Below are 115,343 nucleotides of genomic sequence, written 5' to 3'. Positions count from 1 at the left end.
TCATTATTACTACGCTTTAGTTCGACTAACCTGAGTTGGCCGATAACCATAAAGCGCTACATTTGAATATTATTATTTAAACCAAGGCGCGCGAGCTGTCATGATTAGTGTTTTTGCGCGCTCTTCGTCCATATTGGTTAACTCAACCAACTCATCAATTGCTAGCTCGGCCAAATCGTCCATAGTTGAGATGCCTTTTGCTGCTAGTTGATGTGCAGTTGCATCATCCATACCTTCTAGCGTCAACAAGTCTTCTGCAGCCTCTTCCACTTTTTCTTCTTTAGCGATGGCTTCTGTCAACAATGCAGCACGAGCACGTTTACGCAACTCTTCCACAGTATCTTCATCAAAAGCTTCGATTTGGTTCATTTCAGCTAATGGTACATAAGCAATTTCTTCCAAGGTGCTAAAGCCTTCTTGCACTAGAATTTCAGCCACTTCTTCATCAACGTCTAGTTTTTCCATAAACAATTGACTCACACCAGCGTACTCTTCTTGGTTTTTCTGTGCAGCCTGATCAACAGTTAAGATGTTCAATGTCCAGCCGGTCAGCTCTGAAGCCAAACGCACGTTTTGGCCGCTACGACCAATGGCTAGTGCCAACTGCTCTTCTTCCACCACGACATCCATGCTATGCGCATCTTCATCAACCACGATGCTAGACACTTCAGCTGGCGACATTGCATTAATCACAAACTGTGCTGGCTCCATGCTCCACAACACGATATCCACACGCTCACCAGCCAACTCACCAGTCACCGCCTGTACACGTGAACCGCGCATACCTACACAAGTACCCACTGGGTCTAGGCGCTGATCATTGCTTTTTACTGCAATTTTTGAACGCAAGCCAGGATCGCGAGCAGCAGAGCGAATCTCTAACAAGCCCTCTTCAATTTCAGGCACTTCCAACTCGAACAAGCGCACCAAGAACTCAGGGATAATTCTAGACAAAATTAATTGCGGGCCACGGCCGCTGCGCTCGATACGCAGCAAGTAAGCACGCACACGGTCACCCACACGCAAGTTCTCTTTTGGAATCATTTGCTCACGTGGCAGTAAAGACTCGATACGACCTACTTCAATAATCGCATTACCTTTTTCCATGCGTTTGATTACGCCGGTCACCAGCTTTTCGTCGCGCGCTAAGAAGTCTTGCAAGATTTGCTCACGCTCAGCTTCACGTACTTTTTGCAAAATCACTTGCTTGGCAGCTTGTGCGCCAATACGACCGAACTCGAGGTTTTCTAAAGGCTCTTCGTAATAGTCGCCGATAGTTAAGCCTTTAGAGCGCTCATCTTCCTCATCAATTTGATACGCAGAGTTTTCTAATAAGTCATAATCTACATACTGCCAACGTCTGAATGTTTGGTACTCACCACTTTCGCGGTCGATAGCCACACGCACATCGGCATCATCGTGATGTTTTTTCTTTGTAGCCGAAGCCAAAGCAAGCTCTAGCGCGGTAAAGATAACGCTTTTATCAACGTTTTTTTCATGCGCCAAGGCATCTACCAACAGTAAAATTTCACGACTCATTTTCAATCTCCGACTATATATTGCAGATTAACTGCCTTATTTATTAAATACTTACCAACACGCCCACTAGCGTTTAAAACACTGGGCTTAATCGTGCTTTATCAATATTGCTGAGCGCCATTTTGTAGGTGAACCCTTCAAACTCCAGCAACAAATGTCCATCTTCTACGCCTTGAATCAAACCTAAAAAAGTTTTTCGTGGCAAGGTTGTTTCTGTAGCGTTAGGGCCTTCATCTTTGATACCCACACGCAACTTGATGGATACGCGCTCGCCCACAAACCTCACGTAGTCTGCCTCTTTTTTCAATACGCGATCCATGCCTGGAGATGACACTTCCAAACGGTCGTAATCAATTTCATGCTCAACCGCCAGCAAGTTACCCAACTGATTGCTAACCAGCACGCAATCGTCAATGTTCACACTGTCTTTACTATCAGCAGGATTTTGCTTATCAATAAACACACGCAACAATTTGCCTCGATTAGAAATCTCCAAATCAACAAGCTCATAGCCTAACTGGCTTACTGACTTTTCTATTAACGTTTGCAAATCTTGCATATATCGGCCCTCTACTTTCACTGCACAACCTGCATACGCACATTTGTATACGCAAATTGCAGAAACAAAAAATGGGCACAAAGCCCATCAAAAAATTCATCCGCATTATACCAATCAATTCAATGAATTGGAAACACTACAGTTAATAAAGTGCGCTTTTTGTGCTTTTTACATGAATTACCACTTTATATTCTTTTTGGTTATAAATTTATGATAATTAATTATTTTTAATTATTAAAGAGTTTATTTATAGTGCGTACCTCATTAGCAATTAACTAATTAAACGCAGATGCCAAACAACCCAACCACCAAAACTGCTACTCAAGAAATTTTACGTGTAGCGGAAGAACTCCGCGGTGGCTCTGGATTTGGTTCGATTGAAGTCAGCGTGCACGAAGGGCGTGTGACCTTTATCGAAAAGCGCGAGAGATTAAGGGTTCAGCACGCTTCAATCTCAGGAAACATTAGCAAACTTTCGTAACTGCACCAGCAGCGCAATAACACTATTAATTAAAACCATTAATTTAGATTAGCTGACCAGTTAACTGGAAGTTTGACTCAGGAGATTTAGTATGCAATTCCAATATTCAAAATTTGCCGCCACACTATTATCAGCTGGCTTCTTGTCGTCACCTGTCATTGCTCATGCCAATGATAGCAATGAGCTAGAAGAGCTACGCGCTTTAGTACAAGAGCTTAACCAAAAAGTAAAAGTGATTGAACGTAAAGGTGAGATCAACGAAGAGACTGCCGCCGCAGCTAAAAAAGAAACCCCTGTGGTGAAAGCCAGTGCCAATGGTTTTGGCCTAGAGTCAGCTGACGGTAAAAATGCAATTAAGCTGCGCGGTTTATTCCAATCCGATTATCGCTCATACCAAGATGGTGCCAACGATGTACGTAACCGCAGCAACGCACGTGCTGGCAATTTGGATGCCAATGGTTTCCACGATGCCAATGATACAGCCTTACTACGCCGCGTACGTCCAACCATTGAGGGTACCTTATTTGGTAAATACGACTTCCGCTTTACACCTGAGCTTGCTGGCGGCAACGCAACAGTGATTGATGCTTATTTAGATGCGCGTTTAGACCCTGCATTTAAAATCCGCGCTGGTAAATACAAACCATTTGTCGGTTTAGAGCGCTTACAAGGTGGCGGTGATATTAAATTCGTTGAACGTAGCTACGTAACTAACGCTATTTTGCCAAATCGTGATTTGGGCGTTTCCGTCTACGGTGACGTGCTGGGCGACAAACTGAACTACGCGTTTGGTGTGAATAACGGCGTGGTCGACGGCGGCAATGCTAGCGGCACTTCAGAGTTTGATGGCAGCAAAGAGTTTACTGCCCGTTTATTTGCAACGCCATTTAAAGACGAAACCAATGCACTATCAGGTTTAGGCTTTGGTATCGCAGGCACTACAACCAATATCGATGGCGAACGTAACCTAAACTTCACGGATACCTCTGCAGCAGATGCGACCAGAAACGGTTTACCAAGCTACGTAACCGACGGCCAGCAAACCTTCTTCAGATACGGCAGTGCAACAGTAGCCGATGGCAAACGTACACGTATTGCGCCACAAGCAAGTTACTACTACGGTCCGTTCGGTTTAATCACAGAGTATGCACGCGTTAAGCAAGATGTAAGCTTATCTACTGGTGGCTCAGCATCAGGTGGTGGCAGCGGCGGCAATACCGTTATTACACCAGGCACCAGTAAATCTCTCAGCCATGATGCATGGCAAGTTGCAGTCTCATACTTGTTAACCGGTGAAGATGCCTCTTTCCGCGGGGTAAAACCTAAAAATAACTTTGATATTGATAAAGGCGGTTGGGGTGCTTGGGAATTAGTAGCACGCTACAGCGAAATCAATCTGGATAGCGATACCTTCAAAAACAAAGCTGGCACATCATTCTCAGCAAACACTTACGCAGATTTATCCACTAGTGCCAAATCTGCTAAATCATGGACGGCTGGTGTCAACTGGTATTTAAACCAGGATGTTAAAGCGCAACTTAACTATTCCCACACCACATTTGATGGCGGTGCTGGTGTAGGTGTTACTGCAGTAAACGCTGCAGGTACCAATATACGTGATCGTCAAAGTGAAAATGCATTGCTAGCACGCCTCCAAGTGGCTTTCTAAGCACTGATTGATTTAAACGAAACCATCAGCCGCACCTGTTAATAGGTGCGGCTGATTTAAGAAGTAAAGGATATAAAAATGCCTTGTTGTCCACCAATAGAAGATACCTAAACTTAATTATTAATAAGGATATAAACCATGAAAAAATCATTACTCGCCATTGCAGTACTCGCAGCAACTATTAGCTTTGTAGCGCCAATCACAGCGTCTGCCAAAGACATCACCCTACTCAACGTTTCTTACGACCCGACACGTGAGCTCTACCAAGACTTCAACGCAGCATTCAGCAAATATTGGCTAGCCAAAACTGGTGACAAAGTCACGGTAAAAGCATCACACGGCGGATCTGGAAAACAAGCGCGCGCCATTATTGATGGCTTAGATGCAGACGTAGCTACCCTTGCCCTTGCGTACGACGTGGATCAGTTGCATGAAAAAGGCAAGTTAATCCCTAAAGATTGGCAAAAACGTTTAGCTCACAACAGCTCACCTTACACCTCAACCATCGTGTTGCTAGTGCGCAAAGGCAACCCTAAAGGTATTAAGGATTGGGATGACCTAGTAAAACCAGGTGTGTCCGTGATTACGCCTAACCCTAAAACCTCAGGTGGCGCACGCTGGAACTACTTAGCAGCATGGGCATTTGCACAGAAAAAATACGGTGGCGATGAAGCTAAAACTAAAGAGTTCGTTGGCAAACTGCTGAAAAATGTACCGGTGTTAGATACCGGGGCTCGCGGCTCAACCACGACATTCGTTGAGCGCGGCATCGGCGACGTATTACTAGCATGGGAAAACGAAGCGTTCCTAGCTCAAAAAGAATTAGGCGTAGGTAAGTTTGAAATCGTAGTGCCATCACTATCTATCCTGGCTGAACCACCAGTGACTGTCGTTGACAAGTTTGCGAAGAAACACGGCACAGAAGCTGTAGCTAAAGCTTACCTTGAGTACTTGTACACAGAGGAAGGCCAAGAAATTGCAGCTAAGAATTACTACCGTCCAACTTCAGAGGCAGTGGCGAAGAAATATGAAAGTCAATTTCCAAAAGTTAACTTAATCAAAATTGATGAAGCGTTTGGCGGTTGGCAAAAAGCACAAAAGACGCACTTCTCTGACGGCGGTACTTTTGATCAGATTTATCAAAAGTAACTATTAATTCGCCTGCACTAATGATTGAAATGATATGGATTTAAAGGATACAAAAATGACAGTACCAACAACCAACGCAAGCTCGCCGATTGAACAATTAAGATTGCAGCTTAAAGAATCATTATTTTTAGATTTAGATGATTACGGCTTAGCTGAACAATCAACAGGTGAATTTAACAGCACGTTCTTAGGCGTTCAATTAAATACTGCATTTCAACCTATATATGACATTCAGGCAGGCGATTTAATTGGTCACGAAGCATTATTGCGACCATCCCTTGGAGGCGAACTGACCAGCACACCGGAGTTCGCCTTCACCTATGCCGAGCAAACCGGCAAACTGGTGCAATTTGACCGTGTCGCCAGAACGCTGCACGTATTAAACTTTAAACAGATATACGCAGAAAACGGGCTGCTATTTCTGAATGTACATCCTAAGCTACTCGTTTCCGTGAATACGCACGGTAAAGTGTTTGAGCGCATCCTGCATGCCAACTCAGTACCAACGCACCGCGTTGTGATTGAGATTAAAGAAAGTGAAATAGAACAAGACAAACAACTGTCAGAAGCGATCGACAACTATCGTGACCGCGCTTACCACATTTCAATTGATGGTTTTGGTGGTAAGAAATCACATATTGATCGCCTGTGGAAACTATCACCAGATTACGTCAAACTGGATTTAAGCATTATTCAACAAGCCGAAGGCAACCATCGCGTGCAAAAAATATTGCCAGGCCTCATTAACTTGATCAATGAAAGCGGCGCGCAAACCATCATTACCGGGATTGAAACACAAACCCAGCTAGATATTGCCATTGAGTCAGGTGGGCAATTTGTACAAGGCTACTTCTTGGCAAGACCAGTGAACGCTAAAGCCTTACAACCGTCGTCGGCACTGAACAAACTCTCTGCACTACATAAAGTCGCTTAACCCTGCGCAGCGCTTGCTGCACCGGCATTTAAATAACAATTAGATATATAGAAACAATTAAATATTATTTAATTGTTATTTAACTATCGGTTAAATTAACACGCATTCACAACTCAGAACAAAACTATGGCCAAGCAAAAAAACATTCTCCCGGGCTTTAACCTATCACTAGGTTTTACGATATTTTACTTAAGCTTAATTGTGCTTATCCCCTTGTCTGCGGCTTTTATTAAGACGACAGAACTGAGTATGCCTGAGTTTTGGGAGGTCATCACTGCACCTCGCGTAGTGGCATCTTACAAGCTCACCTTTGGCGCATCATTAGTTGGCGCTTTGATTAACGCAGTGTTCGGCCTGCTCACGGCCTGGGTGCTTGTGCGCTACAAATTCCCAGGTAAAAAACTGATTGATGCCATCGTAGATTTACCCTTTGCCTTACCAACGGCAGTTGCCGGCATTGCCCTTACTGCGGTTTACTCAACTAATGGCTGGATAGGTGCATGGCTAGAGCCACTGGGCATCAAAGTTGCGTTCACCCCAATTGGCGTGATTGTCGCACTGACCTTTATCGGGCTGCCGTTTGTGGTACGTACCGTGCAGCCAGTATTGGAAGACTTGGAAGCTGAAACCGAAGAAGCAGCCGCCAGTCTGGGCGCAAACCGCTTGCAGACTTTTTTCAAAATCATTTTCCCAGCGATCTGGCCTGCACTGCTTACCGGTTTTGCCTTAGCTTTTGCACGTGCTATCGGTGAGTACGGTTCAGTCATTTTTATCGCGGGTAACATGCCCATGGTTTCGGAGATCACCCCGCTCATTATTATTACTAAATTAGAGCAATACGACTATGCAGGCGCTACAGCGGTTGCTGTGGTCATGCTGGTGATTTCGTTCCTACTGCTATTTGCGATTAACGGTTTGCAATGGTGGTCAAATCGCAACCGCACTGCCGCTAGCTAATTAAACAAATCACATTAACCACCCATTTTATTAGGACAGTTATGTCAGCAACCGCAACAACACAATATAGCAGCTACCGTAACAAGGTTGAGCGTAGCCGCGCTACTTCTGAACCTGTATGGATTCGTTATTTACTAACGGCTATTGCACTCACTTTTTTAACCTTATTTTTATTTGTGCCATTGGCTGCAGTATTTACCGAGGCACTGCGCAAAGGCTTTGACACTTACATTACCGCACTGGTGGATCCTGATGCATTATCGGCCATTAAGCTTACATTTATCGCCGCGCTGATTGCGGTGCCACTTAACTTGGTGTTTGGGGTAGCGGCAGCGTGGGCCATCACTAAGTTTGAATTTAAAGGCAAGAGCATACTTATCACCTTAATTGACTTGCCGTTTGCGGTATCGCCAGTAATTGCCGGCTTGATTTACGTGCTAATTTTTGGCATCCAAGGCTGGTTTGGTTCGACATTGGTCGATAACGATATCAAAGTTATTTTCGCAATACCTGGCATTGTACTAGCCACCATCTTTGTCACCTTCCCATTTGTGGCCAGAGAATTGATTCCATTGATGCAGGCACAAGGCAAAGATGAGGAAGAAGCAGGCCTGGTATTAGGCGCCTCTGGCTGGCAGATTTTATGGCGCATCACCTTGCCTAATGTGAAATGGGGCCTGCTATATGGCGTGATTCTTACCAACGCACGGGCGATGGGCGAGTTTGGCGCAGTTTCTGTTGTCTCTGGCCATATCCGTGGCATGACCAACACCTTGCCGCTGCATGTAGAGATTTTATATAACGAATATAACTACGCAGCAGCATTCGCCGTAGCCTCCTTATTGGCATTGCTTGCCCTAGTTACTTTAGCGCTCAAAACTTTTGTTGAGTGGCAAGTCGCTAGAAATGCAATACAGCATGAGTCTGCCTAGCACTTCGGCTTAGCACTTAACTTATTCATTATCACTCGCACAACCATTATTTTGGAATACAACCATGAGTATAGAAATACGTAACATTAAAAAGAATTTTGGACAATTTAGCGCTCTTAACGATGTAAGCTTGGATGTCCCTAGCGGTGAACTTGTTGCTTTGTTAGGTCCATCAGGTTGCGGTAAGACTACGTTGCTGCGCATCATCGCTGGCTTAGAAACACCAGACTCAGGCAATATCTTATTTCACGGTAACGATGCCACCGAGCGCCAAGTGCAAGAACGTGAAGTCGGCTTTGTATTTCAGCACTATGCATTGTTCCGCCATATGACCGTATTTGAAAATGTCGCTTTTGGCTTACGTGTACGTCCTAAGCAGACACGCCCATCAGACGCCGAGATTAAACGCCGTGTACATGAGCTGCTAGAGCTAGTGCAGTTAGACTGGTTAGCTGACCGTTATCCACCACAGCTATCAGGTGGCCAACGTCAACGGATTGCTTTGGCACGCGCACTAGCGGTTGAACCTAAAGTATTACTGCTGGATGAGCCATTTGGTGCACTGGATGCTAAGGTACGTAAAGAACTGCGTCGCTGGCTACGTCGCTTACACGATGAGTTGCATATCACCAGTATTTTCGTGACCCATGATCAGGAAGAAGCGCTAGAGGTTGCTGACCGTGTCGTTGTGATCAACCGCGGCAAGATTGAGCAAATTGGTACGCCACAAGAAGTGTACGACCACCCGGTATCACCGTTTGTCTACCAGTTCTTAGGCAACGTCAATCAGTTTGATAGCCATATCCATCAAGGTTCAGCACAAGTGGCAGGGGTAGATTTAAAACTAGATGCTCATGAAGATACACAGAACACGCCAGCATTGGCTTTCGTGCGCCCACATGACATTGAAATTTACAATGCAAAAAAATCTGATCGCGTCGGTTTTGAAGCTATCGTGCGTTACGTCAATGCAGTTGGTCCGCTAGTAAAAGTAGAGCTAGAGCGTCATGATCATACTGAACTCATTGAGGCTGAACTCACGCAGGAGCGCTTTCGTGAGCTCAAGCTAACACCAGCGCAGCATGTCCATGTTTACCCTAGGAATGTACGCGTGTTTGCGGCGTAAGCTAGAACAGACTAAAGGTAGAAATCATTAAGCAATACGATTTCTACCTTTTTCTTTGGCTTGATATAACTGCCTATCCACTTTAGCAATCAAATCAATCGCTTGGTCACTGTGCGCAGGGATAATCGTGCTCACGCCGATACTTACCGTGAGTATTTGGCTCACCAAAGACTTCTCATGCGGAATCTGTGCCTTAAAAATCAAACTACGGCAGCGCTCCGCAATCATATTAGCCGCGGCTGCGTCAGTTTCCGGTAAAACAACAATAAACTCTTCACCGCCAAAACGCGCAAAGAAGTCACGCGACCTAGTGCCCACGTTACTTAACGCTTTTGCTACAAGCTTTAAACACTCATCGCCATGAATATGGCCATAATGATCGTTATATTGCTTGAAGTAATCAATATCTAACATTAGGAGCGAAAGCGGCTGATGGTTGCGCTTAGCGTTAGCCCACTCCACTTCCATTACAGAGTCAAACATACGACGATTATAGACACCCGTCAGTGCATCTTTAAACGAAAGCTCTTCCAGCTCTTTTTGCAATACAATCAACTTCTGCTCTGTATTCTTACGTTCGGTAATATCGAACATAAAGCCAATTAGCGCCTCTACCATACCTTCGGCATTGCGTACTACATGCACCACATCTCGAATCCACACATACTCGCCATCTTTGGTCAGCGCACGATAATCTGCCTCATGGTCAGTGCCAGATTTAGACTGCGCCACACAATAATCAACCACCCACGCACGGTCTTCGGGATGCATTCTCGAAGCCCAATCCTCTACGGTTACCCAACTAGCGGGTGTCCAGCCTAACAACTGTTCGATTTGTGGCCCGATATAAGAGAACTGCAGCGTGTTCCAATCAATCTTCCAAGGAATCGCCTTAGTAGACTCCAGCAATGTTTTATAAACGGCGCTATCTGCTTCAAAGTTATCGTTAGAATTTGTCATAGCTTATCCAGTATCAATCCTCAGCAAGCATCAGTATCAGGTACTCAATTAGTACATAGACGACGCCAATACTTGTTAGGTTCTTAGAATTAATAGAAATAATTCAATCACTTGGGATATTAGCACACAATGCTTAAGTATAAAGCCTGTAGCAAACAGGACAGATAATCGGCTAATGAAAGATGGCGGAAGAGTTAGCTTGATAAGTAGAGTCTTCAGAAAATCGCCCGACATCCCCGCCTGCGTCACCCCTCTCAACGAAGCTCAGATAAAAGAGGAGCCCGCTGAAGGCCATAGCCGGCACTTGATGCCTTATCAGCGCCCCTATGCGCCCTACAGACGTAAAAAAGCCCTGTCACTCACGTAACAGGGCTTTTGGTATAAATAGCTTGGCAGTGACCTACTTTCGCATGCAAAAAGCATACTATCATTGGCGCTGGTTCGTTTCACGGCCCTGTTCGAGATGGGAAGGGGTGGGTCCAAACCGCTATGGCCGCCAAGCATAACTGGTGTCTCATGTGTTTAATCTTCAAACACACAAGCGATTATGCTGTGTTGCCGTCTCATTTTCATGAGGCGTCTGTAACAAATTGGAAGAAGTAAAGTCTACGATGTTTTCACATCGGATTAAATTGGGCTATTGATTACATTATCTTGCTTTAAAACAACCATTAGTCTTGATTAAGTTCTCAAGTTTTAAGGTTATAGGATCAAGCCTCACGAGCAATTAGTATCGGTCAGCTTAACGCATTACTGCGCTTCCACATCCGACCTATCAACGTCCTGGTCTCGAACGACTCTTTAGGGGGGTTAAACCCCCAGGGAAATCTCATCTCAAGGCGAGTTTCACGCTTAGATGCTTTCAGCGTTTATCTCTTCCAGATTTAGCTACCCGGCTATACCACTGGCGTGATAACCGGTCCACCAGAGATCTGTCCACTCCGGTCCTCTCGTACTAGGAGCAGGTCCCTTCAAATTTCCAACGCCCACGGCAGATAGGGACCAAACTGTCTCACGACGTTTTAAACCCAGCTCACGTACCACTTTAAATGGCGAACAGCCATACCCTTGGGACCGGCTACAGCCCCAGGATGTGATGAGCCGACATCGAGGTGCCAAACTCCCCCGTCGATATGAACTCTTGGGAGGAATCAGCCTGTTATCCCCAGAGTACCTTTTATCCGTTGAGCGATGGCCCTTCCATACAGAACCACCGGATCACTATGACCTGCTTTCGCACCTGCTCGACCTGTCCGTCTCGCAGTCAAGCAACCTTATGCCATTGCACTATCAGTACGATTTCCGACCGTACCTAGGTTACCTTCGCACTCCTCCGTTACTCTTTGGGAGGAGACCGCCCCAGTCAAACTGCCCACCATACACGGTCCCCAGTCCGGATTACGGACCTAGGTTAGAACCTCAACAACATCAGGGTGGTATTTCAAGGTTGACTCCACGAAATCTAGCGACTCCGCTTCAACGTCTCCCACCTATCCTACACAAATCTTGTCAAAGTCCAATGTAAAGCTACAGTAAAGGTTCATGGGGTCTTTCCGTCTAGCCGCGGGTAGATTGCATCTTCACAAACATTTCAACTTCGCTGAGTCCCGAGAGGAGACAGTGTGGCCATCGTTACGCCATTCGTGCGGGTCGGAACTTACCCGACAAGGAATTTCGCTACCTTAGGACCGTTATAGTTACGGCCGCCGTTTACTGGGACTTCAATCAAGAGCTTGCACCCCATCATTTAATCTTCCAGCACCGGGCAGGCGTCACACCCTATACGTCCACTTTCGTGTTTGCAGAGTGCTGTGTTTTTATTAAACAGTCGCAGCCACCTTTTCACTGCAACCCCATCGGCCTTCGAGAGTAAATCTCTACAACCTACCGGGGCGCACCTTCTCCCGAAGTTACGGTGCTAATTTGCCGAGTTCCTTCTCCCGGGTTCTCTCAAGCGCCTTAGAATTCTCATCCTACCCACCTGTGTCGGTTTGCGGTACGGTCTCTATACAACTGAAGCTTAGTGGCTTTTCTTGGAAGCATGGTATCAATCACTTCACGTACAAGTACGCTCGTTATCACGCCTCAGCATTGACTCTCCGGATTTGCCTAAAGAATCTGCCTACACGCTTGAACCGGGACATCCAACACCCGGCTGACCTAACCTTCTCCGTCCCCACATCGCATTGTATACAGGTACAGGAATATTAACCTGTTTCCCATCAGCTACGCATCTCTGCCTCACCTTAGGGGCCGACTCACCCTGCGCCGATGAACGTTGCGCAGGAAACCTTGGGTTTTCGGCGAGGGAGCTTTTCACTCCCTTTATCGCTACTCATGTCAGCATTCGCACTTCTGATACCTCCAGCATGCCTCACAGCACACCTTCGCAGGCCTACAGAACGCTCTCCTACCATGCATACATTCCGAAGAATGCAGCATCCGAAGCTTCGGTTACGTGCTTAGCCCCGTTACATCTTCCGCGCAGGACGACTCGACCAGTGAGCTATTACGCTTTCTTTAAATGATGGCTGCTTCTAAGCCAACATCCTGGCTGTCTATGCCTTCCCACTTCGTTTTCCACTTAGCACGTCATTTGGGACCTTAGCTGTCGGTCTGGGTTGTTTCCCTCTTGTCCACGGACGTTAGCACCCATGGACTGTCTCCCGTAATTGCATTTCTCAGTATTCGGAGTTTGCAATGGTTTGGTAAGTTCTTATGAACCCCCTAGCCATAACAGTGCTCTACCCCCGAGAATGATATACGAGGCACTACCTAAATAGTTTTCGGAGAGAACCAGCTATTTCCAAGTTTGTTTAGCCTTTCACCCCTATCCACAGCTCATCCCCAAATTTTTCAACATTTGTGGGTTCGGACCTCCAGTACCTGTTACGGCACCTTCATCCTGGCCATGGATAGATCACTTGGTTTCGGGTCTACACCCAGCAACTAGACGCCCTATTCGGACTCGCTTTCGCTACGCCTCCCCTATCGGTTAAGCTTGCTACTGAATGTAAGTCGCTGACCCATTATACAAAAGGTACGCAGTCACGGAACAAGTCCGCTCCCACTGTTTGTATGCATACGGTTTCAGGATCTATTTCACTCCCCTCCCGGGGTTCTTTTCGCCTTTCCCTCACGGTACTGGTTCACTATCGGTCGATTACGAGTATTTAGCCTTGGAGGATGGTCCCCCCATGTTCAGACAAGGTTTCTCGTGCCCCGCCCTACTTGTCGTTACCCTAGTTCCACACACGGGATTTCGTATAAGGGGCTATCACCCTCTATGGCCGGACTTTCCATTCCGTTCTACTATCGCATGTGCTAAAAATAACAGGCTATTCCATGTTCGCTCGCCACTACTTACGGAATCTCGGTTGATTTCTTTTCCTCGAGCTACTTAGATGTTTCAGTTCACTCGGTTTGCCACCATCTCCCTATATATTCAGGAGCGGTTACCCTTGCGGGTGGGTTTCCCCATTCGGACATGTCCGGATCAAAGCTTATTTGCCAGCTCCCCGAACCTTTACGCAGGCTATCACGTCCTTCATCGCCTGTAATCGCCAAGGCATCCACCATATGCACTTATTCGCTTGATCCTATAACGTTAAAACCTGAACCCTTTTTAAATTCAGATCCCATGATGCATGAGACATCCGTCATAGGCTTTTCTAAAGCAACTTTGTCATTATTCCAAGGTTATAGAATAATGACTGGTTTATTTCACTTACATTTATTTCAAGAACTTTCATTCTGAAACTCATGCGAGCAAAATGTTTCGATTTTGCAATCAATTACTACCCATTTTGAATACACATTTATCATCACAATAATATGTATTCACTTTACTTCTTCCATTTTGTTAAAGAACAGTCTAGTTAAAAACTAGAAGCAAAGATTGTATTCAAACAACACTTGCTTCTAATTTCTTACATACAGCATCAAATACTTGGTGGAGGATAACGGGATCGAACCGTTGACCCCCTGCTTGCAAAGCAGGTGCTCTCCCAGCTGAGCTAATCCCCCATTTTCAGGTGAATCTGGTGGGTCTGGATGGACTCGAACCATCGACCCCCGCCTTATCAAGACGGTGCTCTAACCAGCTGAGCTACAGACCCTCAAGGTTTACTTAGCGTTTCCGCCAATGTTTGGTCAATCATTGATGCTGCTGACTACTAACAACTGATAAGTGTGAATGCTTGCAAACTAAAGACGTCTCTAGAAAGGAGGTGATCCAGCCGCACCTTCCGATACGGCTACCTTGTTACGACTTCACCCCAGTCATGAATACTACCGTGGTAAGCGTCCCCCTTGCGGTTAGACTACCTACTTCTGGTAAAACCCACTCCCATGGTGTGACGGGCGGTGTGTACAAGGCCCGGGAACGTATTCACCGCGACATGCTGATCCGCGATTACTAGCGATTCCGACTTCATGTAGTCGAGTTGCAGACTACAATCCGGACTACGATCGGCTTTCTGGGATTGGCTCCACCTCGCGGCTTGGCAACCCTCTGTACCGACCATTGTATTACGTGTGAAGCCCTGGCCATAAGGGCCATGAGGACTTGACGTCATCCCCACCTTCCTCCGGTTTGTCACCGGCAGTCCCATTAAAGTGCCCAACTAAATGATGGCAATTAATGGCAAGGGTTGCGCTCGTTGCGGGACTTAACCCAACATCTCACGACACGAGCTGACGACAGCCATGCAGCACCTGTGTTAACGTTCTCTTTCGAGCACCAATCCATCTCTGGAAAGTTCGTTACATGTCAAGGCCAGGTAAGGTTTTTCGCGTTGCATCGAATTAATCCACATAATCCACCGCTTGTGCGGGCCCCCGTCAATTCCTTTGAGTTTTAATCTTGCGACCGTACTCCCCAGGCGGTCTACTTCACGCGTTAGCTGCGTTACTCATGGATTTTACTCCACCAACAACTAGTAGACATCGTTTAGGGCGTGGACTACCAGGGTATCTAATCCTGTTTGCTCCCCACGCTTTCGTGCATGAGCGTCAATATTATCCCAGGGGGCTGCCTTCGCCATTGGTATTCCTCCACATCTCTACGCATTTCACTGCTACACGTGGAATTCTACCCCCCTCTGACATATTCTAGTCTGGTAGTTTCAAACGCAGTTCCCAAGTTGAGCTCGGGGATTTCACATCTGACTTACCAAACCGCCTGCGCACGCTTTACGCCCAGTAATTCCGATTAACGCTCGCACCCTACGTATTACCGCGGCTGCTGGCACGTAGTTAGCCGGTGCTTCTTATCAAGGTACCGTCAACCTCACCCTTTATTAGAGGATAAGTTTTCTTCCCTTGCGAAAGAGCTTTACAACCCGAAGGCCTTCTTCACTCACGCGGAATGGCTGGATCAGGCTTTCGCCCATTGTCCAAAATTCCCCACTGCTGCCTCCCGTAGGAGTCTGGACCGTGTCTCAGTTCCAGTGTGGCTGGTCGTCCTCTCAGACCAGCTACTGATCGTCGCCTTGGTGAGCTTTTACCTCACCAACTAGCTAATCAGATATCGGCCGCTCCATTAACGCAAGGTCCGAAGATCCCCTGCTTTCCCCCGTAGGGCGTATGCGGTATTAGCTAACCTTTCGGTTAGTTATCCCCCATTATTGGATACGTTCCGATACATTACTCACCCGTTCGCCACTAATCAACCTAGCAAGCTAGGTTTCATCGTTCGACTTGCATGTGTAAAGCATTCCGCCAGCGTTCAATCTGAGCCAGGATCAAACTCTTCAGTTTAATTTCTGACTATTACTTTTTTCCTCTTTCGAGGTGGTTATTTCGCTTTTGCTTTATTACTTATAAATAAGTAATGACTCAAATTCATTTCCAAGGAATGTATTTCTACAGTCTTGTCATAAATTTCAGTGTAAGCACTTGTATTTTCTGAGTCTGAACTTAATGCCAATCAACTAAGTTAAATTTTAATGTAAACACTAAAACAAGTTAGTTGCGATTAAGTCAGCTGCTTTATCCACAAGCACCCACACTTATCAGTTGTTATATTGTTAAAGAACTTTTCGTTTCCGTCGTTACGCTTTGCGTTAACGAGGTGCGCATTATACAGAGCTTTTAAACCGCGTCAATACTAATTCTAAACATTTTCTAAATTAATATTAACTGTATAACTTATTACGCTTTTAATGCCTTTTTACTACCGCTCACCAACATCGTTTCATTAGCGAAGCGCGCATTCTACACACCTTCCAACCAAACCCATACTACTTTTTTCATTGTTACATTATTGTTACATTTGCAAACTTACGCTTACCTACCTGCGCCACCACACTGCTAGCTTTACTTAACATCAAACCCTTGTCTGTAACCTTCTCGCCGTCCAACTTAACGCCACCCTGCTCAATCGCACGAAACGCTTCTGAAGTACTCGCAACCAAGCCAGCCAACTTAAGTAACTGGGCCACGCCCACTTGCTCAGCATCAATCGTCACTGCCACCTCAGGCACATCATCCGGTATACCACCTTTGGAGCGCGTCTGAAAATCAGCCAAAGCTTTTTCTGCATCCGCTTGGCTATGGAAGCGCGCCACAATCTCTTGTGCGAAGCGTACTTTAATATCACGCGGGTTGCTGCCGTTAGCAACGTCCGCTTTCCATTGTGCAATAGTTTCCAGCGACTCAAATGAGAGCAACTCTACGTAACGCCACATTAACTCATCTGAGATCGACATGATTTTGGCGAAGATAATTTCCGGTGCTTCAGCGATACCTATATAGTTACCTAAAGATTTAGACATCTTATTTACGCCATCTAAGCCTTCTAGCAACGGCATAGTAAGTACACATTGCGGGCTCTGTCCAGCTTGCTTCTGCAGTTCACGCCCCATCAGCAAGTTAAACTTCTGATCGGTACCACCCAGCTCCACATCCGCATTTAGCGCAACAGAATCGTAACCTTGCAACAAAGGATAGAGGAACTCATGAATCGCAATCGGCTGGTTACCTTTAAAACGCTTGGAAAAGTCGTCACGCTCCAGCATACGCGCCACAGTGTGGCTAGCTGCCAACTTAAGCATACCTGCAGCGCCAAGCTCATTGAGCCATTTAGAGTTGAACACTACTTCGGTTTGCTCCGGCTTCAATATCTTGAATACCTGCGCAGTATAAGTCTTAGCGTTTTCCTGCACTTGCTCGGCAGTCAACGGCGGGCGCGTTGTGCTTTTACCGGTCGGGTCACCGATCATGCCGGTGAAGTCGCCAATCAGAAACAGCACTTTATGGCCAAGCTCCTGAAACTGACGTAGCTTATTAATAAGTACAGTATGCCCAAGATGCAAATCTGGCGCAGTGGGGTCAAAACCTGCCTTGATTTTTAATGGCTGACCTTTCTTAAGCTTCTCAACTAATTCGGCTTCGATTAGCAGCTCGTCTGCGCCACGTTTAATCACTGCAAGCTGTTGACTGATTTCAATATTCACGTTTTGACGTCCTTAAACTCTATGTATTTTTTTACTGCTAGTTTATTTGTGTAAACTCAATTTTCTGTTAGTATCAAGAGCTGAAATAATTAAGTAAAGGTTAGCCCGTGGATATTAACGAGCCCAATCATCACCAATCACCCCAAAACTCTATTTTAACGCAAAACGCCAATAAAGCTGAACGCAAGCAACAACGCTTATCAGAGCGTAAATTTAAGCTGCGTTGGGTATTGGCAATCTCTTGTCTTCCATTGTTTGGTATTTACACCGCGTTCGGTATCGCGCCGCAAACACTAACTTCCAACATTACGACTTCTATGGTTGTTGAAGAGGTGAGCCTACCCGCAGTTGAACAAGCACAGAATGATGATGCCAACTTAACCGAGAGGTTTTGGTATAAAGATTACGTACGCAGAGACGACACATTACAAAGCGTCTTGGCCAGAGTCAACATCCGCAACCGCGATGCCTTGGACTTTATTCGCACCGATAGCGTTGCTAGCGAAATCGCACGTTCCATCATTCCAGGCCGCCAAGTAAAGGCCGAGACCGATGCCGATGGCAATTTGTTTCATTTTGAATACCAGATCAATGCCGATGCATTCTTAACCATCACAAAAACTACTGATGGCTACAGCGCTAAGCAGGATGACCGTGTGTTAGAAGTACGCCCAATATTAAAATCAGCAAAAATCACCAGTTCACTATTTGGCGCAACCGATGCCGCCAACATTCCAGATAATATCGCGATTCAACTTGCCGATATTTTTGAAAGTGAAATCAACTTCCATACCGATTTACGCCGCGGCGATCACTTTAATGTAATTTATGAAGGCAGCTATGACCAAGGTGAATTAGTTAAAGTAGGCGAAGTGCTGGCAGCAGAGTTTGTGAACGACGGCAAGGTGTACCGCGCAGTGGGCTTCCGCGATGGCAATAACCAAATGCAATACTACACCCCAGAAGGTAAGAGCACTCATAAATCGTTCTTACGTTCACCATTAGAATTTAGCCGTGTCAGCTCAGGCTTTAGCGTAGCAAGATTCCACCCGGTACTGCAAAGAATGCGTGCACACAAGGGCGTAGACTTTGCCGCACCTACCGGCACTCGCATTAAAGCATCTGCCGATGCTGTGGTTGATTTTGTCGGTCAAAAAGGCGGCTATGGCAACGTGATTGTGCTGAAACATGCAAATGGTGTAAGCACTTTATACGGCCATCTTTCACGCTTTGCACCAGAACTGCGTCGTGGCGCTAAAATCACACAAGGCCAGATGATAGGCTTTGTTGGAATGTCTGGCGTGGCGACTGGTCCGCACTTGCATTATGAGTTCTTGATCAACGGCCAGCACCAAGACCCAATGAAAGTTGCTTTGCCTAAAGCCAATATTCTTCAGGGTAGTAATAAAGCTAAATTTGAGTCTACCAGCAGCCAAATGACTGCGCAGCTCAGATTGCTGGGCACCAGCAATATCGCAGCTTTAGAATAATTTAGTAGCACCAGACCTCCATCATGGCTAGCGAGCTTTTTATCGGCTTAATGTCGGGCACTAGCCTAGATGGAGTAGACGTTGCTTTGGTAAAATTTGACCATGCGCAACAGCTACAACTGTTAAAAACCCATTTCGTAGCCTACCCTGTAGAGCTACGCACTCAAATTCTCGCGTTACAGCACCCAACAGCCAACGAACTGGAAACAACAGCACAAATGGGCAATACCCTTGCCCAACTCTATGCAGATGCAGTCAATGCGTTGCTTGCCAATGCTCAATTAAACTCCAGTACCATCACTGCTATAGGCTGCCACGGCCAAACCATCAGACACCGCCCAGAATTAGGCTTTACCATGCAAATTGGCAATGCAGCGTTACTAAGCGAACTGACCGGCATCACCGTAATAAGCGACTTTAGAAGCAGAGATATTGCTGCTGGCGGCCAAGGCGCACCTTTGGTGCCAGCCTTTCATCGAGATGTATTTAGCCACAGCACCCGTAATCGCGCCATTATCAATATCGGCGGGATTGCCAATATTACCTACCTAAGCACTACCGGCACTGTATTTGGCTTTGACTCAGGCCCCGGCAATATGCTACTGGATGCCTGGATTAAACAACATTTAGACTTAGACTACGACGCGGATGGTCAGTGGGCCAGCACCGGCAATACGATTAAGCCCTTGCTCGCCAGCATGCTGAGCGAGCCTTACTTTGCTGCCGCACCGCCCAAAAGTACAGGCCGCGATTTGTTTAACACAAGCTGGCTCAACCACCACTTGAGCCAATCAGCCTGTGCAGCCCATGATGTTGCACGCACCCTAGTAGCACTAAGTGCGCACTCTATCACCGATGCTGTACGCCAACATTGCGGCCAGGTAGATGAAATCTACCTATGCGGCGGCGGCGCCAAAAACAAATTACTGCAAAATGAATTGCAAGCGCTGATGACTGACATCACCATCGCCACCACAGAGCAGTTGGGTATGGGCGTAGACTGGGTGGAAGCGATTGCCTTTGCATGGCTAGCCAAGCAATGCATCACCAAACAAACAGCAAACTTGCCGCAAGTCACCGGCGCCAAAGGCCTACGTATTTTAGGTGCGATTTACCAAGCCTAGTTTTACCAAACCCAAACCTACCTAGCCTAGTAAGCTGTTAATTAGTAAGCTATTAACATGTATCTGCTTGCTTTGATAAAGTATAATCACACCCAATGATGATTAGAACTGCAAAAACACCATGAAAAACAACACAAGTACCGCAACACTCAGCTTCGAGAATGGCAAGTCACCGATTGAATTACCGATGCTTTCTGGCTCATTGGGCAACGATGTCATTGACATCCGCAGCTTAGGCAAACACGGCGTATATACTTACGATCCCGGCTTTATGTCTACCGCAGCATGTAACTCCAACATCACTTATATTGATGGTGAGCAAGGTTTACTGTATCACCGCGGTTACCCCATTGAAGAATTGGCTGAGCACTGTGACTACTTGGAAGTAGCCTACTTGCTAATGCACGGTGAACTGCCAAATAGCACTGAGAAGCAGCAATTTACCGACACCATCACCGGTAGCACCATGCTGCATGATCAGCTCAGCAACATTTTCCGTGGATTTAGACGTGATGCGCACCCAATGGCGGTGATGGTGGGTGTAGTGGGTTCGCTCTCTGCATTCTATTTTGATTCCATGGACATTCTTAACCCTAAGCATCGCGAGATATCTGCGCACCGCTTACTGGCTAAAGTGCCAACCATCGCAGCTTGGAGCTACAAGTACAATATAGGCCAGCCATTTATGTACCCGCAGAATCATTTGAACTATGCGGAAAACTTTATGTACATGATGTTTGCTACACCATGTGAGCAATATGTGCCCAACCCGGTATTAGCAAAAGCTTTTGAGCGAATCCTAATCTTGCACGCAGACCACGAGCAAAACGCGTCAACATCGACCGTACGTCTCGTAGGCTCCAGTGGTGCTAATCCGTTTGCATGTATCTCTGCAGGCATTGCCTCACTATGGGGCCCAGCGCACGGCGGCGCTAACGAAGCCACGCTGAACATGCTGGAGGAAATTGGTGATGTTTCACGTATTGGTGAGTTCATTAACCGCGCCAAAGACAAAACCGACAGCTTCAGACTAATGGGCTTCGGTCACCGCGTGTACCGTAACATGGACCCCAGAGCCGCCATTATGAGAAAAACCTGTCATGAAGTGCTTGATGTATTAGGGCTCAACAATGACCCGATGTTCAAGCTGGCATTAGCTTTAGAGAAAATTGCGCTGGAAGACGAATACTTTGTGTCACGCAAACTTTATCCTAACGTAGACTTCTACAGCGGCATTGTGATGCGCGCGATGGGCATTCCTAACAGCATGTTTACCGCCATCTTTGCACTCGCTAGAACCGCAGGCTGGATTGCACAGTGGTCTGAAATGCACTCTGACCCTGAAGCTAAAATTGGCAGACCACGCCAGCTTTACACAGGCTCAGCAAAACGCCCATTTGTGGAATTAAACAAAAGATAATAATCTTAGTCTAATAATCTGAACCATAGATGCCAAGTCAGTTCGGGCGCAGTACCGCAGCAATTGCACCTGAACTGCAAGTAATTTTAGTGCTGCACCAGTTCTTTACAGCACGCAGCCACAACACTCAAATAATCCACTAAGATCCAGCACAGACTGACTCCCGCAGCGATGGATAAAGACACACGTCCATTGATGCATACTGGCGCTAAAAAAATAAAACACGCCTGATGAGTAGATACCTATGCATCTCTACTCATCAGGCGTGCCTTAAAATCTAGCTAAATCTAAACTGCGCTTAGTTTAAACTGAGAATGATGAACCGCAACCGCAGGTTGTCTGCGCATTCGGATTACGAATCACGAATTGTGAACCCTGCAAGCTGTCTTGGTAATCAATCTCTGCACCCATTAAGTACTGTAAGCTCATAGGATCGATCAACAAAGTTACAGTATCTTTCTGCACTTGGGTGTCGTCGTCATTCACTTCTTCCTCAAACGTAAAACCATACTGGAAGCCTGAACAACCGCCACCGCTTACAAAAACGCGCAACTTGAGATCTGGCGAACCTTCTTCTTCAATTAACTCTTTTACCTTTTTCGCTGCATTATCGGTAAAAACTAAAGGTGAAGGAATGTCTAATTCCTGAACTTCTGCAACTGTACTCATGGTGTACTCCTAAAATTTCAATAAAATATTTTCACTAATATGCGACCTAACGCACTGAATTTCAATAGCAAAAGCCAAAAAACACTAGCTTATTCTGCATTATCATCCAAATAAACCAATTTTCCTTCGATCACGGCACCGGTATGCATCTCTAAGGTGTTGTAATAAACATCGCCAGTCACACGCGCTTTGGTTTGCAGCTCAATAAACTGTGTTGCTTTCACCGGGCCAACTACAGTACCGTTCACCACCATTTTAGATGCAGTAATCGCGCCTTCAATACGGCCTAACTCACTAAGTATTAGTGTGCTCGGTTGGTCATTAGGTTCAGCTACAGTGCCAATTACCGTGCCATCAACACGCAAACCGCCAGAAAAATGGATGTTACCTTCGACTCGAGTGCCCACGCCAATCAATGTGTCTATGGTGTTTTGCACGCGGTTACTTTTTTTAAAAAACATCGTAAATCCTCTAAACTTTGATAGCTAACTCATTCATAGACTACTACGCATGGTACTGCCATAAAAAGTAAGTACGATTACCTTTTACTATTGGTCATATTCTTATAAAAAGCTAAATCTTCTTTAATATGAATATTCTCATCCTGCACTTCACGCAACTCTTTGGTTAAAACACTCTGTGCGGCTTGTTCAATTTGCAACTGTCGCTCCACTTGTATCACTTTGGTATTCAATGCCTGATTATCCAGCATGGTCTGACGCAAACTCTCATTGCCTGTAGCATATTGCCAATAAGCAGCAAAATAACCCAAGCCAACAAAGACAAAGGCTGCACCGGTCTGAAAGTACCATGGACGCTTGGAGCGCACGGCCACTTGCTTGGCAGTTAGCCCAAAATGACGGCGAATTCTACGGCGAACGGGCTTCATTCTGTTAAGGTAACAACGGCAGCACTTCTAGTCCGCTGCGTTCATCAAAGCCAAACATGATATTCATATTTTGTACGGCTTGGCCGGCAGCACCTTTTACCAAGTTATCCTGTACCACCACTAAGGTTAAATAACCCGCGGCCTGCTGTTTATGCAAAGCGATACGCAACTGATTAGAGCCACGCACAGAGCGCGTTTCTGGCAGCGCACCGGCTGGCATCACATCCACAAAACGCTCATGTTGGTAACGTTGCTCATATAAAGCTTGCAAATCTACCGCTTGTGCAGCGTCAGTCAGCTTCACGTAAATGGTAGACAACATGCCGCGTATCATCGGGATAAGGTGTGGCACAAAAATAAACTGAATATCGGCATTGGCCAATTGCGTCAGCTGTGCATGAATCTCAGGGTGGTGGCGATGCCCTGCTACACCATACGCCTTCATGCTATCACTAGACTCTGCAAATAGCGTGGCGACTTCAGCTTTGCGGCCTGCACCAGACACGCCTGATTTCGCATCAGCCACAATCGGTGCAGAAAAATCAATATAGCCCTGCTCAAGCAATGGCGCCAAACCTAGCAGCACAGTGGTCGGATAGCAGCCTGGGTTACCAATCACCTTAGCCGATTTAATACTGTCACGATTAAGTTCAGGGATGCCATACACCGCATCACGTAACACATCGGGACAGCTATGCGGCATTTTGTACCACTTCTCGAATACGGCGGTATCTTGCAGACGGAAGTCCGCCGCAAGGTCAATAACTTTCACATTGGCATCTAACAACACCTGCGCCTGACTCATGGCCACACCATGAGGCGTAGCAAAAAATACGACGTCGCACGCAGTTAAATTTGCCGAGGCAGGGTCGGAAAACGACAAATCAACATAGCCACGCAAACTAGGGAACATATCAGCAACGGGCAGGCCAGCGTCACCACGCGAGGTAATCGCCGTTAACTCTACATCTGGATGCAACGCCAATAGGCGCAACAACTCGACACCAGTATACCCAGTGCCGCCAACAATCCCTACTTTAATCTTTTTCGATGCCATGTTGTTTATATTCATTTACCAAGTGTATTGATGATCAGTGTACTGATTATAAGCGCTCTATCTTTTTCATCCAATAAAAAAGGCCGCCAAAGCGACCTTTTTCCAATCCAACCGCCAGATTAGCGTTTAGAGAATTGTTTACGACGACGTGCTTTGCGTAGACCAACTTTTTTACGCTCAACTTCACGTGCATCACGTGTTACATAACCAGCGTTTGACAATGCACTTTTCAGTGTAGCGTCAAAGTCGATCAAAGCACGTGTAATGCCATGACGAACTGCACCAGCTTGACCAGACTCACCACCACCGATTACGTTAACCATGATGTCGAAGCTAGCTGTGTTGTTTGTTAACTCTAAAGGTTGACGCAAAATCATGCGTGATGTCACGCGTGAGAAATACTCATCAACTGGCTTGTCATTAACAATGATGTTGCCTTTACCTGATTTCAAGAACACGCGCGCCACTGAACTTTTGCGGCGGCCTGTACCGTAGTTATATTTACCGATCATTTTTTATCCTTAGATGGTCAATGGTTGCGGTTGTTGTGCCGCATGGTCATGCTCACTACCTGCATAAACCTTCATTTTTTTGATCATTGCATAGCCTAAAGGACCTTTAGGCAACATGCCTTTAACCGCTTTTTCTAAAGCGCGACCTGGGAAACGATCTTGCATTTTAGAGAATGTAGTTGTTGTGATACCGCCTGGATAACCAGAGTGACGGTGGTAAAGCTTACCATCCGCTTTGTTACCAGTTACAATTAATTTGTCGGCATTAATAACAACTATATAATCACCTGTATCAACGTGAGGCGTATAAATTGTTTTATGTTTGCCGCGTAAACGGTGTGCAACTGCGCTAGCTAAACGGCCTAGCACTAGGTCTGTGGCATCAACCACAAACCAATCGCGCTTCACTTCGTGTGATTTTGCTGAAAAGGTTTTCATCGTGTTACCAATACTGTGAGCTAAAAAAATTAAGAGGCGGATTTTATGCTAAACAAATACGTCTTGTCAAACAGTATTATACTGTTCGCTCAATATTTTTAAGTTTATTGCTGACTTGCAATAACATGTTTAGCGCCATATCAAGCAACTCGCATCCATATATTGCTTGATATTCACACCAACACATAACATTGGCATGAGTTGTGCTTTTTGTTATGGTAGTGTTACATTGCATTGTAAGCGCTTTACCATAGCCTGTCTGCACATACGAGATTCTAACAGACCGGCTTAACAATGCAATAAAAATTAGCATAACAATTTGAAAACAAACATATTTTGAGATTATTCATATCCCTTATTTTTGCCTTCTATGCCAACGCGAGCCTCGCGCTAGGTTTGGGTGAAGCTACGCTTAAATCGTATCTGGGTGAATCACTCATTGTTAAATTAAATGTCACAGACGTTGAAAAGTCGCCAGATATCAGCTGTTTTACAATAACCGACACCAACGACACACCTGCCTTTAAGAAGGCATTCTCTACACTAAGTTCAGTAAAAGATGGTTACTTGCTCACGATCACCACGCAGTCTGTGATTACCGAGCCGATTCTTAGCCTGCGCGTTTCCTATCATTGCGAACCACAACTGCACCGTGACTATGTTTTACTACTAGACCCTGCATCTACTCAGAGCGAAGCAGCTATTAGCACTACCACAGCCAGTGCAAGCAACAATGCTGGCAAGCAAGTGGGCGGCAAAACTAAACCTTCAAGCAATGCAGACGCAAACGGCTACACAGCTGATGACGCCAACAGTTATGCGCCACCAGCCAAGGCAAAACGTAAACCCAAGAAACGCCACGCCAACACGGCATCCAGTGCTGATGAAAAAATCATGGAAGCCTATGTAGGCAAGCCCAGTACAAAACCGACACCAGCGGCTAGCGTCAGTGAGCCCGCTGTACCTGTTAAACCAGAACCAGTTAAACCAGATGCCGCCAGCAAGCCATACTTAAGTATTTCTGGTGGCAGCTTGCCAGCGGATGCATCAGGGGCAGAACATAAACTTAGCCTACAGTTTGCAACACAAATAGATTTAGATCGTGCACCGCCTGCCACCTCACCTAGCAGCACCGACGTAGAGGATGAGGCAACCATGATATCGAATCGACTGGCACATCTTGAAAAACAGATTATCAGCCTGCAAACACAAAACACATTATTAAAAAATGAAGCCGTGCAAGCAAAAAATGCGTTAGCCGAGCAGCAATCTGGCTGGTTAAACTACGCCTGGATGGTAGCAGCTGCGATACTGGCATTCGCGGCACTAGAATGGCTACGCCGTGCCATTATTACCAAACGCCTGATAAAACAAGAGCAGGATTGGTTTAATGCGGACGGCGATACAGATAACGAACAAGCATCACTCAGGACGACAACACAGCCCACTGCTGATTACAAGGTAAGCAAAGATAATGATTTTTCAGACAGCTTTCTTGACGACTATACAGACGACGAAGGCACACCGACAATGCCCGCCAAGAGCGGCATTTTAGCGCCCGCAGAACAGACAAGTGATGAGCACGACAGCATTATAGACAATGCAGATGTTTTTATTGAGCATGAGCGTCCACTATTGGCAATTCAGTTACTGCAAAATCATTTGAATGACTTTCCGGCTGAGTCACCCAAAATCTGGCTTAAGTTGTTATCACTCCTTGGCAAAGAAGGTACGGAAGCTGAGTATGATGCAACCGTGGTGGAAGCCAACAAATATTTTAATATCAAAGCGCCGAACTTCGCCGATGCTAACAAAGAAGATACTGCCTCAATTGAAGAATATTCAAATATCGTGGCTAGACTTGAGGGCGCTTGGGGCTCACCATTTGCCGTTAAGTTCTTGCATGATTTGATTTACGATCAATACGCACAGCCGGCAGAGGGCTTCTCACCCAATAACTTTGAAGAGCTGCTCTTCTTAAAACGCATTGCCGAGTTGCTTAACACCGGCATTGCTGCTAACCAGCGCACACCGTACCACAGCACCACATCCAAGGCGGCGAGCGAGCGTAGCACTCCAACTCGCAGCGCTTCAGATAACGCCGCCGTCTTTAATACTGCTGCTTTTAATAGCGATGCTTTTGGCAATGACAGCGCTTTTGATGCCGCCACAGACGATTTAGACAAGACAAAATCCAAAGCAAACACGATTAGCGATGCAGACTTTACGGTTGCACCATTCCCGGAGACATCAGAGAAACCGACATGGGGCAGGCCGACACAGGAAGACATGAACGCGCAATTCGCGAACTCACCGTTTCAAAAAGTGCCGTCTTACGAAGTAGACATGCTGGCCGACTTTGATGACCACATGGAGATCGTGGTACCAAGCTTTAGTGGCGAACCCTTTGACAATGCAAACTTTGCCAACCAAGGCGCGGGTAAGCAAGCAGATCTAGCGCAAAAGTCTGAAGACTTCGCTGCACCAAACTTAGCTACACCAAACTTAGCTACACCAAGCTTGGCAGCCGCACCTAATGATATGGCAGAAGAGTTTCTGTTCCCCCTAGATACCTATCCAGAAGATATCTACTCAGACGAAACAGTGCCCACCGAGGCTACAACAAGTGAAACTGAGGAAGAATCAGCCCGCAAGAAAAGCAAAGATTCCAACATTATTGAATGGGATTTACCTAAATCCGATAAGTAAATCCTAGAGTAAACCCAAGAAATAATGCCGACCAATCACAGCGCGCCAATACCACACACTCAAACTAATAGGCTCATATTTAAACGCGTGTGTTTATAACTCGTGTCATTTAATTACCCTTAAGTACTTTGAGTCGCGACTTAAACCCAGTAATGCGCAAGCAAACCGGCAAACACAAAGAAACCAAACCAGTTATTGCCTAAGAACGCCTGAAAGCATTTTGCCCTGACGCGGCCTCTAATCAAATAGTAGTGATACACCGCTACGCCGGCAGCCAAACCCAAACCGAAAAAATACACACAGGACAGCTCAAGCAGATAGCCAGCAACACCTAACAGCAGCAAGGTCATGCCATAACACAGCATAATAGCGCCCACATCAAAGCGACCAAAAGTAATAGCGGATGATTTAATGCCTATTTTTAAGTCATCTTCCCTATCCACCATCGCGTATTCAGTATCGTAGGCAATCGCCCAGAACACATTTGCACACAACAGCAACCACGCCACGGCAGGAACCGCATCGGTCACTGCAGCAAACGCCATAGGGATACCAAAACCAAAAGCCACGCCTAAATATGCCTGTGGCATCACAAAAAAACGCTTGGTTAGCGGGTATGTCATGGCTAAAAATAAGGCCAACACTGACAACTGAATGGTTAACGTATTCAGTAGGCAGACTAGGCCAAAGGCGATGACACTGAGCGCTAATGCCAATAAATACGCTTCTTTTTTAGTCACTTCTTTATTGGGTAAAGGGCGAAACTGCGTACGCTCCACCATGCCATCGTACTGGCTATCAGCGATATCGTTCATCACGCAGCCGGCACTACGCATCAAAACTGTGCCAGTTACAAAAATCAGCACCATAATCCAATCTGGCTTACCGGCTGCGGCAATCAATAACGCCCATAACGTGGGCCAAAGCAACAGCAAAATGCCGATTGGTTTATCTAAACGCATCAAGCGTTCGTAGCTATTAATCTTTTTGACTAAGTCTTGTAGTTTCATGGGATAACAATGCTCGGCAAGAAAACTTCAGTAACCATAATGCTAGCGCAGCCCAGACTGAACACTGAGCGGCGCGCCCACAGATAGCTGGGCTTAACCATTAGATGGTTGCTCGCATGCTGATACAGCACGTGATTAGATGTGAGTTTTTTATAACTTAATGCGGTGCGCTTGACTTTGGGGTTGGCGAACAAGGTGGCTCCCAGCGGTTTGTTACCCAGCCTACCCAAGCCATGCCACACACCACGCAAACCGTTGCTTGGCAGTACGCTATGCGCAAACACCACAGCTGCGCCACCGCCACACAGCAGTACATTACGCACCAGCGCAACTTTATCCGCAGCTAAACTTAGCAGAGCAGCCTCATCTCGGTTTGGTTTATGCAGCGCCACGGTGAGCGGTGCCACATAAAAATCCACATAGGTTTGCTGTAATTTAGCGGTTAAGGATTGGGCATGCATCAGCCATGGACGGTAGGTGCGGCTGTGCAATGGTTTAACTAACCAGCGATAGCGTGCTTGAGGGGTGTTTTTACGTATTTTCACGGCAGAATTATCGCATGTAGTGAATAAAATCCGGAACCATCACACCTTAACCAGCTCGCCGGCAGTACTCATCCAGCGATCCAAATGTCGCTCAACTTCTGCTGGATAGCTTTGCAGCAACTTATCTGCTGCTGCCTTTGCCGCCTCCAGCAAATCCACATCGCGCTCTAAATCGGCAATTTTCAACATGGGTACACCGCTTTGGCGCACACCCAGCAACTCACCGGGGCCACGTATTTGCAAGTCGGCCTGCGCAATAGCAAAACCATCATTACTTTCATAAATTACTTTCAATCTGGCACGTGCAGTTTCAGACAACTTATTCTGGTAGAGCAAAATGCAGGTGCTTTTTGCCGCGCCCCTACCCACGCGGCCGCGTAATTGGTGCAATTGCGATAGCCCCATACGCTCTGCATGCTCAATCACCATCAGGCTGGCATTAGGCACATCCACCCCCACCTCGATTACGGTGGTAGCGACCAATAACTGCGTATGCCCTGCACTGAACTCGGCCATCACAGCCTGTTTCTCACTGGGCTTCATCCGGCCATGCACCAAGCCAATCCTCAACTCGGGAAACTCCTCTTGCATCAGTGCATAAGTATCATTGGCTGTTGCTAGTTGCAGCGCTTCTGACTCTTCAATCAGCGGACATACCCAATAGGCCTGATTACCCTGCAAGCACGCCTCGCGCACGCGCTGCAAAATTTCTTCGCGCCTAGCGTCAGACACGATTTTGGTCACGATAGGTGAGCGTCCAGGCGGCAATTCATCAATCACCGACACATCAAGGTCTGCGTAATAACTCATGGAAAGCGTACGTGGAATCGGTGTGGCAGACATCATCAGCTGATGTGGCTCAGGCTGGCCTTTTTGACGCAACGCCAAGCGCTGATGCACGCCAAACCGGTGCTGCTCATCAATGATAGCCAATCCCAGGCTTTTAAAGCGCACCGCCTCTTGAAACAAGGCATGCGTGCCCACCACTAGCTTGGCCTCACCATTGGCAATAGATGCCAGCGCAGTATCGCGGTCTTTTTTACTCTGGCTGCCTGTAAGCCAGGCAATCTTGATATCGAGCGGCTGCAGCCAACTCAGCATCTTACGATAATGCTGTTCCGCTAAAATTTCCGTAGGTGCCATTAGCGCAACCTGCCAGCCATTTTCCACGCATTGCAAGGCAGCCATGCATGCCACAATGGTCTTGCCGCTGCCGACATCCCCTTGTAGCAAGCGCTGCATTGGGTGTGCCTGCGTTAAATCATGCTCGATTTCCAACGCTACTTTCTGCTGTGCGCTGGTTAACGCAAACGGCAAACTTTTCAGCAAGGCAGAAATCAGCTGTTTAGAACGCTTGAATTGCGGAGCACTCACGCTGCGGCGGCGCGCATAATGTTTACGCATAGATAACTGCTGTGCTAACAACTCATCAAAGGCTAAGCGCCGCCAATGTGCCGTGCTTTTATTTTCCAGCGCGCGCAGACTGACCTCAGGGTGAGGATGATGCAATGCCACCAAACTTGCAGCAAAACTAGGCAGGTTTAAATCGGCATATAACGCTGCCGGCAAGGTTTCATGCATCTCACCTTGCTGCTGCAAGGCAATACCGATCGCCTTACGCAGACTAGCTTGGCTCAAACCAGCAACCGTGGGATAAACCGGTGTTAAGGTTTCTGCCACGATGGTTTTTTCACCTACGGCTTTGCAGGTAGGATGCACCATTTCATAGCCAAAGAAACCGCTACGCACCTCACCATAGACACGTAGCGTATTGCCGACTTTGAGTGCATTAATCTGGCTGGGGTAAAAATGTAGAAAACGTAACGTGAGCTGACCACTGGCATCCTCCAGCCTGGCAATCAATGCCTTGCGTGGCTTATAGCTGACCTCGGCATGGACAATTTCTCCCTCCACCTGCGCCGACTCGCCCATGCGTAAATCACGCACTGCGGTGACATGGGTTTCATCAATATAACGTAGCGGTAGATGGAGCAATAAGCCCTGTAGATTGCTAATGCCCAATTTTGCCAGGTTGGCAATCATGGGTTTGGTATAGGCTTTAATTTGAGTGAGTTGCGTCACATTGAATAGGCTGACCTAAGACAACTTTACCTAACAACGTAAATTAAAGTGTGTCTTAAGCCAGCAGATGGCTTACTTAAATCACCATCACGGCATCAGCTTCAACCAGCGCGTTGCGTGGCAATGAAGCAACACCTACCGCAGCGCGTGCTGGGTATGGCTGACTAAAGTACTCAGCCATAATGGTATTCACCAAAGTGAAATGGGATAAATCCGTTAGGAAAATATTCAGTTTAGCCACATCTGCCAAGCTACCACCTGCCGCGTCAGCTACCGCTCTTAGATTGGTAAACACGCGGTGTATTTGCGCCTCAATCCCATCGACCATTTGCATGGTTACTGGGTCCAAGCCAATTTGACCTGATAGATACACGGTATTGCCTACTTTAACCGCTTGTGAGTAAGTGCCAATGGCTGCCGGTGCGCCTTCTGTTTGAATAATTTGTTTTGTATTAGTTGTCATTTAGTTAAACCACGGTTTGTTAAAGAAATCTTGCGTCGCTACGACTGCTTGTTTTAGCTCTACGGTGCGGATAGTTACTGTGAGTATAGTTTTACGTTCGGATTTTTACCATTGCCAGCAGCGCTGCCTTTGGTACGGTTAATACGTACAACATCGGGAATCTTACGCAGGCCACGCATCAGCTCTGCCAAATGCACCCGGTTTTTCACCTGTACGGTAAAGTACAAATTAGCATAGGCGCTACCATCAGCCTCTTCTACGCTGACGTTATCAATGTTAGAACCCGCATCGGCAATACCGGCAGCGATTTGCGCCAACATGCCAGGCTGATTAGCCACGGTTAAGTTTAAGTTGGTTTTGAATAAGCGCGAGCTTTCTGGCTCCCACTCTACATCCAGCCACTTATCCGGGTCTAGTTTGAATTTACGCACACTCGGGCAATCATGCGTATGAATCACCAAGCCTTTATCTTTGTTGATAAAGCCTAAGATAGGATCCCCTGGAATCGGTCGACAGCAAGGTGCAAACTGTACCGCCATGCCTTCAGTACCGCGGATGGTGATGGTATCCAACGATGCAGCGGGCAGCTTGGTATGCTTCTCGGCATGGTCATCTGTCATTGCCACCAACTGGTGCGCCACCATCACATTTTGGCGCTTACCCAAGCCTATGTCAGCCAAGATTTCAGATTTTTTCTTCACGCCATAATCGCGAATCAGCTTTTGCCAGTGCTCTTCTGAAATCTGGCTAGGGTCTACATGCAAGGCACGCAGCGCTTTGTTCAACAGACGCTCGCCCAAGTGTGCAGACTCTGTAGATTGCTGCGATTTTAAGAAATGACGGATATGCGCACGGGCGCGGCCGGTGACCACGTAATTGAGCCAAGCCGGATTAGGTTTAGCCAAAGAGCCTGTAATAATCTCCACGTGGTCGCCATTATGCATCTCAGTGCGCAATGGCGCTAAGTCGTGGTTAATACGCACTGCCACGCAGCTATTACCAATATCAGAGTGCACGGCATAGGCAAAATCCACCGCGGTGGCGCCCTTAGGCAGCGCCATGATAGAACCCTTAGGCGTAAACACATACACCTCATCCGGGAACAGATCAATTTTCAGATGCTCAAGGAAGTCGAGCGAGTCTACGCTCTCGTTCTGAATATCCAACAAGCGTTGCAGCCACTGGTGGGTTTGCTGTTGCAAGGCGGTCAGCTGCGCATCACTGGCCTTGTACAGCCAATGTGCAGCCACACCCGCATCTGCAATATTATGCATATCGGCGCTACGAATCTGCACCTCAATGGGCGTACCAAACGGGCCAAATAAAGTCGTGTGCAAAGACTGGTAACCATTGGCCTTGGGAATGGCAATATAGTCTTTAAACTTGCTGGGAATCGGCTTATACAAACCGTGTAGCGCACCTAATGCTAAATAACAGTTGGGTAAATCTTTTACTACGATTCTAAAGCCATAAATATCATACACTTGCGAGAACGGCGTGGCCTTACTCGTCATCTTTTTATATACGCTGTAAAGATGCTTTTCGCGGCCGGATACTTCCGCCTCAATACCAAAGTCCGCCAGCTGCTTTTTAATCGACTCTAATATTTTGCTAATCACTTCTTTACGATTGCCACGCGCGGCCATAATCGCTTTAGAAATGGCGTTATAGCGCATGGGGTAAAGGTATTTAAAACTGAGGTCTTCTAAAGCCTGATACACATCATTCAGGCCTAGGCGATTGGCGATTGGTGCGTAAATATCCAGTGTTTCTTTGGCGATGATACGTTGTTTTTCTGGACGCATGGCTTCCAGCGTTTGCATGTTGTGCAAGCGGTCAGCCAGCTTGACTAGAATCACACGTACGTCCTGCGACATCGCCAACAGCATTTTACGGAAGTTCTCCGCCTGCGCCTGGCTCGCGCTTTGAAATTCGATTTTATCCAGCTTGGTCACGCCATCGACTAAATCTGCAACTTGCGGACCAAACTTTTGTTTGATATCTAGGGTGGTAATGTCGGTATCTTCTACCACATCATGCAGCAGCGCCGCGAGGATAGTGGGTACATCCATGTGCAAATCAGCCAGAATGCAGGCCACAGAAACCGGATGCGTGATATACGGCTCGCCAGTTTTACGCACCACGCCATCGTGGGCGGCATAGGCATAGCGATAGCCATCCCATACTTGTTCTATATCTTGAGGTTTTAAATACGAGTTTAAACGTATGCTTAAGGCTGAGCCCTCGCTGTCCGCAGGCAGCAAGGGAGCCGATGTTAACTTTGATAATTCCGCTTTAAGATTGTTTGCGGTTTTTGACATACCGGCGTCACTACTTGTATGAAAAAGTTAATAAATGCAAATTAATCAATAACAAGACGCGACAGATTACGAGTGTCCGCGCGCTAAAATTTCCACACCAACTTTACCCGCAGCAATTTCACGCAATGCAACCACGGTTGATTTGTCGCGTGTGTTTTGCACGTTAACTTGCGGCTCTGCACCATTGTGCAACTGACGGGCACGATATGCAGCCACTAAAGTTAATTGGAAGCGGTTTGGGATTTTTTCTAAACAGTCATCTACCGTGATACGTGCCATGATGATATTTCCTAATGATAAACAAAATTAATAACTAAAAGACCAGCAAGCGCTTAGATAACAGCCATCTAAGCCATATACAACCCAGAAATTAAGTAAGCGCTTGAATTAAACTGCCATAACGTTGCAACTGTGCGGCACCAACTAAACGCTGGGCGCGGATGATAGCGCGAATGTCCTGCAACGCTACGTCAAAATAGTGGTTAATTGTAACATAATCGAACTCGCTCACATGGCGCATTTCAGCACGCGCAGCGGCAACGCGTTTGGATATAGTCTCTTGGCTATCCTGTCCGCGGCTATTCAAGCGCTGTTCCAGCGTCTCGATAGAAGGCGGCAATACAAAGATACTGATGGCATTAGGAAACAGGCGACGCACTTGTGCCGCACCCTGCCAGTCAATCTCCAGAATCACATCATGCCCAGCTTGCAACGGCGCATCTACGGCAGACTGCGAAGTACCGTAGCGCGCACCGTGCACCTCTGCGCTTTCTAAGAATTTTGCTTCGCCCAGCATCTGCAAGAACATAGCATCATCCACAAAATGATAATCAACACCATCTTGCTCACCAGGGCGCGGCTTGCGCGTAGTGTGCGAGATAGATAGTTTCAAATGCGTATCTTCAGCAAGCAAGGCCTTAATTAGGCTGGTTTTACCTGCGCCAGACGCTGCGGTGATGATAAAAAGATTACCTGGAACCATTCTGATGACAACTCTCTATAGCGATATGTTCTGATTATTAAACAATCAGGTTTAAAAATAATCTAGTGAGCTAGATTAACACCAATCCGGGCTTGGTAATGCGCTAAATACCGAACGCAAGCCATCAGCCCAGCCTTGGCGGATTTGTAAGTAATACGGGTCGGTTTCTGTAATGCGCTGCTGGCAGTCAGCATGCAGGCTATCCACCCGATAAATCAGCAAATCTATCGGTGCCGCCACAGAAACGTTGCTGCGTATGGTGGAATCAAATGAAATCAGCACACATTTCACCGTGTCCATGATATCGCTGCCCTGCTCCACCACGCGGTCGATGATAGGCTTGCCGTATTTGGTTTCACCAATCTGAAAATACGGCGTTTCTTGCGTAGACTCAATAAAATTACCCGCCGCATATACATTGAACAAACGCGGCTGCTCACCTTTGATTTGGCCGCCCACTAGAATGCTGGCGTTAAAATCAATCTGATGATTTTTAAAGTGCTCACCATCACGCTCAAATGCCGCTCTTAATTCAGCACCCACCAAGCCTGCCGCATCAAACAAGCTGTCTACATTATGTAAGTGCTTGCTATCTTGCTCATTTTTCTTGATACGCGCACGCAATGCATTCACCACAGATTGGGTAATCGCGAGATTACCTGCTGTTAACAACACAATCACACGCTCGTTCTTCAACTCAAAAACATGCATTTTTGGCGTAGAAGCTACCTGATCTACGCCTGCATTTGTGCGTGTATCAGAAGCCAACACCAATCCTTGCTTCAGTAATAAACCGACACAATAAGTCATAATTTTTGTTTAACTTGGAAGAATGGCAATCATACCATTTTAGTGATTACTCGCCAAAAAACTACTGCTGCTGCGCATATTGCGCTTGCCGCTCTTGCGCGGCCTCAGTGCGTGCTGCGCGGTTTAATTGTGCAAGCTCCAGCAACTGCATCGGATTAACTTTCTTTAAAGGCTCCTGCATTGAGGCCGCCCGATTCACAATGACGCTAGACGCCATACCCTCAATACCGCCGCCAGAGCGCATGCCGCTAATCGGGCTGGCGCTACGGTAATCTAGGCCGGTAGCAAGGCGCACATGGGTTTCACCCGCGCGGCAGCCGTTAGAAACATCAAAACTCTGCCAGCCGGCGCCTGCAACAAACACATCCGCCCATGCATGAGTCTGCATCAAACTGCCATCTACTGTAAACAAATATCCGCTCACATAGCGTGCCGGTAATGCAATGGCACGACAGCAGGCGATGAACACATGCGCATGATCCTGACATACACCCTGTCCCAAGGCAAATGCCTCAGCGGCTGAAGTGGTGACTTGGGTTGCGCCTTTAATATATTGCACACGCGCCAGCAAGGCATGCATCATGTCCTCTAACACTGCGCTTTGCCGCTGTGGTTGCAAGTACGGCTGAGCGAACGCTAGCATATCTGCACTGTACTGCGTGAGCGGCGTATCGCGCAAATAAATAGGCAATGGCAAAGCCATATGCTGCGACACAGCATCTAGGCCAGTTTCCACCTGACCAGCAGCTACAATCAACAGTTCGCTATGCGGTGCATCCACCACCAAGGTGTGCGTCATATTGCCGTAGGCATCTTGTGAGGGTTGCAATTCACCGTTCACTTTAATGTCCCAATGCCGCACATGTTGGCCCAGGCCATGCTGCGGGGTGAGGCGCAGCTCCTGTATGGTGTAGTTCACATCTGCGCTATAAGCATAGCGCGTATGGTGCTCAATATTAAGTAACATGATAGTTTGCCTAAACTGGGGTTAAGAAATGCTTAAAAAAGTTTTATGCACTTCCACACCCAACTTGTTATTGGCGGTAATAAAATCACTTAAAAACTCATGCAAACCGCGCTGAAAAATATCGCGCATTTTGCCAAAGCGCAATTTTGAATGTAGCTCACCCGCCATGCGTTTGCACTCACCGGCACGCGAGCTGGACAATTGCTCCAGAATCGAAGTGATTTCATCAAAACAGGCATGCAGTGAGCGTGGCATATCACGCCTGAGCACCAGCAACTCGGCCACACGCCACGGTTCTATGGTATCGCTGAATATTTTTTGGTAAGCCTGAAACGCAGACACCGAACGCAGCACCGCACTCCACTCGTAATAGTCCACCGCACCACCCACCTCCTCTTGCTCCGGCAACAACAAGTGGTACTTCACGTCTAGCAAGCGTGCAGTATTGTCCGCACGCTCGATAAACGTACCTAAACGCACAAAACTAAAAGCATCATCACGCAACATGGTGCCAAAACACACACCGCGGAATAAATGCGAGCGTGCTTTTACCCAATCACAAAACTCACTGAGCCCGGATTGTGACAAGTCCTGTCCGAAGAACTGACCGAACTCCAGCCATAGTGAGTTGATGTTTTCCCACGTTTCTGATGTCATGGCCACGCGCACCGCACGTGCGTTTTCTCTAGCACTGCGTAGTGAACTATAGATACTGGAAGGGTTATTCATATCCATCGCCAAATAATGGATCACCCCTGCCGCGGTATATTCCCGCTGGCTGTCGTTAAAGTAATCGCGCTCATAGGCTTCGACATTGCCAGAAATCTCCAAGGCCGGCAGCCATAATGCGGCTTCACTTTCTGCCGCGTTCGGCACTAGCGACATATTGTAGGTCACATCCAGCACACGCGCCATGTTCTCTGCACGCTCGATATAACGCGCCATCCAATACAGATGATCTGCCGTTCTGCTTAACATAGCACCGCCTCCGCTTGATTGATATTAGCTTTGCTGGGCATGGCGACATCCTCCTCCAGCACCCAGGTATCTTTGGTACCGCCGCCTTGTGATGAATTCACCACCAGCGAGCCTTCTTTCATGGCTACGCGGCACAGCGCGCCTGGCACCAAGCTGCAAGTCTTTCCGGAAAGCACAAACGGGCGCAAATCCACATGGCGCGGGGCGATACCTTCTGCCACTAGTGTGGGGCAGGTAGAAAGCGCCAGCGTAGGCTGTGCAATATAACTGGCAGGGCTAGAGATGATGCGTAGGCGAAACTCCTCTAACTCTTGCTTGCTAGCGGCAGGGCCAACCAACATGCCGTAACCACCGGAGCCCTGCACTTCTTTCACCACCAACTCATCCAAATGCGCCAGGGTATAAGCTAAATCCTCTTCTTTGCTTAATTCGTAGGTAGGCACATTTTCCAGCAACGGCTCCTCACCCAGATAAAAACGTATCATGGCTGGTACGTGGATATACGTGGCCTTATCATCCGCCACGCCGGTACCCACCGCATTAGCCAAGGTCACCCCGCCATTGCGATACACGGACAGCAAGCCCGGCACACCGAGCATGGAGTTGGCGTTAAAAACCAGTGGGTCGATATAATCATCATCAATGCGCCGATAAATCACATCCACGCGCTGCGGGCCTTCTGTGGTGCGCATATACACCGCATTATTACGCACAAATAAATCCTGCCCCTCTACCAGCTCGATTCCCATTTGCTGCGCTAAAAACGCATGCTCAAAATAGGCACTGTTATACGCACCCGGGGATAGCACCACTACTGTAGGTTCATGCACATTGGTTTGCGCCACCGCGCGCAGATTATTTAGCAACACTTGCGGATAATGCTCGACTGGCGCAATCGGATATTGACGGAATAGCTCAGGAAACAAACGCATCATCATTTTGCGGTCTTCCAGCATGTAAGACACGCCAGACGGTGTACGCAGATTATCTTCCAGCACGTAAAACTGTGATTCGCTGGTGCGCACTAAATCGACACCCGCAATATGCGCATAAATCTGATTGGGGACATCCACACCAAACATCTCAGGCCGATATTGGCTATTGGCTAAAATCGTCGCCGGCATAATGCCTGCCTTGATGATGTGCTGCTCATGGTAGATATCATGCAAAAACATATTCAGCGCTTTCACCCGCTGAATAGAGCCTGCGGACAACTTACCCCATTCTTTTGCAGACAGAATGCGCGGTAGCACATCAAACGGAATCAAACGCTCAGCACCGTCATTCTCGCCATATACATTAAACGTAATACCAACTCGGCGAAACAGCAGCTCAGCCTCCATGCGCTTGCTATTCAGCTGATGATGCGGCACATTTTTCAACCACTGGTGATAGGCTTTATAAATCTCACGCACCCCGTCAGGGCTGCTTGCGGCCAAATCCAATTGCATCTCATTAAAAAATTGCGGTGGTGATTTTTTCATGATGTACGCCTTCCCTTGATGCATAAAGCATAAGCAAAGGGCATACCAGATAATTAATCTATTAAAATCATCAAGTTAATAAGACAGATGAGGTTTTATTCAGGTTAACGCCCACAATAAGTGCATAAATGAACAACCATGAGTAATTACGCAAGATTAGTGTGCAGGCTTGGTGCAACAATCTTAATAACAACGTCATCCTTAACTACTAAGTCAGACGACTGCAGATAAGGATAGAAACTTTACTGTGAAAGACTGCATTTGCTATTTGATACAAAGATGGCATAGCTTATTACGCTATTTATGAATTATTCTATCTAAAAAATTTAAATCAAATTTAGGACGCTCATGGACATAGCATTAATATTTTTAGGGAAGATAGTTGCTTATGGTGGCGGGAGCGCTGCAATTGCATTTTTGCTATATAAAAATCTAGGTGAAAAATGGCTTGATAGCAAATTTAAAGAGCAATTAGAAAGGCAACGCCATGAACAAGCAACTGAGTTAAGTCGGCTTAAAATTGAAATCGACTCTATGTTAAGTGCTGTTATTAAAATTCAAGAAAAAGAGTTTGATACGTTACCAAAAGCTTGGTCACTATTAGATGAAGCATACAAGCATTTAGCGAGCTTTTCATCACCCATGCAACAATACCCTGATTTAGATCGAATGGACAATGACAGGCTAGAAGAATATTTACAAAGTAGCGCACTAACTGATGTAGATAAGAAGAAAATCAAAGCCGCTCCAAAGAAATTAGATGTTTTTACTAATATTGATTTTTGGCGCCGTCTTCATGAATGTAGAAAAGCAATTTTTGCCTATCAGGATTATGTAGAAAAGAATGGTATTTTCCTTCCCGCCGCGATAAAAAAAGATTTTGTGGATATCGCCAGATTACTCCGTAATACCATGGTTACAAAACAGGTAGGTCACGAAGCCAATGATTGGGAAATGCAAAGTAAAAGTTGGGAAAGTTTAACCAAGGAAATTGACCCCTTAAGAGAATCGTTAGAAACTCTAATTCATGCAAGACTGCACGAGCATGGAACCGTTAAAAATAGCGACATTAGGTTCTCACGGACTAAGTAAACTCAGGCTATTCAACTTCTAACGAAGTTGCTCACAACCCAAAGCCGCATTAAATGAGGCTTTGGATGTAAATACGAAAGATGAATTGGGGTGATTTTTACTCTATATTCTGAATCTGTTCACGCATTTGCTCAATCAGCACTTTCAGCTCCATCGACACTTGTGTTGTCTGCACGGATACTGACTTAGAGCCTAAGGTGTTCGCCTCACGGTTCAGCTCCTGCATCAGAAAGTCTAGGCGTTTACCGGCTGGCACATCGCTGCTTAAAATGCGCTTAACTTCTGACACATGCGCAGTTAAGCGGCCTAACTCTTCATCCACATCAATACGCTGTGCAAACAGTACCAGCTCTTGTGCAATACGGTCTTGGTCGATAGTTTTTAAGGTTTCGTGCAGCTTATGCTCAAGCTTTAGCTGATACTCTTTATTCAAGGCTGGCAATAATGGCTTCACCTTGGCCACCAAAGCTTCAATTTGCTGAACGCGATCCAGAATAATAGCTTTTAACTTTTCCCCTTCACGCTGACGTGACGCATTCAGGTCTTGCAGGCCACGCTCTACTAATTGTTTTACGTCCTCAATCAAAGACTCCTGGCTTAGCCCATCCTGCATCACCACACCAGGCCAGCGCAGAATATCAGCTACACTAAGCTGACGGCTTTCTGGAAACAGCGTAAGCGTCTTGGCCTGTAATGTCGCCAGCTGCTGCATTAACTGCTCATCCAACTCAGGCGTCTGTTTAGATTGTGAACGCTGAATCAGATTCACCTTACACTCGACTTTGCCACGGCTCAGACGCGCTGCAATCAACTCGCGTATCGTCGGCTCTAAACTACGTACGCTTTCATCTAACTTGAAATGTAAATCTAAATAGCGGCTGTTGACCGCACGCAGCTCTAACAACAAAGTGGCATTTTCTATCGGCTGCTCTAATGCCGCAAAACCCGTCATGCTAAAAATCATCTTCAGATTTTCCAATGAATAAAATAAATTGGCATCATGGTATCAAATACTAGGCATTAAGCACTAAAAGTTTCATCAACACACAACCTCGCATGCTAAATCTAAACATTGCATCAAAAAACTTTAACTTCGGCCGATTACGCGTTATATTGCTGTAGTAAATTTAGACAAAAGTAACCCACCCTGACAATTCAAGTTTGCATGCCACCGGCACACAGGCTTAATGGTAAATATCATCTTAGAAATCAATTTCATAGAAATCAATTAAAGTGACCTCTGCCAAGAATTTAACATCAGCCAATTTCGCATTGACCGCTGGTTACAAGTTGCATGACTATGAAATCACCAAAGTGCTAAGCTCTGGTGGCTTCAGCTTTGTCTATTTAGCGCGCGATAAAGACAAAAACACTGTCGCAATCAAAGAGTACCTACCGACTTCCATCGCCACCCGTGCCGATAGTGCTACCGTGCTGCCGAATGCCGAAGATGTAGCGTTGTTTCGTCACGGCCTGAAATGCTTTTTTGATGAAGGCTTGGCGCTCGCAAAAATTGAACATAAAAACATAGTACGCGTGGTTAATTTCTTCCGCGCCAATGAAACTGTCTACATGGTGATGCAGTACGAGCGTGGCAAATCACTGCAAGAGTACATCTTGAGCCAATCAGAACCAGTGTCAGAAAAGTTTATCCGCCGCGTGTTCAGTGAGCTATCCAACGGCCTGCGTGAAGTACACACGCAAAAACTGTTGCACCTGGATATCAAACCCGCCAATATTTATATCCGCTTGGACGGCTCACCAGTGCTGCTGGATTTTGGCTCATCACGCCAGGCGCTCACTGAGAATCAAGCCAAAGTTTCCCCCAGCTACACACCGGGGTTTGCACCGCCAGAGCAGTATTACGATAGAAAACTACTAGGGCCATGGAGCGATATTTACAGCATAGGAGCCACCATGTACTCCTGCTTAACACGCACCTCGCCACTGGCGGCTAATCAGCGCATTAAAAACGATTTACTGGTACCCGCAGTGAAAATTGGTAAAGACCGTTATTCACAAGACTTGCTGCAAACCATCGACAAGTGCCTGAGCTTAGATTATCTTAAGCGCCCGCAAAGCGTATTCTCACTACAAAAATCATTGCTGGAAAACATGCCTAAGACCGATAAAAAGGCAGGCCTGGTGCATAGGGTAATGAGTGTTCTAAATAAACCGATATCGCTGAACAGTAATAAATCACAATGAAATTTACCATTTTCCAAAATAGCCGTCAGGGTCCACGCCCATATAACCAGGACCGGCTCGCTTACTCCTACAGCAAAGATGCACTACTATTGGTAGTGGCAGACGGCATGGGCGGCTATCGCCACGGTGAGGTTGCCGCGCAACTTGCCGTGACCACCATGACCGATGCGTTTCAGCGTTTAGCGTTGCCTGCACTCGCCAACCCCGCCAAGTTCCTCACCGATCATATCCAGCAAGTGCACGACATGATAGACCAGATCACGCAGGAGCGTGAGATGCTGGAGGCACCACGCACTACCATCGTGGCAGCGATTGTGCAACGCGGCATCTTGTATTGCGCCCATGCTGGCGACTCACGACTCTACCATTTCCGCGATGGTCACTTACTGTATCGTACCGAAGACCACTCCGTGGTGCAGTCGCTATACAATCGCGGCATGATAGATAAAAGCGATATGTCTACGCACCCTTACCGCCATAAAGTCTATAGTTGCCTAGGCGGTGACGTACCGCCTAAAATCACGCTGTCAGATCGACAAGAGCTATTAGAAGGCGATACCGTACTGCTCTGCACCGACGGTGTGTGGGGCGCAATTAGCGATGATCAAATCAAACATATGCTAAATGGTCCGTCCATTTCGGACAACGTGACCATACTGCTGGACGAGGCAGAGGCCGTTAGCCAAGAACGCGGCGACAACATGAGCGCGATAGGCCTACAATGGGGCGACAAGCTGCATAGTAATTTGGCAGTTTCTACCATTACCATGCCATTGGGCGCCACCACCACTATCATGAACCCGATCACACGCCCGGATCATCCAGCCAGTCTGGACCTCTCCGATGATGATATCGAGAGAACCATCGCCGAGATTCAACAGGCGCTACGCAAAAGTAAGCGCGTTTAAACATTTACTAGCAATTTCAAGATTAAACTTCAGGATTTAAATCATGCAACAAAATATTAGACCCAGCCAACGTGCCTGCAACCAACTAAGAGAGGTTGAAATTATTCGCCATTACACCAAGCATGCCGAAGGCTCGGTATTGGTGAAATTTGGTGACACACATGTACTCTGCACCGCAAGTGTGGATGAAAAAGTGCCTGGCTTCCTCAAAGGCAAAGGCCAAGGCTGGGTTACCGCAGAATACGGCATGCTGCCGCGCTCTACCGGCAGCCGCATGGATAGAGAAGCCGCTCGCGGTAAACAGTCTGGCCGTACCCAAGAGATTCAGCGCCTGATCGGACGCTCACTGCGCGCCATTATCGATTTAGAAAAACTGGGCGAACGCAGTATTCAAATTGACTGTGACGTGATTCAAGCTGACGGTGGCACCCGCACCGCCAGCATCACCGGCGCCTACGTCGCCTTGCACGATGCAATTTCATTTCTGCTGAAAAGCGGTAAAATCAGCGAATCTCCACTAAAAGATTCCGTCGCAGCAATTTCTGTGGGCGTATATCAAGGTACACCGGTATTGGATTTAGACTATATTGAAGACTCTGACTGCGATACAGACATGAACGTAGTCATGACAGGCAAAGGCGGCTTTGTGGAGATTCAAGGCACTGCCGAAGGCGAGCCATTTGCGCGTGATGCCATGAACGCTATGCTGGATTTGGCAGCCCACGGTATTCAGCAACTTATTATTGAACAGAACAAAGCACTCGGTTAAGCATATGGCACTCCCATTTAATCAACTGGTCATTGCCACCGGCAACAAAGGCAAGTTACGTGAAATTGAACACTTACTCAGCCCGCTAGCACTGACCATCACCCCGCAATCAGCGCTTAATGTGCCTGAGTGCGAAGAACCATACTGCACCTTTATTGAAAACGCGTTGGCCAAGGCACGCCATGCCAGCAAGCACACTGGCTTACCTGCACTAGCAGATGACTCCGGCCTATGTGTGGATGCCTTACTGGGCGCGCCTGGTGTACGCTCAGCCCGCTATGCCGAGGCAGACCCAGCATCCAGCCTCAGCCAGGATGCGCGCAACAACCAAAAGCTGCTGAATGCTTTGCAGGGCGAAGCGAATCGCCATGCACATTTTTACTGCGTGATGGTACTGGTGCGCCACGAACACGACCCCGAACCAATCATTGCAGAAGGCCAATGGGTAGGCGAAATACTGAATGAGTTGCGTGGTACGGATGGCTTTGGCTATGACCCGTTGTTTTTGGATGCAAAAACTGACAAAACGGTGGCCGAGCTGCAGTTAGATATTAAAAGCCGCATTAGTCACCGTGGTCACGCCATGGCCAAACTACTGCAAAAGCTAGAAAGGCTAAGCCATGACTAAGCCAGAACAAGCATGGCCGAAATGGTTACGTGATGATGGCAGCGTAGTCTCCTGCACGGAAAAAGTGAAAGTGATGACAGAAAACTTTGATGAACTGAAACAGATTGCACAAGATGCGCTAGAAGACGGTTTATTGATGGAAGTATCCGAGCAGCAAATGCGAGAAGCACTGCACCAATTGGTAGACGCGCTGATCAATCCCTACCAAAGGTGATTCACCATTAAAAAAATTATTGAAATCAAGGCAGCCGCTGAGTTTAATACGCAGCCGATTAATACCGTAGCACCACTCGCTGGCGCCGCCACATTGTCCGGCCTCAGCAATCCGCCGCCGCTGGCTTTATACATCCATATCCCGTGGTGTGTACAGAAATGTCCATATTGCGACTTCAACTCACACGAAAGTCGCTATAAAAATGGCGAACTGCCGGAGGCAGCTTATGTTGAAGCGCTGATTAAAGACTTGGAACTCTCCACCCCCAAAGTGTGGGGCAGAAAAATCAAAAGTATTTTCTTTGGCGGCGGTACCCCCAGCTTATTTTCGCCTGAAGCCATCGACACCATTTTAAGCCAGGTACGCGCGCTCACCCCACTTGAGTATGATGCAGAAATCACACTGGAAGCCAACCCAGGCACCGTGGACATTGCCAATTTTGCCGGTTATAAACAAGCGGGGGTCAACCGCCTGTCACTAGGCATACAAAGCTTCAATGCTGGCTATTTAAAAGCCTTAGGCCGCATCCATGACGACAAGCAGGCGATTAAAGCCGCCGAACTGGCATTGGCTACGTTTGACCGTGTAAATCTGGATGTGATGTATGGCTTGCCACAGCAATCCTTAGCCGATGCGTTGGCCGACGCAAAGCAAGCTGTACAGCTGAACCCTGACCACCTCTCGTTTTACCATCTAACACTGGAACCGAATACGCCGTTTTACCACACGCCACCTAACCTACCTGATGACGACACCAGTGCGGAAATGCAGATAGAGATTGAAAACTTTTTAGCACAGCACGGTTATGAGCATTACGAAACCTCAGCCTTCGCCAAAACAGGCAGCCAAGCGCGGCATAATCTGAATTACTGGCAATTTGGTGACTACCTAGGCATAGGTGCTGGTGCGCATAGCAAATTAAGCTATCACGATAAAATTACTAGGGAAACCCGCCCTAAACACCCTAAGGCTTATATGGAAAAAGCGCTAGCGGGTAATGCGGTGGAGCGCGAATCTATCGTCAGCCAGGATGCACTGGGCTTTGAGTTTATGATGAATGCGCTAAGGCTGATTGACGGCGTACCGCTTACTTTGTTCCAACAGCACACCGGACTTAACCTGATGACGCTGCAACCCGCAATCAAGGCAGCGCAGCAAAAGAAGCTGCTCACCACTGAAAATGGCTATATCAAACCCACCCTGCTCGGCCAACGCTACCTTAATGAACTGCTGCAGTTCTTTTTAGAGTAATTATCACGCAGGAATGAATGCTGCCACTGAATTTCGGCACGGAGCGAACAGGCTATTATCGCAAGCCACACATGCAGTTGAAGCCGAAGCGATACAGCTGCAATTCAATCTGCATGACTTGCTATAAAAGACGTGCTGTAAACGGCGATAAGCGCCTAGAACGTGAAACCAGCATCAACCCAGACACTTTACCGATGAGTGCCTCACAAGTTGATGCCAGCCCACTTATTATTTTTCTAGTTACTTCTCTATCAGCTTTCTTGCACGAGCAATGGCAGCTTTCACCTGCGCAGGAGCAGTGCCACCGATGTGGTTACGGCTATTGAGCGAACCATCCAGGGTCAGCACGGCATACACGTCATCACCAATTTCCTGTGCAAACTCTTGCAGTTTAGCTAACGGCAAATCACTTAAATCCACTTTCTGGTCTACTGCGTAGCGCACAGCCAAGGCCACCGCCTCATGCGCATCTCTAAACGGCATGCCTTTTTTCACTAGGTAATCTGCTAAATCGGTGGCAGTAGCAAAGCCCTCGCTCGCCGCTTGACGCATATTTTCTTTATTCACGGTAAAGCCAGCTTTCACCACCACACCGTTTTCCACCACAGGCAAACGCAGCATGTCGGCATAAATTTCCAGTGTCACTAGCAGTGTATCTGCGGTATCAAACAAAGGCTCTTTATCTTCTTGGTTGTCTTTGTTGTAGGCCAGTGGCTGACCTTTCATCAAGGTCAGCAATGAAGTTAAATGCCCGTACACGCGGCCGGTTTTACCACGTACCAACTCTGGCACGTCAGGGTTTTTTTTCTGCGGCATAATGGATGAGCCGGTACAGAAGCGATCTGCAATATCAATAAATGCAAACCTTGGCGAACTCCATAGAATCAGCTCCTCAGACAATCGAGATAAGTGCATCATCACGGTAGATGCCGCAAAGGTAAACTCAATGGCAAAGTCACGGTCTGACACGGCGTCCAGTGAGTTCTCGCAGACACCGGAAAAACTCAAGCTTGCCGCCACGTTTTCACGGTCAATCGGGTAACTGGTACCAGCCAATGCGGCTGCCCCCAAAGGCAACATATTTAAACGTTTTTGACAGTCTTCAAAACGTGAAATGTCACGTTTCAGCATTTCGTAATACGCCATTAAGTGGTGACCAAATGTCACCGGCTGTGCCACCTGTAAATGGGTAAAGCCTGGCATTACCGTATCAAAATTAGCTTCCGCCAAATCTAAAAGGCTGGTTTGCAGGTTAACTAAACCAGCAATCACCTGCTGACAAGTCGCACGCAACCATAAGCGCACATCCGTGGTCACCTGGTCGTTACGGCTTCTGCCCGTATGTAAACGCTTACCAGCATCACCGATTTTATCGGTTAAGCGTTTTTCAATATTCAGATGTACATCTTCTAAATCCAACGACCACTCAAACTGACCCGCATTGATTTCTGCAAGAATCTCCAGAAGGCCGGTTTCAATCGCGCTGAAATCAGCCGCTGAAATAATGCCTTGTTTGCTCAGCATGCGTGCATGCGCGATAGACCCTTCGATATCGTAAGGTGCTAAACGGTAATCAAAACCAATGGATGCCGTATATTTTTTCACCAGTTCCGCAACCGGCTCGTTAAAACGCCCAGACCAACTGGTATCTTTTTTATTGAGCGCACTTATTTTCTCTGTCACTTTATTTGCCTATCTAGTATTAACTGTCGTATTCCTCTCCATGCTAAAAATGCTTAAAGCATACGCTGCGGCGTTAACCTTAGCCAAACGCGCCTTTTCATTTTTACACTTGAGGAAATTAAATTGCGATTGTTGTATAAATTTTATTCAACATTAAAAAAATGCTTAATAACAATATACTTATATGCATTAGTATAATGCAAAATAAAGTCATTTAAGATAAAGCGATAACGCTAGGCGATATAAATGCAGATAAAAAGCCGATGAAAAATACCAGCCGCCTGCCCAATTTACGTAATTTAGGGGTTGCATTACGCATCCTCATCATCGCTAATTTGGCGCTGATATTGGGTGCCTTTATTTTAACTGATGGCATCAACGCGTTTATGGACCAGCTCACCGGCACTTCTGCCTTTGCACAGCCTATATTGCTGATTAGTTTGTTTTTACTCTACAGCGCCTATCACCCACTTAGTAAAATGCCTTACCGTCGCGCGATTCTGTCCATTTTAATCCTGATTGCACTTAGTGCTACCGCGGTGCATGCATTTTTCTCACAGTTCTGGATTTTTACCGAACTTCCCTCACTCACACGTATGGTTTTATATGCGTGGATGATTAGCGCACCAACCTTGTATTACTTTAACCTGCACCATCGTGCCTACTCCCCCGCAGTGACCGAAGCCAGACTGCAGGCGCTACAGGCACGCATACGCCCACACTTTCTGTTCAACAGTTTAAACGCAGTACTGTCATTGATTCGCGACCAACCCAAACAAGCCGAAACCGCACTGGAAGATATGGCGGATTTGTTCCGCGTATTGATGGGCGAAAATCGCGAATTAGTGCCTATTACGCAGGAAATCTCGCTTTGCCGCCAATATCTGGCACTTGAGAAATTGCGTCTAGACGAAAGACTGCACGTGGAATGGCTGATTGATGATGTACCGCCGGATATTTTAATTCCTCCGCTGCTATTGCAGCCGCTGATTGAAAATGCGGTATATCATGGCATAGAGCCAAGTGCCAGCGGCGGCACGATTACCATCCAGATTTATACCAAGCAAAATGAGGTACATTTGCTGCTGAAGAACCCGTATACCTTACGTGGCAAGCACCATAGCGGTAATAATATGGCCCTTAAGAACATCAAAGAGCGGCTGACACTGCATTTTGATTTAGAAGCCTCACTAAAAAGCAAACAAGTAGGTGATACTTACCAAGTACACATTACTTTGCCGAGCCAGCAGCAAAAAAGTTATGCTTAATCAGACTAATCTCAATATTGTTATTGCCGATGATGAAGCCCCAGCACGCAGCCGTCTGCGCACCTTGCTGGGTGACATTCCCCACACGCAGATAATGGCAGAAGCTAGAAATGGCAAAGAGCTGCTAGAAGTGGTGAATCAGGCGTCAGATACGCACACCGCCGCTAACATCGTATTGCTAGATATCCGCATGCCAGAAATGGATGGCATAGAAGCCGCTCAGCATTTGCAGAAACTGCCGCAACCACCTGCCATTATTTTCACCACAGCATATGACAACTACGCCATACAGGCTTTTGATATCAGTGCGGTAGATTATTTGTTGAAGCCCATTCGCTTGGAGCGCCTGCAAACCGCGCTACAAAAAGCACGCGCACTACAGCCTAGCCAATTGGAAACACTCACGCCGCTCAGCCCTCAACGCACCCACCTGAGCATTAACGAACGCGGCCGTATTTTATTAGTACCCATCAATGAAATCATCTATCTGCGTGCAGAGCTGAAATACATCACGGTACGCACAGCCGAACGGGAATACTTAATTGAGGAGTCCCTCTCGCATCTGGAGCAGGAGTTCAGCCATATCTTTACGCGCTTGCACCGTAACTGCCTGGCCGCTAATGCCTATATTCTAGGTTATGAGAAACGTCACCACGATGAACACGCGGAGAAGCAATGGGTGGCATTACTCAAGCACGTGCCTGAAACCATTAGCGTTAGCCGCAGACAGCAGCACTTGATTCGTCAGACTATACTTTAAACAAAACAGCGTCTAAACAAAGTCGTACCGCTAAAAAAATAAAGCACGTGTGACGCCTGACCGCACGCGCCTTCATTTATCAACGCTTCGTTTACTTATTTCTGAGCCGATTTATTTTTAAGCCGATTCGCATCCAGTTCGGCAATCGTTTTAGCCGCCCAATCTTTCCCCCCCAAACCAAACGCTAACGCCAGAGCCAGGAAAATAGCGCCGAACACGATCACAAATAGGGAGTGTATCAACTGCATGCCTATTCCCAACTGCTCCAGCGCAACAAATATCGACAAGATTTGGATGCCATATTCCGCCGAAGTACTCACAGTAAGCGCCGCAAAGAACTTAATACTATGCAGCCAGGCAAACATCAGTTTATTCACAAAGCGCGCCAGTAGCGTACCAAAAATCACCACCAGAATCGCCAGAATAATGCGCGGCAAGTAGCCCGCCAGTTGCTGTAATAGGGTCGCCACTTCGCTGAGCCCCAGCATACTGGCACCAGTGGTAATAAATAAAATAATCACCAGCCAGTAAACTACTTGGCTGATAATACCGCTCATGGTGACATGCATGCTACCGCTGTTCATAAAAGCCTCAAGGCCAGAGCGCTGTGCAAATCGATCAAACTGCATAAGCACCAACACTCGCTTCACTGACAGCCGCACCAACTTGGCAACGATCCAGCCAAAAAACAGAATCACCACCACGGCTAATAATTTAGGTACAAATTGCACAAGCTGTAACCAGAACTGGTTGAGGGATTCAATAAAAACTTCAAATTGATATTGCATGCTTACCTCCTTAACGCTGTTAAAAGTGTACTTTCCTTTTCAATTTAATCTGAACTAAGTCATCAACTTAGCACATAGCCTAACATCATTTAAACCAGAAACGGAAACTTTCGTCGCCTAATGCTTGCCTGCAAGTGCTGTGTTAAAATCACCAAATGCAAAACTCAAAATTACACACACCGCCTAAAAAATTAGTGATTGCTTCGCGCGAAAGTGCGCTTGCCATGTGGCAGGCTCGCCATATTCAAAGTCGCCTGCAAGCACTTTACCCTGAAACAGAAGTCACTATTTTGGGGATGACCACCACCGGTGACCAAATCCTAGATACGCCCTTAGCCAAAGTAGGCGGTAAAGGGTTATTTGTAAAAGAATTAGAAATCGCGCTAGCCGATGGCCGCGCAGACCTGGCCGTCCACAGCATGAAAGATGTGCCGATGAACCTACCAGAAGGCTTTATCCTTGCCGCAACCGGCGAGCGTGAAGATCCACGTGATGCGTTTGTGTCTAACGACTATGCCACGCTGGAAGACCTGCCTGCCAACAGCATCGTGGGCACATCCAGCTTACGCCGCCAAAGCCAGTTGCAGGCACGCTTTCCACACTTAAAAATCGAGTCGCTACGCGGCAACCTGCAAACCCGTCTGCGCAAGCTGGACGAAGGTCAGTATGCAGCGATTATTCTGGCAGCCGCTGGCTTAATTCGCCTCGAACTAGGCAACAGGATTCGTCAATTCATCGCACCTGAGCATAGTATTCCCGCGGTGGGACAAGGCGCATTAGGCATAGAAATCAGCGCAGACCGCCCTGACCTCATTGCCACACTCGCCCCGCTTAATCACCCGGATACGCAAGTATGCGTAGAAGCCGAGCGCGGCATGAGCCGCTCCCTTGCCGGCAGCTGCACCGTGCCGCTAGGCGCTTACGCAGTATGTGAGGCAGATAGCATCCGCATCACAGGGTTTGTAGCCAGTGTCGATGGCAAACAAATGCTGATAGAAACCGCGGTTGGCAGCAGAGCCAATGCTGAAGCACTAGGCAAAACGCTGGCCAGCCAATTAGTCGCCAAAGGCGCAGATAAGATTCTCGCTGCCCTGTAACCCTAGCTAATCAGATTAGACCGGCTTACCCATGCGTACCGACCATCTATTGAGCAACTTACATATTGCGGTCACCCGACCGCTAGACCAGGCAGAGAGTTTGAACCTTGCCATTGCCCAGCATGGCGGTAGCGCAATCTCTTTCCCCTTGCTGGCGATTGCCGCCTTGGATGATTATCAAGCGTTTGAGCAACAGCTCGACCGCGTCAGCCGCACGGACTGGGCGATTTTCATCAGCTCCAATGCGGTGGACTACGCCATGCCGCGTTTAATCAAAAAATTCGGCAAGATTCCTGGGCATTTAAAGTTTGCCGCGATAGGCCACCAGACCGCAAAAGCCCTGGCGCAGTATGGTGCACACCAAGTACTGGTGCCGCACACCCGTTTTGACAGCGAAACTTTACTGGCGCTACCGGAGCTGCAAGACGTTTCAGCCCAAACCATCGCCATATTTCGCGGTGTAGGCGGCCGCGAACTAATGGCAGACACGCTGAAAGCCAGAGGCGCCGACGTTTATTTCGCGGAAAGCTACCGTCGCATCAATCCGCAGCACAATGCAGACCTGCTGGCAGCGCAATGGCGCCAAAACCAACTGGACGCGGTTATCGTTACCAGCAGTGAAGCCATGCGCTACTTGCTACAACTGGCCGCGCACGCAGAATGGTTAACGCATGTTACATTATGCGTAAATCATGAGAGAATCGCAGAGCAGCCTAGGCAGCTAGGCTTAAAAGTACTGGTCGCCAGCGCACCCGGAGATGAAGCCATGCTGCAATGCCTGGCACAACTTGTAAAACATCATGACTAATAGCACCGACGCATCATTCGCAACAAGACCCAAACCGTCCATGCTAGCTGTGGGCAGCATGATCCTGGTTATCATCGCCATTTTAACCTTGGCTTGGCAATGGCTAAACACACGCCACCGCTTCAACGAGATTGAAAAGTCACTCAGCATCAAACTTGAAGCCTACCAAGCACTCAACCAGCAAAGCCTAGCCCTAGCCAAGCAAGCGGAAGAACGCAGTACGCAAGCCAATGCACGCACTGTGATTCTAGAGCAGAAATTAGCCGAATCTCGTGACCAGCAAGAAGCGCTACAAACCCTGTACACCCAGCTTGCAGAAAACCGTGAAGCCACCGCGGTGGCTGAGGTAGAACAGTTGTTAAACATTGCCAAGCAACAGTTGCAGCTCGCCAGCAATGTTAAATCCGCATTACTGGCACTAGAGGCAGCAGACCACAGGCTAGAACCACTGGACTTACCAAGAGCGGTGCAACTACGCCAAACCCTGCAGCTTGAAATCGAAACGCTGCGTGACCTGCCACAAATCGACATGATTGCACTCAGCGCACAGCTCTCTTACCTTACCGATCTATGCAGTAGCATTCCGCTGATTAGCGAGCGCCAGCCTACCCTAAACAGCAAAGCAGGTAAAATCCCGGCTTCGGCACAATCACTACATGGCGCGCAACAGTTCTGGTGGGCCATCTGGGACGACATTAAAAACCTGGTCACGGTAGAACGTATTGATAAGCCTGAGCCACCATTGCTGTCACCTGAGCATGCCTTATATTTGCGCGAGAATGTAAAACTACGCCTACTCACGGCACGTATTGCCTTGTTGCAGCACGATGAAAATACCTACAAAGCCGACCTAGGTATGGTGAAAATGTGGCTTAATCAATATTTTGACACCAAACATCCGGATACCATCAAGGCGTTAGTACTGTTGAACAAGCTATCCAGCAACAATATCAGCCTGGAACTGCCACAATTGAGTGACAGCTTGGCCGCGGTTAACAGCTACAAACTCATGCTTGAGAAAAACGAGTAATCTGAGTGAGTAAACCAGCATGCTGAAAAATAGATTCTTCTGGTGGGCGTTCACATTACTCGCCATTATATTTATCGTATGGCTAGCCAGTAACAATCAAGGTTATGTGCTGATCATACGCTCACCGTATCGTATCCAAATCTCGTTCAACTTCTTCTTAGTCGTATTTGTACTCAGTGTGTTTGGCTTGCACCACTGCCTAAGATTTTTACGCTTCCTCCGGCACTTACCCGCAATCAGGCGAAGCAAAAAAGAAGCTCTGCGCTTAAAAGCCGGTAATACCGCGCTACTAGAAGGCATGCATGCACTGGCGGCAGGTGATTTTGAGAGCGCGGAGGCGTCGGCAAAATTAGCACAGGAATTGATTCAAAACTCGGATCTGGAAACACTGATCCAAAAGCTTACGGCAGAAAAAAATAAACGCCAACTAAGTGACGTTTAATACTCAGCTAGCGTTTAAAGTTAGAGCGACGTTTAATTTCAAACGCCTGCAAGCCCGACTAACAACCGCAGGCTTTGGTAGCCCCTTGCGCAAACTTGGCTTTAACCTAGATTAAAGCCAAGTTTGAAATCTGAGCTAAACACCGGGTGCGCTAGGCACAGGTTTCGCGTAGTTAAAAGCATCTGAATAGAATGCTCCCTCCGGCAAACCAGCTTGGGCGAAGCTAGCATGTGCCACCTCCACCATGGCAGGTGCACCGCAACAATACACTTCCACACCGCTTAAATCACTAAAGTCATCCAACACCGCCTGATGCACCAAGCCGCTGCGTCCCTGCCAATTATCTTGCGGTAGTGCGTCAGATAGCACCGGGATAAACTCAATATTGGGATGAGTCTCAGCCCATGCCTGCGCCAACGCCGGCATGTATAAGTCTTCCAACGCACGTGCGCCCCAATATAAAGTCACTTTGCGTTTAATGTCATTGTGTATCATGTGCTCAATAATGGCCTTGATTGGCGCAAAACCGGTACCACCAGCCACCATCACCATCGGCTTTTCCGAGTCACTTCGGTAGTAGAAGCTACCAAACGGCGCCTCTATGCGTAAAATCGCCTTATCCGGCATCTCGTTAAATACATACTCAGTAAACTGTCCACCTGGAATCAAACGTAAATGCAGTTCCAACAAGTTATCTGCATGTGGTGCATTTGCCAATGAAAAAGCGCGACGCTTGCCGTCTTTTAGCAAAAACTCCACATACTGACCTGCCATAAACTGTAGACGCTCGCTGCTAGGCAGCTTTAAGAACAAGGCCATAACATCATGCGACAACTGCTCTTTGCGCTCCACGCGTGCAGGCAGGATACGCGGCGGAATCACGCCTGAGTTGATTTCCCTGCACTCTATTGTTAAATCCGTGAGCGGTCGCGCGCAGCAAAACAACGCTTTACCGGCAGCTTTATCCGCATCCGACAACGCACTGCTAGCATAGTCTCCATGATCCACCTCACCGCTTAACACCGTGCCCTTGCAACTACCGCAGGCGCCGTTACGGCAACCATAAGGAATATTAAACCCAGCTTCTATGGCTGATTCAAGCACTGTTTCGTAAGCTTTTGCCTGATAGCTATGGCCACTTGGCTGAATAGTAATTTGATGTGTCATGTTATGTACTTCTGTTTATTTAATTAATCTTCGCGTGAATCTTTATTCTGCTGAATTTTAGTCTTCGCGGCGGAACTCGCCCTCAATCACGTCATCATTCGCGGCATGGCCGGCTTGGTATGGTGACTGCGCATTGGGTGTCTGGCTGTTTTTAATCGGCACCAGCAGTAGTATCACTGCAATGATATCAGTAATCACACCTGGGATAATTAACAACACGCCGGCAATAATATTGCGCGCACTGCCAAACATCGCTTTCATCGGATGGTTACCGGCACTTAACGTTTGCATCATACGCCCGCTAAACTTAGACTTTTCCTCCTGAATCAAACGCACACCCAACACAGCGATACCCACCAGATACACTAGCAGCCACCAACCATATTGTTGACCCAGCTCAATTAACAGCCATATCTCAGCCACTGGAAAAGCGAGTAAAATCAAACCTATTAACAAACGCATATGTTGCTATCCTAAAAAATAATGTCGAACCCAAAAAATATTTTATTAGTGCTCACCAACGTGCCAGATGCGGCCACTGCCAATCTCATCGCTGAAACGCTAGTCACACAAAAGCTAGCCGCGTGCGTGAACATTTTAAGCCCATGCCAATCCACTTACATGTGGGAAGGCAAGCTCACGCACGACCATGAAATCCCCGTGCTTATTAAAACCACTCAATTACAGTATCATGCACTGCAAGAAGCTATTATAAAAACGCACCCTTATGAACTTCCTGAAATAATCTCTATCAACGTAGATGGTGGCTTACCTCAATATTTACAATGGGTAAGCACGCAATTATCTGCGTAAGGAACAAAATGTTTAAAAGATTCTCGTATTTTTTGCTGGTTAGTTTTTTTGTACTCTCAGCATCCATCGGTCATGCAGGCAACGCAAGCAGCAGTTTGAAAAACTTATTCACCGGAGAATCTGCAGAAGACGAGTTCCTATCCCCAGATGCTGCCTTTGGCGTAAGCATTAAACAAGACGGGCAAAACATACGAGCTAACTTCACCGTTGCCCCCAATTATTATCTATATAAAACACGCACCAAGTTTGAGTTCACACCCGCACAAACGTTCGATACTCAATTACCGAAAGCTGATATTAAAAATGACCCTAACTTTGGGCAAATGGAGGTCTATCATCAGGACTTCACTGCAAACTTGCAGCTAAAAGAGCAAATTAGCGCACCACTGCAGCTCAAAGTCACCTACCAAGGCTGTAGCGAAAAAGGCCTGTGCTATGCCCCGCAGCACAAAAGCTTCAGCATCACCCCGGGCGCAATACCTAATAACAATGCAGCGCCAAGCACCGCAGCAGATAGCAGCAACGCCTCCGCCAGCGATAGCCAGGCCGCAAACCTGTTGAAAAGCGGTAAATGGTGGCTGATTATTCTTGGCTTCTTTACCGCAGGGTTACTGCTTGCATTCACACCGTGCGTATTTCCGATGATTCCTATCCTATCTTCCATCATCATCGGCAAAAACGCACATGTAACACGCTTACATGCATTTAACTTATCGCTGGCCTACACCTTGGGCATGTGTCTCACCTACACGCTTGCCGGTATCGCCGCTGGCCTTTCCGGACAAATGCTCAGCAGCGCATTACAAACGCCGTGGGCCTTAGGCTTTGGCGCACTGATCTTTGTATTGCTGGCGCTATCTATGTTTGGTTTTTACGAACTCAAGCTACCAAGCGGCATGGAAAATGGCCTGATGAACTTAAGCCGCCGCATCAAGGGCGGGCGCTTCTTTAGCGACTTCCTGATGGGCGTACTTTCAGCGCTGATTATCAGCCCGTGCGTGGCAGCACCACTCGCTGGCGCATTACTGTATATCAGCAAAACCAATGACGTAGTGTTAGGCGGCGTAGCACTATTCTCTCTTTCTGTGGGCATGGGCACGCCGTTGCTGTTGATAGGTGCGTCGGCCGGAACGTTGTTACCCAAAGTTGGCAGCTGGATGAACGCAGTGCGTAATTTATTTGGCGTACTGATGCTGGGCGTCGCCATCTGGCTCATCTCCCCGGTGATTCCCATGCAAGTACAGCTGGCGTTATGGGCGGCTATATTGATAGTACCGGCCATCTTTATGCACGCACTAGATAGCCTACCCACTGGCGCCAAAGCCGCACTCAAGTTTTGGAAAGGCATAGGCGTGATGATGGTGATCACCGGTTTAGCACTGTTAATCGGCGCGCTCTCCAATGCCAAGTCGCCATTGCAGCCACTAAGCGGGCTAATCGCCAGCAGCAGTAAAGTACAGCCGCATAACAACCTTAATTTTCAGCAAATTAAAAGTCTTGCCGAATTAGAAAGCGCGCTGAAAAATGCAGGAGGCAAACCAGTGATGCTAGATTTCTACGCGGATTGGTGCGTTGCCTGCAAAGAGCTGGAGCAATTTACGTTTAGTGACGCACGCGTGCAAACCGCCTTAAAAGACACCGTATTGCTGCAAGCCGATGTCACCAATAATACCGAAGACGATAAAGCCTTAATGCAGAAATTTAACATTTTTGGCCCGCCGGGCATCGTGTTTTTTGATGCTAATGCTCACGAACAAAGCCAGTTAAAAGTAGTCGGCTACAAGGATGCAGACACCTTCCTGCAAACGTTAAATCAACGCGGCAGCTGCTTACCTGAAACAATCGCATGCTAAAAAAAATACTGAAATCTATTTTCTTTATCGCCCTAGCATCCTGCTTAGCGTTGAGCCTGGCCTTTATATTGCGCTATATTGCAGAGCAGAACGCCGACAACCAACCGAGCGGCGCGGCCCTGTATGTAGCTAAATTACCCGACATCTATGGCAAAATGCAGGATCTTGGGCAATACCGGCACAAAGTCATTATCGTTAATTTCTGGGCAACTTGGTGCCCGCCATGCCGTGAAGAAATGCCTGAACTGATTGCGCTGCAGCAAGCCTACCAAGATAAGAACGTTGTTGTGTTAGGCATTGCACTGGATGAGCCGGCACAGGTCGCTCAGTATTTAAAAAGCACCTCGGTCAATTATCCAATAGTCGCCAACGATGTTGCGGGTAGCATGCTCGGCGAGCAATTGGGTAACGACAAAGGCGTTTTACCCTACACCGTGATTATTAATACAGATGGAAATATTGTTAACGCCCACTTTGGGCGCATCACCCAAGCCATGATCGAAGCAAGCATCAAGCCTTTGATACCTGCGTCAACACGCTAGCTGTAACCTGAGCTAAGGATTTTCGCAGAAATTAAGTACCCACTTAGCATAGAGATTTCACGAAATCAACTAAGGCAAATTCGCTTAAATTCTCTAAAGTTTCTGGACAAAACCCATTAACTTCGGCAAACTCGCGTCTATGAATTATCGTAATTTATGCATAAATTGTTTAAAACAGGTGGGTTGTCATGACAGCTAAGAGCATTCTGGTATTGCATGGCCCTAATCTGAACCTATTGGGTCTGCGTGAGCCACAACATTACGGCAACGCTACACTTGATAGCATCAATCAGACCCTAACCAACAAAGCAAAATTAGCTAACATCACATTAGAGAGCTTCCAAAGCAACGCGGAAGCGGATCTTGTCGATAAAATTCAGTCTATTGCAACAAAAAGCGTAGATTTTGTCATCATCAACCCCGCAGCATTCACACACACCTCGGTTGCCATGCGTGATGCATTAAGTGCGGTTAAGGTTCCATTTATAGAAGTACATTTGTCAAATGTGTTTGCACGAGAAGCATTTCGTCACCATTCATATTTTACAGATATCGCTGTAGGCATTATTAGCGGGCTAGGTGCAAAAGGTTACGAACTTGCACTGGATTTCGCTATTGAAAAAATCAATCATTCTTAAAATAATAATTTATATCGAATTAGTTAGGGGTCATCATGGATTTACGTAAACTTAAAAAGCTTATTGATCTGGTAGAAGAATCAGGTATTTCAGAGCTAGAACTGACAGAAGACGGCGAAAAAGTACGCATCAGCCGTAATTTCACCGCCAGCATGCCGGCACAAAACTACGCTCACTATATTCCTCAGCAACAAGCACCTGCTGCATTTCAAGCATCAGCACCAGCTGTAGCTGTTGAAGCTGCTCCTGCTGCAGAAGAAGGCCACGCGGTTAAATCACCGATGGTAGGCACTTTCTACCGCTCACCATCGCCAGATGCTAAGGCGTTTGTTGAAGTAGGCGACACGGTAGCTGTAGGCGACACACTATGCATTATCGAGGCGATGAAGCTATTAAACGAGATTGAAGCAGATAAAGCTGGCGTTATCAAAAAAATCTTGGTGGATAACGGCCAAGCCATTGAATACGGTGAGCCACTGTTTATCATTGGTTAATATCATGGGCTAATTGCGGTTAGCTTATTCAATTACTGCTTAAAATTCATTAAGTCTTAACATCAATGCTAAGACTTAAAAACTAGGATTCACTTTCATGGCAATGTTTGACAAAATTTTAATCGCCAATCGCGGCGAAATCGCATTGCGCGTACAACGCGCGTGTCGCGAACTCGGCATCAGAACGGTGGCGGTACACTCCGAAGCCGACCGTGAAGCTAAATATGTAAAATTAGCGGATGAGTCAGTTTGTATCGGCCCAGCACCTTCTGGTCAAAGCTACTTAAATGTCCCAGCGGTGATTAGTGCTGCTGAAGTGACCGATGCACAGGCGATTCACCCAGGTTATGGCTTCTTATCAGAAAACGCAGACTTTGCAGAACGCGTAGAGCAAAGCGGCTTTGTGTTTATTGGCCCACGTGCCGAAACTATCCGCCTGATGGGTGACAAGGTATCGGCTAAAGACGCCATGCGTAAAGCGGGTGTGCCTTGCGTACCAGGCTCAGAAGGCGCATTGCCGGATGACCCTAGCGAGATCATCAAAATCGCTAAGCAAATTGGCTACCCGGTCATTATTAAAGCGGCGGGCGGTGGCGGCGGACGTGGTATGCGTGTAGTGCACACCGAAGCAGCGTTGCTAACTTCTGTGAACATGACCAAAGCTGAGGCACAAGCCGCGTTTGGCAACCCGATGGTTTACATGGAAAAATACCTTGAAAAACCACGTCATATCGAAATTCAAGTACTGGCTGACCAACATGGTAACGCCGTATTCCTAGGTGAGCGTGATTGCTCTATGCAACGCCGCCACCAAAAAATTCTGGAAGAAGCACCAGCGCCATTACTTAACGCGCGTTTACGCGACAAAATCGGCGAGCGTTGTGCCGAGGCTTGCCGCAAGATCAAATACCGCGGCGCAGGTACTTTTGAGTTCCTTTACGAAAACGGCGAGTTCTATTTCATTGAAATGAACACCCGCTTACAGGTAGAACATACTGTCACTGAGATGATTACTGGTATCGACTTAGTGCAGCAACAGATTTTTGTCGCAGCTGGCGAAAAACTGAAGTTCCGCCAGAAGGACATACAATTACGCGGACATGCCATTGAATGCCGCCTGAATGCAGAAGATCCTTACAACTTTGTACCTTCTCCAGGCAAAATCACCAAGTTCCACATGCCTGGTGGCCCAGGCGTACGTATCGATACGCACGCATACTCTGGCTACACCGTACCGCCGCACTACGATTCAATGATTGGTAAGTTAATCACTTACGGTGATACGCGTGAACAAGCCATTGCTCGTATGCGCATCGCATTATCAGAAATGATGATTGAAGGCATTAGCACTAACATTGCTCTGCACTCGGACTTGATGGCCGATGCAGCGTTCCATTTAGGTGGTACAAGTATTCACTACCTAGAACAAAAGCTTGGTATTTATAACAAATAATTGTTATTTCTGAAGTAGTACTGTAAATACGCGTTACCGCAGCTGCGGTACACGCGTATTTACGTATGTAGTTTAAATATGTAATTCAAAATAAGTGTTAGATAGGTTAAGTATGGCGTGGGTATCATTAAAGATTGAAGCACAGGACAACAATGCTGATTTAATTAGCGACACACTCATGGAGCTGGGCGCATTGTCAGCCATTATTGAAGACGCCAATGCCGAAACTATCGATGAACAGCCTATTTTTGGTGAACCGGGCGACCCGCCACCAGGTATCTGGCAGCAAAATCTAGTCAGCGCCTTGTTTGATGAAGGCGTAGACATCCCTGCCGTGATTGAGGCGCTCACACAGCAGGCCAAACTCGGCAACCTGAATTACACGACAGAAACCATACAAGAACAAGATTGGGTGCGCGCCACGCAATCGCAATTTGACCCGATTAGAATCACCGACACACTGTGGATAGTACCAACCTGGCATGAGTCACCTAACCCTGACGCGATCAACATCGTTTTAGACCCTGGTTTGGCCTTTGGTACTGGCAGCCACCCGACTACCCACTTATGCTTGGCATGGCTAACCCAAACCGTGACGCCAGGAAATTCAGTGCTGGACTACGGCTGCGGCTCAGGCATTTTAGCGATTGCCGCCAAGAAACTAGGCGCAGCTGAGGTAGTGGGTACCGATATTGATACGCAAGCGATACAATCTAGCCTGTACAACGCAGAACAGAACCAAGTTGAGGCTGAGTTCTACGATGCAAATGCATACCAATCTAAAGAGTTTGATATTGTGGTTGCCAATATCTTATCCAGTGCTTTAAGCGTGCTGGCACCGGCATTGGCAAAATCATGCAAAGCTGGCGGCAAGATTGCGCTTTCTGGAATTTTACGCGAACAAGAAGCCGCTGTTTCTGCCATTTATGCTGAATGGTTTGATATGAGTGCACCACAGCACATGGATGCTTGGGTGTTGCTCACAGGCACGAAAAAATGCGCGACATAACCCATTGCCCAAATTGCCAAACCCAATTCTTTGTTAGTGAAGACCAGCTCAGCCAGCATGGCGGTTTAGTCCGCTGCGGGCAATGCCTGCACGTATTTAATGCCAAAGAGCAATTTGTCCCCACCAGCAACCCTACTCCAGCCAGCACAGCACCTGTAGAAACCACCGTACCAAAAGTCGCGGCCGCCACTTTAGCGCCGAGCAATGACGCTGCACCTTCTGGCTGGCCAGCAATTGACCTGGCACTTGAAGAGCCTGCAGCAAGCACGCAGCAGCCAGAAGCGAAACCTGCTCAGCAAGCAGCACCTCCGTTAAATACTGCATCTGCGGAGACTCGTACAGCACTGACGAGCGAGCAGCCCAGCCCAGACATTACGCACACCGGTGCACTTGCCGAACTTCCGCATGATCCAAGCAGCATAGCCGAGCATCCACCGAACGATACCAGCAAACTAAACACTGCCCATCACCCTGCTAACGATTTTAATGACTTGGTCAAACACGCAAAACGCGATAGCAATCAAAAAGCAAACCGTCGCTGGCCATGGCTACTAGGTGCGCTAGTATTGGTGCTCACTGCTGCCGCACAAAGTGCTTATTTCTTACGCAATAGCATAGCCATTTACTATCCCAAACTTAAACCACAGTTAGTGCAGGCTTGTGAGCACCTCAAATGCAGCATTGAGCTGCCCAAACAGATTGAGTGGGTAGTGATTGACGATTCCGACATGCAGGAAGACCTGGCGCATAGCGGGGTGATGCACCTGAGCAGCAGCCTCTTTAACAAAGCAGGTTTTGTGCTGGCTTACCCCAACCTAGAGTTGACCCTGACCAATACCGACGATAGCCCGGTGTTAAGACGCGTATTTAAGCCAGCAGAGTATTTGCCACCCAACACTGACATTGCCACCGGCTTTACTGCCGGCAATGAAATCAAGGTAAAACTTGCCATCACTACGCAGGATGTGAGCGTTGCCGGCTACCGCCTGTACGTTACTTACTAACACATTCCCCTAATATTTTAAAACAATTGCAGCTTGACTTGCATCAATAAATGCAGGGACTTTAGGTATACGATGGTGGAAGCATATGACTAAATTGGATATATAAATGGGACGACCTTCATCAAATATAGTTTCCAAATATTCCCTTTCTGTAATGTGGCTGACTTGCTCGGTCTTAGCCATCTTGATTACATCTGGTTTTTTAATTTGGCTACAACGTTTACTTGAAAGAAAAGTAGCGCTATCTGAATTTATAGTGATTGTCTTATCCAGCCTTCTCATTAATGGGTTGGCTATTTATCTATTTGCAAGACACAACAAACGTATACTTGCCAGCAAAATAGCAGCGATGAATATTGACTTCAAGACTTTAAAACAAAGTGAATCAAGATTACAAAAGATAGAATATTACCAGCGCGCCTTTATTGATAGCCTACCTTTTATGGTCTGGCTCAAAGATGAAGAAAGTCGATTTATATCGGTTAATAAAGTCCACGCCAATAATTATGGGGAGGACAGCCCTGAAAAGATGATTGGCAAAACAGATTTTGATTATTCACCGAAAGAGCTTGCTGAATATTATCGCCAAGAAGATTTAAGTGTTCTCGAATCTAGGCAACCAAAACTGGTCGATGAAACATTTATTGACCCAGAAGGCAAGACGCATTGGATAGAAACCTTCAAAGCACCAGTCACAGATAATGATGGAAATTTATTAGGTACTGTCGGGTTTGCACGTGATATTTCTGAGCAAAAAAGAATTGAAAATGAACTTAAAGTTTCGGCTATAGCCATGGAATCGCAAGAGGGTATTATTATTACAGATGCCAACTCTAAAATTCTAAAAATTAACGATGCGTTTACTAAAATAACAGGCTTTACTAGTGAAGAGGCCGTTGGCAACAGGATGACGCTATTAAAATCTGGTGTTCATGATGCAGCCTTTTATAAAGAAATGTGGGAATCAATTTCCACTCAAGGCTCATGGCAAGGTGAGATTTGGAACAAGCGCAAATCTGGCGAAATTTATCCAGAATGGCTCACTATTTCTGCCGTAAAAAACGCTGAGGGCGTGGTGACAAACTACGTTGGAACGATGATTGACATTACCGCTCGGAAATCAATTGAAGAGCGCGTTCATCATATGGCGCATTATGACCCACTCACAGATTTGCCTAATCGCAGCCTACTCACTGATCGCTTACATCAAGCATTAGCGCAGGCACGTAGAGAAAACGCTATGCTAGCGGTTATGTTTCTCGATTTGGATAAGTTTAAAATAGTTAATGACACGCTAGGCCACGATATTGGGGATGCCTTACTCAAAGCAGTAGCCATTCGCTTAACTAATTGCTTTAAAAGGCAAACAGATACCGTATCACGTCTTGGTGGCGATGAGTTTGTAGTTTTACTTGCCAAGATAGAAACAGAGCAAGATGTGGCAATGGTGGCTCAAGAAGTAATACAGTCGCTGACAGAAACTTTTTACATTGAAGAACATGTCATTAATATTTCTTGCAGCATTGGTATTAGCTTGCATCCTAAAAATGGTAATGATGTAGCATCATTGTTACGTAGTGCTGACAATGCAATGTATGAATCAAAACATGCTGGCAGAGGCTGCTTCAGATTCTATAATAATATTGCTAATCAATCATCTTTAGACAATCAGACTGAATCGCCCTGATTGCATCAGCTACACATTCTACTGCCAACTCTCTGGCATAGCTTTTACGCCACGCTAGCGCCACTCTGCGCACAGGCACTGGGTCTGAAAATGGAATTACTCTCACCAATGGATTCAAATATCGGTCAGTAGCTGCACTGCATGACAATACCGTAATACCCAGATTTGAAGCCACCATATTGCGTATGGTTTCTAAAGAGTTACCTTGTAACACTTGCCCTTTTCTAGATAGATCTGGACATGCCTGCAACACCTGATGGCTGTAACAGTGCCCGCTGTTCAACAGCAAGACATTTTCATCTGCCAGTTCATCCGCATTCACCGAAGCGCGATCAGCCCAAGGATGGCTCACCGGCACCATCACCAGATACTGCTCATCGTATAGCGGGAGTGTATTAATACCTGCCACTTCAAACGGCAGCGCCACCACTGCTGCGTCAATCACGCCATTTTTAAGCTGTGCCTCTAATTGCACCGTGAGATTTTCTTCAATATCCAACGGCATTTCCGGTGCGCTCTGCCGCAAAATAGGGATAAGTTCTGGCAGCAAATAAGGACCCACCGAGTAAATCAAACCTAAGCGGAACACGCCACCCAGTTGGTTATTACCCTGCTGGGCAATCTCGCGTATGTAGTTCACTTCCTCTATCGCCTTAATCGCCTGTTCGATAATCTTTTCGCCGATAGGGGTGGGATTAATATCAGTGCGGCTGCGCTCAAAGATTTGTACGCCTAAATCTTCTTCCAATTTTTTAATCGCCAAACTAAGCGCGGGCTGGCTAACGTAGCACTTGTCGGCAGCTCGCCTAAAGTTGCGCTCCTTTGCCACGGCAACCACAAAACGTAATTCACTTAAGGTCATTGCCAGTATCCAGATTATGCATGATTGATAAGTTTAGCATATCAATAAAATTAGAACATTCAATTATACAAATCAATGTTCGGCCTATACACTGGTCCCACTTGCTGCTCAACATTGCTTTACCAAACCACCGAGATAGCAATATAAATGGAGAGAAAAATGAACAACTATTTATACGAGTTACAAGAAATTTTTATCGACATGTTTGCTCAATATGCATTGAGCCAATAGCAAACCATACGTGAGACCTGTAACCAATTTTTACACTACAGCGTGTAAATTTAAGATTAAAATATTTCTGCGCTATATTCAGCAGAGATGATTAAAACAGGTCCATCACGTTCTAAACAATAACAGGAGAACATCATGACAGCCGAATCAAAATGCCCTTTCTCTGGTGGTGCACCCAAACCAACCACCACCGCAGGCTCTGCTAACGCAGCCTGGTGGCCAGAACAGCTCAACCTCAGCATATTGCACCAGCACACACCTAAATCTGACCCTATGGGGCAAGATTATGACTATGCAGCAGAATTTAATAGCCTAGACCTATCTGCCGTGATTAAGGATTTACATGCCCTGATGACAGACTCACAGGAGTGGTGGCCTGCCGATTATGGACATTATGGCCCATTCTTTGTGCGCATGGCATGGCATGGTGCTGGTACTTATCGCATTTACGATGGCCGCGGCGGCGCTGGCTCCGGTGCACAGCGCTTTGCACCACTTAATAGCTGGCCGGACAATGGCAACCTAGATAAAGCACGCCGCTTGCTTTGGCCTGTTAAACAAAAATATGGCCGCAAGATTTCATGGGCAGACTTAATGATACTGGCTGGCAATGTAGCGCTGGACTCCATGGGGCTGAAGACCTTTGGCTTTGCCGGTGGGCGTAAGGATATTTGGGAACCAGAGCAGGACATCTATTGGGGGCCAGAAACCACATGGCTAGGCGACAATCGCTACCATGGTGACCGTGAGCTGGAAAACCCGCTAGGCGCAGTGCAAATGGGCTTGATTTACGTTAATCCAGAAGGCCCCAACGGTAATCCAGACCCTGTAGCTTCTGCCCGTGATATTCGCGAAACCTTCGCACGCATGGCAATGAACGATGAGGAAACCGTAGCACTGGTGGCTGGTGGCCATACCTTTGGCAAATGCCACGGCGCCGGCGACGCTAGTCATGTTGGTGCAGAGCCTGAAGCAGCAGAGATTGAAGCGCAGGGCCTAGGCTGGCACAACAGCTTTGGCAGTGGTAAAGGCGTACACACCATCACTAGCGGAATTGAAGGTGCGTGGACCAGCAACCCTATCCAATGGGATAACAACTATTTTGAAAACCTGTTCGGCTATGAGTGGCAGTTGACCAAGAGCCCAGCTGGCGCGCACCAATGGACGCCAAAAGAGGCTAGCGCTCTAAATACCGTGCCTGATGCACATGATGCATCTAGACGCCATGCGCCTATCATGACCACTGCTGACTTAGCTATGCGGATGGATCCAGCCTACGAGAAAATATCACGTCACTTTTTTGCTAACCCGCAGGCATTTGCAGATGCTTTTGCCCGCGCCTGGTTTAAGCTAACCCACCGCGACATGGGCCCAGTATCGCGCCATTTAGGTCCATTAGTACCCAAAGAAGCGCTCATCTGGCAGGATCCTATCCCAGCGGTTAACTACACCCTAGTCGATGCGCAGGATATCGCAAGCCTAAAAGCAAAAGTATTGGCATCCGGTTTATCTATCTCACAATTGGTAAGCACGGCGTGGGCATCTGCTTCCACATTCCGCGGTTCAGATAAACGTGGTGGTGCAAACGGAGCACGCATTCGCCTCTCTCCGCAAAAGGACTGGGCCATCAATCAGCCAGCCGAGTTAACCACTGTGTTGCAGAAACTAGAAGCGATACAGCAGGAATTTAACAGTGCACAGCACAGCGGCAAGCACATTTCCATGGCCGACCTGATTGTGCTGGCAGGCGGTGCGGCAATTGAAGCGGCTGCTAGCAATGCAGGGCATACGCTAGCCGTGCCATTCACGCCAGGGCGTAACGATGCCAGTCAAGCGCAAACTGATATTGACTCATTTGCCGTACTGGAGCCAATTGCCGATGGTTTCCGCAACTATACGAAAAATGGCGTTGAGGCCAATGTGGCCGAACTACTGCTAGACAAGGCGCAATTGCTCACGCTCAGCGCACCAGAAATGACGGTGCTGATCGGTGGTCTACGTGTGCTAAATGTGAATCATGGTAAATCTCAGCATGGTGTGTTCACACATCAAGCCGAAACCTTAAGCAATGACTTCTTCGTGAACTTATTGGACATGAACACGACATGGCAAAAGTCTGCGACATCCAAACATGTGCTTGAGGGCTATGACCGTAGCAGCAAGACGCTTAAATGGACAGCTACTGTAGTGGACTTAGTGTTTGGCTCTAACTCGCAGCTGCGTGCTATTGCCGAAGTTTATGCAACGGATGATGCACAAGCCAAGTTCCTAGGCGATTTTGTACAGGCATGGACCAAAGTCATGAACCTTGATCGTTTTGATCTAGCCTGATTGCGCCAGCCCAATAAGGCGGACATTAGGCGATAAAAAAACCTCAACTTGATCCAAGTTGAGGTTTTTTATTATCAAAACTTATACGAACTAGATTGCGAACTAGATGCCCATCAATTACATCCCCATATAAGTCGGGCCACTGCCCCCCTCAGGCGGTACCCACACAATGTTCTGTGTCGGGTCTTTAATATCGCAGGTTTTGCAATGTATGCAGTTTTGCGCATTAATGTGCAAATAGCTCGCATCATGCGATTTCACGATTTCATAGACTCCAGCCGGGCAATAGCGTTGCTCAGGCGCATCATAATTAGCCAGATTAACACTGATAGGCACATTCTGGTCGCGCAGCGTCAAATGGCAAGGCTGATTTGCATCATGCGCAAGGTTACTTAAGCTGATGGAACTTAAGCGGTCAAAACTGTACACGCCATCATGCTTTTCGTACTGAATCATTGGCATTACAGATGCCGGCTTGGTGTATTCATGGTCTGCTTTCTGATGTTGCAATGTCCACGGCAAACGCACATGCAGTGCATGCAGCCACATCTCGATGCCACCTAACAAAGTACCGCCCCAACTGCCAAATCGCGACAACAGCGGCTTTATGTTACGCACCGCATCTAAATCTTGCCACACCCATGAATCTTTGAGTGCTTGTGGATACGCTGTCAGCAAGCGGTTATCCGACTGCTCTGCCTGTGTAATCGCATTAAACACAGCCTCGGCTGCCAACATGCCAGATTTCATCGCATTGTGGCTACCTTTGATACGCGGCACATTCACCATGCCTGCACTACAACCGATGAGCGCACCACCTGGAAAAATCATCTCCGGCCATGCTTGCACGCCACCTTCACTAATCGCACGCGCGCCATAACTAAAACGCTCGCCATCTTTCAGCAAGGCTTTAATCTCAGGGTGGGTCTTAAAGCGCTGGAACTCTTCAAATGGAGAAAGATGCGGGTTGGCGTAGTCCAAATGCACCACAAAGCCAATAGACACCAGCTGTTCACCGTAATGATAGATGAAAGAACCACCACCGGTATCCGCCTGCAATGGCCAGCCTACGCTGTGTTGCACCAGTCCGGGCCTATGTTGTGCTACCGGCACACGCCATACTTCTTTAAAGCCTAAACCATATTTCTGCGGCGAGGTACGCAGCGCGTATTTGCTCTCTAGCTCGCGTGTTAATGAGCCACGTGTACCTTCTGCGATTAAAGTATATTGCGCTCTAATTTCTATGCCAAGCGTGAATTGTGCGGTTTCCTTGCCGTGCGCATCACGCCCCATATCGCCGGTAATCACGCCAACCACTTGCTGATTTTCGTCATACAGCATACTTTGTGCCGCAAAACCTGCGTAAATTTCCACCCCTAAGGCATCCGCTTGCTCACCTAACCAGCGATCCACATCGCCCAGGCTCACAATATAGTTGCCCTCATTACTCATCAAGGGCGGCATCAGCCAATGTGGAACCGGCCAGGATTTAGTTTTACCCAGCACGAGAAACTCGTCTTCCTTCACACTGGTATGCACTGGCGCACCTTTTTCGCGCCAATCTGGAATCAGTTCATTCAACGCGATAGGGTCAATCACCGCACCGGATAAAATATGCGCGCCTACCTCGGCTGCTTTTTCCAACACGCACACACTGAGCTCCTGCCCAGCCGCGTTGGCCAGCTGTTTCAGCCGTATCGCCGCCGCCAGACCCGCTGGCCCAGCCCCTACAATTAACACATCGTAATTCATTACATCGCGTTGCACATCTGTCATTTAAAGACCGTCCTCTAAGCTATTTCTGGCAAATTAACTTGGTCGCTACGCTCTGCGCCCACCACCATTTTTTTGCATAACATGATAAATTCACGCATACCTGTTGTTTGATATTTTTGCTTGTGCCAGAGAAAGTAAAAATATCTTCCTAAATTTAGTTCTGGCGTCACTAACGGCACCAAGCTGCCACGGCGGAAAGCGTCCTTCAACGCCAAACGCGAGATGCAGCCAATACCTAGCCCAGACTCTACCGCACGCTTAATCGCCTCGGTGTGCTCCAGCTCTAGGCGGATATGCAAACCGGCATTGTTATTATGAAAAGCACGATCAAAAGTTGCACGGGTGCCAGAACCTTGCTCCCTTAAAATCCATTGCTCCTGCAATAATTGTGCTATCGAAATTTGTTTTAACTGCGCCAGCGGGTGATTGGGTGCCGCAAACACTACCAGTTCATCCGCCACCCAGCGCTGCACCTCGATATCCGGATGGCTGCAATCCCCTTCAATCAAGCCCAGATCCAGTTCGTGATTCACTACCTGCTGCACGATGGTGCTGGTATTATGTACTTGTAACTGAATGCGGCTTTCAGGATGATCCTGCAAGAATTTTGCCACCAGCATGGTAGCCAAGTAATTGCCCACCGTTAAAGTAGCGCCAATTTTCATATAGCCGAAGCCGGTGTGACCGCGCAGCAGATTTTCTATTTCACTGGCACGGTCTAATAACTCTACCGCCTTGGGGAGCAGTTGCAGCCCGGTTTCATTGATACGCAGAGTTTTACCCACCCGGTCAAAAAGCTGCAGGTCGAATTGTCGCTCCAGCTCACTCAATGCGGTACTGGTTGCCGATTGCGATAAAGCTAAAGCATCGGCTGCGCGCGAGACGCTTTCGGTACGACTGATGACAACAAATATCTCTAGTTGCCTTAGGGTATATTTCATACACTCCTATATCTATTTTGCAGATATATAATATCTTTACAATCTAATTTATATATATTATACGCTCATGTAAAATACGCAGCAATTATTGAGGAAATTGCCATGAAAATATTGGTCGCTGTAAAACGCGTAGTAGATTACAACATCAAAGTACATATCAAGCCTGATGGCTCGAATGTGGAAATTGATGGCGTAAAGATGAGTGTAAACCCATTTGATGAAAATGCAATCGAAGAAGCCTTAAAACTAAAAGAAAAAGGCATTGCATCTGAAGTGGTTGTCGTGTCCCTAGGTACCGCAGCTAATCAAGACGTATTAAGACAAGGTCTGGCCATGGGCGCAGACCGCGCGGTGCTAATTGAAAGCGAAGAAGAACTACAGCCGCTGGCAGTTGCCAAACTACTGAAGGCTTTGGCGGAGCGTGAGCAACCGGGGTTAATTATGCTAGGCAAACAAGCGGTAGATGACGATGCAGGTCAGACTGGACAGATGCTAGCGGCACTGCTCAATTACCCGCAAGCGACTTACGTATCAGCCATCACCATCAACGGTAATGAAGTGGTCGCCACCCGCGAGGTAGATGGCGGTACAGAAACCATCAGCTTAAACCTGCCGGCAGTGATTACCGCTGACCTGCGTTTAAACCAACCACGTTTTGTAAAACTGCCTAACTTGATGATGGCGAGAAAGAAACCGATTGAGGCCATTAAGGCTGCTGACTTTGGTGTAGACACCAAACCGCGTCTGCAGCTATTAAAAGTATCAGAGCCACCAGCGAGAAAAGCTGGTATTAAAGTGAGCAGCGTGCAAGAGTTGCTGACTAAATTGCGCGAACACGAAGGAATACAACTATGAAAACCCTAATTCTAGCCGAACATAACGGCAGCACACTGAGCGCATCAGTTTACCAAGCGGTGACCGCTGCCCAGTCTTGGCACAACCCAGTTGAAATTTTAGTAGTGGGTAGCAACGTCAGCAACATTGCACAACAGGCTGCGTTAATTGACGGCGTAGCGCGCGTGATTCAAATCGATGCTGAACACTTGGCACACCAGTTAGCTGAAGATGTTGCACCGCTGATTACTAGCATCGCCAACGAATACAGCGTGGTATTAGCTGCACACGCATCATTCAGCCGCAATATCTTGGCACGTGCCGCAGCACTACTGGATGTCGCCATGATTTCTGATGTACTGGAAATTAAAGACAGCAACACTTACGTGCGTGCAGTGTATGCTGGCAATATCCTTACCACAGTACAGAGTGCAGACCGCATACAACTATTGACGGTACACGGCAGCAACTTTGGCGCAGCCAATACCCGTACACAAAGTGCTGAAATCAACACGGTTGCAGCACCGGCAGCACAGCATCAAACCCGCTGGTTGTCTGAAACACGCACTTTGTCAGACCGCCCGGCACTGAGCACGGCAAAAATCGTTATTTCTGGCGGCAGGTCATTAGGCAGCGCAGAAACCTTCGAACAAGTACTAGCCCCATTAGCCGCTAGACTTGGTGCAGCACTAGGCGCTACCAGAGCAGCTGTAGATGCTGGCTATGCACCTAACGATATTCAGGTAGGCCAAACCGGTGTCACCGTTGCCCCTGATTTATACATCGCAGTTGGTGTTTCCGGTGCAGTACAGCACACCTACGGCATGAAAGACAGCAAAGTTGTGGTAGCGATTAACCAAGACCCAGACGCGCCTATCTTCCAGGTTGCAGACTATGGCTTAGTTGCCGACTTGTTTGAAGTGATTCCAGAACTCACTGCAGCTATTTAAAAAATTTAAACTAAAGAAAAACCAAAATGAGTAAATATACGACCGAACGCATCTTAAGTGTCCACCACTGGAATGACACCCTTTTCAGCTTTAAAACCACACGCGACCCAGGCTTACGCTTTGAAAATGGCCAGTTTGTCATGATTGGCCTAGAAGTTGACGGCATCCCGCTAACACGCGCTTACAGTATCGCCAGCCCTAACTATGAAGAGCATTTAGAGTTCTTTAGTATTAAAGTACCTAATGGTCCACTCACCTCAAGATTGCAGCACTTAAAAGTAGGTGATGACCTGCTGGTAAGCAAAAAACCAACCGGCACTTTGGTGACTCACGATTTGAAACCGGGTAAGAATCTGTACTTCCTTTCTACCGGTACCGGTCTAGCGCCGTTCATGAGCCTAATTCAAGATATCGAAGTATATGACCGCTTTGAAAAGGTAGTATTAATTCATGGCGTGCGTCACGTCAACGAATTGGCTTATGCAGACTTTATCGAAAAAGAACTACCCAACAACGAGTTCTTTGGTGAAGAAGTGCGTAAAAAACTGATTTACTACCCAACAGTTACCAGAGACCAATTCCGCAATCAAGGCCGTTTAACCGACCTGATCAACTCAGGCAAACTATTTGAAGATATCGGCCTGCCACCGCTAGACCCGGCTCACGACAAAGCCATGATCTGCGGTAGCCCACAAATGCTCAAAGACACCGAAGAGCTACTGGATTCAAGAGGCTTTATCGTGTCACCACGCGTAGGCCAGCCTGGCGACTACGTGATCGAACGTGCATTCGTCGAGAAATAAAACGTCAAAAATAATGCGTAGAAAAACTACGCATTAAAGAAATAAAGTAATCTCAAGCACGTGATTGCATCAGGTGCTTGAGAAATACCCATACCGCAGGCAAGCTAGGAATAATAATCAGCGCCAGCGCCACCAAAGAGAAGTTAGCCTGTACCCACGGGTGATTTCCCACCAAGAAACCGATACCGGTTAAACCACACACCCAAAGCAAGCCACCGATTACGTTATAAAAGGCGAATTTTGCATACGTCATTTGCGCCACACCGGCAACAAATGGGGTAAATGTGCGGATAAATGGCAAGAATCTACCCACTACAATCGTAATCGCACCATGCTCTTCGTAGAAGGCATGCGTCTTATTAAATGCATCTTTATTAAACCAGCGTGAGTTCTCCCAGGCAAATACCTTATGCCCTACCCACTTGCCGACGGCATAGTTGACGGCATCTCCAGCAATGGCTGCGACTGATAGCAAAGCCATTAAAGCCGGCAAGCTCATACCGCCAACCGCGGCAATCGCACCCGCAACAAACAATAAAGAGTCACCCGGCAAGAAGGGCATCGCCACCAAGCCGGTTTCTATAAAGATAATCAGGAATAGCAGCACATAAATCCACAGCCCCCAAGTGCTGGCCACGACCGCTAAATGTTTATCCAGGTGTAAAAATAAATCCATCATGTTTTGTATATCCGTTAATTAAAGCCAGCCTAATTCGGCCTGCCACATTATAGCGTTCAGGCAATAAAAAACCCGCCGTAAAGCGGGTTTTTTATTAGTGACAGCCGATTATACTTCTAACTGTGGACGACCAGCTTCTGGCCAATCCAAGTGGTAGAACTGATCACGTGGCTGATCTTTACGCTCATAAGTATGTGCGCCGAAGTAGTCACGTTGACCTTGTAACAAGTTTGCCGGCAGGTCTGCACTGCGGTAGCCATCGTAGTAAGCCATTGCAGAAGCAAAACCTTGTGCTGGAATACCGTTAGTCACTGCCAAGGCAATCACTTTACGCCAGCCTGCTTGGCCTTCGTTCATCGCGTTGGTGAAGTATGGGTCTAGCATCAAGTTTTTCAGACGTGAGTTCAATGCATAAGCATCAGTGATTTTTTGCAAGAAACGTGCACGGATGATACAACCACCGCGCCAGATTTGTGCGATTTCACCGAAGTTCAATTTCCAGTTGTAAGCCACTTGTGCTTTGTCGATCAATTGGAAGCCTTGTGCGTATGCGCAGATTTTTGAGCAATACAAAGCGTTTTTAATCGCTTCGATAATTGCTTTCTTGTCTGACTCAACTTTAATCGCTGGGCCTTTCAAGATTTTACTTGCTTCAACACGCTCTTCTTTTAAGCTAGACAATGCACGTGCGTACACCGCAGCTGCAATCGCGTTCGCTGGTGCGCCTAATTCAAGCGCATTCGCTGCTGTCCATTGACCTGTACCTTTTTGACCAGCGGTATCCAAGATTTGATCAACCAAGAAGCCTTTGCCCATTGGGTCTTTTTGTTGCAAGATATCAGCAGTAATTTCAATCAAGAAGCTTGATAGTTCGCCTTTGTTCCACTCAGCAAATACTTTACCGATTTCGTCCGCTTGCATGCCAAGCAGATTCTTCATCAACCAGTAAGCTTCACAGATCAATTGCATATCGATGTATTCGATACCGTTGTGCACCATTTTTACGTAGTGACCAGCACCATCTGGACCAATGTATTCAGCACATGAGAAGCCGCCTTCAACTGGCTTACCTGGTTTACCGCCTTCTAATGGCTCGCCAGTAACTGGGTCAACCTTAGCTGCGATATCACGCCAGATTGGCTCTAAGCTAGCCCAAGCTTTACGTGTACCTGATGGCATGAGTGACGGACCGAAACGTGCGCCAGTCTCACCGCCTGAAACGCCAGAACCGATGAAATCAATCCCTTTAGCCGCTAATTCTTTTTCGCGACGGATAGTATCTGTCCACAATGCGTTACCACCGTCAATAATGATGTCGCCTTGCTCTAAGAATGGCAATAACGCGTTGATGGTTACGTCAGTTGCGCTACCAGCTTTAACTAGCAAGATGATTTTACGTGGGCGTTTGATGCTTAAAACAAAAGAAGCCAAGTCAGCATGACCAACTACGTTGGCATGTGATGGTTCATTTTTTTTGCAATCTTCAATGAAATTCACCATTTTTTTTGGGTCACGGTTGTAAACCGCAATGGTGTAGCCATGATCGGCAATATTCAGAGCCAAGTTCTGGCCCATAACAGCTAGGCCAACTAGGCCAATATCAGCATTCTTTGTAGTCATTTATCTTCTCTTTTGGAGTTGTTTAATGGAAAGGTTTTTTGGTAGGCAAGATTATAGAACTTTTTGTGAGTTCATTGCTGAAAATTGATGTAGATCAGAGAATTATTTTGAATTTATGACAAGATTCGGCATAAGCTGCCAAAACTACGCGTGAAGCAGTAGTTCACCGCCCAAATTTGAGCCGTAGACACTCAGCATACATACTGACCGTGGCTGAATACTGGACTTGCAGATTGCTAGATTGGAATGGCTGGGCACTACGCCAACTTTTGTCTTAAAAGTTGAAAATCCTAAAAACTAGAAACCCTAAATCCTAAAAAGTCAGATTTAACAGAAAAGCTTGGTTTGATAAAGTAACCAGGTTTAATAATCACTGCTTCTACCGGTGGAATAACCGACCGGCACGTCATTCTGCCATGCACCACAATCAGCGCAGCGATGATCATGCATACTGGGGCTTAATACCAGATGCTGGCTTTTGCACACCTTGCAATGGGGAGTATTTTCTGCGGCCTCTTTATGATGCAAGTGGTGATGCTGAGTCGCTACTTTGCTGCTACCTAATCCGTACTTATTATCCATGGCAAACTCCATGTTCAGATCACAGTTGACTGTAATAAAGTTACGCTTCTTTTAGCATGCCTGCAAGTCATTTAACGGTTGATTATGAACTGTCACATCGGCAACGGCTTAAGTGTAAAACACCCTCAAGCCATCAATACTAATTAAACCAGCCCTTGCGTCCAGTCTGGGGCTTGCTGATATGACTCCACCCACTGCTGCACTTCATCTGCAGGCATCGGGCGCGCCACACCATAACCCTGCACCACAGAACAACCCATACGCAATAGCCACAGCCCTTGCTCAGAATTTTCCACGCCCTCCGCCACTACTTTACGCTTAAAGTCGCGACTCAGGCTGATAACGCCTGCCACCACGGCCAGGTCATCCACGTCTTGCAGCATGTCGCGTACAAATGACTGGTCAATCTTAATCGTTTCTACCGGCAAGCGGCGCAAATAAGTGAGTGAGGAATAACCCACGCCAAAGTCATCCAGTGCAAAGCTGACGCCTAACTGCTTGCAAGTGTTAATGGTATTGGCCACCCCAGACACATCCTCAATCGCCGCGGTTTCGGTAATTTCCAACTCAATTTTATGTGGCGCAACCTCTGGGAACTCCGCCAACAATAAGACGAGGCGCTCGGTAAAGTTAGATTGCACGATATGCCTTGCCGCAATATTCACACTGACTTGGAAATCTAACCCAGCCGCTTGCCACACGCGAATTTGCCCTAAAGCCTCGCTAATTACCCACTCTCCCAATGGAATAGAGAAATCCGTATTTTCTACGATAGGCAGGAAAGTAGCTGGTGAGCGTAAACCTAATTCCGGATGCTCCCAACGAATCAAGGCCTCCATGCCCACCACTTTGCCTTGGCGTAAATCAACCTTAGGTTGATAGTACAGACGGAACTCCTGATTAGACAACGCAGCTTCTACGCGCTCACGATCCTGACGCAGACCTCGGAATTGGCGATCATGGTGCGAGTCGAACTGCTGCACACGGCTACCGCCATTCAGCTTAGCTTGATACATGGCGTGGTCGGCATGTCTGAGCAAGGTATCAGGCTCGCAACCGTCATCCGGAAAAATCGTATAGCCAATGCTAGAAGACACTGTCACGGATTTGTCGCCTATGCTGTATGGCGTTTTAATCACGCTGAGCAAACGCTCTAGTGTTTGCGTACATTCATCAATACTTTGCAAACCACACAGCAGTACCGCAAACTCGTCGCCACCTAAACGCGCCACTGTATCGCTATCACGCAAACAAGCGCTCATGCGCACCGCCAACTGCACGAGCAGATAGTCTCCAGCTTCATGCCCCAAGGTGTCATTCACCGGCTTAAACCCATCCAAGTCGAGGCAGCAAACCGCTAACAGCTCACCGGAGCGTTCCGCCCGCGCCAGCGCTTGCTGCAAGCGATCCGAGAGTAAAGCACGGTTGGGTAATTGCGTGAGCGGGTCATGGTAAGCCATGCGCTCCAGATTTTGCTGCTGCTCTTTGGCTTGGGTAATGTCGGAGAACAAACCAACAAAGTTCTTCACCTGATTGGCTTCGTCGCGCACGCAAAATATATCAAGCCAAGCTGCGTACACATCACCGTTTTTGCGGCGACACCATGTCTCACCGCGCCACTCACTGTTGCTTTCCGCTTGCAGCCACAGCACGTCAAGCAGGCTATCATCATAAGTGACGAAACCCAGCTCCTGCGGTATGCGGCCTAGCGCACCATTTCTTGTGTAGCCGGTAATTTGGGTGAAGGCATAATTGACCTCCACAATATTGGCATGCGGGTCAGTAATAAAAATGCCGTCGTGCGCATGATCAAATACGCTGGCTGACAAGCGCATACGCTCCGCATTCTGACGCAGGGTGTCGATAGACTCACGCAGTTTCTGTCGCATTTCCAGCACGCTAGCCATCAAGGTATCCGGTTTGGCGTTCAGGCCATCTTGTGCCAAATCACCCGCAGCGATACGCTTTACCACATCAATCGCTAGGGCAGGATCACCGCCTATCGGGTTCAGAATCAAACGCCTTAATTGCCACAGGATAATCACGATCAATAAAGTGCCGAGCAAAATGCCGGCAAACACCACAAACCATGCGTTTGCCAAACTCACAGCACGCGCTTCGCTGAGCGGATATGCTACTATTACCTTAAAGCCCCATTTAGGCACCGTCTCTGTGACAAACTCCCAGCTATCCGGCCTAGACTGCAGCAAGCTTGTGGCCTTAGCTGGCGTGATATGCGAGGAAAGGAAACGAATATTATTAGTTTCATCCAATATCACAGCAAAGCCGGTAGTGAGCTGACGCATGTTTTGCACGGTATCGCGCAGCACCTTAATATCAACTTTATAGCCGATATAGTAAGCACCAATCACGTTGCCACTAGCATCAAGCAGTGGATCATAGCGCGTGATATAAGGCTGACCCAGAATATCCACCACACCACTATACTCTTTGCCTGTCAACAGGGAGCGAATTACCTTACCCTTGGGATTCAGCAAGGTGCCAACGGCGCGGCTACCATTGTCGTGCTTAACATTGGTAGCAACACGTACGAAACTATCACCGGAACGTACAAACATGGTGGCAGTACCACCAAATAGATCACTCACACCATCTACCAGCTCAAAATACCCGGTGATTTCGGTGCTACCCATTTTGAGATTAGGTAAAGATTTGGTTTGCAGTTGCACCGAGCCATCTACGCTAACCGCTCCCAGCTCCTGGCTGCGCTGCTTTAATAGGCGCATGGCCGCGTTGGCCTGTTCGCTGACTAGTTCTTCGGTGACATCCAACAGCCGTACTAGGGTGTGTGCTTGCTCTGTGGCGCCAGCATGAATATGCCCCAACTGCTGCGATGCCTGCTGTCCTGTCAGCACAAAAGGCGCCACTGCCAGCAGCACCAGCACGGGCAGTAGGAAACGCCAAATTGTGGAAATCTTCTTTTGCATAAGGAACTAGAAGCCTAGGTTGAAATTATCCTATCATAGTTTAATAGGGTTGCAGGCCGCGATTAGACTGAATCACCAATAAAATTAGGATTGCCAGCTACAAAACAATTAAAAAACACCGTCATAGTTGATGCTGACGGTGTTTTTTGAAAATACTATTTTTTCAACTGCGGCTTGCAATTAACGTAAGCTATTTTTTCGCCATCATTGAGCGTTGTGGCATCGCCATTGATGCTCAATGTAATCACGCCACTGGCATAACGGTTACTGTCACTACTTGATTTTGCTAAATTGACTTCATGGTCGGGGTAGATTAACCAGGCATCGCTGCCGTTGTTCAGCATACGCACGTAAAAGTGTTTGTTACCGTCGCACACGTATTCAGTCGCATCTTTCGGGGTACCAGGTAACACGCTGCTTTTACTGCCAAATGGATTGCTCAAACCAATAGAGCTACAGGCTGGAATCAGCACCACCAATAAACATGTTAGAGCGAACCGTTGTAATTTAATTATCATTTTTAAAACCTAAATTATGCAAACAAATCACTTAAACCCAATGATGCGCAAATCAAGCGAGGCATACACCGAGGAAGCATCAACATAGAACGAAGCAATCCGTAATATACAACAAATTATCGGTATCCCGCGCGACTTAATCTATCCAACACCGCCATCCATATGGGTAAATTGGGTGGTAGCTCTACCAGCAAGCGGTCTACTTTCATCGCATCTAAGTGATGTAAGGCGCCATACAACAGCTCTGCGACCTTTTCTGGTGAGTTTGGCAGCTGCACATAGGGGCAGCTTGGCACAGTGCCATCACCTATCAGCATCGCAGCACTGGATAAAGCGGCCTGCTTTAGCAGCTCACACTCTTGCAACAGTGCAGCCCTATCTTTAAACAACAATAAAGGCGTGCGCGGTGAGTAATGCAAAGCATGCTGACCTGGCACTTTCGGCACCGGTGCATCTACGCTCTCTACAGCCTGTGTAGGCTGAGAGGCCGCCCGTGCAGCCACATCAGCAATCGCCTGCTCGCTAATCATTCCCGGGCGCAGCAACTGCCATTGACCATCAGCGGTAACACTCACGATGGTGGACTCTATGCCCACCTGGCAGGCACCGCCATCTAACACCGAAATCGATGCGCCCAGACCGGCCTCTACGTGAGCGGCGGTGGTTGGACTCAATTGCGTAAATAAATTGGCAGAAGGTGCGGCCACGCTTAACCCACCTTGCGTCAGCAGCGCCAACGCCACTGGATGGTTAGGTACGCGCAACGCCACCGTAGGCTCATCACCGCGCACAACGCGCGATACATGTGGCTGCGCTGGCAGCACCAACGTAAGTGGCCCCGGCCAGAACGCACTTGCCAAGTCACGCGCTACTTCAGGAAAAACCGTTGCCCAATCCTGCACTTGGCTCATGGCGCCGATATGCACGATTAAAGGGTGGTCTGCAGGGCGTTGTTTAATCGCGAAGATTTGCTTCAGCGCGCTATCATTAGTCGCGTCTGCGGCCAAGCCATAGACTGTTTCGGTGGGAATCGCAACGACACCTCCGTTTTTGAGCTCGGCGATTGCCTGTTCTAAACTAACGCGCATAATATTGAATGATCACTAAAATGTGCATTTTACTACTTTACGCGCATCCGTACCTAAATTAGAACATTTCAGCTTTAAGGTCTGATGGGATAAAATGGATTTTTTAAAAGGAAGACTCATGACCCAAATCACCGTTGAAAAGAACCCAAGCCAACAACGTTTAGAAGCTTTGAACGTAAGCAAGTGGCCAACATGGGAGAAAGAAGTTTCTGTGTTCCCATGGACGTTTCCTGAACAAGAAATTGCATACATCTTAGCTGGCGAATGCGTGATTACCCCAACGGGCGGCACACCAGTCACGTTCGGCAAAGGTGATTTAGTGACTTTTCCAGCTGGCATGACCGCAAGCTGGGAAGTAAAACAGCCACTACATAAGCACTACCAATTAGACGGCTCTAAACTATGCCAGATCTACCGTCGTATCAAACTGGCCTTAAAACTGTAACAGCAACACCAAGCTTACCCGGCTTTACGGAAAGTAAGATTAATGCGACTTTCACCTAAAGCTGGGTGCATGCCGGCCTTCAGCGGCAGCACGCCATGGTAGCGTAAACGCGCCGCACCACCCCACACCACCACATCACCATGATAAAGCGGGAAACTCAGTGCTTTATCACTACGCTTAAAACCACCGAACTGAAACGTTGCCGTTAAGCCTAACGATACCGACACAATCGGCTGGCTAAAATCCCGTTCGTTTTTATCTTGATGCAACCCCATGCGCGCCCCAACTTGATAACGATTGATTAAACAAGCATCGGCGACAAAATCTGGGTAGCCTGCCAGAGTGGCAGCCTGCTGCGACAGTACGGCAAAACTGGCCGGCATCAGCGGCCACGCCTGTTGCGTAAGCGGGTCCCAGCCATCGTAGCGATAGCCATGACGTTCGGTGACCCAACCCAGCTCACCACAGTTGCTCATCGCCACCGACATCGCAAACCCACCGGGTGTCACCATATGGCGTAACGGCGCTGCAGCAAGCACCCGCTCCACATCCGCCAGCAAGGCGGCTTCTTGTGGCAGAGCCAGCGCCTTTAGCAAGCGCACACCGTCCAGCGCCGTTGCATTGGTTACGGCTGGCTCAATATGGCCGAATAAATCCAAACGAACTTCTCCATCAAAACACTATACTTGAAGCATTTAACGCATTAGAGGCACTAAGCATCTGTAACCGATATTGGCTACATATGCTTATAATCAGCATATGTACAACCCATATCAAGCAGCTCAGGATTTTTTACGCGCTATCGACAACGATTGGGCGCAATTGATAGACCAAGTGGGTACCTGTAAGTTTACAACAAAAAGCGAGCGCGACCCGTACGAGGCATTGGTACGTGCGGTGGCGTACCAACAGCTCAGCACCAAGGCCGGCGATGCAATACTCAAAAAGCTAATCAACCATTATGGGCATTTTCCGGCGCCACCACAGCTACTGACCACCACATTTGACGAGCTACGCGCGGTGGGATTTTCCGGTAGGAAAATAGAAACGCTACAAGGTATCGCAAGCGCAGCCTTAAGCGGCTTAGTACCGACGCAAGCACTTACTGACAACATGAGCAATGAAACATTGATTCAGCAAATCACCACCATTAAAGGCATAGGCCAATGGACCGTGGAAATGATGTTGATGTTTACCTTAGCGCGCATGGACATCCTGCCCGCAGACGACTTTGGCATTGTAGAAGGCTACAAGCGACTGAAAAAACTGGAAGTTGCGCCTAAACGCAAACAGATGGCAGAAATTGGTCTAGCATGGAGCCCTTATCGCACGGTGGCCAGCTGGTATTTGTGGCAAGTGCCTAAATAGCTATCCCCATTCAAGCTGTCACCGCATCGAACCTTAGTGCATAAAGACTTAAAAAATTAAAGGTTAGTGCGCCTAATCTATATCGGTAGAATCACACTAGGTCAATGATGACTCATCGGCATGCACCCTAAGGCATCACGCTTACTACCTTATTCACTGCACCAACTCGTATATTCTATCTGTTTACTCATTAGGTTTAAACGCTTTTTCTCAACAGCAACACTGCAATTCACCGCCATAGTCGATTAAGCAAAAGCGGTTTGCACTTATAATGTCGACCATGGAATTATTTAAATATCATCAATTTGCTTTTGCCAAACTTTTAGCTTTTCGGATTCAAATGGTACTGGCCTACCAAATATTAGCGGTAGTGGTCGGCTGGCACGTTTATCAAATCACCCTTAATCCGCTGTCGTTAGGGCTCATCGGTCTGGCCGAAGTGATTCCTTACTTTGCCTCTGCACTGTTTGCGGGACATGCAGTCGATCATTATTATTCACGCCGTTTATTTGCTGGTTTGGCGGCAACGCTGCTCTCGATTAACGCGTTCACGCTTACTTTATTGGCCTTGGGCTGGTTAGAGGGTAATGCCACATTCTGGATTTATGCTTCGATTGCGTTTACCGGCGTGGCACGCGCCTTTATTGCACCCAGCTATAACACCTTATTTGCCATTATTCTGCCGCGTGAACAATATGCACGTGCCGCCAGCATCGGCACCTCCACCTTTCAGGTGGGCTTGGTGCTGGGCCCAGCCATCGGCGGCATGTTGGTGGGGTTTGGCAGTAAAACACTGGCTTATAGCGTTGCCACCGCACTGTGTTTAGGCGCCGTTACCTCCATCGCCTTAATCAAGTTAAAAGAACCGAAAAAAGCAGAAAGCATTCCGGTGTTCACCAGTATCGCCCAGGGTCTACGCTTTGTTTTTAGCAACCAAATTGTATTGGGTGCGCTATCTCTAGACATGTTTGCCGTATTGTTTGGCGGGGCGGTTGCCATGCTGCCCGCATTTATTCATGACATTTACCAGATGGGCCCCGAAAGCTTGGGCATTTTACGTGCAGCACCTGCACTTGGTGCCATCGCCACCGGGTTGTGGCTCACGCGCCACCCGATTAACCTAAATGCCGGGCGCTGGCTATTGGGCACGGTTGCCGGGTTTGGCCTTTGCATCATAGGCTTTGGTCTTAGCACCAGCTTTTGGATGGCAGCGGTACTGTTATTACTGTCCGGCTTGTTCGACGGGGTGTCCGTCATCATGCGCCAAACCATTATGCAGCTAGCCACACCAGATGCCATGCGCGGACGGGTTTCAGCCATTAACGGCATTTTTATTGGCTCGTCAAATGAGTTAGGCGCGTTTGAATCTGGGGTAGCAGCACGCGTACTGGGCTTAGTGCCATCCGTGGTGTTTGGCGGGTTTATGACTTTGAGCGTAGTGGGTATCACGGCGAAGTTGGCACCAAAACTACGTAACTTAGAGCTACACCAGCTGCACTGAGCCAAGCCAGCAACGTGAGAGACCTAGACCAGTTATTTGCCACGCTAGCACAATCCACGTTCAGAGCCAGCTTTGAGTTACGTGCTAAGGACTTAGCCTATTTGCAGCAAAAAGGCTTATCTAGTGTACTCGACCATGCTGAAGACTTTATTGCCAAACGGCTGGCACCCGCCATTATCGACAATGACGGCAAACAAACCCCAATGCGTGGTCACCCAGTATTTGTAGCGCAGCACGCCACAGCCTGTTGCTGTCGTGGCTGCCTGCAAAAGTGGCACCATATTCCAGCAGGGCGCACACTCACGCTGGCCGAGCAAGCCTATATTGTGGTGGTACTGGAGCGCTGGCTACAGGGCAGGTTTTAACCAGGAGTGCCATCGACTCTTGGTTTGTATAATATGGGTGCATATATCCATACAAAAATTGCAAATGCCATTATCCAGCATAGCGCAGAGGCAATAATCCAACCCGGGTAAAATTGTATCGCAAACATTGGTGCAAACACACGCAAGAGCAAACTTAACATTACTGCAATAAAAATTGGCACCAACCAGTCCGATGAAGCACGGATATCACGCCCGGTATGCCCTAACGCTACACGTGCCATCATAGCCATACTCATTAGGCCTATACCGCCAATCGTAAAGAGGTGCAGCACCAAAATTAATGGAATAGCACACAAGTCATGTAATCCATAGAGCAAAAACCCTAAGTTAATCATCCATGCCGACAAATACAGGCTCCACAGCAATGGCACACGCCAGATACCCCATACATGCCAGCGAGATAGTCGATAACCATTCATCAGAAACAAAACCACTCCCAAATACGGTGTTAACTCAACGCGCTGAAAAAAAATCTCATTGATAAACAAGGCAAGAAATGCCACTAAGATACTGGTGTCCAGCCATTGGGCATGTGTAATTCTGAAAGGCTCAGATACGCCGCGCTCTATGAAAAATGGAATTACGCGGCGCCCTATCATTAAAATCAAACCAATCAGCAATAACACTGCACCGTTAATAGCGTAGAGCATACCGTCCTGCAGGATTTGATAGTAACCTAAATAAAATACGATATTGCCTACCCATAACATGGCAACCTTCACAATCACTGCAAGTTGCGGCCACTGCTTGGCGCGAAAAATAGGGATGCTAATAGCGACAATCAACATTAGCCCAAATAGTAAATCGACAATGGCAGCCCACAGCATTAAGCTGGTGCCGAACAAAAACAGCAGTCGAGCACTAACCCATAATGCAAACAAGCCCATTAATGGCTTACCATTCGGCGTTGGTACGCCGGTCCAATTGCGTACTGCGGTGAGTAAAAACCCAGCAACCACGGCCAGGCTGTAGCCATACAGCATCTCGTGTGCATGCCACTGTGCATTGGTAATCGATTGAATCTGCACAGAGCCATGTCCGCTGTACACCAGCATCCACCAAACAATCGACACGATCGCAAAAATACCTGCGCCAAGAAAAAATGGACGGAACCCAAGGTTGAATAATGCACACCCTTTAACCGGACTAGTCTTACGCATCTGAATTTGCACAACTGCCATAGTAATCATGCCTTTAATTGAAAAAGTGGTGTTAATATTAGCGCAACCTGAACCAGATTTAATTGATTTAGGACAGGTTATTTGAACATGATCCCAATAATTTTCATGATTACTTTTTTTGGTTTTCTGACAAAACCTCATGAAATCGCTTGGCTTAACAGCAACTCGCACCTCTGGATGACCCTGAAGCCAAGCGGCTTCATGAGGTGTTAGGTGAATATGCCACGACTATTCAACCGCAGACTGTCTTCGCTCTTAATTGCAACAGAGATAAGCAGAATGCCCATCCCGAAGAGCAAAAGTAGCAGTCTCAGCTAGGCGGCACTGAAACAATATTGCTTAATACAGCGCAGAAATGTGAATCGCATTTTAATCACTTCGATGTGTTACTTTTCTCAGCGGGTCTAGCAAGTGCGATAGACCATTATGATCTATTTCCTGCATTAACTGTAATAAGCGGCCGAGGTCACCTGCAGGAAAACCTTCTCGTGCAAACCAGTTTAAATAATTCCCGGGTAAATCGGCAATCAGCCTACCTTTATATTTTCCGTAAGGCATGGCCAATGTGACTAATCGCTGTAAATCTTCTGGGTTCATCATTGCATGACGACTTTATCACACTTTGGCACCTCATTACCTTCGCAATAACACCGTCCTTACTGCTCGTTACATGCCATCAATCGATACCTTATTTACGCGTATGCATATTGGCACTAGGTAACCCGATATGAAAACCTTGCACATAGTTAATGCCCATATCTTTGAGCGCTTCCAGTATTTCCTGCGTCTCAACAAACTCAGCCACAGTATAAATACCGATATCCTGACATAGCCTAGATAGATTATGCACAAGCGCGTAGTCAATTTTTGAGTTAAGGATATTACGCACAAATGCACCATCTATTTTGACGTATTCAAAACGTAGCTCACGCAAGTAATGAAAAGAGTTATAGCCACTGCCAAAATCATCCAAAGCAAATGCAAAACCTTTTTCACGCAAATTACTTAAAAACTTACGCATATTGGTCATATCCCCAATTGCATCGCGCTCCAGTATTTCAAACACAACGCAGGACGGCGGAATCTCTAGTGTTTGGCACAACTCTTCTGCATAGGCAAGAATGCCGCGTCCTTGTATTTCCTGCGCTGAAATATTGAGGAACATTTTAGTGCCAGACTCACCTGTCAGCATCAGCTCACGTTTGGCTCTGAATGCTTTGTTAATAATCATACGGTCTAGGTCACGCCCCATGCCGTACTTCTCTATCGTCTCAATAAACATACTTGCAGAGACGATATTGCCATCTGGCTCAACCAGCCTAGCTAAGGTTTCACACGCAAATAATTCGCCTGTTTTACAATCGACGATGTTGTGATAATAAGGAATGATGCGATCCTGCTGTAATGCCTCACGTAGCTTCTCAGCATTATCGCGTGTATGCCGCCCTATCTCGACCTTTCCATCCAGCTCGTCCAAGGTACATGCACTGTCTTTGCCTATATCTTTGGCACGGTACATGGCAGCATCGGCACCCACTTGCAGGTCGGCTTCATTTTGCGCATCAATCGGGTAGGTAGCTATGCCTATCGACACAGTCAGATGAAAATGCTTACCATCTGGTGCGGTAAACGTACGCTCACGCAAAGATTTACCCAGCATATTAGCAACCGTGGTCGCTCCCTCGCGACCCGTTTCCATTAATATCACGGCAAACTCATCACCACCGATTCTGGCCGCCAGATCGCCCTTACGGATATGCTCACGCAGCACCTCAGCAACTCCGCACAGCGCTTCATCACCGGTCTGATGTCCGTAAGAGTCGTTAATATCCTTGAAATCATCTAAATCAAGTTGCAATAGTGAGAACTCATGATGGTGACGCTCCGAACGTCCGATTTCATACTCCAGCATGTTATTAAACTGGCGTCGGTTATAGATACCAGTCAATGGGTCATGCATTGCATAGTATTCCAACTCAGAAAGCGTGCGGGACAGCAGTTTGCTAGAACCTACCACCATCACCATCACAGATAAAATGGAACGTACCACGCTCTCTTCCTGCGGGCTTAATTCACCACTAGAAACATAAGCCACACCTAGCAAACCTGCTAGTTTAGGAGTGTGATCAGGCACCGCTACCGTAATCATGCGCACCGCATCCACATTATCGGTAATGCCATGCCCCCGGACCACAAACTCTTCGATACTCAGCGGCGCATTATCAGGTAAAGCCAAGTTAGCAATCATCTGCTTAGATAGCATTTCCCGCGCGTTTCGCTTTGCCTCCTCAGAATGGTTGCCAAGGTAATACAGATAAAGTGAGAGGTCATGCTCTTCTGCAAACGCTATATAGAAGAAATTGAAAGGAAAGATAGCATGAAAATCAGCCAATATCTCCTGCACAAATTCTTTCCACTGTGCCACATGTTCATGTGACAAGATAATGCGCTCTAATACTCGACTCTGGCGTTCAAGCAGGTCTTTTTCAATCAAGGTAGAGGCAAGGCCCGTTAGCGTTTCATTAAACTCCCCCACGAGGGACTGCACGTAGTTGCCATTACGATGCCACTGCCGATTTCGCTCTTGAAACAATATTTCTAGACTTTGATCCAGCCGATCACACATCTGAACCGCACCCCCTAAGACCTGAGCAACAACGGGGTCATCTGTATTGACCACAGCTGACTTAAGCTCAGAAACAACCTCCTGATGCGAACTGCGAATTAACTCCACCACACCACTGCTAAATATCTTACTGCGTGTCTGGCTTTCCAACAGTGCCGCAAGTCTATCAGTCACTTGCAAGCGCATATTCTCTAAATGATTTGGTAGCATATACGTTACTCGAACCTAGCGCCAAAACGACCGCCACTTTGCATGAGATCAATACCGCATTGCAAACCACGTAACCACGCCAAAAATTCCCCTACTGCTTCACCTCGATAAATCGGCCCATGCTGCGGGGCAATCATCTCAATATCCAAATCAGCAATATTGTCTAGCCAACATAAAATCGCTTTATTAGAGCACATATAGCGTTGATGAAAACTGGCAATGTAAGGCAAGTGACTTTTGAAATCATCTACATAAGCATCATCTTTATCCATAGGCAACATGGCCGCACCAATGTCACCAGTAAATAGTATTTTTGATACAGGGTCGTAGACATTAATCTGCCCCTCTGAATGCAGGAAATGGGCTGGAACCACCTTTAGCATAAAGCCCGGTGCAACCTCGCAGTCCATGCCTACATCTGGCACACCTACAAATTGCGACATGTCCTTTAAGCCATAATGCGGCAAGAAGCGCATCCATATTTTAGAAATATAGACCGGCGCTTTAATCAACTCTAACCAAGTTGAAATGCCGCCTACGATATCTGGATCCTGATGTGAAAGAAAAATCCCTTTAATCTTATCTGGTGCTAGGTAACGTAACATTTCTGCCAAAACGCGCGGCATCACGCCAAAGCCACCCGGATCAAGTAGCGCGCCTACGTCTTTATTTACAATCAAATATTGATTAGAACGAATCCCATCTTCCTCTCCAGGCTCACTCTCATTCAATAAAATAAACTTATGGCTCTCAGATTCGAACAATTTAATATTGCGCATACACTCTCCATCTAAAACAAAGACCACTTTTATAAAATGGTTTTTAGGGCGAGAAATACTAGTGGATTTAGCTTATGGCGCAAGCTCACTATACTCTCTAGATCAACAACAGCTTATTAACTACCTGATAACTTGTTACCACTTAACAGCAAATCCAACTCTTCCACCGGCAAAGGTTTACTAAAGAGAAACCCTTGAAAATAATCGCAACGTCGCTCTCGCAAGAAATTAGCTTGCTGATCGTTCTCGACGCCTTCAGCGACACTGGTGAAATTCATCGCTTGTGCCAAACCCAGCACCGCACTGGCAATAGCACTGTCGTCATTATTATGAGGAAGATTAAGCACAAACGACTGACAAATCTTAAGTGTATCCACAGGAAAATCTTTTAAGTAAGCAAGTGATGAAGCACCGCTGCCAAAGTCATCAATCGCCAGTGAAACGCCCAAGGCCTTCAGCTGCGTCAGTTTATTAACATCGCCGGTAGCGCTATCCATAAACATACTTTCAGTTAATTCCAGCTCCAATAATTCTGGCGGTAAACCACTTTCAGCCAAAATCTCCGCTACATCAGCAACTAAACCAGGGTGTTTAAACTGGCGCACTGAAAGGTTGACAGCTACTCGCACCGGCGTGCCTGCGTCATACCAAATGCGCCCTTGCTGACACGAAGTTTTTAACACCCACTTACCTACTGGAACGATTAGACCGCTTTCTTCTAGCAGTGAAATAAACTCGCCCGGTGCTACCAAGCCACGGTCAGGATGCTGCCAGCGCAATAGAGTTTCTACCGCGGTAACACGGCCTCCATCTACCGCAATCTGTGGCTGGTAATACAAAATAAACTCTTTGCGATCCAATGCATGACGCAGATGATTTTCCATCACTAAACGCTCATAGGCCACTGCATCCATCTCTGAAGAATAGAACTGAAAGTTATTGCGCCCACGCTCTTTAGCGTGATACATCGCCACATCGGCTTTTTCTAACAACACATCTCGATCATCTTGGCCAGGACGATAGAAAGTAATTCCAATACTTGCACCGACAAACACCTCATGCTCACCTACCATAAACGGCAAACGTAATGCATCTATGATTTTTTCGGCAACTACTGCAGCATCACTCTCTTCCCTTACGTTCACCAACACAACAGCAAATTCGTCCCCGCCCATTCTTGCTACAGTGTCAGACTCCCGGATACACAAGCTGATGCGATTACCGACCTGCTGCAATAGTTTATCGCCTATGCCATGCCCCAAGGTGTCATTGATGTTTTTAAAGCGATCTAGGTCGATAAACATGACTGCGATAGTATCGCTAGTACGATTAGCATGCGTTTGCGCTTGATGCAGGCTTTCATTAAACAGTAATCGATTTGGCAGGCCTGTTAATGTGTCGTAGTGTGCAAGAAAATGTAGTTGCTGCTGCGTACGTTTGCTTTCGCTGATATCGCGCACGATACACAGTACTTGCTCCTCACTGGCTCTTATAAAACGCGACTCGTAATTAGAAACCCCCTGAGGCAAAGCCATCTGATATTCAAAAGAAGTAATACCACTTCCAACTACTACCTTTTCCAAACAGAGCATCGCCTGCTCAGCAATCCCCTCGGGTAAAGCTTCATGGATGGTTTTACCGAGAAAATGCTCAGGTTCAATGTGTGTTTGAAAATCTTTAGCTGGCTTACACTCTAAAAAACGGCCCTCTAAATCAAGAAACAGCAGCAGATCCGGCACGGCCTCGTACAAAGCGCGCACTTTGGCCTCGCTTTGACGTAACTCTAGCTCAGCCCGCTTGCGCTCGATGGCATAACGCATGACACGCAATAACCAGCGCCCATCTACGCTACCCTTCACTAGATAATCTTGCGCACCCGCCTGCGCCAACTCTGTCGCAAGCACTTCATCATCATGTCCAGTCATCACTACTATCGGCACGTTGGACACCACGTCGTGCAGGCGCCAGAAAGTACTGCTGCCTTGCGAGTCTGGTAGGGATAAATCCAGCAGAATGATATCAAACTGCATTAAACATGCATGTGATATCGCCTTACCTAAAGTATCGGCGTGCGTGAGCGTGCATGCAGTTAACACGTCGCGCAGCATAATCTCCAGTAACCGTGCGTCCCCTTGATTGTCTTCTACTAGCAGTATTTTCATATTATGCCGCCGCCACTGGGCCCAGGTGCTGCCCGCGCTCTAACAGCGCGGTTGCCGCGTCAGTAGGTAACGGGTGACAATAGAGATACCCTTGCGCATCATCGTAAGAAAGATTACGCAAAGTATCGAGCTGCGCCGCAGTCTCCACACCACCAGCTAAGCCTTTCATGCGGAAAACATGGGCTACTTGTATCACGGCACGTGCCATATCTGCGCCATCCGTACTGGCGGACGCCGCTTGAGTAAGCCTGCGGTCCAGTTTAATCGCGTGGAAAGGAAACTTGCGCAGATAGTAGAATGAAGCACGACCATTACCAAAGTTATCCAATGCCAACCTTACGCCTAACTGGTTAAGTTTGGCCACTTGCTTGTAAGCGCACTCTTCGTCTTCCCATAAGGCATGCTCTGAGATATCAAGCTCTAAGCAATGTGGCGGCAAACCGGTCTCTGCCAACACCGCTGAAACCTGCTCGGCAAAATCCTCCTGCAGTAGCTGGCGTGGGGATAAGTTCACTGATAACACTAAAGGCGTACCAGCAGTCTCGCGCCATGCTTGGCCTTGTCTGCATACGTTCAGCAATACCCACCAGCCAACTTCCAGCACCAGTGGCGAGCTCTCCAGCACATTCATAAACGCAGCCGGCAACAATAAACCACGTGTCGGATGCTGCCAGCGCAACAATGACTCCATGCCATTGATATGACCGGTTTTCACATCCACCTGTGGCTGATAGTTAATCACAAACTCACCTTGGCTAAGGGCGCTTGATAGCTCTTTGAGCAACTCACGATCCTCTGTGGCTCTGTCATTCATATTGGTAGAGAAGAAGCGGTAGGTATTCTGCACACCAATTTCGGCTTTTGCCTGATACATCGCCACATCTGCATTGCGTACCAAAGATTCCAAGTTATCCGCATCGGTAGGGTAAATACCAATACCAATGCTGACACCCACATCCAGTACACGCCCATCCACTAGGAAAGGACGACCGATAGATTCAATAATCTTGCTGGTGGCAGCGGCGGCATCTTCTTCGTCGTAAATATCACTCAGAATCATGGTAAATTCATCACCGCCGATTCTGGCGACACAATCTGTTTCGCGCATGCACTCGCGCAGGCGCTGCGCCACACCTTGCAACAACAAATCTCCCACATAATGACCCAAAGTGTCATTAATCGCCTTAAACCCATTCAAGTCCAGTAATAACAGTGCCAGCTTGGTTTCATGCCGGCGCGCAAGGGCGATGGAGTTTTTAAGCGTATCGTAAAAGTGCTTGCGGTTAGATAAGCCGGTCAAACTATCATGATGGGCTAAATGGTTTAAACGCTCCTCCGTACGTTTGCGCTCAATTGCGTAGCGTAAAGAGCGTGTCAACTGGTGAGCATCTACATAACCTTTAACTAGAAAATCCTGTGCGCCCTGCTGTACAGAACGCACGGCCAAACCTTCATCCGCAATGCTGCTCAGCACCACAATCGGGATACCTGGCGCATTGGCGTGTATTTTAAGCAGTGTGTTAAGGCCACTACTATCGGGCAACTCTATATCCAGCAAAATAGCGGTAATGTCCTGACTATCCAGTATCGCCAGCGCGGTCTCTTGGCGATCAGCCGTAACCAGATTGAAGCTTTCATTCTGGTCTGCAGCCAATAGCTCTCGTACCAGACGAATATCTCCTGGATTATCTTCAACCAATAAAATGGTCAGTGACTTGCTACTCATAGAGCACCCCATAACGCGATTAATCTTTAACGTCCGATGGTAATTTAACGATAGTGAGCCAGAAGCTTTCGATGGCTTGAATCACCTTGATAAACTGGTCTAAATCCACAGGCTTGCTCACGTAGCAATTGGCATGCAAATCATAAGTGCGCAAGATATCTTTTTCTGCTTCCGAAGAGGTGACGATCACCACAGGAATACGTTTGAGCAGAGGGTCAGACTTGATCTCCGCCAGCACCTCACGCCCGTCTTTTTTCGGCAGGTTAAGGTCTAGCAGCACTACATCCGGTGTTGGCGCATCTGCATACGGCCCCTCTTTACGTAGGAATGCCAGCGCTTCCACGCCATCTTTCACCACATTCAGGTTATTGCTGATCTTACTTTCGCGTAATGCTTCCTGCGTTAATCTAACGTCACCGGGTTTGTCCTCGGCTAATAAAAACTCAACCTGCCTACTCACTTCACTCTCCATGATGTTTCCTTTCCCTATGATTTATAGGTAAGGTAAAATAAAAAACTGCGCCCTTGCCAACTTCGGACTCTATCCAGATCTTTCCACCGTGGCGCTCCACGATTTTCTTGCATACGGACAGGCCAATACCCGTACCTGGGTACTCGTGCTTACCATGCAAGCGCTGAAAGATAATAAAAATACGTTCAAAGAAATCTGGGGCAATACCGATGCCGTTGTCGCGTACGGAAAATAGCCACTCACCCTCTTTTTTCTCCGCGCCCACATGAATAATTGGCGAAGTATCTCCACGAAACTTGATACCGTTGCCGATCAAATTCTGAAATAACTGCGTGAGTTGGGATACATCTGCATCCAGCCTAGGCATAGGGTCGCGCGTTACCACAGCGCCCGACTCTTCAATCGCCAAGCGTAAATTAGATACTGCACGCTCTAATCCTACTGAAGTCTCGCATGTTTCCATTTGCTTACCGTGCGTGCCTATGCGCGACATGGTCAGTAAGTCAATAATCAGAGCCTGCATGCGCGTAGCGCCATCTACCGCGTAGCCGATAAACTCATTCGCATCCTGATCCAGCTTGTCTTTATAACGCCTTGCCAGTAGCTGTGTATAGCTGGCTACCATGCGTAAAGGTTCTTGCAAGTCATGTGAAGCCACATAAGCAAACTGCTCTAGCTCGCGATTAGAGTTGGCTAGCTCTTCTGTACGCTGAGCCAAAGCCTCCTGTGTCTGTTTAAATGCCGTAATATCAGAGAATTCCGCAATCACCTGCATCACTTTTCCAGCACTATCTTTCACGGCATTCATATTCATCCATGCCAGATAATCACCGCCCTGTTGATTCCTAAGCCAGATTTCGCCTTGCCACTGCCCCCCCCCAATCACAGTGGTCCAAAGGTCCTGATATAGGGTTGGTTCTAACTCTGCTAACAAACCCTGCATCGGCTTACCGATCAGCGCGTCTGGCACATAGCCTGTAATTTTAGCCACTGATTTATTGACGTGAAGCATATTACCCTTCACGTCAGCAATAATCACTGCTTCTAAATTGCTTTCAAATACTTGCGCGAGTAAACGCAACATTTCATGGTCGGCATGGAAATAAGCAGAAATAGAAAGCTCAGAGTCAAACATGGCGATTTTAGTAATCGCTGTTGAATAGGCGAGAAAACGCTCGGCATCGTTATCCACCAAACGCATCACTTCAGGGAGTACCCAAGATAAGTATTTGCTATATGCACTGAGGTGCCAGCGCGGCTCTAAGCCTAATTGCTGATAAGTGACACCAACGCGGAGTCTACTTTTGATATAACCGGGACCATAGTCTCCAGTAAATATCTGTTTGAAATATCCTCGTTGTTTTTGTTTAAGTTGTGAAAGCTGGTCAGGATGGATATGGCTAGCAGCGATTGCAGGGTGCGCATCTAAGTGCTCGGATAACAAATCAGCAAAGACACCCTCAAGAGGCGCAAGTAGCGTGCCTAACTCCTTAAGCAACTGAGAGTCTCGCTCGCTGAACTCAAGGAAATCCTTGCGCGACTGAACTTCATCGGCGCTTGGGGTCATGCTGTCGATTAAAGCATCAACGGTAGGCTGGTGCAATAACATATTGTCTCCCAAAAAACTACTAATCTCATTCCTGAATAACCAAGAAGTGCAAGAAATAGTATGGGAGTTATATGTAGAGATACGGGGGTCCGCACATCTGGTACTCCCGCTATCTTAGAACTTACGCCCCTTAGACCGGTGATTTTGCGCCCTCGCTTTTCAGCTGAGTTTGCCTTTTTCAAATGCAATGCCGCATGAGTATCAGTAGATTTATAAAATCAGTCAACCACCCATTCTAGTGAATACCTTCTAGACTAAGTTACCAATGCACCACTACCATCGACCACAAATCCGCTCGATTTGATGCTTGCTACCAAGCCTAGTGATATGATGTAACCGTATAAACACTTTAAGATGACAGAACAAAGGTTAGGTGTGACTTTTGCGAAAGAACTTGTACAGAATGATATGGCATTAACATCAGTAGCCATGTGTTCATCAGCAGCAAAATCACAATCTGCCAGGAAAAATCCATGCTCAGCAAAATAGGCCGCTTTGAATTGCTACGTAAGCTTGATGAAAGCAAGCAGAATACCGTCTATTTAGCCCGTGACCCTCACATGGAGCGCGAAGTGCTGATTAAACTGCTACCCAATAGCGACTTGCCGCTAGACGACTTGCTACCGCAGGTACGCATAGTCAGTAAATTACAACACAAAAATATTGCTACCCTGCTAGACGCAGGTGAGCATGAGGGTACGCCTTATCTGGTCTACGCATCGGTTAATGGCACGATGCTATCGCAGCAATTAAAATCATCTCAACCATTGGCGGCCACACAAGCGGCACAAATGATTGCTGAAGTACTTAAAGCAGTGAGCTACGCACACGCTCAGGGTGTTCTACCCTTAGACATGCAGGCCGAACACATCATGATTGCCGAAGACCAAACCCCGATGCTGATCGGCATCGGCATGGCTGGTTTTAAAACAAAAAACCAGCTTACGCAGCCAGTAACACCGTACACCGCACCCGAGCTTAGCGCCGGAAACAATGCTACCGTTGCTGCAGATATATTTTCATTAGGGGTATTACTGCATGAGCTGGTGACAGGGCTGCCATTTATTGAAAAAGCAAAAAAACCCACAGCCTTCGGCAAGGTTGGCACCACACCCCAATCTATGCAGATTCACCTTGATGAAGCTTTGGAATGCATTACCTTGAAAGCCACGAGCAAGGCGCCAGAAGATAGGTTCGCAGATGCCGAAACCATGCGTAAGGCTTTGCAAGACTACTTAACACCAGTAAAAGACGAGCACAAACACGTAGATGCGCACAGCACAATGGACTTTTTACTGAGGCGGATGCGTAGCAAAAGTGACTTCCCGGCGCTGTCACACACCATTAGCGAAATCAACCGACTGGCAGATGATGACTCTGCCAGCAATAACGCGTTGGCGCAAAGTATTTTAAATGACTTCGCACTTACCAATAAACTATTAAAGTTGGTCAACACCGTTACCTACGGGCAATTTGGCGGTCATATCAACACCATTTCCAAAGCTGTGGTCATCTTGGGGTTTGAAACTATACGTAATGTAGCAATGTCGCTGATTTTGCTGGATTTTCTGCAAAACAAGGCACAGGCATCCCAGCTAAAAGATGATGTACTTTCATCATTTTTTGCAGGTATTGTCGCGGCCCAGCTAGCACCTAGCAGCCATGTCAGAAATGCAGAAGAAGCCATTATTTGTTCCATGTTCCGCAATTTAGGCAAATTGCTCGCCAGCTTTTACTTTTTTGAAGAAAGCCAGCAAGTTGCACGCCTGATTGAGCAAGGTGATAGTGAGGACAAAGCAGCAGTTAAAGTGCTAGGCATGACCTACAACGAGCTGGGCATAGGAGTTGCTAAGAACTGGAACTTCCCGCCACGCTTAATCGCAGGTATGCGCAAACTTGATAGCAATAAAATCATCAAGCCCAATGGTGAGCTGGAGAGTTTGTCGCTAACAGTGAATCTAGCCAATGAACTATGCACGATTGCCAGCAATGGCAATATCACAGATAAATCTAAAGCACTCAAGCAGCTGACCACTCGCTACGAAAGTGCACTTAGTGTATCAGAACAACAGCTGCGTAAGTCTATGGAGCAGGCTTTAGACGAGCTTGCCACACGTGCCAGAGTTGTAGGCATCAATGTGACACAAAGCCAGTTAATGTCACGTGTTAATAGTTGGATAGGCGCCAGAAGTGAACCATTGCACAAAGATAATGAAGAAACCGAGTTAGCCGCATTGGGCATCAATCTTGAACAAGCTGATGAAAAAGGCAACGAGCCTCTAAAACCGGATTCTGAATCCATTTTGACAGAAGGCATTCAGGAAGTTACCAACACGCTGATTGAAGAACACCAACTCAATGACATTATGCAAATGGTTCTGGAAACAATGCACCGTGGCATGGGGTTTAACCGCACTGTTCTGTTTATTAGAGATGCCAAAAATAATCAAATGGCAGCACGCTTCGGCTTTGGTCAAGAGATTGACACAGTGTTGAAAAAATTTCGATTTGGCTTAGATTTCACTCCAGATGTATTCCACCTTGCAACCAGCAAGGGAGCAGACTTAATGCTAGAGGATATTACAGCTGAAAATGTAACCGCCAAGATTCCACAGTGGTACAGGCAGGCAGTATCATCACAAAGCTTCTTACTACTACCGATTATGGTAAATAACAAAGCGCTCGGCATGTTTTACGCAGATATGGAACAGGCTAATAGCATGCAAGTTTCGACTAGGCAGCTTTCTCTACTGCGCACCCTGCGCAATCAGTCGGTGCTTGCTATCAAGCAAAAAGGCTAAATCTCAAACTTTAGGCTACGCAGCAACCTGTAAGAGTTGCTATCAATCCATAACGCCTTGACCTGAGTCAATGTCAACCTACGCATTTACCGTAATCATAAGCACCCTATCCAACATCAATAGCACTTGGTAGCATTATGATGAACTTTGATATCGCAATTATCGGGGCGGGGCCGGCAGGTTTATGTTTTGCACAAGCTGTTGCTGGGAGTGGTTTACGCATAGCTGTACTTGAGCGCCAACCTGAGTCCAAGCTGGCAGAGCCGGCTTTTGATGGGCGTGAAATTGCACTGACACATCACTCTGCGCATATCATGCAGTCACTGGGCCTGTGGCGACGAATTGATACCAATGCCATTTCTCTATTGCGCGACGCACAGGTACTCAACGGTCCATCGCTTTATGCCATGCATATTGAGCACGACGCCAATAAAACAGCATCCCTAGGATATTTAGTCGCGAATCATCTTATCCGTAAGGCTGCCTACGAAGCCGTAAAAGAATCTCAGGATGTTACTTTACTTACTGCGTCGGACATAACCGCCATCAGCACGGATCATGACGGCGCCTATATCAGCCTTGCGAATGGCAATAAAGTGCAAGCACAGCTATTAGTAGCGGCAGACAGCCGCTTCTCTGAAACCAGACGGGCGATGGGTATCCCCGCCACTATGCATGACTTTGGCAAAACCATGATGGTATGTGTAATGGAACATAACATCCCACATCATCACGTAGCTTGGGAGTGGTTTGATTACGGTCAAACCTTAGCACTCTTACCAATGAACGGCTCACAATCTTCTGTGGTAATCACGTTACCCGCTGTAGACATTCAACGAATGATGTCGCTTAGCGAAACAGAGTTTAACGAGGAAATGACAGTTCGCTTTAAGCATAGATTAGGTAGCATGAAACTAGCATCTTCGCGCCATGCCTACCCCTTAGTAACGGCTTATGCTAGCCAATTGGTGTCAAAACGTTTTGCTTTAATTGGCGATGCGGCCGTAGGAATGCACCCAGTCACTGCACATGGTTTTAATTTTGGATTATTTGGCATCAATGCTCTTGCCAATGAAATTAAAACGGCTAAATCACGTGGCAGCAATATCGCCGCCAGTGCCTTGCTTGAGCGTTACCAAAGAAAGCACCGCCTTAAAACACGTCCGCTGTTCTTGGCGACTCATGCAATTGCCAAGCTGTATGGGAATGACACAATACCAGCACGCTTGATTAGAGCAGCATCGTTGCGTGTAGGCAACCGGTTTTCACCCTTTAAACGCGCTGTGGCGGACATGCTGACAGAGGCTAATAGTAAGTAAATTCTGACCACATCGCAAGCACTGGCTTAAACCAGTTTGGTGATATTGCCATGCTGCGCATAATCCTGCATTAATGCATCAAACTGCTCAATAGGCAAGGGCTTACTAAACAAATAGCCTTGATAAGCCTTGCATTCATGATGCTTAAGGAACGCCAGCTGCGCCTCGGTCTCCACCCCTTCAGCAATCACATTTAGACTAAAGTTCTGCGCCATGTCGATAATCGTTTTGACCATCACTGCATCACTTTTATCGGTGGTGATATCCCGCACAAAGCTTTGGTCAATCTTGATTTGGTCCAGCGGCAACCGTTTTAAATAAGAGAGTGAAGAAAACCCTGTACCAAAGTCATCTAAAGACAGTGTCACCCCTACCTTTTGCCTCAACAGATTCTTTTTTGCGATCACATCAGTAATATCGTCTAACGCAACACTTTCTGTCAGCTCCAACTTGAGGCGCGAAGGATCAATCCCGTGTTTATGAATTGCCGCAATCACCTGATCTACAAAATGCGCTTGCTTAAATTGCTGTGCACTAATATTCACTGCTAGCACCAAATCGCACATCTTCGCATTGGTGCTCCAAACAGCAATCTGGCGGCAGGCTTCATCCAGCACCCAATCGCCAATATTGAGAATCAATGCACTTTCCTCTGCCACTGGAATAAAATGGGCGGGAGAAATCATACCTCGCTGCGGGTGCACCCAGCGAATCAAAGCTTCTGCACCGATTGGTTTATTTTCATGATTGACCTGCAGCTGATAATGCAACTCGAATTGATCGGTCGCCAGTGCATTATGTAGATCAGACTCCAAGGTAGCGCGCACCTCTACCAGCTCCTGCATCTGCGGGTCAAAAAAGCGCGTGCGGTTACGGCCACCATCCTTTGCCTGATACATCGCCATATCGGCACGCTTAATCAGCTCATCGACATCTTGGTCATGCCCACAAAACAGCGAAATACCAATACTGGATGAGCTGTGAATATGTGCATTATTAATTTGGTAAGGTTCAGCCAGCGTCAAACGTATGGTTTCAGCAATCTTAGCCACTGTACGCGATGCTTCTTCCAGCCCCTCACCTAAGCGCTCCACCAACACCACAAACTCATCACCACCCTGACGCGAAACGGTATCTATTTCACGTACACAAGCGGTAATTCTTTTTGCCACTTCAACTAAGAGCAAATCGCCATCAGCATGGCCTTGGGTATCATTAATGACTTTAAATTTGTCTAAATCCAGAAACAGCAAAGCGCCATACTGCATGCTACGTGCCGAAGTTGCTAAGGCAATCCGTAATCTATCCAGCATTAAGCGTCGATTAGATAATCCAGTTAACGGGTCTTTGTACGCTAACTTCTGCACCTCTTCTTCTGCTCGCTTACGATCGCTAATATCACGACCAACTGATTGGATTTCGGTAAGCTGGCCATACTCATCAAAAATACCACGGTTACTAAACTGCATCCAGTGAACATCACCTGTGCCAGACAGCACCCGATTTTCGATCATCACCACCGGATTGGAGGAAGACAACATCGCTAGCTCATCCACCACGCGCTGTAAATCTTCGGCATACACTACAGGTTTCCAGGTCGAGCCTATCATCTCCTGCTCGGTCTTGCCAAAGAAACGACAATAAACATCATTCACAAAAAGATAAGTACCATCCGCCCGAAGCCTCGATATCACTTCAGTCTGATCCTGCACCACCGAACGAAAACGCTCTTCACTTTGCCGCAGCACCTTTTCAGCTTCTTTAATTGCGCTGATATCCGTGACTAAGACAAAGAAACCTTGCACCTCTCCCGCCCTAAAATCTGGGATGTAATGTGCTAAAGAGTGCCTAGAATGGCTACCGTCTTTATTTGGTATAACCCGCTCAAACTCCTGAAACTCCCCATTTAGCGCACCATTAATATATGGCAGGTTTAAGCGATACAACTCCTCACCGAGTAGCGACGAAATATGCATTCCCACAATCTGGCTGACATCAACGCCAAACCACAGCTCATATGCTTTATTCACAAAACGATTTTTAAGGTTTTTATCCCAATAACCAATCATCGATGGTAAATAATCGAGTACTTTTTGAATTACTTCTGTTGATAATAATGAGTCCGTCATCTGATCAGAAGCAAGCGATAGTTCTGATAGCGCTTCAGGCAAGACAACATTGCCGGCAGCATTAGGGCTTAAGTCTTCTGATTGAGGTAATACTGTTGGAATTAATGGAGCTTTCATAAGCGAATAGTGCCATAACTTATTAAAGTTAAAAAGCTATTAGTCTTAAGCCAACCATTAGCTGAGGCTACGCCTCATAAGATATCAAAACAAAAAGGAGCCAAAGCTCCTTTATAGTTAAATGCGCGGCATTTGCTCACCATGCGAGCGAAGCTACACAACCATCCAACCTTATTTTTTGGGCATGCTAGGCTTACTTGGCATGACAATGGTAGGTCCCGGCATCACGATGGGTTTCTTGCTTTGCTTAGGCTTTTTCGCCTCTTTGTTTTTGTGTAGCTGTCCTTTTGCCATGATGTTTCTCCTCAAACGTTTAACATCAGATCGACTGCGCTAACACGATACGTCGGCGCAATCACTGGATTGGACTAAACACTGTGCGAATGGTTTCATCATGCAGTTGATGATGGACTAATGCGGGGTCTATTCAAACAGGCTGCTGCGGCTTACTTGGCTGTAAACCTGAAGGATGCAAACTTAAAGAATGCAAGCCTAGAGAAAAATGCTAGAAGTAAAACCATCTACAAATAAAAAAGGGAAAGATGGTCGGCGTGGAGAGATTCGAACTCCCGACATCCTGCTCCCAAAGCAGGCGCGCTACCAGGCTACGCTACACGCCGAAGGCCCGCACTATACTAACAACTAGGCCGTTAGTCAATATCTGGCTGATTCAACTCTGATAATTATTAACGCTCACAGTTCATTTCAACCCAAGTATAGTGCTATTATTTTTAGCACTATATTCATAGTAATTAGAGAAGTCAGCCCATGTCACATGCAATTAAAGTTCACCAAGTAGGCGGCCCTGAGGTATTGCAGTGGGAGCCAATTAGCGTAGGTGCACCCGCTGCCGGCCAAGTCAGATTACGACAAACCGCGGTGGGGCTAAACTTCATTGATGTGTATCACCGTACCGGACTCTACCCGCTACCCTTGCCGTTCATCCCAGGGATGGAAGCCGCAGGTGTGGTGGAAGCAGTGGGCAACGACGTGACGCATTTAAAGCCGGGCGATCGCGTAGCCTATGCCTCGGTAATAGGCGCTTATGCTGAATCCAGACTGATTGCGGCAGAGCGCTTAATTAAACTGCCAGAGAGCATAGACGACATCCGTGCGGCAGCCATGATGTTGCAAGGCATGACCGCACGCTACCTGATTCGAGATATCTATAAAGTGCGTGCTGGCGACACCATACTGGTACATGCAGCAGCTGGCGGCGTCGGGCTGATTGTATGCCAATGGGCAGCAGCGCTGGGCGCAACCGTGATTGGCACTGTATCTACCGAAGAAAAAGCGGCATTGGCAAGAGCCAACGGCTGTCATCACCCCATTATTTACACCTGCGAAAACTTTGCATCGCGTGTATTGGAGATTACCAATGGCCAAAAGCTGCCGGTGATTTACGACTCTGTAGGCAAAGATACCTTTATGCAATCGCTGGACTGCCTGCAGCCTCGAGGGCTCATGGTGCTATTTGGCGCCTCGTCCGGCCCGGTGCCGCCATTAGACTTATCTGTGCTGGCGCAAAAAGGCTCGCTCATGGTAACTAGGCCCGCCCTTGCCACCTTTATCGCCAGCCGTGCACTGCTTGAGGAAAATGCGTCTGATTTATTTGCCGCAGTAGCCAGCGGTAAGGTGAACATACACGTCAACCAAACCTACGCGCTAAAAGACGCCGCTATCGCCCACCGCGACCTTGAAGCCCGCAAAACAACGGGCGCAACGGTATTAACCATATAGTACTAGCGTACAGTGCTGACAATTAACCGTTAGCGACAGCGCGTGCTTAGCCGCTGTGCTTTTTGTCTTTAACGCTGCGCCACTGCGCGTGCAGCAAGCGGTCGTGTCGCTCATCCGGCAAGCGCCGAATAAACGTGCAGACGTGGCTGTGGATGGTCACGCCGCGGTCACATGTCACATAGCCCACAATAGCGTCGGGAAAGACAGGCTTGCAACACTGCGCCATATAGGTCTGTAGATTGCCAACGCCTTCTACCGTGACCTCGGTTGCCACGGGCTGTGCCGTCGTCTTCCGCGCAACCACCTGATTGGCTTTCTCCAGCGGCTTCAAGTGTGCAATCTCATGGATAGCGCCCGCAATTTGATACTCACTCACATCACCACGGCCTATAGCACTTAAGCAATCTTCCAGCTTATTAAAATGCAGCTTCTGTGCGATTTTTTCCTGATTAATCGCATTCACCCCTGCGCGATGTAACTCTTTATCTAATTTAGCACGGCCTTGCGTCACGTTTTCTTCTGCGTGCTGATGCCGAAACCAATGCCGCACCTTGGCACGCGCACTGGCGCTTTTTAAGTAACCTAAAGTCGGGCTTAACCAGTCACGGCTGGGCGCACCATGCTTGGTGGTGAGAATTTCAATGCGTTGTGCGTTTTGCAACTTGTAATTGAGCGGTACGATATTGCCGTCCACTTTAGCACCACGGGTTCTATGCCCTAAATCCGTATGCAACGCATAGGCGAAATCAATCGGCGTCGCGTCTTTAGGTAAATCGATCACCTTACCTTGCGGCGTAAATACATACACATTTTCTTGGAACAGCTCGGTTTTAAACTGCTCCAGCAAGTCGCTACTATCGGTGGCACCTTCTTTCCATGCCAGAATCTGACGCAGCCAGGCTATTTTCTCGTCCAGAATGTTGTCAGACTTGCCCCCTTCTTTGTAGCGCCAGTGCGCAGCCACACCCAACTCGGAGTATTGATGCATTTCATGCGTGCGTATCTGCACCTCCAGCGCTAAGCCTTCAGGGCCACTGACTGCTGTGTGCAAGGAGCGGTAGTTATTGCTTTTAGGGCGTGCAATATAATCGTCAAACTCACCCGGAATAGGCTGCCATAACGTTTGCACTAAACTGAGTGCGCTATAGCAATCCTTCACATCCTCAACCAAAATCCGCACTGCACGCACATCAAACAGTTGCTCAAAATCCAGATTTTTGCGCCGCATTTTATTGATAATGCTGTAGATATGCTTAGGTCGGCCGGAAACCTCAGCCTGAATCCCGGCCTGTGCCAGTTTCTGCTTCAGTAATTCTTCAACGTCCGCGATGTACTGTTCGCGGTCTACTCGGCGTGAATCCAGCAACTTGGCAACTTCTTTGTAGAGCTGCGGCTCTAGATAGCGCAGTGAGAGATCTTCCATCTCCCACTTCAACTGCCACACGCCAAGCCGATTAGCGAGCGGTGAAAAAATGCCCTGTATCTCGCGTGCAATCAGTACTTGCTGCTCGCGGCTGGCGCCAGCCAAGCTGCGCAGTATTTGCGTGCGCTCTGCTAGTTTAATCAGCACCACACGGATATCCTGTACCATCGCCAACAGCATCTTGCGCAGGCTCTCCACCTGCTTGCTGTTGTCGGCATCCTCCTGCTCTTGCTGCTGCAAGCGCTCCAGCTCGCTGAACTCCTGCACTTGTGTGATGCGCAACAAGCCTTCGACCAAACGCGCAACATTATTGCCAAAACGCAGCTTGAGGGTTTCTTGCCAGTTATCGATATGCGCAGGTACCGCATACAATATGGTGGCAATAATGGATTCAGCATCCAAATTCAAACTGACTAAAATAGCAGCGGTGCTGGTTGCATGTTGCAACAGCGGCTCACCTGTCAGCTCGGCATGAGCATCATAAGCCAAGGTTGCCAACTGGCAAGCCTGACGAACCAACTCTACATCGGCAAGCGAGTAATGCTTAGCTAACGAGTCTATCCATGCTTGCGTATCATTATCAGATAAAGCAGGTATTTGTAATGAACTGGAACCATGGATCATTATTATTTAATCTTCTATTCTAAAACCAACCTTGATGGTCACTTGATAATGCGCGACCTCGCCATTCACAATATGCCCCCTAGTCTCTACCACCTCAAACCAGTCCATATGCTTTACGGTGCGTGCGGCTTTCGCAATCGCATTACGGATTGCATCATCAGTGCCTATACTAGAGCTGCCTACAAGTTCGATGAGTTTATAAGTATGTGCAGACATATCGTTTCCCCTTGACTAAAAAATCTCAGAATAATTCCAGACAATTATAATCATCTACCTTTTAGCCAGATATTACCAATTTTTATTTGGTGCTTATTGTTGAACCTTCAAGCGCTTGTTACACACCATCATCATGCCTGCGCAATCTGTGTACATCGCTTCCCTGCGCTCTAAGCAAAGCAGCCTGTGATAAAATTGCACCATCTTTCAATATGCATTTAATACCCACATGACCAATACACCAGCACAACCATCCACCGAGCTAAAAAGCATTACCGGCCTGAATGACCAAGAATATGAAGCACTGACCGCAGCGCTGGCCAAAATGCGGGAGCCACAAGTGGAAGTGCAAGCCTCTCATTCAAAAATGCTAGCTGCGGTGCGCAATCAATTGCAGCAACGCCTGAATAACCCACAGCTCAGTGAAGAAGAACGCACCAAAATCAATAGTGACATTGCTGACCTTGAACGCAAAATGAATGCGACTCACCAGTAGTCCATTACTCTGGTAGCAAACCACGATGGGACACAACATGACAAAACTGCTAATCGCGCTCACGCTTGCACTTCTCAGCTCCGGCGCATGGGCGGATTGGACTGAGTTTAGCGGCTCCAGCAATCAAAGCAATGTGAAGGTTTATTACAACCTGGCATTACGCAACCAGGACCAAGTGCTAAAAGTTTGGCAAATGCAGGACTACAGCACAACACAAACCATGCAGCAACAAACTTACCTCTCGGTAAAGTCTTTGCTCGAGGTCAACTGTAAAACCAAAATGCGCAGAACCATGGCCGCGAACTACTACCAGCTCAATTTGGGGCGTGGCGCATCCATGCTCAAAAGCAGCACCCCTGCGGAGTGGGAACCCATAGCACCGGATGTGACCGGTGAATCCATGCGCAAGTTTTATTGCGGGCGCGACTAACCTATATCTGCTAGCGTAAAAATAAGGATACAGGCTATATTGATGTTGTAAGCTGCACTAGCCAGTCAGGGGCAATATTTAGAAAGGAAGCTTCTAAGTGTTTGTCCCAACCAGTTAATATCAATAGCCCAAGCACCAAGAGTAGCATGCCCAGTATTTTCTTGCCTGCTGCTCCGCTCGCCATCATTTTGTTACGAAACTTCATGATGCTCTGACGTGACAGCAAACTTAAAATAACCAACGGTGTACTTGCCCCTAAGCCAAATATCGCCATCACAACCGCGGCGTGCCCAAGGTTTTGGCCTTGGCTGGCAAGGGTAATGGTTGCGCCCAAAGTAGGCCCAACACAAGGGCTCCAAACCAAGCCTAATAACAAGCCGATTGAAAATTGACCAATCAATCCATCAGTAGAAACGCGGCTCAACAACGATTGCCCAGTGCCACTCAAGCTTGAAGTTGCCACCGCAAACTTTGCTTGCAACCCCGTAGAGAGCAACACTACCCCAAAGACAAGCAGTAGCATTGCGCCGATGTTACGGAGCACCTCTTGATCCAGCCCGATAGCCGCTCCTACACTTGCGATCAAAACCCCAACCACGGTAAATGACAATGCAAGCCCAGCCGCCAACGCAAAGGGCCCTAGTCGATGCGCCATTACCGCAGACCCGATTAGTATCGGCACCAGTGGCAGGACGCATGGAGATAACGTGGACAATATTCCTGCAATAAAACTAAGACCGTAAGTACCAAGTTCAGCAAGCATTGCCGTCTCCTTAAAGTGTCTTGCGCAATAGTTTTTCTATGCCATCTGGCGTGGTGTCGCCCAAGCTACGGCCAAGCTCTTTATTACCTTTGAACACGATTAGCGTGCTCTGACGTGAGGCATGGAACGCCTTTACTATGTCTTTTTGCTGATCAAAATCAACACGCAGTGATGTCACCGTTTGAAAATATTTTTGCTTTAACAGCGATGAAATGATGGGCGCTTGCGCACGACAGGTTGGGCACCAGTTCGCGTGTATATGCACCAGAATCGGCTTACCTTCCAGTTGCAGCTTGGCAAATGCCGCTTGGGTAAAGGCAACCGTATCAGCCATGGCACTACCGGCAAACAATACAGATAACATCAGGATATTACGCAATATAGATTTCATGATAAATTTCATGGTGCACTCGATTCCTATTCAAAATGTAGACATTGGTCGTCAGCTACAATCATTCCTTACAGATTTCTGGCAAAATAAAATCATCAATCCATTACGGGTGATTCTGGCGCTCCATAAAATGAAAAACCTGGGCACGTTAATTATATTAATAGCATCAACCACTACCAAAATATAATGTGCCATTGCTTTTACTACCCCTTTCGAATCTTAAATATATCCAGCTTTAATTAAACTATATACAGATCTGTATACCCGGTAGTATACTAATCAGTATACCAATGGGTATTTATTGTAATTACTTTAGGAGATAACAAATGAAATGTAGTTTATTGATTGCTTCAATGCTCATTAGCACAACATTCAACGTATTTGCTGATGAAGCAAAAAACCTCAAAGTTCATGAAGAAATAAGTATTGATGCACCTTCTGTAAAAGTTTGGGAGAAAGTAAATAATTTTAATGATTTAGGTGCTTGGCATCCAGCTGTTAAAACCACTGAAATTGTTAAAGGTGAGAACAATAAAGTTGGGGCGGAACGCCTATTAACACTTCAAGATGGTGGGACGATTAAAGAGAAGTTACTTAAATACAATGCTAAAGCCAAAACTTTTAAATACTCAATAATTGAAGGCGTCCTTCCTGTAACCAGCTATGCTTCATCAGTGACAGTCAAGCAAGTTGGAAAAAATAAATCAATCGTAGTTTGGGATGGCACTTTCAAACGCAAAGATACGTCTGCGACTCCAGCTGAAGGTCAAGATGACGCTACGGCAGTAAAAGTTATCACGAGTGTTTATCGTGGTGGGTTAGATAACTTAAAGAAAATTTCAGAATAATAGTTGAACACTATTAAGATCAATATGAGGCGAGCTCGTCTTTATTGATCTTAATACTTTCATTTAAGGTATTGCAACAACCTCAACCCAGTGCCCATTTTCATCGTCCTGGGCGCGGTTATAAGCAGTACGCAATCACTATGGGCGAAACTATAGTTTCTATCAAAAGATAAGCCTGTCAATTCTCAAATAATCACATGCAAGCATTGATAGAAAGCAGGGATGCTGCATCTCGGCAATCATGTACTCAAGCAACATTTGAAGACCATCACTTAAATACGCATGACTAAACTCAATTACCGAGAATGCAATATGTCAATATGAGGTACTAGATATCGGTAATAGGCAGCAGGCCTAATGTTTTGGCCTCATCGAACAAACCTGTCATGGTCCAATTTTGCCTTAAGGCACCCGCACCATAATTTCTTGAGCCACCTACCGCCTCAGCCAGCAGTTGCAAGCGCGCAGTTTCTTCGAGCAGAATAATAGTATCAGTCAATGCTCTCACACCGCCTTTACCCCATACCGTGCCACCGCCATTGGCTTCAATAATGGCAAAGTTATGTGGATTTTCATTCACTTTCTCCACAATAAAATCTACTTCAGGCTGGCGTCTATCAATATAAATTGGCAACTCGCGCACCAGATGATGGCGATTAAACGCAACATAGTTGATAGGAAAAGTACGGTGCGTTTGTGCCCAAGCAGCCAGATAAAGTGTATGCACGTGTGAAATAATATTTACGTCAGGATGCTCAATAAATAGCTTGTTGTAGCGCTTGCCGCCGCTATGGTTGCCTGCAAACACAGCGCCATCAAAGCCAATAATGGCTGGCGTGATTTCTGCGCCCCTATTCCACGGACCCGGATCATTCACCACCACCAGCTTCTCATGCCCAGGTACACGTACCACAAAGCCAACCGTACCATAAGCGGTGGTGGTATCTGTTTCGCGCAGCACCCTAAAGGCGTGCTCAGCGTCTTGCTTCACGCTTTGTGCAAATGCCGAGACATCGGCGGCTAACTCTGTATCAATTTTTCCCATGCTAAAACTCCTTCATTAAAATTAAATAAATTACGCAGCCTTTTCCTGCGTATGGTAATAGTTATCCAGCCACTGGCGTGCAGCAGCCAATGGTCTGGGGTCTATCCATGTATCCAGATTAAAATCATGGTCTAACACGCCATGAATTAAGGTGAAGTTCTTTTGGATTCTGAATAAATCCATTAACTCTTTTGATAAGCTAGGGTGTAACGACTGGTGGAACCCATCACGATAAGCTGTCGCCACCCCATCATCGCCGGCACGGGTTTCTTCTTTTAAAATCTTATGCACCCCATCCAGATTAGAAGCTGCCCAATCGGCCGCACGTAATGTTTGACCAAGAAAGCGCACCAACAACTCAAAGTGGTTTTCAATCAAATCTTCATGCACAGTAATCGGCCGTGGCGTGCCATTATTGACGCGGTATCGACGGTCAGTGATCCTATCAATATCAATGCCCACTATTGCACCGTAGCGTTTAGCCGCATCCACTGCCGATGCGCCTTTAACATACACTGCATCTACTTCGCCACGTGCCAGGCTATCGAGCCCTGACCACAGGCTGCCTAGGCCAGTATCTGAACCCTGCCCCGAGCCTACCTCTACAAATGACACGTCATCCAGCGTTAATCCGGCATATGCCAAAACGCCCTTTACCCCCTGCAAGGTCATGCCACGTGCAATGCTGCTGCCGCGCACATGTGACTGTATTTCACGATCAACATACGCTGGTAATGCAATACGTCGCCCTTTAAGGTCTGCCGGCCGATTGATAGGAGAGCCCTTGCTCACCAAAATCACCTGCCATTCATCTATCCAGGTTAATCCGATGACTTTTGTTTTTGCACCCTGAGCTTTGGCCGCCAAGGCAAGCAAGCTGCCACCCTCTCGAATCAAACTGGTGATTTCATGATCATAATGATGGCGCGCAAGCGCTTTAGGCGCATCCTGAATCGTTGCGACTGAGATACCATCTTTTGCAAACTCCTCTTCAAGCCATCCTAATTTATACGCCAAACCAGTTGCTGTAGGCACTGGGCAGCGTGTAAACCAGATGTCGTTTAATTGAGAACCGGATGGCTGATTGACTGGTAATGGATTAGCCATCTCAATTACCCCACAGCTCGTAAAATCGCAGTATCAGTTTTGCCACGCAATAACGGTAGCACCTCTTCGCCCACGCGATACGCTTCTTCAAGATGTGGTGTGCTGGCTAAAATAAATGCATCGGCACCCAACGCCACCAGTTGATCCAAGCGTTCAGCTACCTGCTCATAGCTACCAACTATGCCGTTGGTTTGACCACCGCGTAGCAGGCTAAAGCCAGACCAAACATTTGGCTCAATAATCAAATCTTTATAACTATTGATGGTGGTTGGGCGATTACCACGCTGGCGCGCAGCACCTACTGAGTCACTGGCATCTGGGTTTTGGAATTTATCCAAAGCTTCGCGGCTCAAGCTGTTAAATCCTTTTTCAACCTCAGCCCACGCTTCTTCTTCCGTTGGTCTAGCAATGATATCCACACGGATAGCGCATTTAATTTTACGTCCAAGAATCTGAGTGCGTGCTTTAACCCGGTCAAATTTCTCACGTAGCTGCTCAAATGGTTCCAGCCATGTCAGGTAATAATCAGCATGCTTGGAGGCAGAGGCCAGTGCGGCATCGGAAGAGCCTGAGAAGTATATTTCAGGGTACTCTTCTTGAGATAATGGGTGCGCTAATCCAGCATCTTCCACTTGATAAAACTTGCCTTTATACGAGAACGGTCCGCCATTCCAAACCCCTTTTAATACATCCAAAAACTCTGTGGTTCTGCCATATCTATCATCATGAGACGCTGAATCTCCCCACCATAATTGCGCAGGACCTCCGCCACCAGTAATAATGTTATATAAAGCTCTACCACCGGTAGCGCGCTGCAAACTTGCGGTCATCCGCGCAGCGACTACTGGGTTCAAAAATCCTGGCTGAAACGGAATCATGAAGCGAAACGTAGAGGTTTCACGCGCGAGTAATGAAGAAATCACCCAAGGCTCATCTGTCATCGGGAAAGATGGAATCAACCCACCCTGAAAACCTGAAATCTCAGCAGCACGCGCAATCTCTGCCACATAGTCGATATAACCCTCTCCAGTGCCGCCCACACTTCCTGGCTTGGCTTTAGTGTCATCTCCAGGGAACCAGTCACCTCGATGCGGAGTGCGATTACGGTGTGAGCTAGGTTCACCGTGGGTGGGAATCCGCCAAAAAACATCAATAGTCATACAATATTCCTTAAATTTAATTAGGCAGCACGACGTTGATCGTGCTTGATTTGAGCGCGCACCCCAGGTAAAACATGTTCCCCTAGGCGGTAGGCCTCTTCAAAGTGCGGGACAGATGAAAGCAGGAAGCTGCTAACCCCGGCAGCGGCATAGGCCACAAGTGCTTGCGTCACTTGCTCGTAGCTGCCGACTAGAGTGGCATTGGCTGCTGTGGTATCAGTTGATAAGCCTACCCATAGATTACCGTTCAGCTCAGGCTGATGATGGTTTTGCGTAGACTGCTGCCAATAACGTTGTGCATCAAAAATCGCTTCATCCTCAGTTTCACGGCTGACGATATCGATACGTAGCGCAAATGCAATCTCACGTCCATACTGTTTGGCTAGCGAGCTAAGTTCTTGGATTTGCTGTTGGACACTCTCTACCGTGTCTGCATCGAAGATGTGAAAGTCTGCCACTTTGGCCGATAGCGCCAAAGACTCCTTACTCTTACCGGAAAGGTAAATTGGCGGCACTTTTTGGTTAGATAATGCCCCTTGAAATCCGCCATTCAGCACCTCGAAATACTTTCCTTTAAAACTGTATGGAGACTGGGTGAGTACGCCGCGCGCTACGGTAACAAATTCTTCAATGCGCGGATTAATTTCACTATCTGCCACAAAGTCCCCTAAAGCGCGTCTATGCTTGTCATCACCGCCAGCACTGATCTGCCATGCAAAGCGCCCATCGGTAAAGCGCTGGTAGCTCACTGTATTTTTTGCTGCATACACTGACGAACCACGTGAGGCATCAAACTCAGTGACTAGCTTTAAATGGCGACTGCCACGTGCCACATAACCTGCGATGATCCATGGCTCATCACCATTGATATCTTCTGGAATACGTATGCCATCAAAACCAGCAAGATCTGCCGCACGTGCAACTTGGTGCAGGTAATCAAAATAGTTGAAGCTCAAACCACGAGGATCCGTCAGGACATCCGAGTAGGGGTGAGCGGATGAGGCACGTTCTGCACGGCGCTCTTTTCTACTATTGCCGTAACGCCCATCACCGCTGGTTGGCAATTGCCACAAGAATTCTGTAGTCATACATTCCTCCTAAAATTAAACTGAATTAACTAGCTACCTTGATATGTATATGTAGCGCTATTTCTTTTAATTTGCAGGATGCATGCCAATATCACCTGCCAATACAAATCAATACAACCTATTGATTTGTATTGTATTTTTACAAACAAAAAACCAATCCATATTGATGTGAATTCAATAGTTGCTGCAAAATCAACAAGATGAGAAGCAGCACTGTTGATTTTGCAAACCGTTAATATCTTATGTAGTCATCTTTTTAAAGTTGCTACTGATAAACGCACGGAAGCCCGGACATACTGCCAACCAGATAGGAATCCATAGTAAAAATATATCCTGCAGCACAAAACCTTTGCTTAAAAAGCCGCCCAGAGTGGCGCCCACAAATCCACCTGCCATACCCACCATGGTAAATAACCCTGAAACATGACCCATATTTTTACCAGAATGTGCCAATCGTGAAATATTAACGAGATGATTGAATGCTTGACCTATCGCCTGTAATACAGCGCCAATCAAAAGCCCGACCACGCCAGTACTTAATCCCAAGAATGCCAACCCGATAATCAGACTGGTATGGCTTAAGTTATACGTTATTTTTTCACCTAGCTTTGCCACTACATGCCCAAGAAATAGCAGTACCGCAACAAATGCAGCACCCTCTACTACCATCAGCGTGATTCCCTGCTGTGCACTCCAGTGAAATTGACGCACCGCAATAACAATAATAAAAGTACCAAAAAACCCACGTACCATCCCCCCCAGTCCATCATATAGACATACCTGACGCACCATCGGGTCAGTAAGGTATTGCAGCATCTCCTTCACTCCACCACGTACGCTTTTAGCGCCAGCGGACTCACGTGTACGCGATAAAATAGTGAAGCCATAAAACGACATCACCGCAAATAATATGCTCGTAATCCAATAGCTACCCTGTATCCCCAAATGACTGGATACTAAATTGCCAAGCAATGGCCCGACCAAGCCTATGCCTAACATCAAGGTGCCTCGATACCAGCCTCCACGGCTAGTGCCGACTTCAGGCAGGCGTTCTAACCATGAGGTATTCATGGCCACCACGCGAAATGGAATACAAATTCCAGCAATAAATAAAAAAATAGCTGCAAGATACCAAGAGGTTGAGTAGCCAATTAACGGATATAAAATCATTGCGCCCAAACTAGAAATTGCATAGACCCAACGCGCACTGAAGCGGCTGATAAAGATGCCTGCGGGCAGCGACATTAACATCATCGATAAACTTTCTGCTCCTATTAACAAACCTATCTGCCATGACTCGGCATTCAGGTGGAGCGCTAATAAAGTGACTAGAATCTTATTCATACCGATGGTGATGCCGCTCATGAGCGCCAGGCCAACAAATGAATAAGTGAAATGGTGGGTGGCTAATAAGGGACGTTGGGTATTGAAGGTATTGGATTGGCTCATAGGGATGAACTCTCAGAATATAAATGAATAACAGCTTGGTTTGCACACGTAGCAGACGCTACCTCGATATGCCTACGCTGATAAAAATAACGCCAGACCACCTAATGGCAATCTGGCGATTTTTGCATCAACACTTGCGTGGATAATTACCAGCGTGTGGTGACCGAAACGCCAACTGTTCTTGGCGCCGCCCAATAAACGCTATCGCCATTAACGCCCTGAGCTGCGTTAAAAGCTGGCAATGAGTGGT

The 115,343-nt window shown here is 47.2% G+C and carries 103 protein-coding genes, 3 tRNA genes, 3 rRNA genes and 1 riboswitch (1 of these 110 only partly in view); of the genes, 47 read left to right on the top strand and 62 right to left on the bottom strand.

The window, feature by feature from the left end; genetic code table 11:
- Positions 1-72 precede the first annotated feature (72 nt).
- Positions 73-1,539 carry a transcription termination factor NusA gene (gene nusA / locus MMOL_RS01060; protein ID WP_012777577.1) on the bottom strand — a complete coding sequence of 489 codons (1,467 nt, stop codon included), beginning with the start codon at positions 1,537-1,539 and terminating at the stop codon, positions 73-75.
- A 73-nt stretch (positions 1,540-1,612) separates the two neighbouring features.
- Positions 1,613-2,098 (bottom strand): ribosome maturation factor RimP, encoded by a 486-nt coding sequence (rimP, locus tag MMOL_RS01055; protein WP_012777576.1) that lies wholly within the window; start codon positions 2,096-2,098, stop codon positions 1,613-1,615.
- Between the two features lie 289 nt (positions 2,099-2,387).
- Here rimP and MMOL_RS01050 point away from each other — a divergent pair, with 289 nt between their 5' ends.
- The 7 genes from MMOL_RS01050 to MMOL_RS01020 all read left to right on the top strand — a co-directional run bounded on the left by MMOL_RS01050 (position 2,388) and on the right by MMOL_RS01020 (position 9,346).
- Entirely contained in the window at positions 2,388-2,579 is a 192-nt protein-coding gene (locus MMOL_RS01050) for a YezD family protein (protein WP_012777575.1), read from the top strand.
- 91 nt (positions 2,580-2,670) lie between these two features.
- Positions 2,671-4,248 (top strand): OprO/OprP family phosphate-selective porin, encoded by a 1,578-nt coding sequence (locus MMOL_RS01045; protein WP_012777574.1) that lies wholly within the window; start codon positions 2,671-2,673, stop codon positions 4,246-4,248.
- A gap of 138 nt (positions 4,249-4,386) precedes the next feature.
- Positions 4,387-5,397: a sulfate ABC transporter substrate-binding protein gene (locus MMOL_RS01040; RefSeq protein ID WP_012777573.1), complete on the top strand. Its 1,011-nt coding sequence runs from the start codon at positions 4,387-4,389 to the stop codon at positions 5,395-5,397.
- Positions 5,398-5,452: 55 nt separating this feature from the next.
- The gene (locus MMOL_RS01035) at positions 5,453-6,331 is read left to right on the top strand and encodes an EAL domain-containing protein (RefSeq protein ID WP_012777572.1); all 879 of its coding nucleotides are present in this window, start codon (positions 5,453-5,455) and stop codon (positions 6,329-6,331) included.
- Between the two features lie 126 nt (positions 6,332-6,457).
- Positions 6,458-7,288: a sulfate ABC transporter permease subunit CysT gene (gene cysT, locus MMOL_RS01030; protein ID WP_012777571.1), complete on the top strand. Its 831-nt coding sequence runs from the start codon at positions 6,458-6,460 to the stop codon at positions 7,286-7,288.
- 41 nt (positions 7,289-7,329) lie between these two features.
- Complete coding sequence (cysW, locus tag MMOL_RS01025) at positions 7,330-8,220, top strand: sulfate ABC transporter permease subunit CysW (RefSeq protein ID WP_012777570.1); 891 nt, start codon at positions 7,330-7,332, stop codon at positions 8,218-8,220.
- A 64-nt stretch (positions 8,221-8,284) separates the two neighbouring features.
- Positions 8,285-9,346 (top strand): sulfate/molybdate ABC transporter ATP-binding protein, encoded by a 1,062-nt coding sequence (locus tag MMOL_RS01020; RefSeq protein ID WP_012777569.1) that lies wholly within the window; start codon positions 8,285-8,287, stop codon positions 9,344-9,346.
- A 27-nt stretch (positions 9,347-9,373) separates the two neighbouring features.
- On the opposite strand, the gene MMOL_RS01015 is transcribed toward MMOL_RS01020, so the two are convergent.
- From MMOL_RS01015 to tyrS, 7 genes are all read right to left on the bottom strand, one after another.
- Positions 9,374-10,306: a sensor domain-containing diguanylate cyclase gene (locus MMOL_RS01015; RefSeq protein ID WP_012777568.1), complete on the bottom strand. Its 933-nt coding sequence runs from the start codon at positions 10,304-10,306 to the stop codon at positions 9,374-9,376.
- Between the two features lie 387 nt (positions 10,307-10,693).
- Positions 10,694-10,807, bottom strand: a 5S ribosomal RNA gene (gene rrf / locus MMOL_RS01010).
- A gap of 205 nt (positions 10,808-11,012) precedes the next feature.
- Positions 11,013-13,905: ribosomal RNA gene (locus MMOL_RS01005) — 23S ribosomal RNA — on the bottom strand.
- 351 nt (positions 13,906-14,256) lie between these two features.
- Positions 14,257-14,332 (bottom strand) — tRNA-Ala (locus MMOL_RS01000).
- Positions 14,333-14,347: 15 nt separating this feature from the next.
- Positions 14,348-14,424, bottom strand: a tRNA-Ile gene (locus MMOL_RS00995).
- 104 nt (positions 14,425-14,528) lie between these two features.
- Positions 14,529-16,066 (bottom strand): 16S ribosomal RNA (locus MMOL_RS00990).
- The 16S, 23S and 5S rRNA genes sit together here with 2 tRNA genes alongside, the layout of an rRNA operon.
- Positions 16,067-16,563: 497 nt before the next feature.
- Positions 16,564-17,763 carry a tyrosine--tRNA ligase gene (gene tyrS, locus MMOL_RS00985; RefSeq protein ID WP_012777567.1) on the bottom strand — a complete coding sequence of 400 codons (1,200 nt, stop codon included), beginning with the start codon at positions 17,761-17,763 and terminating at the stop codon, positions 16,564-16,566.
- A gap of 107 nt (positions 17,764-17,870) precedes the next feature.
- Between tyrS and MMOL_RS00980 the strand changes: the two genes are divergently transcribed.
- From MMOL_RS00980 to gltA, 3 genes are all read left to right on the top strand, one after another.
- Positions 17,871-19,253 (top strand): M23 family metallopeptidase, encoded by a 1,383-nt coding sequence (locus MMOL_RS00980; protein WP_012777566.1) that lies wholly within the window; start codon positions 17,871-17,873, stop codon positions 19,251-19,253.
- A gap of 23 nt (positions 19,254-19,276) precedes the next feature.
- A complete protein-coding gene (locus MMOL_RS00975; protein ID WP_012777565.1) occupies positions 19,277-20,377 on the top strand; it encodes an anhydro-N-acetylmuramic acid kinase in 1,101 nt (366 codons plus the stop codon).
- Positions 20,378-20,498: 121 nt separating this feature from the next.
- Positions 20,499-21,797, top strand: a complete 1,299-nt coding sequence (gene gltA / locus MMOL_RS00970; protein ID WP_012777564.1) for a citrate synthase — start codon at positions 20,499-20,501, stop codon at positions 21,795-21,797.
- Between the two features lie 303 nt (positions 21,798-22,100).
- Here the strand turns inward: gltA and erpA are convergent, their stop codons facing one another.
- From erpA to rplM, 6 genes are all read right to left on the bottom strand, one after another.
- Complete coding sequence (erpA, locus tag MMOL_RS00965) at positions 22,101-22,466, bottom strand: iron-sulfur cluster insertion protein ErpA (RefSeq protein WP_012777563.1); 366 nt, start codon at positions 22,464-22,466, stop codon at positions 22,101-22,103.
- An 89-nt stretch (positions 22,467-22,555) separates the two neighbouring features.
- A complete protein-coding gene (locus tag MMOL_RS00960; RefSeq protein ID WP_012777562.1) occupies positions 22,556-22,927 on the bottom strand; it encodes a bactofilin family protein in 372 nt (123 codons plus the stop codon).
- 77 nt (positions 22,928-23,004) lie between these two features.
- Positions 23,005-23,355, bottom strand: a complete 351-nt coding sequence (locus MMOL_RS00955) for a DUF6776 family protein (RefSeq protein ID WP_012777561.1) — start codon at positions 23,353-23,355, stop codon at positions 23,005-23,007.
- 4 nt (positions 23,356-23,359) lie between these two features.
- A complete protein-coding gene (gene argC, locus MMOL_RS00950) occupies positions 23,360-24,412 on the bottom strand; it encodes an N-acetyl-gamma-glutamyl-phosphate reductase (protein ID WP_041928508.1) in 1,053 nt (350 codons plus the stop codon).
- Between the two features lie 119 nt (positions 24,413-24,531).
- A complete protein-coding gene (rpsI, locus tag MMOL_RS00945; RefSeq protein ID WP_012777559.1) occupies positions 24,532-24,924 on the bottom strand; it encodes a 30S ribosomal protein S9 in 393 nt (130 codons plus the stop codon).
- A 9-nt stretch (positions 24,925-24,933) separates the two neighbouring features.
- Positions 24,934-25,362, bottom strand: a complete 429-nt coding sequence (rplM, locus tag MMOL_RS00940; RefSeq protein WP_012777558.1) for a 50S ribosomal protein L13 — start codon at positions 25,360-25,362, stop codon at positions 24,934-24,936.
- 336 nt (positions 25,363-25,698) lie between these two features.
- Between rplM and MMOL_RS00935 the strand changes: the two genes are divergently transcribed.
- A complete protein-coding gene (locus MMOL_RS00935) occupies positions 25,699-28,071 on the top strand; it encodes a type IV pilus assembly protein FimV (RefSeq protein WP_012777557.1) in 2,373 nt (790 codons plus the stop codon).
- Between the two features lie 140 nt (positions 28,072-28,211).
- On the opposite strand, the gene ubiA is transcribed toward MMOL_RS00935, so the two are convergent.
- From ubiA to MMOL_RS00880, 11 genes are all read right to left on the bottom strand, one after another.
- Entirely contained in the window at positions 28,212-29,081 is an 870-nt protein-coding gene (gene ubiA / locus MMOL_RS00930) for a 4-hydroxybenzoate octaprenyltransferase (RefSeq protein ID WP_012777556.1), read from the bottom strand.
- Positions 29,078-29,626 (bottom strand): chorismate--pyruvate lyase family protein, encoded by a 549-nt coding sequence (locus MMOL_RS00925; RefSeq protein ID WP_012777555.1) that lies wholly within the window; start codon positions 29,624-29,626, stop codon positions 29,078-29,080. The genes ubiA and MMOL_RS00925 overlap by 4 nt, the downstream gene beginning before the upstream one ends.
- A 39-nt stretch (positions 29,627-29,665) precedes the next feature.
- On the bottom strand, positions 29,666-31,708 hold the full coding sequence (gene recG, locus MMOL_RS00920) for an ATP-dependent DNA helicase RecG (protein WP_012777554.1): 2,043 nt from the start codon (positions 31,706-31,708) through the stop codon (positions 29,666-29,668).
- Positions 31,709-31,784: 76 nt separating this feature from the next.
- Positions 31,785-32,171 carry a RidA family protein gene (locus MMOL_RS00915; RefSeq protein WP_012777553.1) on the bottom strand — a complete coding sequence of 129 codons (387 nt, stop codon included), beginning with the start codon at positions 32,169-32,171 and terminating at the stop codon, positions 31,785-31,787.
- A 74-nt stretch (positions 32,172-32,245) separates the two neighbouring features.
- Positions 32,246-34,492, bottom strand: a complete 2,247-nt coding sequence (locus MMOL_RS00910; protein ID WP_012777552.1) for a RelA/SpoT family protein — start codon at positions 34,490-34,492, stop codon at positions 32,246-32,248.
- A 66-nt stretch (positions 34,493-34,558) separates the two neighbouring features.
- Positions 34,559-34,771 carry a DNA-directed RNA polymerase subunit omega gene (gene rpoZ, locus MMOL_RS00905; RefSeq protein WP_012777551.1) on the bottom strand — a complete coding sequence of 71 codons (213 nt, stop codon included), beginning with the start codon at positions 34,769-34,771 and terminating at the stop codon, positions 34,559-34,561.
- Positions 34,772-34,862: 91 nt separating this feature from the next.
- On the bottom strand, positions 34,863-35,474 hold the full coding sequence (gene gmk / locus MMOL_RS00900) for a guanylate kinase (protein ID WP_012777550.1): 612 nt from the start codon (positions 35,472-35,474) through the stop codon (positions 34,863-34,865).
- Between the two features lie 75 nt (positions 35,475-35,549).
- Positions 35,550-36,284 (bottom strand): proteasome-type protease, encoded by a 735-nt coding sequence (locus tag MMOL_RS00895; RefSeq protein WP_012777549.1) that lies wholly within the window; start codon positions 36,282-36,284, stop codon positions 35,550-35,552.
- 61 nt (positions 36,285-36,345) lie between these two features.
- The gene (locus tag MMOL_RS00890; RefSeq protein ID WP_012777548.1) at positions 36,346-37,251 is read right to left on the bottom strand and encodes a transglutaminase family protein; all 906 of its coding nucleotides are present in this window, start codon (positions 37,249-37,251) and stop codon (positions 36,346-36,348) included.
- A gap of 21 nt (positions 37,252-37,272) precedes the next feature.
- Positions 37,273-38,229 (bottom strand): alpha-E domain-containing protein, encoded by a 957-nt coding sequence (locus MMOL_RS00885; RefSeq protein WP_012777547.1) that lies wholly within the window; start codon positions 38,227-38,229, stop codon positions 37,273-37,275.
- Complete coding sequence (locus MMOL_RS00880; protein ID WP_012777546.1) at positions 38,223-39,713, bottom strand: circularly permuted type 2 ATP-grasp protein; 1,491 nt, start codon at positions 39,711-39,713, stop codon at positions 38,223-38,225. Before MMOL_RS00880 ends, MMOL_RS00885 begins: the two co-directional genes overlap by 7 nt.
- 348 nt (positions 39,714-40,061) lie before the next feature.
- On the opposite strand from MMOL_RS00880, the gene MMOL_RS00875 reads away from it, so the two are divergent.
- A complete protein-coding gene (locus tag MMOL_RS00875) occupies positions 40,062-40,805 on the top strand; it encodes a hypothetical protein (RefSeq protein WP_012777545.1) in 744 nt (247 codons plus the stop codon).
- Positions 40,806-40,902: 97 nt separating this feature from the next.
- Here the strand turns inward: MMOL_RS00875 and MMOL_RS00870 are convergent, their stop codons facing one another.
- The gene (locus tag MMOL_RS00870) at positions 40,903-41,769 is read right to left on the bottom strand and encodes a YicC/YloC family endoribonuclease (RefSeq protein ID WP_012777544.1); all 867 of its coding nucleotides are present in this window, start codon (positions 41,767-41,769) and stop codon (positions 40,903-40,905) included.
- 269 nt (positions 41,770-42,038) lie between these two features.
- Between MMOL_RS00870 and MMOL_RS00865 the strand changes: the two genes are divergently transcribed.
- From MMOL_RS00865 to hemW, 6 genes are all read left to right on the top strand, one after another.
- On the top strand, positions 42,039-43,013 hold the full coding sequence (locus MMOL_RS00865; RefSeq protein ID WP_012777543.1) for a serine/threonine protein kinase: 975 nt from the start codon (positions 42,039-42,041) through the stop codon (positions 43,011-43,013).
- Complete coding sequence (locus MMOL_RS00860) at positions 43,010-43,921, top strand: PP2C family protein-serine/threonine phosphatase (RefSeq protein WP_012777542.1); 912 nt, start codon at positions 43,010-43,012, stop codon at positions 43,919-43,921. The genes MMOL_RS00865 and MMOL_RS00860 overlap by 4 nt, the downstream gene beginning before the upstream one ends.
- 43 nt (positions 43,922-43,964) lie before the next feature.
- Entirely contained in the window at positions 43,965-44,690 is a 726-nt protein-coding gene (gene rph, locus MMOL_RS00855; protein WP_012777541.1) for a ribonuclease PH, read from the top strand.
- A gap of 4 nt (positions 44,691-44,694) precedes the next feature.
- Complete coding sequence (gene rdgB, locus MMOL_RS00850) at positions 44,695-45,318, top strand: RdgB/HAM1 family non-canonical purine NTP pyrophosphatase (protein ID WP_012777540.1); 624 nt, start codon at positions 44,695-44,697, stop codon at positions 45,316-45,318.
- On the top strand, positions 45,311-45,532 hold the full coding sequence (locus tag MMOL_RS00845; RefSeq protein WP_012777539.1) for a hypothetical protein: 222 nt from the start codon (positions 45,311-45,313) through the stop codon (positions 45,530-45,532). Before rdgB ends, MMOL_RS00845 begins: the two co-directional genes overlap by 8 nt.
- A 93-nt stretch (positions 45,533-45,625) precedes the next feature.
- Entirely contained in the window at positions 45,626-46,783 is a 1,158-nt protein-coding gene (hemW, locus tag MMOL_RS00840) for a radical SAM family heme chaperone HemW (protein WP_012777538.1), read from the top strand.
- Between the two features lie 240 nt (positions 46,784-47,023).
- Here hemW and argH read toward each other — a convergent pair whose 3' ends face one another.
- On the bottom strand, positions 47,024-48,466 hold the full coding sequence (gene argH / locus MMOL_RS00835; RefSeq protein WP_012777537.1) for an argininosuccinate lyase: 1,443 nt from the start codon (positions 48,464-48,466) through the stop codon (positions 47,024-47,026).
- 263 nt (positions 48,467-48,729) lie between these two features.
- Here argH and MMOL_RS00830 point away from each other — a divergent pair, with 263 nt between their 5' ends.
- Both MMOL_RS00830 and MMOL_RS00825 read left to right on the top strand, forming a co-directional pair.
- Positions 48,730-49,734, top strand: a complete 1,005-nt coding sequence (locus MMOL_RS00830; protein ID WP_012777536.1) for a sensor histidine kinase — start codon at positions 48,730-48,732, stop codon at positions 49,732-49,734.
- On the top strand, positions 49,727-50,494 hold the full coding sequence (locus tag MMOL_RS00825) for a LytR/AlgR family response regulator transcription factor (protein ID WP_012777535.1): 768 nt from the start codon (positions 49,727-49,729) through the stop codon (positions 50,492-50,494). The genes MMOL_RS00830 and MMOL_RS00825 overlap by 8 nt, the downstream gene beginning before the upstream one ends.
- 95 nt (positions 50,495-50,589) lie before the next feature.
- Here MMOL_RS00825 and MMOL_RS00820 read toward each other — a convergent pair whose 3' ends face one another.
- On the bottom strand, positions 50,590-51,282 hold the full coding sequence (locus MMOL_RS00820; protein WP_012777534.1) for a mechanosensitive ion channel family protein: 693 nt from the start codon (positions 51,280-51,282) through the stop codon (positions 50,590-50,592).
- A gap of 155 nt (positions 51,283-51,437) precedes the next feature.
- Between MMOL_RS00820 and hemC the strand changes: the two genes are divergently transcribed.
- Genes hemC through MMOL_RS00800 form a run of 4 tightly spaced genes read left to right on the top strand, consistent with a single transcriptional unit; the run spans position 51,438 to position 54,659 of the window.
- The gene (gene hemC / locus MMOL_RS00815) at positions 51,438-52,379 is read left to right on the top strand and encodes a hydroxymethylbilane synthase (protein ID WP_012777533.1); all 942 of its coding nucleotides are present in this window, start codon (positions 51,438-51,440) and stop codon (positions 52,377-52,379) included.
- Positions 52,380-52,410: 31 nt separating this feature from the next.
- The gene (locus MMOL_RS00810) at positions 52,411-53,187 is read left to right on the top strand and encodes a uroporphyrinogen-III synthase (protein ID WP_012777532.1); all 777 of its coding nucleotides are present in this window, start codon (positions 52,411-52,413) and stop codon (positions 53,185-53,187) included.
- On the top strand, positions 53,180-54,217 hold the full coding sequence (locus tag MMOL_RS00805; protein ID WP_012777531.1) for a uroporphyrinogen-III C-methyltransferase: 1,038 nt from the start codon (positions 53,180-53,182) through the stop codon (positions 54,215-54,217). The genes MMOL_RS00810 and MMOL_RS00805 overlap by 8 nt, the downstream gene beginning before the upstream one ends.
- Positions 54,218-54,236: 19 nt before the next feature.
- Positions 54,237-54,659, top strand: a complete 423-nt coding sequence (locus MMOL_RS00800; RefSeq protein ID WP_012777530.1) for a heme biosynthesis HemY N-terminal domain-containing protein — start codon at positions 54,237-54,239, stop codon at positions 54,657-54,659.
- 135 nt (positions 54,660-54,794) lie between these two features.
- Here MMOL_RS00800 and MMOL_RS00795 read toward each other — a convergent pair whose 3' ends face one another.
- Together MMOL_RS00795 and MMOL_RS00790 are read right to left on the bottom strand one after the other, a co-directional pair.
- The gene (locus MMOL_RS00795; RefSeq protein WP_012777529.1) at positions 54,795-55,826 is read right to left on the bottom strand and encodes a CDP-6-deoxy-delta-3,4-glucoseen reductase; all 1,032 of its coding nucleotides are present in this window, start codon (positions 55,824-55,826) and stop codon (positions 54,795-54,797) included.
- Positions 55,827-55,883: 57 nt separating this feature from the next.
- Positions 55,884-56,288 (bottom strand): FxsA family protein, encoded by a 405-nt coding sequence (locus tag MMOL_RS00790; protein WP_012777528.1) that lies wholly within the window; start codon positions 56,286-56,288, stop codon positions 55,884-55,886.
- Between the two features lie 21 nt (positions 56,289-56,309).
- Between MMOL_RS00790 and cutA the strand changes: the two genes are divergently transcribed.
- The 9 genes from cutA (at position 56,310) to MMOL_RS12280 (ending at position 65,319) form a co-directional block, all read left to right on the top strand.
- On the top strand, positions 56,310-56,639 hold the full coding sequence (gene cutA, locus MMOL_RS00785) for a divalent-cation tolerance protein CutA (RefSeq protein WP_012777527.1): 330 nt from the start codon (positions 56,310-56,312) through the stop codon (positions 56,637-56,639).
- 8 nt (positions 56,640-56,647) lie between these two features.
- Complete coding sequence (gene dsbD / locus MMOL_RS00780; RefSeq protein WP_012777526.1) at positions 56,648-58,492, top strand: protein-disulfide reductase DsbD; 1,845 nt, start codon at positions 56,648-56,650, stop codon at positions 58,490-58,492.
- Complete coding sequence (locus tag MMOL_RS00775) at positions 58,486-59,034, top strand: TlpA family protein disulfide reductase (RefSeq protein ID WP_012777525.1); 549 nt, start codon at positions 58,486-58,488, stop codon at positions 59,032-59,034. Before dsbD ends, MMOL_RS00775 begins: the two co-directional genes overlap by 7 nt.
- Positions 59,035-59,222: 188 nt before the next feature.
- Positions 59,223-59,672: a type II 3-dehydroquinate dehydratase gene (gene aroQ, locus MMOL_RS00770; protein ID WP_012777524.1), complete on the top strand. Its 450-nt coding sequence runs from the start codon at positions 59,223-59,225 to the stop codon at positions 59,670-59,672.
- A gap of 35 nt (positions 59,673-59,707) precedes the next feature.
- On the top strand, positions 59,708-60,166 hold the full coding sequence (gene accB, locus MMOL_RS00765) for an acetyl-CoA carboxylase biotin carboxyl carrier protein (RefSeq protein WP_012777523.1): 459 nt from the start codon (positions 59,708-59,710) through the stop codon (positions 60,164-60,166).
- A 103-nt stretch (positions 60,167-60,269) separates the two neighbouring features.
- Positions 60,270-61,619 (top strand): acetyl-CoA carboxylase biotin carboxylase subunit, encoded by a 1,350-nt coding sequence (accC, locus tag MMOL_RS00760; RefSeq protein WP_041928622.1) that lies wholly within the window; start codon positions 60,270-60,272, stop codon positions 61,617-61,619.
- A 112-nt stretch (positions 61,620-61,731) separates the two neighbouring features.
- The gene (gene prmA, locus MMOL_RS00755) at positions 61,732-62,628 is read left to right on the top strand and encodes a 50S ribosomal protein L11 methyltransferase (RefSeq protein ID WP_012777521.1); all 897 of its coding nucleotides are present in this window, start codon (positions 61,732-61,734) and stop codon (positions 62,626-62,628) included.
- Complete coding sequence (locus tag MMOL_RS00750) at positions 62,616-63,632, top strand: DUF3426 domain-containing protein (RefSeq protein ID WP_012777520.1); 1,017 nt, start codon at positions 62,616-62,618, stop codon at positions 63,630-63,632. The genes prmA and MMOL_RS00750 overlap by 13 nt, the downstream gene beginning before the upstream one ends.
- 106 nt (positions 63,633-63,738) lie before the next feature.
- A complete protein-coding gene (locus MMOL_RS12280) occupies positions 63,739-65,319 on the top strand; it encodes a diguanylate cyclase domain-containing protein (RefSeq protein ID WP_012777519.1) in 1,581 nt (526 codons plus the stop codon).
- Here the strand turns inward: MMOL_RS12280 and MMOL_RS00740 are convergent.
- Positions 65,279-66,181 carry a hydrogen peroxide-inducible genes activator gene (locus tag MMOL_RS00740; protein ID WP_012777518.1) on the bottom strand — a complete coding sequence of 301 codons (903 nt, stop codon included), beginning with the start codon at positions 66,179-66,181 and terminating at the stop codon, positions 65,279-65,281. The two genes, MMOL_RS12280 and MMOL_RS00740, sit on opposite strands and share 41 nt — an antisense overlap.
- Before the next feature lie 366 nt (positions 66,182-66,547).
- On the opposite strand from MMOL_RS00740, the gene katG reads away from it, so the two are divergent.
- A complete protein-coding gene (gene katG / locus MMOL_RS00735; protein ID WP_012777517.1) occupies positions 66,548-68,743 on the top strand; it encodes a catalase/peroxidase HPI in 2,196 nt (731 codons plus the stop codon).
- A 117-nt stretch (positions 68,744-68,860) separates the two neighbouring features.
- On the opposite strand, the gene MMOL_RS00730 is transcribed toward katG, so the two are convergent.
- Together MMOL_RS00730 and MMOL_RS00725 are read right to left on the bottom strand one after the other, a co-directional pair.
- Positions 68,861-70,519: an electron transfer flavoprotein-ubiquinone oxidoreductase gene (locus MMOL_RS00730; RefSeq protein ID WP_012777516.1), complete on the bottom strand. Its 1,659-nt coding sequence runs from the start codon at positions 70,517-70,519 to the stop codon at positions 68,861-68,863.
- A 14-nt stretch (positions 70,520-70,533) separates the two neighbouring features.
- Positions 70,534-71,460: a LysR family transcriptional regulator gene (locus MMOL_RS00725; protein ID WP_012777515.1), complete on the bottom strand. Its 927-nt coding sequence runs from the start codon at positions 71,458-71,460 to the stop codon at positions 70,534-70,536.
- Between the two features lie 102 nt (positions 71,461-71,562).
- On the opposite strand from MMOL_RS00725, the gene MMOL_RS00720 reads away from it, so the two are divergent.
- The 3 genes from MMOL_RS00720 to MMOL_RS00710 are packed head-to-tail and all read left to right on the top strand — an operon-like array spanning position 71,563 to position 74,047.
- Positions 71,563-72,315 (top strand): electron transfer flavoprotein subunit beta/FixA family protein, encoded by a 753-nt coding sequence (locus tag MMOL_RS00720; protein WP_012777514.1) that lies wholly within the window; start codon positions 71,563-71,565, stop codon positions 72,313-72,315.
- Positions 72,312-73,244 (top strand): electron transfer flavoprotein subunit alpha/FixB family protein, encoded by a 933-nt coding sequence (locus MMOL_RS00715; RefSeq protein WP_012777513.1) that lies wholly within the window; start codon positions 72,312-72,314, stop codon positions 73,242-73,244. Before MMOL_RS00720 ends, MMOL_RS00715 begins: the two co-directional genes overlap by 4 nt.
- 26 nt (positions 73,245-73,270) lie before the next feature.
- Entirely contained in the window at positions 73,271-74,047 is a 777-nt protein-coding gene (locus tag MMOL_RS00710; RefSeq protein WP_012777512.1) for a ferredoxin--NADP reductase, read from the top strand.
- A 52-nt stretch (positions 74,048-74,099) separates the two neighbouring features.
- Here the strand turns inward: MMOL_RS00710 and MMOL_RS00705 are convergent, their stop codons facing one another.
- The 6 genes from MMOL_RS00705 to MMOL_RS00680 form a co-directional block, all read right to left on the bottom strand.
- Positions 74,100-74,726, bottom strand: coding sequence for a VTT domain-containing protein (locus MMOL_RS00705; RefSeq protein WP_012777511.1), 627 nt, complete (start codon positions 74,724-74,726; stop codon positions 74,100-74,102).
- A gap of 108 nt (positions 74,727-74,834) precedes the next feature.
- Positions 74,835-76,346, bottom strand: a complete 1,512-nt coding sequence (gene gndA / locus MMOL_RS00700) for an NADP-dependent phosphogluconate dehydrogenase (protein WP_012777510.1) — start codon at positions 76,344-76,346, stop codon at positions 74,835-74,837.
- Positions 76,347-76,709: 363 nt separating this feature from the next.
- A complete protein-coding gene (locus MMOL_RS00695) occupies positions 76,710-76,928 on the bottom strand; it encodes a hypothetical protein (RefSeq protein WP_012777509.1) in 219 nt (72 codons plus the stop codon).
- Between the two features lie 143 nt (positions 76,929-77,071).
- On the bottom strand, positions 77,072-79,876 hold the full coding sequence (locus tag MMOL_RS00690) for a bifunctional diguanylate cyclase/phosphodiesterase (protein ID WP_012777508.1): 2,805 nt from the start codon (positions 79,874-79,876) through the stop codon (positions 77,072-77,074).
- Between the two features lie 155 nt (positions 79,877-80,031).
- Positions 80,032-80,394, bottom strand: a complete 363-nt coding sequence (locus MMOL_RS00685) for a hypothetical protein (protein ID WP_012777507.1) — start codon at positions 80,392-80,394, stop codon at positions 80,032-80,034.
- A 116-nt stretch (positions 80,395-80,510) separates the two neighbouring features.
- Positions 80,511-81,482, bottom strand: coding sequence for an L-threonylcarbamoyladenylate synthase (locus MMOL_RS00680; RefSeq protein WP_012777506.1), 972 nt, complete (start codon positions 81,480-81,482; stop codon positions 80,511-80,513).
- Between the two features lie 118 nt (positions 81,483-81,600).
- Here MMOL_RS00680 and MMOL_RS00675 point away from each other — a divergent pair, with 118 nt between their 5' ends.
- The gene (locus MMOL_RS00675) at positions 81,601-81,927 is read left to right on the top strand and encodes a cupin domain-containing protein (protein WP_012777505.1); all 327 of its coding nucleotides are present in this window, start codon (positions 81,601-81,603) and stop codon (positions 81,925-81,927) included.
- A gap of 14 nt (positions 81,928-81,941) precedes the next feature.
- On the opposite strand, the gene alkB is transcribed toward MMOL_RS00675, so the two are convergent.
- Positions 81,942-82,586, bottom strand: coding sequence for a DNA oxidative demethylase AlkB (gene alkB, locus MMOL_RS00670; protein WP_012777504.1), 645 nt, complete (start codon positions 82,584-82,586; stop codon positions 81,942-81,944).
- Between the two features lie 100 nt (positions 82,587-82,686).
- Here alkB and MMOL_RS00665 point away from each other — a divergent pair, with 100 nt between their 5' ends.
- From MMOL_RS00665 to MMOL_RS00655, 3 genes are all read left to right on the top strand, one after another.
- On the top strand, positions 82,687-83,295 hold the full coding sequence (locus MMOL_RS00665; protein WP_012777503.1) for a DNA-3-methyladenine glycosylase family protein: 609 nt from the start codon (positions 82,687-82,689) through the stop codon (positions 83,293-83,295).
- A 280-nt stretch (positions 83,296-83,575) separates the two neighbouring features.
- Positions 83,576-84,796, top strand: a complete 1,221-nt coding sequence (locus tag MMOL_RS00660) for an MFS transporter (RefSeq protein ID WP_041928506.1) — start codon at positions 83,576-83,578, stop codon at positions 84,794-84,796.
- A gap of 14 nt (positions 84,797-84,810) precedes the next feature.
- Positions 84,811-85,161, top strand: a complete 351-nt coding sequence (locus tag MMOL_RS00655) for a DUF4186 domain-containing protein (protein ID WP_012777501.1) — start codon at positions 84,811-84,813, stop codon at positions 85,159-85,161.
- Here MMOL_RS00655 and MMOL_RS00650 read toward each other — a convergent pair.
- The 8 genes from MMOL_RS00650 to MMOL_RS00615 all read right to left on the bottom strand — a co-directional run bounded on the left by MMOL_RS00650 (position 85,158) and on the right by MMOL_RS00615 (position 95,947).
- On the bottom strand, positions 85,158-86,363 hold the full coding sequence (locus MMOL_RS00650) for an NnrS family protein (protein ID WP_012777500.1): 1,206 nt from the start codon (positions 86,361-86,363) through the stop codon (positions 85,158-85,160). The two genes, MMOL_RS00655 and MMOL_RS00650, sit on opposite strands and share 4 nt — an antisense overlap.
- A gap of 369 nt (positions 86,364-86,732) precedes the next feature.
- Complete coding sequence (locus tag MMOL_RS00645) at positions 86,733-86,960, bottom strand: DUF3820 family protein (RefSeq protein ID WP_041928618.1); 228 nt, start codon at positions 86,958-86,960, stop codon at positions 86,733-86,735.
- 91 nt (positions 86,961-87,051) lie between these two features.
- On the bottom strand, positions 87,052-89,199 hold the full coding sequence (locus MMOL_RS00640; protein ID WP_012777498.1) for a putative bifunctional diguanylate cyclase/phosphodiesterase: 2,148 nt from the start codon (positions 89,197-89,199) through the stop codon (positions 87,052-87,054).
- Positions 89,200-89,204: 5 nt separating this feature from the next.
- Positions 89,205-89,978, bottom strand: a complete 774-nt coding sequence (locus tag MMOL_RS00635) for an oxygen-binding di-iron domain-containing protein (RefSeq protein ID WP_012777497.1) — start codon at positions 89,976-89,978, stop codon at positions 89,205-89,207.
- A gap of 116 nt (positions 89,979-90,094) precedes the next feature.
- Entirely contained in the window at positions 90,095-92,140 is a 2,046-nt protein-coding gene (locus MMOL_RS00630; protein ID WP_012777496.1) for a putative bifunctional diguanylate cyclase/phosphodiesterase, read from the bottom strand.
- Between the two features lies 1 nt (position 92,141).
- On the bottom strand, positions 92,142-93,866 hold the full coding sequence (locus MMOL_RS00625; RefSeq protein WP_148207836.1) for a putative bifunctional diguanylate cyclase/phosphodiesterase: 1,725 nt from the start codon (positions 93,864-93,866) through the stop codon (positions 92,142-92,144).
- A gap of 19 nt (positions 93,867-93,885) precedes the next feature.
- On the bottom strand, positions 93,886-94,338 hold the full coding sequence (locus tag MMOL_RS00620; RefSeq protein WP_012777494.1) for a response regulator: 453 nt from the start codon (positions 94,336-94,338) through the stop codon (positions 93,886-93,888).
- The gene (locus MMOL_RS00615; protein ID WP_012777493.1) at positions 94,328-95,947 is read right to left on the bottom strand and encodes a sensor histidine kinase; all 1,620 of its coding nucleotides are present in this window, start codon (positions 95,945-95,947) and stop codon (positions 94,328-94,330) included. Before MMOL_RS00615 ends, MMOL_RS00620 begins: the two co-directional genes overlap by 11 nt.
- A 96-nt stretch (positions 95,948-96,043) precedes the next feature.
- Positions 96,044-96,131: riboswitch (cyclic di-GMP riboswitch) on the bottom strand.
- A gap of 289 nt (positions 96,132-96,420) precedes the next feature.
- Here MMOL_RS00615 and MMOL_RS00610 point away from each other — a divergent pair.
- Together MMOL_RS00610 and ubiM are read left to right on the top strand one after the other, a co-directional pair.
- Positions 96,421-98,748, top strand: a complete 2,328-nt coding sequence (locus MMOL_RS00610; RefSeq protein WP_012777492.1) for an HDOD domain-containing protein — start codon at positions 96,421-96,423, stop codon at positions 98,746-98,748.
- A 137-nt stretch (positions 98,749-98,885) separates the two neighbouring features.
- Positions 98,886-100,067 carry a 5-demethoxyubiquinol-8 5-hydroxylase UbiM gene (gene ubiM / locus MMOL_RS00605; RefSeq protein WP_012777491.1) on the top strand — a complete coding sequence of 394 codons (1,182 nt, stop codon included), beginning with the start codon at positions 98,886-98,888 and terminating at the stop codon, positions 100,065-100,067.
- Positions 100,068-100,093: 26 nt separating this feature from the next.
- Here the strand turns inward: ubiM and MMOL_RS00600 are convergent, their stop codons facing one another.
- The 3 genes from MMOL_RS00600 to MMOL_RS00595 form a co-directional block, all read right to left on the bottom strand.
- A complete protein-coding gene (locus MMOL_RS00600; protein ID WP_012777490.1) occupies positions 100,094-102,313 on the bottom strand; it encodes a sensor domain-containing protein in 2,220 nt (739 codons plus the stop codon).
- A 171-nt stretch (positions 102,314-102,484) separates the two neighbouring features.
- Positions 102,485-102,607, bottom strand: coding sequence for a hypothetical protein (locus MMOL_RS12275; protein ID WP_012777489.1), 123 nt, complete (start codon positions 102,605-102,607; stop codon positions 102,485-102,487).
- A gap of 249 nt (positions 102,608-102,856) precedes the next feature.
- A tRNA-Pro gene (locus MMOL_RS00595) sits at positions 102,857-102,933 on the bottom strand.
- A gap of 148 nt (positions 102,934-103,081) precedes the next feature.
- On the opposite strand from MMOL_RS00595, the gene MMOL_RS00590 reads away from it, so the two are divergent.
- A complete protein-coding gene (locus MMOL_RS00590; RefSeq protein ID WP_012777488.1) occupies positions 103,082-104,053 on the top strand; it encodes a quinone oxidoreductase family protein in 972 nt (323 codons plus the stop codon).
- A 46-nt stretch (positions 104,054-104,099) separates the two neighbouring features.
- On the opposite strand, the gene MMOL_RS00585 is transcribed toward MMOL_RS00590, so the two are convergent.
- Positions 104,100-106,100 (bottom strand): RelA/SpoT family protein, encoded by a 2,001-nt coding sequence (locus MMOL_RS00585; RefSeq protein WP_012777487.1) that lies wholly within the window; start codon positions 106,098-106,100, stop codon positions 104,100-104,102.
- Between the two features lie 6 nt (positions 106,101-106,106).
- Positions 106,107-106,316 carry a dodecin gene (locus tag MMOL_RS00580; RefSeq protein WP_012777486.1) on the bottom strand — a complete coding sequence of 70 codons (210 nt, stop codon included), beginning with the start codon at positions 106,314-106,316 and terminating at the stop codon, positions 106,107-106,109.
- A gap of 229 nt (positions 106,317-106,545) precedes the next feature.
- Between MMOL_RS00580 and MMOL_RS00575 the strand changes: the two genes are divergently transcribed.
- Positions 106,546-106,812 (top strand): hypothetical protein, encoded by a 267-nt coding sequence (locus MMOL_RS00575; RefSeq protein ID WP_012777485.1) that lies wholly within the window; start codon positions 106,546-106,548, stop codon positions 106,810-106,812.
- Between the two features lie 37 nt (positions 106,813-106,849).
- Positions 106,850-107,242: a surface-adhesin E family protein gene (locus MMOL_RS00570; protein WP_012777484.1), complete on the top strand. Its 393-nt coding sequence runs from the start codon at positions 106,850-106,852 to the stop codon at positions 107,240-107,242.
- Between the two features lie 34 nt (positions 107,243-107,276).
- Here the strand turns inward: MMOL_RS00570 and MMOL_RS00565 are convergent, their stop codons facing one another.
- Together MMOL_RS00565 and MMOL_RS00560 are read right to left on the bottom strand one after the other, a co-directional pair.
- Positions 107,277-108,005, bottom strand: a complete 729-nt coding sequence (locus MMOL_RS00565; RefSeq protein WP_012777483.1) for a cytochrome c biogenesis CcdA family protein — start codon at positions 108,003-108,005, stop codon at positions 107,277-107,279.
- Positions 108,006-108,015: 10 nt separating this feature from the next.
- Positions 108,016-108,408, bottom strand: a complete 393-nt coding sequence (locus tag MMOL_RS00560) for a thioredoxin family protein (protein ID WP_012777482.1) — start codon at positions 108,406-108,408, stop codon at positions 108,016-108,018.
- A gap of 314 nt (positions 108,409-108,722) precedes the next feature.
- On the opposite strand from MMOL_RS00560, the gene MMOL_RS00555 reads away from it, so the two are divergent.
- Positions 108,723-109,244 carry an SRPBCC family protein gene (locus MMOL_RS00555; RefSeq protein ID WP_012777481.1) on the top strand — a complete coding sequence of 174 codons (522 nt, stop codon included), beginning with the start codon at positions 108,723-108,725 and terminating at the stop codon, positions 109,242-109,244.
- Positions 109,245-109,572: 328 nt separating this feature from the next.
- Here the strand turns inward: MMOL_RS00555 and MMOL_RS00550 are convergent, their stop codons facing one another.
- The 6 genes from MMOL_RS00550 to MMOL_RS00525 form a co-directional block, all read right to left on the bottom strand.
- Positions 109,573-110,289 carry a class II aldolase/adducin family protein gene (locus tag MMOL_RS00550; RefSeq protein WP_012777480.1) on the bottom strand — a complete coding sequence of 239 codons (717 nt, stop codon included), beginning with the start codon at positions 110,287-110,289 and terminating at the stop codon, positions 109,573-109,575.
- Between the two features lie 30 nt (positions 110,290-110,319).
- Positions 110,320-111,396: an ABC transporter substrate-binding protein gene (locus tag MMOL_RS00545; protein ID WP_012777479.1), complete on the bottom strand. Its 1,077-nt coding sequence runs from the start codon at positions 111,394-111,396 to the stop codon at positions 110,320-110,322.
- A gap of 5 nt (positions 111,397-111,401) precedes the next feature.
- A complete protein-coding gene (locus MMOL_RS00540) occupies positions 111,402-112,556 on the bottom strand; it encodes an LLM class flavin-dependent oxidoreductase (RefSeq protein ID WP_012777478.1) in 1,155 nt (384 codons plus the stop codon).
- A gap of 20 nt (positions 112,557-112,576) precedes the next feature.
- Complete coding sequence (locus tag MMOL_RS00535) at positions 112,577-113,644, bottom strand: LLM class flavin-dependent oxidoreductase (RefSeq protein WP_012777477.1); 1,068 nt, start codon at positions 113,642-113,644, stop codon at positions 112,577-112,579.
- A gap of 240 nt (positions 113,645-113,884) precedes the next feature.
- On the bottom strand, positions 113,885-115,093 hold the full coding sequence (locus MMOL_RS00530; RefSeq protein WP_012777476.1) for an MFS transporter: 1,209 nt from the start codon (positions 115,091-115,093) through the stop codon (positions 113,885-113,887).
- A 146-nt stretch (positions 115,094-115,239) separates the two neighbouring features.
- On the bottom strand, positions 115,240-115,343 hold the 3' portion of the coding sequence (locus tag MMOL_RS00525) for a TonB-dependent receptor (RefSeq protein ID WP_012777475.1). The gene runs 2,266 nt beyond the window's last position; the window shows 104 of its 2,370 coding nt (coding positions 2,267-2,370); its start codon lies off the right edge, out of view — the gene reads right to left on this strand; its stop codon occupies positions 115,240-115,242.

Source organism: Methylotenera mobilis JLW8, from assembly GCF_000023705.1.
Classification (GTDB): Bacteria; Pseudomonadota; Gammaproteobacteria; order Burkholderiales; family Methylophilaceae; genus Methylotenera; species Methylotenera mobilis.
The sequence above is the reverse complement of the archived record's forward strand: the minus strand, read 5'-3'. Positions and strand labels throughout refer to the sequence as shown.

Bases quoted from the DNA above. Each gene is read 5' to 3' on its own strand.
- nusA (WP_012777577.1), bottom strand. From the start codon at position 1,539: ATGAGTCGTGAAATTTTACTGTTGGTAGATGCCTTGGCGCATGAAAAA.
- rimP (WP_012777576.1), bottom strand. From the start codon at position 2,098: ATGCAAGATTTGCAAACGTTAATAGAAAAGTCAGTAAGCCAGTTAGGC.
- MMOL_RS01050 (WP_012777575.1), top strand. From the start codon at position 2,388: ATGCCAAACAACCCAACCACCAAAACTGCTACTCAAGAAATTTTACGT.
- MMOL_RS01045 (WP_012777574.1), top strand. From the start codon at position 2,671: ATGCAATTCCAATATTCAAAATTTGCCGCCACACTATTATCAGCTGGC.
- MMOL_RS01040 (WP_012777573.1), top strand. From the start codon at position 4,387: ATGAAAAAATCATTACTCGCCATTGCAGTACTCGCAGCAACTATTAGC.
- MMOL_RS01035 (WP_012777572.1), top strand. From the start codon at position 5,453: ATGACAGTACCAACAACCAACGCAAGCTCGCCGATTGAACAATTAAGA.
- cysT (WP_012777571.1), top strand. From the start codon at position 6,458: ATGGCCAAGCAAAAAAACATTCTCCCGGGCTTTAACCTATCACTAGGT.
- cysW (WP_012777570.1), top strand. From the start codon at position 7,330: ATGTCAGCAACCGCAACAACACAATATAGCAGCTACCGTAACAAGGTT.
- MMOL_RS01020 (WP_012777569.1), top strand. From the start codon at position 8,285: ATGAGTATAGAAATACGTAACATTAAAAAGAATTTTGGACAATTTAGC.
- MMOL_RS01015 (WP_012777568.1), bottom strand. From the start codon at position 10,306: ATGACAAATTCTAACGATAACTTTGAAGCAGATAGCGCCGTTTATAAA.
- MMOL_RS00975 (WP_012777565.1), top strand. From the start codon at position 19,277: ATGGCTAGCGAGCTTTTTATCGGCTTAATGTCGGGCACTAGCCTAGAT.
- gltA (WP_012777564.1), top strand. From the start codon at position 20,499: ATGAAAAACAACACAAGTACCGCAACACTCAGCTTCGAGAATGGCAAG.
- erpA (WP_012777563.1), bottom strand. From the start codon at position 22,466: ATGAGTACAGTTGCAGAAGTTCAGGAATTAGACATTCCTTCACCTTTA.
- MMOL_RS00960 (WP_012777562.1), bottom strand. From the start codon at position 22,927: ATGTTTTTTAAAAAAAGTAACCGCGTGCAAAACACCATAGACACATTG.
- MMOL_RS00955 (WP_012777561.1), bottom strand. From the start codon at position 23,355: ATGAAGCCCGTTCGCCGTAGAATTCGCCGTCATTTTGGGCTAACTGCC.
- argC (WP_041928508.1), bottom strand. From the start codon at position 24,412: ATGGCATCGAAAAAGATTAAAGTAGGGATTGTTGGCGGCACTGGGTAT.
- rpsI (WP_012777559.1), bottom strand. From the start codon at position 24,924: ATGATCGGTAAATATAACTACGGTACAGGCCGCCGCAAAAGTTCAGTG.
- rplM (WP_012777558.1), bottom strand. From the start codon at position 25,362: ATGAAAACCTTTTCAGCAAAATCACACGAAGTGAAGCGCGATTGGTTT.
- ubiA (WP_012777556.1), bottom strand. From the start codon at position 29,081: ATGAAACTACAAGACTTAGTCAAAAAGATTAATAGCTACGAACGCTTG.
- MMOL_RS00915 (WP_012777553.1), bottom strand. From the start codon at position 32,171: ATGACAACTAATACAAAACAAATTATTCAAACAGAAGGCGCACCGGCA.
- MMOL_RS00910 (WP_012777552.1), bottom strand. From the start codon at position 34,492: ATGTCAAAAACCGCAAACAATCTTAAAGCGGAATTATCAAAGTTAACA.
- rpoZ (WP_012777551.1), bottom strand. From the start codon at position 34,771: ATGGCACGTATCACGGTAGATGACTGTTTAGAAAAAATCCCAAACCGC.
- gmk (WP_012777550.1), bottom strand. From the start codon at position 35,474: ATGGTTCCAGGTAATCTTTTTATCATCACCGCAGCGTCTGGCGCAGGT.
- MMOL_RS00895 (WP_012777549.1), bottom strand. From the start codon at position 36,284: ATGACTTATTGTGTCGGTTTATTACTGAAGCAAGGATTGGTGTTGGCT.
- MMOL_RS00890 (WP_012777548.1), bottom strand. From the start codon at position 37,251: ATGTTACTTAATATTGAGCACCATACGCGCTATGCTTATAGCGCAGAT.
- MMOL_RS00885 (WP_012777547.1), bottom strand. From the start codon at position 38,229: ATGTTAAGCAGAACGGCAGATCATCTGTATTGGATGGCGCGTTATATC.
- MMOL_RS00880 (WP_012777546.1), bottom strand. From the start codon at position 39,713: ATGAAAAAATCACCACCGCAATTTTTTAATGAGATGCAATTGGATTTG.
- MMOL_RS00875 (WP_012777545.1), top strand. From the start codon at position 40,062: ATGGACATAGCATTAATATTTTTAGGGAAGATAGTTGCTTATGGTGGC.
- MMOL_RS00870 (WP_012777544.1), bottom strand. From the start codon at position 41,769: ATGATTTTTAGCATGACGGGTTTTGCGGCATTAGAGCAGCCGATAGAA.
- MMOL_RS00860 (WP_012777542.1), top strand. From the start codon at position 43,010: ATGAAATTTACCATTTTCCAAAATAGCCGTCAGGGTCCACGCCCATAT.
- rph (WP_012777541.1), top strand. From the start codon at position 43,965: ATGCAACAAAATATTAGACCCAGCCAACGTGCCTGCAACCAACTAAGA.
- rdgB (WP_012777540.1), top strand. From the start codon at position 44,695: ATGGCACTCCCATTTAATCAACTGGTCATTGCCACCGGCAACAAAGGC.
- MMOL_RS00845 (WP_012777539.1), top strand. From the start codon at position 45,311: ATGACTAAGCCAGAACAAGCATGGCCGAAATGGTTACGTGATGATGGC.
- MMOL_RS00830 (WP_012777536.1), top strand. From the start codon at position 48,730: ATGAAAAATACCAGCCGCCTGCCCAATTTACGTAATTTAGGGGTTGCA.
- MMOL_RS00825 (WP_012777535.1), top strand. From the start codon at position 49,727: ATGCTTAATCAGACTAATCTCAATATTGTTATTGCCGATGATGAAGCC.
- MMOL_RS00820 (WP_012777534.1), bottom strand. From the start codon at position 51,282: ATGCAATATCAATTTGAAGTTTTTATTGAATCCCTCAACCAGTTCTGG.
- hemC (WP_012777533.1), top strand. From the start codon at position 51,438: ATGCAAAACTCAAAATTACACACACCGCCTAAAAAATTAGTGATTGCT.
- MMOL_RS00810 (WP_012777532.1), top strand. From the start codon at position 52,411: ATGCGTACCGACCATCTATTGAGCAACTTACATATTGCGGTCACCCGA.
- MMOL_RS00805 (WP_012777531.1), top strand. From the start codon at position 53,180: ATGACTAATAGCACCGACGCATCATTCGCAACAAGACCCAAACCGTCC.
- MMOL_RS00800 (WP_012777530.1), top strand. From the start codon at position 54,237: ATGCTGAAAAATAGATTCTTCTGGTGGGCGTTCACATTACTCGCCATT.
- MMOL_RS00795 (WP_012777529.1), bottom strand. From the start codon at position 55,826: ATGACACATCAAATTACTATTCAGCCAAGTGGCCATAGCTATCAGGCA.
- MMOL_RS00790 (WP_012777528.1), bottom strand. From the start codon at position 56,288: ATGCGTTTGTTAATAGGTTTGATTTTACTCGCTTTTCCAGTGGCTGAG.
- cutA (WP_012777527.1), top strand. From the start codon at position 56,310: ATGTCGAACCCAAAAAATATTTTATTAGTGCTCACCAACGTGCCAGAT.
- dsbD (WP_012777526.1), top strand. From the start codon at position 56,648: ATGTTTAAAAGATTCTCGTATTTTTTGCTGGTTAGTTTTTTTGTACTC.
- MMOL_RS00775 (WP_012777525.1), top strand. From the start codon at position 58,486: ATGCTAAAAAAAATACTGAAATCTATTTTCTTTATCGCCCTAGCATCC.
- aroQ (WP_012777524.1), top strand. From the start codon at position 59,223: ATGACAGCTAAGAGCATTCTGGTATTGCATGGCCCTAATCTGAACCTA.
- accB (WP_012777523.1), top strand. From the start codon at position 59,708: ATGGATTTACGTAAACTTAAAAAGCTTATTGATCTGGTAGAAGAATCA.
- accC (WP_041928622.1), top strand. From the start codon at position 60,270: ATGTTTGACAAAATTTTAATCGCCAATCGCGGCGAAATCGCATTGCGC.
- prmA (WP_012777521.1), top strand. From the start codon at position 61,732: ATGGCGTGGGTATCATTAAAGATTGAAGCACAGGACAACAATGCTGAT.
- MMOL_RS00750 (WP_012777520.1), top strand. From the start codon at position 62,616: ATGCGCGACATAACCCATTGCCCAAATTGCCAAACCCAATTCTTTGTT.
- MMOL_RS12280 (WP_012777519.1), top strand. From the start codon at position 63,739: ATGGGACGACCTTCATCAAATATAGTTTCCAAATATTCCCTTTCTGTA.
- MMOL_RS00740 (WP_012777518.1), bottom strand. From the start codon at position 66,181: ATGACCTTAAGTGAATTACGTTTTGTGGTTGCCGTGGCAAAGGAGCGC.
- katG (WP_012777517.1), top strand. From the start codon at position 66,548: ATGACAGCCGAATCAAAATGCCCTTTCTCTGGTGGTGCACCCAAACCA.
- MMOL_RS00730 (WP_012777516.1), bottom strand. From the start codon at position 70,519: ATGACAGATGTGCAACGCGATGTAATGAATTACGATGTGTTAATTGTA.
- MMOL_RS00725 (WP_012777515.1), bottom strand. From the start codon at position 71,460: ATGAAATATACCCTAAGGCAACTAGAGATATTTGTTGTCATCAGTCGT.
- MMOL_RS00720 (WP_012777514.1), top strand. From the start codon at position 71,563: ATGAAAATATTGGTCGCTGTAAAACGCGTAGTAGATTACAACATCAAA.
- MMOL_RS00715 (WP_012777513.1), top strand. From the start codon at position 72,312: ATGAAAACCCTAATTCTAGCCGAACATAACGGCAGCACACTGAGCGCA.
- MMOL_RS00710 (WP_012777512.1), top strand. From the start codon at position 73,271: ATGAGTAAATATACGACCGAACGCATCTTAAGTGTCCACCACTGGAAT.
- MMOL_RS00705 (WP_012777511.1), bottom strand. From the start codon at position 74,726: ATGATGGATTTATTTTTACACCTGGATAAACATTTAGCGGTCGTGGCC.
- gndA (WP_012777510.1), bottom strand. From the start codon at position 76,346: ATGACTACAAAGAATGCTGATATTGGCCTAGTTGGCCTAGCTGTTATG.
- MMOL_RS00695 (WP_012777509.1), bottom strand. From the start codon at position 76,928: ATGGATAATAAGTACGGATTAGGTAGCAGCAAAGTAGCGACTCAGCAT.
- MMOL_RS00690 (WP_012777508.1), bottom strand. From the start codon at position 79,876: ATGCAAAAGAAGATTTCCACAATTTGGCGTTTCCTACTGCCCGTGCTG.
- MMOL_RS00685 (WP_012777507.1), bottom strand. From the start codon at position 80,394: ATGATAATTAAATTACAACGGTTCGCTCTAACATGTTTATTGGTGGTG.
- MMOL_RS00680 (WP_012777506.1), bottom strand. From the start codon at position 81,482: ATGCGCGTTAGTTTAGAACAGGCAATCGCCGAGCTCAAAAACGGAGGT.
- MMOL_RS00675 (WP_012777505.1), top strand. From the start codon at position 81,601: ATGACCCAAATCACCGTTGAAAAGAACCCAAGCCAACAACGTTTAGAA.
- MMOL_RS00665 (WP_012777503.1), top strand. From the start codon at position 82,687: ATGTACAACCCATATCAAGCAGCTCAGGATTTTTTACGCGCTATCGAC.
- MMOL_RS00660 (WP_041928506.1), top strand. From the start codon at position 83,576: ATGGAATTATTTAAATATCATCAATTTGCTTTTGCCAAACTTTTAGCT.
- MMOL_RS00650 (WP_012777500.1), bottom strand. From the start codon at position 86,363: ATGGCAGTTGTGCAAATTCAGATGCGTAAGACTAGTCCGGTTAAAGGG.
- MMOL_RS00645 (WP_041928618.1), bottom strand. From the start codon at position 86,960: ATGAACCCAGAAGATTTACAGCGATTAGTCACATTGGCCATGCCTTAC.
- MMOL_RS00640 (WP_012777498.1), bottom strand. From the start codon at position 89,199: ATGCTACCAAATCATTTAGAGAATATGCGCTTGCAAGTGACTGATAGA.
- MMOL_RS00635 (WP_012777497.1), bottom strand. From the start codon at position 89,978: ATGCGCAATATTAAATTGTTCGAATCTGAGAGCCATAAGTTTATTTTA.
- MMOL_RS00630 (WP_012777496.1), bottom strand. From the start codon at position 92,140: ATGAAAATACTGCTAGTAGAAGACAATCAAGGGGACGCACGGTTACTG.
- MMOL_RS00625 (WP_148207836.1), bottom strand. From the start codon at position 93,866: ATGAGTAGCAAGTCACTGACCATTTTATTGGTTGAAGATAATCCAGGA.
- MMOL_RS00620 (WP_012777494.1), bottom strand. From the start codon at position 94,338: ATGGAGAGTGAAGTGAGTAGGCAGGTTGAGTTTTTATTAGCCGAGGAC.
- MMOL_RS00615 (WP_012777493.1), bottom strand. From the start codon at position 95,947: ATGTTATTGCACCAGCCTACCGTTGATGCTTTAATCGACAGCATGACC.
- MMOL_RS00610 (WP_012777492.1), top strand. From the start codon at position 96,421: ATGCTCAGCAAAATAGGCCGCTTTGAATTGCTACGTAAGCTTGATGAA.
- ubiM (WP_012777491.1), top strand. From the start codon at position 98,886: ATGATGAACTTTGATATCGCAATTATCGGGGCGGGGCCGGCAGGTTTA.
- MMOL_RS00600 (WP_012777490.1), bottom strand. From the start codon at position 102,313: ATGAAAGCTCCATTAATTCCAACAGTATTACCTCAATCAGAAGACTTA.
- MMOL_RS12275 (WP_012777489.1), bottom strand. From the start codon at position 102,607: ATGGCAAAAGGACAGCTACACAAAAACAAAGAGGCGAAAAAGCCTAAG.
- MMOL_RS00590 (WP_012777488.1), top strand. From the start codon at position 103,082: ATGTCACATGCAATTAAAGTTCACCAAGTAGGCGGCCCTGAGGTATTG.
- MMOL_RS00585 (WP_012777487.1), bottom strand. From the start codon at position 106,100: ATGATCCATGGTTCCAGTTCATTACAAATACCTGCTTTATCTGATAAT.
- MMOL_RS00580 (WP_012777486.1), bottom strand. From the start codon at position 106,316: ATGTCTGCACATACTTATAAACTCATCGAACTTGTAGGCAGCTCTAGT.
- MMOL_RS00575 (WP_012777485.1), top strand. From the start codon at position 106,546: ATGACCAATACACCAGCACAACCATCCACCGAGCTAAAAAGCATTACC.
- MMOL_RS00570 (WP_012777484.1), top strand. From the start codon at position 106,850: ATGACAAAACTGCTAATCGCGCTCACGCTTGCACTTCTCAGCTCCGGC.
- MMOL_RS00565 (WP_012777483.1), bottom strand. From the start codon at position 108,005: ATGCTTGCTGAACTTGGTACTTACGGTCTTAGTTTTATTGCAGGAATA.
- MMOL_RS00560 (WP_012777482.1), bottom strand. From the start codon at position 108,408: ATGAAATTTATCATGAAATCTATATTGCGTAATATCCTGATGTTATCT.
- MMOL_RS00555 (WP_012777481.1), top strand. From the start codon at position 108,723: ATGAAATGTAGTTTATTGATTGCTTCAATGCTCATTAGCACAACATTC.
- MMOL_RS00550 (WP_012777480.1), bottom strand. From the start codon at position 110,289: ATGGGAAAAATTGATACAGAGTTAGCCGCCGATGTCTCGGCATTTGCA.
- MMOL_RS00545 (WP_012777479.1), bottom strand. From the start codon at position 111,396: ATGGCTAATCCATTACCAGTCAATCAGCCATCCGGTTCTCAATTAAAC.
- MMOL_RS00540 (WP_012777478.1), bottom strand. From the start codon at position 112,556: ATGACTATTGATGTTTTTTGGCGGATTCCCACCCACGGTGAACCTAGC.
- MMOL_RS00535 (WP_012777477.1), bottom strand. From the start codon at position 113,644: ATGACTACAGAATTCTTGTGGCAATTGCCAACCAGCGGTGATGGGCGT.
- MMOL_RS00530 (WP_012777476.1), bottom strand. From the start codon at position 115,093: ATGAGCCAATCCAATACCTTCAATACCCAACGTCCCTTATTAGCCACC.